The sequence below is a fragment of the Streptomyces sp. NPDC051104 genome, assembly GCF_040682835.1.
GTDB lineage: Bacteria > Actinomycetota > Actinomycetes > Streptomycetales > Streptomycetaceae > Streptomyces > Streptomyces cynarae.
In genome coordinates this window covers 55,738-171,080 of the sequence record NZ_JBFBBS010000002.1, presented here as the reverse complement: position 1 = coordinate 171,080, position 115,343 = coordinate 55,738, and the positions used below count along the sequence as shown (strand labels likewise).

The window sequence follows — 115,343 nt, the reverse complement described above, 5'->3', positions numbered from 1 at the left end:
CCTGAGGACGGCGCCGAGGACCCCTCCCACTGTCCGCCGGGCCGGTCACAGGCCCGGCGGCGGGGCCGTCCGCAACCTCGGAAGGCCCTCGTGCAACCTCAGAAGACCCTCATATGGATGGACGGGCCACCGACCCCGTCCCTAGGGTCACGATCATGCCCGACATCTCGCTGACCATGGACGTCGCCCTGTGCCTCGCCGCGCTCGCGGCCGGCTGGATCGACGCCGTGGTCGGAGGTGGCGGGCTGCTGCTGCTTCCCGTACTGCTGCTGGGGCTGCCCGGCGGCACCCCGGCGTCGTACGCGCTCGGCACCAACAAGGCCGTCGCGATCGTCGGGACGACGGGGGCGGCCGTGACGTACGCGCGCCGGACACCGGTCGACGTGGGGACGGCCGTACGGATCGGGGTCGCGGCGCTCACCGGGTCCACGGCCGGGGCGTTCGTGGCCGCCGGGCTCAGCACGGACGTCCTCAAGCCGGTCGTCATGGTGGTGCTGCTCGCCGTCGGCGCCTTCGTGATCCTGCGCCCCGCCTTCGGCACCGCCCCCTCCACCGCGCCGGTCTCCGCACGCCGGGTGCTCGCCGCGATCGGGCTCGCGGGCCTCGGCATCGGCTTCTACGACGGTTTCATCGGCCCCGGCACCGGCACCTTCCTCGTCCTGGCGCTCACCGCGGTGCTGCACCTGGACCTGGTGACCGCCTCCGCCACCGCGAAGATCGTCAACTGCTGCACCAACGCGGGCGCGCTCGCCACGTTCGCGTGGAAGGGCACGGTGTTCTGGCAGCTGGCGGTGCTGATGGCCGGCTTCAACCTGGCGGGCGGCATGATCGGGGCGCGGACGGCTTTGAAGCGGGGCAGCGGGTTCGTGCGGATCGTGCTGCTGACGGTGGTGTTCGCCCTGGTCGCGAACCTGGCGTACCAGCAGTGGTCGGCCTGAGCGGTAGGTGCCGCAGGTGTCCCGGGCGGTTCAGCGGCTGCCCGTCAGATGGGCGAAGACGACCACGTTGCCTTGGTAGCCCGTCGCCTTCGAGTAGCCGCCGCCACAGGTGATCACCCGTAGCTCCGGGCGCCCCGCCGCGCCGTACACCTTGTCGTCGGGGAAGTTCCGCGCGGCGTAGACCTCGACCGCGTCCACGCTGAACACGGCGGTCGAGCCGTCGCGGCGGCCGATCTCGATCGTGCTGGCCTTGCGCAGGGCACCCAGGTCGTAGAAGACCGCCGGGCCCCGGGTGTTGTCGACGTGCCCGGCGACGATCGCGGTGCCGATCTCGCCGGGCATGGTGCCGGCCTCGTACCAGCCGGCGAGGTTCTTGTCGTCGGCGGGCGGGACGTCCAGGCTGCCCACACCGGTCAGTCTCAGGCCCATCAGCGGGGCGTCCACGTGGATCGAGGGTATGCGGATGCGGTCGGGCGGGGAGGGCGGCAGCGCGGGCGCGGCGGAGCCCTCGCGGTCCGGGTCCACGGCACCCTGCGCAGCCGAGGGTTGAGGGGGAGCATCGCTCTTGTAGGCGCTGTGCAGCAGCCAGGCGCCGGAGCAGAGGGAGACCGCCGTGACGGACGCTATCGCGGCGTTTCCGACCTTGTGCACACCAAGCTCCTTCCGGCAGGGCCAGGGCCTTTCTTGCGGATCAGCTCGGCGTCGCGGGGTGTGGCGCGCACTCCCCCACTGCCTTGACGGCGTGGGGGCACCCCCAGCGGCGTTGTCGTCGGTCGCCGACTCCCCCAGCTCGAACACGCTCGCGCGGGGGGACCCCCATCGCGTCGACTCCCTCCTCCGCCTTGCATCTGCACGCACCACGCCCCGCTCGGCTGGGCTGAAAGGGACTGTCTCTTGCGGCCGACCTGATCCGAAAGACAGGCCCTGGTCCCGGACCCCCTCCGGGCCGCGAGGGGCAGTCGGACCCGGAGGGGATGGGGAAGGCGGTACCGGCGACGGACAGCGGAGGTGTCCGTCAGATCCCGTCGCCTCTCAGTCGGCGATGCAGGAGCCAGGTACCGCCCGCGGCGGCGACGGCGAGTGCCGTCACACCGGCCGCGGTCCGCACGGGGTCGGGGCCGAATGCACCGCCGACCCCCGTCTTCACGCTTCCTCGCGGACGCGTCTGATCCTTGGCCGCGCTGAGGGTGACCGTCAGGTCGCCGGTCACCCTGGCCCGCCGGCCTCCGGAGCACGTGGCGACGATCTCGTACGTCCCCGGCTGCGCGCTGGGCGGCACCCGGAACCGGCCGATCACGTCCTGCTCGTGCGTGCTGGGCGCGAGCGTGAACGTGCCGCTGCCGACCGCGGTGGCGTCGCCCGCCGCGGAGCCGTCCGCGCCGCACGCCGCCGTGTTGACGGTGACCACGCTCCCGGGCACGGCCATGGAGGGGAAGACCTCCAGCCTCCCGGTCTCACCGCCGTACGCGGGTGCGGCGGCGAGGGCGAGCGCGGCGAGGACGAGCGCGGTGCCGGTCAGCGAACGGGCCGTACGTCGCATCGTGGTGCTCCTCGGGCGGGACACGGCCCGCGGCCTCACCGGCGTGCCGCTGTGTCGGTCGTGTCCCCGCACTGTCGAGGAAAAGGGCAGCGGGCCGCGGCCGCTCGCTGACGATATGTCAGGAATACGGTGAACGGGTGCCCGGCGAAGGCGTTGGCGGCTGCATTCGGGCAGGTCAGCGGCGCAGGGGCGGTGAGTGAGAGAAGAACACCCGAGGGTGAACCGGGTGGTGGACAGGGGTGGTGAACGGGTGACCGGTCGTCAGGCGCCGGATCCCGTCCGCCGCGCCGCCGGGAAACCCCGGTCCGCCAGGGCCTCGGTCACCGCCCGGTGCCCCACCGCCGCCAGGACCGGATTGGTCTTCCGGTAGTAGTGCTCCGCCATCAGGCCGAAGCACAGGGCCCAGCCCCGGCCCCGGGCCCAGGTCGCGTCGTCCACGGCGGCCGCCTCGCGGAACAGGTCGCGGGTGCCGTGGGTGAAGACCGCCCACGCGGCCAGGGTGTCGGCCGCCGGGTCGCCCACGCCCAGGCCGCCGAAGTCGATCACCGCGGTCAGCCGGCCCGCGGTCGTGAGCAGGTTCCCGGGCAGGAGGTCCCCGTGCAGCCAGACCGGATCGCCCTCCCACTGCGGGAGCCGGACGACCTCCTCCCACAGCGCGGTCGCCGCGGTGGCGTCCACCGTGCCGTCCGCGCCCAGGTCGTGGATGGCCGCGCGGACGTACGCGTCGTTCGCCGCCACCGGGCCGCCCCGCCAGGACGCCGGACCGCCGCTCGCGTCGACCCGCCGAAGGGCCGCCACGAAAAGGCCCAACTCAACGGCCGCCGCGTCGAGTTCGGTGATCGGGTCGTCGTAGGCGTCCCCGCCGTCCAGCCAGCGCAGCACCGACCACGGCTGCGCGTACCCGGCTGCCGGGGCGCCCCTGCCGAGCGGCACCGGGACGGTCAGCGGCAGATGCGGGGCCAGCAGCGGCAGCCAGCGCTGCTCCTCGTCCACCTGCCGCGCCCCGTCGGGCCGCCGGGGCAGCCGTACGACCATGTCGTCGCCCAGCCGGTACATGGCGTTGTCCGTCCCGGCGGACGGCACCTCGGTGACCGGCAGCCCGGCCCACTGGGGGAACTGCTCGGCGACCAGCCGGCGCACCAGCGCGGTGTCCACGTCCAGTTCGTCGGCGTGCATCTTCGCGGCGGGCATCGGTCTCCAGCGGGGGGACGGCGGTCGGGTGCCGCAGCGTAGGCAGGGCGGCACCCGGCCCGCCACCGTATTTCCCTCAGCCGACGTTCACGGCGCTCCAGGCCGCCGCCACCGCGTTGTACTCCGTGCTCCCCGCCCCGTAGAGGTCCTTCGCCGCGTTCAGCGTCGCCGTGCGGGAGCCCGCGTAGTTCGTCGAGGACGTCATGTACACCGTGAGCGCCCGGTACCAGATCTTGCCGAGCTTGTCCCGGCCGATGCCCGTCACCGTGGAGCCGTTGCAGGTGGGGGAGTCGTAGCCGACACCGTTGATGGTCTTGGCGCCGCTGCCCTCCGCGAGCAGGTACGCGAAGTGGTTCGCGACGCCGGACGAGTAGTGCACGTCCAGCTTGCCCACCGAACTGCTCCAGCAGTCCGCCGAGTTGCCGTCCTTGGACGGCTTGTCCATGTAGCGCAGCGCCGACTTGCCGAAGCCCGACCGGACGATCTTCTCGCCGATCAGGTAGTCACCGGGGTCGGAGGTGTTGTTCGCGTACCACTCCACCAGCGTCCCGAAGATGTCCGACGTGGCCTCGTTCAGGCCGCCCGACTCCCCGGAGTACGCCAGCGCCGCCGTCTTCGACGTCACGCCGTGCGTCATCTCGTGCCCGGCCACGTCCAGCGCCACCAGCGGCCCGAGCGTCGTGCCGTCACCGTCGCCGTACGTCATGCAGAAGCAGTTGTCGTCCCAGAAGGCGTTGTTGTAGTTCGTGCCGTAGTGGACGCGGTTGTAGGAGCCCTTGCCGTCGCCCGCGATGCCGCTGCGGCCGTGCACGTTCTTGTAGTAGTCCCAGGTCACGTCGGTGCCGTACTGCGCGTCCACCGCCGCCGAGGAGCGGTCCGCCACCGTGCCCGAACCCCAGTGGTTGTCGGAGTCGTTGAAGAGGGTGGCGGGAGCGCGGCTGACGCAGATGGTGGTGAGGAAGCACAGGTCGGTCTTGTTCTCGGCGTCGCCCGTGTACGTGTCGCCCCGCGTGGGGTCCTTGAGCTGGTACGCCGACCCGGACTGCGTCGTCTCCAGCGGAACCGTCCCGCTGTAGAGGGACTTGCCGTCACCGGTCGCCGTCTCGATGCTGTCCCAGGCGTCGATCTGCCGCCCGGTGCCGGCGTCCGTGACGACCGTGCGCGCGACCGGGTTGCCGAGCGTGTCCTGCCCGGTGACCTCGGTGCGCCAGGCCAGCCGGGGCGCGCCGTGCAGCGCGTCGACGACGAGCTGCGGCCTGGCGGTCAGGTGCTTGAGCAACTCCCCGGCGTTCGCGGCGCGCAGCGCGGCGGTGGCGAGGTCGGCGGCCTTGGGGGCCTTCACGGCCGGAGTGGTGGTCGGCAGGGAGATGTCGCGCCTGGTGGCCCGGTCGGCGCTGCGGTACGAACCGTCGGGCGCCAGATGAAGCACGAAGTCGCCGCCGACGACGGGGAGCTGATGGTAGGTCCGGTCATAGCGCACATGCCGACTGCCGTCCGGGTCCACGACGACGTCTCGTACGTTCGTGCCCTGCGCCGGCGTCAGGCCCAGGCGGGCGGCCTCGCGCACCAGCACCGCCGCGGCGTCGCGGATCACGGTGGACCGGCTGGGTCTGGCGGCCGCGTCGGCGGCGGGGGCCGGGGCGAGCGCGGCGGCCAGCAGGGCGGCGGCGGTCGCGGCGGTGCCGGCCGCGGTGAGACGGGAACCTCGGGCAGGCCGTATCCGGCTCATCGGTCTCCTAGGGAAGGCGCCCGGGGGCGCGTGGGGAGGGCAGGGGCGGGGAACCCCCTGGCGTCCCTCCGATTGAAGGGTCCAGGGCATGTCATGTCCATGGAGCAGTCGGGGAGATGTGTGAGGGGGAAGAATCGGTTCTGTGAGACTGCCGTTCTTCGTCTACGGGACGCTGCGCCCGGGGGAGCACAACCACGCCCTCTTCCTGCGCGGCCGCACCGGCTCCGAGGAGCCGGGCCTGCTGCGCGGCGCAGTGCTGTACGAAGGGCCCGGCTACCCCTACGCGGTGGCGGACGAGGACGGCGGCACGGTCACCGGCGAGATCGTCACCGCGCGGCCCGAGGAGTACGACGGTCTGCTCATCCTGCTGGACCGCCTCGAGGAGTACGTGCCGGGTGATCCGCGCAGCTTGTACGAGCGGGTGCAGCGGGAGGTGACCGCCGCGGACGGCAGGACCGTACGGGCCTGGGTGTACCTGGCCGCACCCGCCGTGGCGGCACGGCTGCGGCGGCGGGGCAAGCTGATCGAGACCGGGGACTGGCTGAGCCGGCGGACTCCGGAAACGGGGTGAGCCCCGGCACCCTGTGCCGGGGCTCACCCCGTTGGGAACGGAACCGACCGTCAGCCGAAGGCCTTGATCGTGTTCCAGTTCACCGACAGGACGACCCTCACCGCAGCGTTGGTGTTCGTCCGCGACGGGTGGTAGATCCGCGTGTAGCCGTCGGAGGCGAAGCGGGCCCAGATGTCGGGGACGCCGTCCTGGTTGACGTCCGGGATGCCGATGGCCGTCGGCACGCCGGCCTCGTCCCAGCCGGTGCCGTAGGACTCGTCCTTCCCGGTCAGCGAGTTGGCGGCCAGCTTCAGCGACTCCAGGTCGACGCTGCCGGTGACGGCACCGGGCTTGCCCTGGCGGTCGTACATGTTGCCGTTGTCCAGGTTGCGCCACAGCAGGTCGGGCGTGTTGTCGCCGCTGATGTCGGTGACGTTGACGATCTCCCGGCGGGCCCAGGCGGTGCCCTCCATCAGGGTCGCGGTCTGGAAGGAGGCGCCGGTGTAGCCGGACAGGGTCCAGAACGCGGTGCCGGCCCGCAGCACGAGGTCGGGCAGCTTGTCGCCGGTGATGTCACCGACGGCCTTGATCTGCGTCCACGTCGAGGGCGCGGGGGCGTTCGACGGGAGGCGGACCTCCAGGCGCTGGGAGACGTCGAAACTGCCGTAGCCGTCGCCGGGGTAGAGGTAGAAGTGGCCGTCGGGGGTGACCGCGAACAGGTCGGTGGAGCCGTCGCCGGGGTAGGCGTCCTGGTAGTGCGTGATCAGGGCGGCCTTGCCGGTGGCCGGGTCGAACCAGTGGCCCTGTGGGTCGGCCTGCTGGTCTTGCGGCTTGGTGCTGTCGTAGGACCCGGTCAGGCAGTTGTACAGGTCGCCGTCGTCGCCGCCGACGCAGTTGCGCAGGTTGCCGTTGGCGTCGACGATCAGCAGGTCCGGCTTGGCGTCACCGCCGGTGTCCATGGGGCCGTCGGCGGTGTCCCGCGGCGGCACGTAGAAGGTGTAGTCGGTGCGCTGGCTGGCATTGCCGGCGGCGTCGTAGGCGTACACCTGGAGGGTGTTGGGGCCGGCGTGCGCGGGGGACATCGGGTCGACGGTCGCGGTGCCGTTGGTGGCGGTCACGTAGACCGGGTTGTTGCCCTCGAAGGACCAGCGGAACTTCGCCGCGCCCTCGGAGGTGAAGGTCACCGCGCCCTTGCCGCCGAACTTGACGGTGGACCAGGTCTGCCCGTCGGGTGTGGCCGCGGGGAAGTCGTCGCTGTCGACGGTGGGCTGCGGCGGGGCGCTGGCGTCGATGTTGAGCCGGCACGGGTCGGTGCCGGGAGGGAAGTACGAGGAGGTGAGGCCGCCGGAGTCCTCCGCGCGCACGTCCCACGAGTAGGTGGTCTTGTCCTCCAGCGGGAACGTGGCGGGCACGGTGTAGGTGGCGGTTCCGGTGGAGTTGGGAGTGACGAGCCAGCCGGACGGAACCGTGCCACCGGTCTTCCAGAAGCGGAAGCGCAGCTTGCTGAGGTTGCCGTCGGCGTCCTTTGCGTTGGCCGACAGCACGATGTTGGTCTTGCCGACGGTCACGCCCGAGCCGCCGACGGAGCAGGTACCGCCCGGCGTGGTCTTGCCACCGGTGGGCTCGGAGGGCGGCCGGTTGTAGATGACCTCGAGGGTGGCGCTGGTCGCCTGGAACTTGCGCCACGTCTGCACGTCCGACTCGCTGCTCGCGCGCATGCCGAAGGTGATGTTCGACCAGCCGCCGTCGGCGGCCTTCTGCGCGCCGGCCGTCACCGGGAACGCCTCGTAGTCGTCGGGGCACGAGCTGGAGGACCAGCCGTGGGCGAAGGAGTGGTGGTCCAGCTGCTGGGACCAGCTCGGCTGCTTGTTCCAGGTGGTGCCCGAGGAGATGGCTCCGGTCAGCCAGAACTGGAAGTCACGGGTGGTGCAGGACCAGGAGTGGTTGTTGAGCACCTTGAAGGTGGCCTTGGAGACGTCCGCGCCCTTGATGTTGGTGTCGAACTTCATCCGCCAGAAGGAGCGGGCGGTGCCGCCGGTCTCGTTCTCGTAGCCGACGCGGGCGTCGGAGGTGCCGGAGGAGAAGTTGGTGCCGTTCCAGAAGTTCGAGTTCGGGTACGGCTTGTAGGCGACGGTCCAGGCGAGCCAGCCGCCGTTCATGGTCGGGTCGACGAACACCGGGAACTTCACGTCGGCGTTCGTGAACAGCCCGGTCTGCGCGGCGTGCAGGTCGAGGCGTGCGGTGCCGGTGCCGTCACCGTCGAGCTTGACCGGCATGGGGGCGCTGTGCGCGCCGGGCTCGATGCCGCTCAGGCCGGACAGCTTCAGCACGTCGGTGGGGGTGTCGACCGAGGTGCGCGGGGTGCCTCGGCCCTCGTCGAGTTCGGGGTCGCGGCCGGCGGAGTCCCAGGCGAACGGGGTCGGGACGGAGCCGATTTCCTTGCCGGAGCGGTCCTGGACCAGGATGCGGCCGCTGCCGGCGTCGTGGTGGAAGACGGCCGTCTTGGAGCGCAGGCCGTAGGCCACGGTGGCCAGCGCCGGGGACTGCGCGGCCTCCTTGGTCTTGACGATCAACAGCTGGGCGAAGCCGCCCTCGGCGCGGGCGACCAGCAGCAGGTCGACGCCGGGCAGCACCTCGGAGTACAGGGCGCGCGGGCCGTCGAGCACCGGCTCGGGCAGGGCGCCGGGCCAGGTGTAGGCGACAGTGTGGCCGTCGATGTCGACCTCGGCCAGCACGGTGTCCTGACCGGCCGTCAAAGGTGCACGCGCGAAGGAGCGGTCGGCGCGACCGTCCTTGCTGCCGCTGGAGAAGCGGACCGGCTGGGCGGGGTTGACCGGCTGGATGCCGAGGCCGCGCGGGGCGTTCTTCACCCGCCGCAGGTGGTTGTCGATCGGCGCCCACTGGCCCGTGGCGGTCTTGGCCCGGGCCGGCGTGGCCGTGATGCGGGTGCGCAGCCGGCCGTCCGGCTGGGCCCACGTCTGGGAGGTGGCCGTGGTGGCCGTCTCGATGAGGACCGGCTTGTGGGTGCGGCGGGCCTCGGCCTGGGCGCCGGCCTCGTCGCGCGGGCCGGTGGCGGCCTGCCGGGCGCGGGTGGCCTTGTCAGCCTGGGGTGGTGAGGCGTCGTCGGGTTGCCACCAGGGCAACAGTGCGGCGGTCAGGGCGGCCAGGACGAGGCCGAGGGTGACAGCCAGCCTGGTGCGCGTGCGCACGAAGGGGCTGAGGAAACGAGGCGGCGCGGACACGGCGGCGGTCTACTCCCGTGTGGACCAGGCGGATACGGACAGCACGAACGGCCCCGGTCGGCGGGCCGCGGGGCAGAGTCGCGCACACGATCACATGAACGTCACCCCAGGTCTACATATGAAGAATTTATGAACTTGTGACGATCGAATGGGGAGGACTTGACTCCGCTTTGACGGTGTCTCAAGTGCGGCTTTTGGTCACCTGAAGTGCGGCCATAGGGGTGGGTTTTCGCGATCCTTCCGACTTGTCCGCGAAGGTGATCGTGCGTCAGGTCTGGTCCCATGACGCAGATCACATCGCATCCGGGAACCTTCGCGGACCGATCTTGAAATCTGCTGGGGTCATGACAGAGGGTGCGGACTCCATCTGTCGTTTTTCTTTGCATGCCTTGGTGGGGTCGACGCGTATGCGCGCTCAAAGTCCACCGTCGTGGCTGAGGCGGGCACGCCCAGCGATGACGGAGTCACAACGACGGCGCCGCCGGCAAGGCCGCGCGGCGACCGTCCTTTTGTTGTCCACGGCCTTGTTGGTGAGCAGTCTCGGCACGGAGGCATGGGCGATACCCGGCCCCGGCATGGCCCGGGAGGAGGTCAAGCTCCCCGACCTGCCGAAGCCCACGGCGGTTCCGGAGGACGAGGAAGCCGAGAAGAACCTCACCACCGCGCCCGACGTGCCGGTCGACCCGTACGCGCCGACCGCCGTCACACCGTGGGCGGGGGACAGCGGTGTCGCCACCTTGGCGGCGGACGCCGCCCCGGGTACCACGGTCCCGGTCGAGGACCTGCCGATCGCGATCGGCGTGCCCGCGGGCACCGACCCGGCCGCGATCGACGGTGACTGGAAGGTCGACCTGGCCGCACCGACCGCGTCCCAGGACGCGAACGTCTCCGGCATGATCATGAAGATCACGCCGCCGGCCGACGCCGACCCGGCCGCGCAGGTCGCCATCGACGTCGACACCGACAACTTCAGAGACCTGTACGGCGCGCAGGCCGCCACACGCTTCGGCCTGGTGCTGCTGCCCAGCTGTGTCATGGACGCCCCCGACAGCGGCGAGTGCGCCAATAGCGGCGTGACGACCATGTCGGGCAAGAGCGAGAAGCAGCCAGAGCGGCTGCGCAGCACGGTCAAGGAGGTGCCGGCCGCCAAGGCGCCCACGAAGACCAAGCACACGAAGAAGTCCACGACCCGCACGATCCTCAGCGGTACCGTCCCGGTCGGCAAGCTGCTGGGCGGCGACGCCGGTTCGACGGCGTCCAAGGCTTCGGCGCGCACCGCGTCGTACCGCAGCGGCGACGTGCTGCCGGCGGTCGACGCCTCCGGCCCGCAGGTCATCGGCGCGATGGACACGGGGGCCTCGGCCTCCGGCGACTTCACCGCCACCCCGCTGCTGTCCTCGGGTTCCTGGTCGGCCGGCTCCTCCTCCGGCGCGTTCACGTACTCCTACGACGTGCAGGTGCCTCAGACCGCCGGCGGCCCGATGCCGAAGGTCTCGCTGAGCTACTCCTCGCAGTCGGTCGACGGCCGCACCTCCGCCAACAACAACCAGGCCTCCTGGATCGGTGACGGCTGGGACTACAACCCGGGCTCGATCACCCGGACCTACGTCAACTGCCGTCAGGACTCCAAGAAGTCCGGCTCGAACAACGCCACGCACCGCACCGCGGACCTGTGCTGGGGTTCGATGAACGCGACGCTGTCACTGGGCGGCATGACCACCGAACTGGTCTGGGACAAGGACCAGAACAAGTGGTTCACCGCCAACGGCGACGGCTCGAGGATCGAGCGGCTCACCGACTCCGACAACGGCAACGGCGCTCGCAACGGCGAGTACTGGGTCGTCACCACCCGTGACGGCACCCGCTACTACTTCGGCCTGAACAAGCTGCCGGGCTGGAGCTCCGGCCAGCCGACCACCGACTCGGTGCTGACCGTGCCGGTGTACGGCAACCACGCGGGCGAGGACTGCTACAAGGCCGGCGACTGGGTCAACTCCGCCTGCACGCAGGGCTGGCGCTGGAACCTCGACTACGTCGAGGACATCCACGGAAACGCCATGTCCCTGTGGTGGAACAAGGCGCAGAACTACTACGCCCGAAACTTCGACTTCAAGGCGCCGGTCGTCTACGACCGTGACGGCTGGCTCGACCACATCGACTACGGCCAGCGCAAGGACACCCTGTTCTCCGCGACCGCTCCGGCCCGCGTGACCTTCAAGGTGGACGAGCGCTGCCTGCCCGAAGGTACGCTGACCTGCTCGGACGCCAACTTCGAGGACAAGGATCCGGGCAAGTACCGCATCTGGTACGACACCCCGGCCGACCTGAACTGCAAGCAGGTCACCTCCACCTACACGCGCAAGTGCTGGAACGCCGGCCCCTCCTTCTGGAGCCGCAAGCGGCTGGTGCAGATCCAGACCTCCGCACAGCGCCGCACCGACACCACCTCACGCCAGGTGGTGGACCAGTACGCCCTCAAGCACAGCTTCCCCGTGCTGAAGACCGGCCCGAACACCGCGCTGTGGCTGGAGTCGATCCAGCGCACCGGCTACGGCCGCAACGGCACCACGGACCGCAGCGTCACCATGAACGCGGTGCGCTTCGAGTCCAACGCCGAGGACATGCCCAACCGGGTGATGCGCGGTGACAACGACCCGCGGCCCGGCTTCTCCCGGCTGCGTATCGCGCGCGTCATCAACGAGTACGGCGGCGAGACCGTCGTCACCTACAAGAAGCCCGAGGGCGACTGCGCGACCGGCACCAACCTGCCCGGCAAGAGCGACACCGCGGCGCTGAAGTCCAACACGCGCCTGTGCTACCCGGTGTTCTGGAGCCCCGACCCCGAGGTCGAGGACATCGACTGGTTCCACAAGTACGTCGTGGACTCCATCGAGGAACTCCCCAACGTCGACGGGGCGTTCGCGACGAAGACCGCCTACCAGTACAAGAACCCGGGCTGGAAGCTCGCCGACGCCGAGTTCACCAAGAAGTCCACGCGCACGTACTCCCAGTTCGCGGGCTTCGAGCAGACCACGGTGATCACCGGTGCCGACGACGCCTCGATCGGCTCCAAGCGGTCCAAGGCCGTCACCCGTTTCTTCCGCGGCATGGGCGACACCGTGTCGGTGAAGGACATCGAGGGCAACGAGATCGCCAAGGACCGCGAGCCGTTCGCGGGCCGGATCGCCGAGGAACTCGACTACGAGAACGCCGACGACCCCGACACGGCGTGGGTCTCCCGTTCCGTCACCGTCCCGGAGGCCACCGAGCTGGCCCACCGCGACCGTGACGACGGTCTGGACCCGCTGCGCGCCTGGCGCGTGACCGAGCCGGACGAGATCGCGTACACCAAGTCCTCCACCACGAACACCGACGACAACCGGTCCCTGCGGATCGTCAAGACGCACACCACCTACGAGTCGACCTACGGTCTGCCCGTGCTGGTGGAGTCCCTCGGCGACACCGGCCGCAGCGGCGACGAGTCGTGCACCAAGTCGGAGTACGTCCACAACACCGCCAAGAACCTGATCGGGCTGACCCGGCAGGTCCTGGTCTCCCCGACCACCTGCGCGGCGGCGGACTTCAGCGACCTCAGCACGCTCAGCAGCGGTCTGCGCACCGCCTACGACGGCCAGGCCTACGGCGCCGCGCTCGACGACACGACCAAGGGCGAGGCGTCCGAGACCTGGTCCATCAACGGGACCGGCACCGGCTGGCAGTCCGACGGCACGACCGAGTTCGACGCCGTCGGCCGCGTCACCCGCACCACGGACCAGGACCACAAGACCTCGGGCCTGATCACCTACGAGCCGTCCACCGGCCAGGTCTTCAAGGTGACCGAGACCAACGCGGTCGGCCACTCCGAGACCCGGGAGATCGAGCCGGGCCGGGGCACCACCACCAAGACGACCGACACCAACAACCATGTCACTCAGGCCGAGTTCGACCCGCTGGGCCGCCTCGAGAAGGCCTGGGCCGCGGACCGCGCCCCGTCCGACACGGCCGTGCCGGACTTCCGCGCCGTCTACACCGTGCCGGAGTACAAGGAGAACGAGGACCGCAAGCCCTCCTACGTCACCACCTACACCCGCGGCTACAACGACCGCATCGAGACCTCCGTCACCCTCTACGACGGCCTCGGGCGCGAGCGGCAGCAGCAGGAGCAGGCGGACGGCGGCGGCTGGCTGATCACCGACACGCTGTACAACAGCTCCGGTGAGGTCTGGCAGACCAACAACGCCTACCTGACCTACGAGGCCACCCCGGGCGAGCTGTTCACCCCGGACGCCGACACGCAGGTCCCCAACATCACGCGCTACACCTACGACGGCTCCGGCCGCGTGCTGCAGGAGACCCCGGTCCTCAAGGTCGCGGACCCGCAGACCGGCACGGTCAGCTCGCAGGAGGTCCCCGAGCGGGCCACCAAGTACCAGTACGGCCTGGACTGGTCGAAGGTCGACAACCCGACCGGCGCCTCCGACTACCGCGTCTTCACCGACGCCCTCGGCCGCACCTCCCGGGTCGACACCTTCAACCCGGACGCGCCCGGCGGCTTCACGTCGATGAAGTACGACTACGACGCCCTCGGCCGGCTGGTGAAGGCGACCAACTCCGCCGACACCGCTCACCCGTGGACGTGGACGTACGACCACCGCGGCCGCACCCTGACCGCGACCGACCCGGACACGGGCACGACGCGGACCACCTACGACAACCACGACCGCGTTCTCACCACGACGAACGCCCGCAACATCACCGTCTGGAACGGCTACGACCAGCTGTCGCGGCCGACCGAGCAGCGCCTGAACGACGCGAACGGCACCCTGCTCAGCCAGTTCACCTACGACCTGGCGCCCGGCGGCAAGGGCATGCCCTACACCGCCACCCGCTACACCGACGGTGAGGCCTACACCCAGCAGGTCGACGGCTACAACAAGGACTACCAGCCGACCTCGACAACGCTGACCCTGCCGGACACCCTGGCCACCGCCTGGGGCCTGGACAAGTCGTACACGTACTCCTACAAGTACAGCGACAACGGCATGCTCGAGGAGTCGACCCTGCCGAAGATCGGCAAGTTCGCCTCCGAGAAGCTGGTCGTCCGCTACAACAAGGACGGCAAGCCGCTCTCCATCTCCGGCAAGGACTGGTACGGCTCCGAGACCGTCTACGACCCCTACGGCCAGGTGCTGCGCTCCACGCTCGGCGCCCAGCCCTACCGGGTGTGGACGCAGAACACCTACGACGAGTCCAGCGGCGAGCTGAAGGACCAGCAGGTCTACCGGGAGAAGGGCGCCACCAACGGCGGCGACACCTCCCTGCTCCCCGGCAACCTCGTCTCGAAGCGGTCGTACACCTACGACCCGGCCGGCAACGTCACCTCCGTCTCGGAGTCGGCGACCGGCATCGAGGAGCGGCAGTGCTTCGCGTACAACCCGCTGGGTGAGCTGAAGACGGCGTGGACGGCGAAGGACCTCACTTCCAAGCCCGACACCGCCTGCGCGGGCACCAAGAACACCGACGGCACGCTGAACGTCGCCGCCGGCAAGGACAACTCCGGCTACTGGCAGGAGTACGAGTACGACCTGCTCGGCAACCGCACCAAGCTGACCGAGAAGGACCTCACCGGCACCACCGCCAAGGACGCCACGACCACCTACGCCTACGGCAAGGCCGACGGCACCCAGCCGCACACGCTGACCAAGGTGTCGAAGACCTACACCACCCCGCAGGGGGCGCAGGTCAAGGCCGAGGCGGAGCGTCTGTACGAGCTCACCGGCGAGACCAAGACGATCACCTCGCTCCAGAACGGTGACAAGCAGTCGCTGAGCTGGACCTACGACGGCAAGATCGACCGCATCACCGGTCAGGGCACCGCCGGCAAGACCCCGTACGTGGGCCTCGCCGACAAGTGCCTGGACCTCAAGGGTGGGCTCGCGGCCGCGGGTACGGCGATCCAGCTGTACCAGTGCAACGCCTCGATCGCGCAGAACTGGCGCTTCAGCCCCACCCCGGGCGGGACCAACCCCGACCAGGGCACGCTGAACGTCTACGACAAGTGGTGCGTCCAGCCCGCCGGCAACACCGCCGGGTCGGCCGTCCAGTTGCAGAAGTGCGACGGCTCGGCCGGTCAGGAGCTCAAGCGCAACGCCTCCGGCCAGCTCACCCACGTGGCCTCGGGCCTGTGCCTGGCGGTCCAGGGCGCCAACTCGGCGAACTCGACCCCGATCGTGCTCGCCACCTGCGACGGCACGAAGGCCGAGCAGCTGTGGGCGCCGCAGAACGACACCCGTTACATCTACGGCCCCGACGGCTCGCAGCTGCTGACCGTCAAGGGCAAGCAGGCCACGCTCACCCTGGGCGAGGCCGAGGTCACCGTCCAGAAGGGCGGCGTCCTGGTCAACACCCAGCGCACCTACGACGCCCCCGGCGGCGCGGTCATGCGGTACGCCAACGGCACCGCGAGCGATCGCCTGGTCGCCGTGTGCGGTGACCACCAGGGCAGCCCGTACGCCGAGGTCGCCCTCGACGGCGGGATGTCGGTCCGCATCCGCAAGCAGGACCCGTTCGGCAACCAGCGGGGTGCCGACACGACCGGTGTCAACCGGCAGGCGCACACCGGGTTCCTCGGTGCCACCGACGACAACGCCTCGGGCTTCACCCAGCTCGGCGCGCGGCTGTACGACCCGGTGGTGGGCCGCTTCCTGTCCGCCGACCCCCTGCTGGACCTGAACGACGTCCTGCAGTCCAACGGGTACGCCTACGCGCACAACAACCCGGTGACGTACGCCGACCCGACGGGTGAGTCCATCGCCCTGACCGCCTCCGAGCGGGCCGCGGCCCTCGCGGGCGCGGGTCTGTCCGCGGCGCAGGTCGCGCAGGCGCAGGCGATGCAGGGCAAGTCCCTCACCTCGGTGATCCTCGCCGTGGCGTGGGAGACGCTGAAGGACTTCATCGGCATCAACGACGCCATCGCGTGCTTCGGCGGTGACATGTGGTCCTGCATGGGCATCGTGCTCGACGCCATCCCGTGGGGGAAGCTCGGCAAGATCCCGGCGGTGATGAAGGCCGTCAAGCGCACCATCAAGGCGGTCGAGTCCTTCCGCGCGGCCAAGAAGGCGGCGGAGCTGGTCCTCAAGGCCGCGAAGGCGGCCGAGAGAGTGGCGCTACGGGCGAAGAAGCTGGCGATCGAGCGAGCGAAGAAGCTCGCGGCGCAACGGGCGAGGAAGAAGGCGGCGGAAGAAGCAAGACGCACCGCCGACAAGGCCCTGGACCTGGCCAAGAAGACCGGCAACCCGCGCCAGAAGCACGCCGCGGCCGAGGCAGCCCCCAAGGTGTCCTCGCACTCCCACGGAGGCGGCGGCGACTCCCATCCGGGAGGCAAGGCCGGCGGCTCCGCCAAGAGCAAGGGAGGAACCAGCGGCAGCGGCGGCTCGGGCAAGGCCGAGGGCGGCGGTGGCTCCTGCCCCGTCAGCAACAGCTTCGTGCCCGGCACCAAGGTCCTGATGGCCGACGGCACCACGAAGCCGATCGAGCAGGTCAAGGCCGGTGACAAGGTCGTGGCGACGGACCCCCGGACGGGGGAGACCCGCGTCGAGACGGTCACGGCCGCGATCCTGGGCCACGGCCTGAAGCACCTGGTCAAGGTCACGATCGACGTCGACGGCAAGAAGGGCACCAAGACGGCCCAGGTCACCGCGACCGACGGCCACCCCTTCTGGGTCCCGGAGCTGCACGCCTGGATCAAGGCCACGGACCTGAAGTCCGGCGACTGGCTGCAGACCAGCGCGGGCAAGCACGTCCAGATCACTGCGGTGGAGCGGTGGACGAGCAGTGGGGCGACCGTCCACAACCTCACAGTCGGCGATGTCCACACGTACTACGTGCTGGCGGGTGCGTCGACGGTGCTCGTGCACAACTGCGCTGGGGGATACGACGCCTCCGGTGCCGCATGTTCCTGCTCGAGTCCTCGCCCGGCCGTCTGGGAGATCGACGCCATCCAGCACCCGGACAGTGCCATTCACGCTGCTGAAGAGGGTGGCGACGGCATGATGGTCACCTTGGACCGACCCGGCGCCGATGACCGGCGTGCGGACAACCTCCGGGGAATTCCCACCCGGCCAGGACAGGACCGAGACGAGTTCCCGCCGGCGATGTTCAAGGAAGGCCAGGGTGCCCACGTCAAGCACATCGGCGCAGGAGACAACAGAGGTGCCGGCTCGTCAATGAAGAACCAGTTGGTTGACATTCCCGACGGCGGAAGGGTATTGATTCGCATCGTCAGTCTCGACTACATCCTGGGGAATCCGTAGTGGATCGCTTGCTGGACATCGCGAGCCCTGCCCTCTCGGGCGACGAGCCCAGAGCGGAGGACATGTCGGGTCTCGGGCCCATCGGCAGCGACCTGCTGCAGATGCTCAGTGAGCGCAACGGCTTCTACGCCTTCGAGTCCGCTCTGCATGTGTTCGCCTCGGCCGAGCGCATGCGGAGCGGGTACTCGATCGGTTCCTGGAACGACAGGAACCGGTGGCTCGATGCCTACGGGGCGCTCCAGCCGAATCTGGTCTTCTTCGCCGAGGACGTTTTCGGAGGCCAGTTCGGAACGGACGGCACGCGCATTTACTCGTTCAACCCGGAAACGGCCAAGCTCACGGAGTTGGCCTCGTCACTGCCGGACTGGACGGAGCGTGTGCTCGACGATTACGCGTATCTGACCGGCTACCCAGTGGCTCATGAATGGCAGAGTCGACACGGAGCAATTCCGGTCGGCCACAGACTGACTCCGAGGATCCCCTTTGTGTTCGGCGGGAATTACGACGCCGACAACATGGTCCTCACCGAATCGGCCGCTGCCATGAGGTACTGGGGCGGAATCGCGAACGCGATCGCAAGGGTGTCGGACGGAACGCAGTTGCGGTTCGACCCCTCGGTCGTGGAGCACATCCGCTGTGCCGCCGCTGGGCCGGACGGACCACGGGTCTGCCGGTGCTACCCGTCGGCCGGTGAGCCGGACGGCAGCCACCCATAGCCCCCATACGACAGCCGGAGACCTCGTCGAAGAGGCCTCCGGCTGTCTGCTGCGCGGGTGCTGAACACGATCAGCATTGCCAGAGGAAGGAGCCTTTCCCGCAGGGCGTGCAGGCGAAGGCGTACCCTCGGCCCCCTCCGCCAAAGTTCATCGATGTCCGATGGTCGTGTCCTTCTTCCAGCTGAGCCACAAAACCCATCGCGCGGCCGCACGAAGGACACGCGGGAGTCTCGTCGGCTTGCAGCCACGACGGAGTCCCGGCCAACTGGCCGAGGACATCCCGCACAGGCCGGCCGTGGGCCTGGGACCACTGGCTGCGTGCCGTGTGATAGTCGTCCTCGTCCACCGCCGCGCAGTTGATGCCGCACGTCTCGGGAACAAGGGTCACGCCGTCCGTCGGCACGACGACGGCTGCGAGACCGGATCCCGGGAAGAGGAAGGCCTGGTTGCCACCGGCGAAGGGATCCCATTCTTCACACAGCCCAGGGTCGTTCTGGCACATGAAGACGGACAGGATGTGCCGTGCGTCCGTGACCGAACCCGAAACGTGAGCGCCGGGGTCGTCCACCGGCAACTGAGCGAGAAACATCATCGGCCCGGAGCAGGTGGCGCACAGCGGCCACGTGAAGGCGGCAGGCACCAAAGGGACTCCGCCTGTGCGTATCACCGGAGCCCGGTCATCGGCCGGACCGGCATACGTCATCAGTGTGGTCATGGCCGTGAGCCTAGCTGTGTCGGCCGCGCACGGACGGCGGCGGGCTGATGTCCGCCGCCTCTCTGGCGCGTCAGAGACGCGCGGGCGTTCTGATGCGCAGCAGGGTCATCCTCTGGTGGAAGCTCCCGAGCGGCCCCCGTCCCTCATGTGGGCGACCACCCCGTGCGCCCCCTCTCACCGTCGCGCCGCGCCGCCTAGGGTCCCGGCCATGACCGACAGCGACCTCACCCGACGGCGTGCGCTCAGGCTGGGCGGTGCCGCCGTGGGTGCCGTCCTGGGACTGGGGACCGGAGCCTGCTCGTCCTCCCACCGACACGAGCCGGACGCCCACAAGGCACCCGGTGCCGAGCTGTGCGTGCTCAACCCGAGCGTCGCACAAGGGCCGTACCACCTGGCCGACGCGCCCTTCCGCAGGGACATCACCGAGGGCAAGGAAGGGGTCCCGCTCACCGTACGGCTGACCGTGCGCGACGAGCCCCACGTCTGCGCCCTCCTGAAGGACGCGGCCGTCGAGATCTGGCAGTGCGACGCCTGGGGCTACCACTCCGGCTTCCCCGGGGTGCACCCGGGCGGAACGGCACCCTCCGAGAGCCACTTCAGCGGCACCGCCCCCACGACGTTCCTGCGCGGCTTCCAGACCACCGGCGCCGACGGCGTCGCCGAGTTCGTGACGGTCTTCCCCGGCTGGTACACGGGACGCGCCCCGCACCTCCACGTCAAGGTGCACACCGGCGGCAAGAAGACCGCCGGCACCTACAAGGGCGGCAGGGCCAACTGGACCGGGCAGCTCTTCTTCCCCGACAGCGACGCCGAAGCGGTGTACGCGAAGGCCCCGTACACCCAGCACACCGGCACCCGTACCCGGCTCGCGCACGACCCGGTCTACCGCGGGGGCGGCGCCAGGGACGGGTTGATGACGGTCACCGGGGACGCCGAGACGGGCTTCGTCGCGACGCTGACCGTCGGCATCGACCCGACCCGGGAGGACACCGGAGCGGGCGGCGCGCCCACCTCACCCCTGCCGAGCAGCGCGTCGGCCGACGGCACGCCACCGCCGGACAGTGCGGCGAGCGCGTCCCGTACGCCCACCTCCGACCTCACTCCGCGGAGCCCTGTCCCAAGCGCTCCAGCCGTACCGCGCACACCTTGAACTCGGGCATGCGGGAGGTGGGGTCGAGGGCGGGGTTGGTCAGCGTGTTGACGCGGCCCTCGCCCGGCCAGTGGAACGGCATGAAGACGGTGTCGGGCCGGATGGCACGGCTGATCCGCGCGGGCGCGACGGCCCGTCCCCGCCGCGACACCACCGCGACCGCGTCCCCCTCCGCCGCGCCCAGCCGCTCGGCCAGCCGCGGGTGCATCTCCACGAACGGCCCGGGCGCGGCGGCGTTCAGCTCCGCGACACGTCGTGTCTGCGCCCCCGACTGGTACTGCGCCACCACCCGCCCGGTGGTCAGCAGCACCGGGTACGCGTCGTCGGGTTCCTCGGCGACCGCCCGGTAGGACACGGCGGCGAACCGGGCCCGCCCGTCCTCGGTGGCGAAACGGCCGAGGAAGAGACGGGGGGTGCCGGGGTGGACGCCGGGCGCCCGTTCGCCCGAGGGGTCCGCAGGGTCGTCATGGACCGCCGGGTCGTCGGGGAGCACGTCGAGGGAGGCGTCCTCGCCTTCCTGCGAGTCGGCGGCCGACGCCGGGCACGGCCAGAACACCCCGTTCTCCTCCGCCAGCCTGCGGTAGGTGATGCCCGAGTAGTCCGCCGGGCCGCCCGCGCTGGCGCGGCGCAGTTCCTCGAAGACCTCCTCCGGGTCCGTGGGGAAGCCCTTCTCCACGTCCAGGCGGGCGGCGAGTTCGTGCATGACCTCCAGGTCGCTGCGCACCCCGGGCGGCGGGGTCAGCGCGCGGCGGCGCAGCAGGACCCGGCCCTCCAGGTTGGTCGTCGTGCCCGTCTCCTCCGCCCACTGCGTGACCGGCAGCACCACGTCCGCCAGCTCCGCCGTCTCCGACAGGACGACGTCGCACACGGCGAGGAAGTCCAGCGAGCGCAGCCGGTCCTCGATGTGCGCGGCGCGCGGGGCCGACACCACCGGGTTGGAGCCCATCAGCAGCAGCGTGCGGATGTCCGTGCCGAGGGCGTCGAGGAGTTCGTAGGCACTGCGGCCCGGGCCCGGCAGCGAGTCCGGGTCCACGCCCCACACCTCCGCCACGTGCCGGCGCGCCGCCGGGTCGGTCAGCTTGCGGTAGCCGGGCAGCTGGTCGGCCTTCTGGCCGTGCTCCCTCCCGCCTTGCCCGTTGCCCTGCCCGGTCAGACAGCCGTAGCCGGACAGGGGGCGGCCCGCGCGCCCGGTGGCCAGGCACAGGTTGATCCACGCGCTCACCGTGTCCGTGCCCTTGGACTGCTGCTCGGGGCCCCGCGCGGTCAGCACCATCGCGTGCTCGGGCTCGCAGAACAGCCGTACGGCCTCCCGGAGCTGCGGAACGGACACCCCCGTGATCCGCTCCACATACTCCGGCCAGTGCGCCATGGCCGCCGCCCGCGCCTCCTCCCAGCCGCCGGTGCGCTCCCGGATGTATTCCTCGTCCGTGCGCCCCTCAAGCGACCACCAGGTGCAGCAGGCCGAGCGCCAGCGCCAGGTCCGTGCCCGGCCGCGGCGCCAGGTGCAGATCCGCCTGCTCGGCCGTCCGCGTCCGCCGCGGGTCGACGACGATCAGCGTGCCGCCGTTCTCCTTGAGCTCCGTCAGATACCGCAGTGCCGGCGGCATCGTCTCCGCGAGGTTGGAGCCGACGAGGATCACACAGCCCGTCTTCGGGATGTCCTCCAGCGGGAACGGCAGCCCCCGGTCGAGCCCGAACGCCTTGGTGCCGGCCGCCGCCGCGGACGACATGCAGAACCGCCCGTTGTAGTCGATCTGCGAGGTGCCGAGCACCACCCGGGCGAACTTCCCGAGCGTGTACGCCTTCTCGTTCGTCAGCCCGCCTCCGCCGAACACCCCGAGCGCGTCCGGCCCGTGCTCCGCCCGCGCGAGCGAGAACGCCCCGGCGATACGGTCCAGCGCCTCCTCCCAGGTGGCAGGCCTGAGCTCGCCCCCGGACCGCACCAGCGGCGACGTCAGCCGCACCCGTGACGACAGCACCTCCGGCGCCGTACGGCCCTTGCCGCACAGCGCGCCCCGGTTCACCGGGAAGTCGGCACGCTCGGCCACCTCGACGCCCCCCTCGGGCGTGGGACTGAGGTTCATCCCGCACTGCAGGGCGCAGTACGGGCAGTGCGTGGGCGTCGAGGTGGTCTGCATGCCGCTCAGCGTGCGTCGGACGTGTTACAAGGGCGCGCTCTGCCCCGTTACACGGCCGGGACCATGACCTCCCCGCCGGACCGGGGGCGGCGTGAGGTCCGCAGCCGGGGCCTACTGCCGGTTCAGCGAGCGCGCGACGCCCGCCGCGATCGTCGTCGCCGGCACCCGGCCGGTGGCGATCAGCAGGTACGACAGCCACTGGTACCAGCCGCGCGGCGCGTACGCCCCCTGCTGACCGAAGTCGACGATCGGCAGCAGCAGGTCCAGGGTGTGATCGGCAGCAGCAGGTCCAGGGTGCAGACGAACGGGTTGAACCCCGGCGCCTCGGACGGCTTCAGCGCGGGCGGACGGTGCAGCGCGAAGGCGAGCGTACCGGTGCACAGCAGCACCAGCAGCCGGCCCGCGGCCCGCATCGGGCGGAAGCCGTAGCCCACGGCGGCGTCCTGCGCATACCCCCACAGCCGGGCGTACCGGGGCAGGGTGCGCCGGTGGCGGCGCAGCTTGGCCGGCTGGACGGTGCGGGCGGCGGCGTCGTCGCCCGCGGTGCGGTAGGCCGTGCTCAACTGCTCGTAGGAGTGCCACAGTTCGGCCTCCCGCACGCGGCGCTCGGCGGGCGTCAGATCCGTGATCTCCACGCTCAGTCCCGTGCCCCCGCCAGCGCCTTCGTGACCCCCTGCTCCTTCGGCCCGAGGAACGTCGGGTCCGGGTGGAACAGCGCGTCGAGGGCCGCCTTGCCCGCCGCGAAGACCTCCCGGGTGCCGCCGTAGTACCAGGTCGCGTCGTGCTTGTCGTCCACCCCGACGCCGTACGACGTCACGCCCGCCGCCTGGCACAGGGCGACCGCGCGGCGGATGTGGAAGCCCTGGCTGACCAGGACGGCCCGGTCGACACCGAAGATCTTCTTCGCCCGGACGCAGGAGTCCCAGGTGTCGAAGCCGGCGTAGTCGGTCACGACCCGCTCGCGCGGTACGCCGTGCCGCGCCAGGTACGCGCGCATCGCGTCCGGCTCGTCGTAGTCCTCGCGGCTGTTGTCCCCGGTGACCAGGACGACCTTGATCCGGCCCGCCCGGTACAGGCCCGCCGCCGCGTCCAGGCGATGGGCGAGGTACGGCGACGGCTCGCCGCCCCACAGGCCCGCGCCGAAGACGACGGCGACCTCGGTGCGCGGCACGTCCGCGGCGGTGCGCAGCCGGCCGGCCGCGGTCAGGTACAACCAGGTGGCCGGCAGCAGCGCCAGCACGCACAGCGCGGCCAGGACCTGAACGGCCCCGCGCTGTCCGGCGCGCGTGCGCGGCAGCCTCGGTCTGCGGATCTTCATGCCCGGCATGTCCAGAGGGACGCGGCGAACGGCCATCCGGTTCGCGCACCCCTCGCGACCATCCGGTTCGCGCACCCCTCGCGCCCCCTCACACCCTCCGCGCCCGCGCCGTGAAACGCCGGAAAACAACCCGGTCACGGCCGCGCAACGGCGCGGCAACCTGCCGCCGCCAGGATCGGTGCATGACGGCGTCGAACCTTCCACCCGACGAGTCCCCCCTGCGCCCCGGCGGCCGGCCGCCCGGTGGCGCCCACCTCGACAGTACGGCGCAGCTCATGAACCGGATCACCAGCCAGCTAGGCAGTCAGCTCAGCCTCGTCTCGCTCGACGGCAGCCGGCGTCCCGCCCCGCCCGCGCTCGTCCTCGTCGCGCACGGCAGCCGCGACCCGCGCGCCCTGGCGACGGTACGGACCCTCATGGAACGGGTCCGCGAGCTGCGCCCGCACCTGCCGGTGCGCCTCGGGCACATCGAGCTGAACGAGCCGCTGCTGCCCGACACCCTCGCCACCCTCGGTGACGCTCACGCCGTCCTCGTACCGCTGCTGCTCAGCCGCGGCTACCACGTCAAGCAGGACATCCCCGAGGCGGCGGCAGCGGCGCGCGCCCACACGCGCGTGGCGGCCCCGCTCGGCCCGCACCCGCTCCTCGTGGAGACTCTTTACGCCCGGCTGGTCGAGGCCGGCTGGCCGGTCGGCATGAGCGACGCCCGGCGCCGTGCCGGCGCGGTGGTGCTGGCCGCCGCGGGCTCCCGCGACCCCGAATCCGCCCTCGACACCCGCCGCACCGCCCAGCTCCTCGCCGAACGCCTCGGTGTCCCCGTCGTCCCCGCCTACGCCTCCGCCGCCGCGCCCACCGTGCCCCAAGCGGTCCGCGCGCTGGCCGCCCGCGGCCGCCACCGGGTCGCCGTCGCCTCGTACTTCACCGCCCCCGGCCGCTTCCACACGGAGTGCGCCGGGGCCGCCCCGTGGATCGCGGCGGCCCCTCTCGGCGCCCACGCGGCGATGGCCCGCCTGGTCCTGCACCGCTACGACCAGGGCCTCGCGACCCCGGGGGCGGCCACGGAGCCCGCGCTGGCATCGGCCTGAAGCACGCCTGACCTTCCGGCGAGCAACGGACGACGACATCCCGATTGTCCGTGGCTGCGATTACTGTCAGGTCATGGACGGGATCGCACCGAAGGCCCACGAAACCCCCACACGCTGCGAGAACGGTTCGGCGTACGACGCCTCGGACACCGAGCGCTGGGCCGCCGAGCCCGACAAACGCCCCGGCCGCACCGCCTTCCAGCGCGACCGCGCCCGCGTGCTGCACTCGGCCGCGCTGCGCCGTCTGGCGGGCAAGACCCAGGTCGTCACCCCCGGGACGAGGAGCGAGGTCTGGGACGCCAGCCCCCGCACCCGGCTCACCCACTCGCTGGAATGCGCCCAGGTCGGCCGGGAGCTCGGCGCCGCCCTCGGCTGCGACCCCGACCTCGTGGAGGCCGCCTGCCTCTCCCACGACCTCGGCCACCCGCCCTTCGGGCACAACGGCGAACAGGCGCTGAACGAGTTCGCTCACGACTGCGGCGGCTTCGAGGGCAACGCCCAGTCCCTTCGCCTGCTCACCCGCATCGAGCCCAAGCGGTTCGTCCACAGCGTCTGCACCGACGAAGTCGTCAGCGTCGGCCTCAACCTCACCCGCGCCGTCCTCGACGCCGCCACCAAGTACCCCTGGCCGCGCGGCGCCCACCCCACCGACCCGGCCTCCGCGAAGTTCGGCGTCTACGAGGACGACCGCCCCGTCTTCGACTGGTTCCGCAAGGGCGCCCCCGGCCACCGCACCTGCTTCGAGGCCCAGGTCATGGACTGGTCCGACGACGTGGCCTACTCCGTGCACGACTTCGAGGACGGCCTGCACGCCGGATACATCCACCCCAGCAGCCTGCACGTCGAACCGGAGCGGCAGGCGGTCTTCGCCGTCGCCCTCGGCCGGTACGTGCCCGCGGACACCGACCCCGGGGAACTGGCCGAAGCCCTCGACCGGCTCCTCGCCCAGCAGTGGTGGCCACGCGAATACGACGGCTCCGCCATCGCCCAGGGCCGCCTCAAGGACGCCACCAGCCAGCTCATCGGCCGCTTCTGCCTGGCGGCGGAGGGCGCCACCCGGGGGGCGTTCGGCAGCGGGCGCCTGACCAGATACGCCGCCGAGCTGGTCGTACCCCGCAGCACCCGCATGGAGTGCGCGGTCCTCAAGGCGGTCGCCGACCTGTATGTGATGCAGCGCGCCGAGCAGGAGCGGATCCGCGCCGACCAGCGCGTCGTCGTCGCCGAACTGGCCGAGGCGCTCACCGCCCGCGCGCCCGACGGACTGGACCCGCAGTTCCGGGCGCTGTTCGAGGAGGCCGCCGACGACCGCGCCCGCAAGCGGGTGATCGTCGACCAGATCGCCTCGCTCACGGACGCCTCGGCCGGCCACCTGCACGCGCGGCTGACGGGGCGCGCATGACCGGCACATGACCCGCACACGACCCGCCATGACCCGTACATGACGGCGGCACGTGACGGCCGGTCGTGCCCTTCCGTGGCCTGATCGGGGCACTCCCTCTTCCCGCAGCCCGCTCCCGTGCGGGAGGCTCGCATGTGGCGACATCCTTACGAGGAGGCATCAAGTGGTCGACGCGGATCAGACATTCGTCATCGTCGGAGGAGGTCTCGCCGGCGCCAAGGCGGCCGAGACGCTCCGAGCGGAGGGCTTCAGCGGCCGCGTGATACTGATCTGCGACGAACGGGACCACCCGTACGAACGGCCTCCCCTCTCCAAGGGCTACCTGCTCGGCAAGGAGGAGCGCGACAGCGTCTTCGTCCACGAGCCCTCCTGGTACGCGCGCAACGACATCGAGCTGCACCTCGGCCAGAGCGTCGACGCCATCGACCGCGCCGCGAAGACGGTCCGCTTCGGCGACGACGGCACGCTCGTCCACTACGACAAGCTGCTCCTCGTCACCGGCGCGGAGCCCCGCCGGCTGGACATCCCCGGCACGGACCTCGCCGGCGTCCACCACCTGCGCCGGCTCGCCCACGCCGAGCGCCTCAAGGGCGTCCTCACCGCCCTCGGCCGGGACAACGGCCACATCGTGATCGCGGGCGCCGGCTGGATCGGCCTCGAGGTCGCGGCGGCGGCCCGCGAGTACGGCGCGGAGGTCACCGTCATCCAGTCCGCGCCGACCCCGCTGCACCACGTCCTCGGCCCCGAGCTGGGCGAGCTGTTCGCGGAGCTGCACCGCGACCACGGGGTCCGCTTCCACTTCGGGGTCCGGCTCACCGAGATCATCGGCCAGGACGGCATGGTGCTGGCAGCCCGCACCGACGACGGCGAGGAGCACCCCGCGCACGACGTGCTCGCCGCGATCGGCGCGGCTCCCAGGGCCGCTCTCGCGGAGGCGGCCGGGCTGGAGCTGGCGGACCCGGCGCACGGGGGCGGTATCGCGGTGGACGCGTCACTGCGCACCTCCGACCCCGACATCTACGCGGCCGGTGACGTGGCGTCCTTCCACCACCCCCTCTTCGGCACCCGGCTGCGCGTCGAGCACTGGGCGAACGCCCTGAACGGCGGCCCGGCCGCCGCCCGCGCGATGCTCGGGCGCGAGGTGGCGTACGACCGGGTGCCGTACTTCTTCTCCGACCAGTACGACGTGGGGATGGAGTACTCGGGATGGGCGCCGCCCGGGACGTACGACGAGGTGGTGATCCGGGGGGACGCCGGCAAGCGGCACTTCATCGCCTTCTGGCTGAAGGAGGGCAGGGTGCTGGCCGGGATGAACGTGAATGTGTGGGATGTCACGGACCGCATCCAGAAGCTGATCCGGGAGCGGACGGTGGTGGACCCGGAGGCGTTGTCGGACCCGGGGGTGCCGTTGGAGAGCCTGGCCCCGTGAGACGACGGACGCCGTCCGCTGTCGCCGCCTGTCACACCGTCCCCGTGCTGTGATTCCCGAGGGGCGCCGCATCCGACAGCCGCTGCGCGGCGGGCCGGACCCCCGGCCGGAGGCTTGCCCGCCTGCCCCAGGCGTGTCAGTTCTGCCCCGTAGAATTCACGCGTGGCAGGACGGATCAACGACGAGGACGTGAAGGCGGTACGGGACGCTGTCCCGATCGACGCCGTCGTGTCCGAGTACCTCCAGCTGCGCAACGCCGGCGGGGGAAACCTGAAGGGGCTGTGCCCCTTCCATGACGAGAAGTCGCCGTCCTTCCAGGTCAGCCCCAGTAAGGGGCTGTTCCACTGCTTCGGCTGCCAGGAGGGCGGCGACACCATCACGTTCGTGATGAAGGTCGACCACCTCTCGTTCTCGGAGGCGGTCGAGCGCCTGGCCGCCCGCGCGGGCATCACGCTGCGGTACGAGGAGGGCGGGTACAACCCCACCCACCAGCGCGGCGAACGCATCCGCCTGGTGGAGGCCCACCAGCTGGCCGCCCAGTGGTACGCCGAGCAGCTCGACGCGAGCCCGGAGGCCGAGGCGGGGCGGAAGTTCCTGGCCGAGCGCGGCTTCGACCAGGCCGCCGCCGTGCACTTCGGCGTCGGCTACAGCCCGCAGGGCTGGGACCACCTCACCCGTTATCTGCGCGGCAAGGGCTTCAGCGACAAGGAGCTGATCCTCTCCGGCCTGTCCCAGGAGGGCCGCCGGGGCCCCATCGACCGCTTCCGCGGCCGGCTGATGTGGCCGGTCCGGGACATCGGCGGCGACGTGGTCGGCTTCGGCGCCCGCAAGCTCTACGAGGCGGACACCGGCCCGAAGTACCTCAACACCCCCGAAACGGCGATCTACCGGAAGTCCCAGGTCCTGTACGGCATCGACCTGGCGAAGAAGGAGATCGCGAAGACCAGCCGGGCCGTGGTCGTCGAGGGTTACACCGACGTCATGGCCTGCCACCTCGCGGGCGTCACGACGGCCATCGCGACCTGCGGCACGGCCTTCGGCGGCGAGCACATCAAGATCCTGCGGCGGCTGCTGATGGACAACGGCAGCGCCCGCGTCATCTTCACCTTCGACGGCGACGCGGCCGGTCAGAAGGCGGCCCTGCGCGCCTTCGAGGACGACCAGAAGTTCGCCGCCGAGACGTACATCGCGATCGCGCCGGACGGCATGGACCCCTGCGACCTGCGGCTCGCCAAGGGCGACGAGGCGGTCGCGGACCTGGCGGAGCCGCGTACACCGCTCTTCGAGTTCGCGCTGCGCCAGATCGTCGGCCGCTACGACCTGGAGACCCCGGCGGGCAGGGCGGCCGCGCTGGACGAGGCGGCGCCGGTCGTGGCCCGCATCAAGAACAGCGGCGCGCAGCACGAGGTGGCGGTCCAGCTCGCGGGCATGCTCGGCATCCTGGACACGCAGTTCGTGGTCAAGCGGGTGGCGCAGCTGGCCCGTTGGGCGCGCGACCGGGGCGGCAGGGGCCCGGCGCCGACGGGACCGCGCCCGGCGGAGCGCTACGAGGCGGCGCCCCGCCCGGCGGTCTCCGGCCCGGCGCTCACCCTTCGCAACCCGGTCTACGCGACCGAGCGTGAGCTGCTGAAACTCGCCCTCCAGCGGCCGGAGTTGGTGTCGCCCGCATTCGACGCCTACGGGGTCGACGAGTTCACCGCGGCGCCGTACGCGGCCGTACGGCAGGCGATCATGGAGGCGGGCGGCGCGGAGTGGGGCGCGCAGGACCCGCAGGAGTACCTGGTCCGGGTCCGCGACGCGGCGCCCGACGACACGGTGCGCGCGATGGTCACGGAACTGGCCGTCGAGGCGATCATGCGAAGGACGGTGGACGACGTGTACGCGGGCACGGTCCTCGTCACGGTCCGCCGCCGCGCGGTCGAACGCCGGATCCGCGACATCCAGTCCACCCTGACCCGCCTGGGTACACACGGCGACCAGGCCCAACTGGCGGCAGTCCAGAACGAGCTGTGGGTACTGCAGCAGTACGACCAGGCGCTGCGGGCGCGGGGAGCGACCGCGCTGTAGGCGGCGTACCGCACACCCGTGCGGCAGCGTAACCACCCGGTCACGGACCGGACTCAAAAAGTGGGCGCACAACCCTCGTGGCGGTGATGTGTCGTACTCCACACTGGGTTCCGGTGCCTGAGTCCTCGGAGCGCGGCCGGCCCGCCCATGGCGGCGGGTCCGACACCCCCGCGGTTCCGCTCACCGACGTACCGCTGCCGCACGCCTGAAGCAGCGACATTCCTGGAGGTCGCCCCCGTGCAGACCCAGACCCTCACCCAACCGGAGATCCTGAACGACGAGCCGGACGCGGAGGCCGACGTCCTTCCGGCGGTGCCGCCGCAGAACCGGCTCGCGCACCACCCCGAGACGGAGGCCGAGCCGGAGCCATCGGGCCCGTCCGAGCTCGAGGAGCCGCTCGACCCCGTCGAACCCGCTGAACCCGTCGAAGCCCTCCGCGACCGTGCCGACACCGGTAGCCCCTCCTCCGACCTGTTCCGCCAGTATCTGCGCGAGATCGGGCGCATCCCGCTGCTGACGGCCGCCGAGGAGGTCGAACTCGCCCGCCGCGTCGAAGCCGGCCTGTTCGCCGAGGAAAAGCTCCTCAGCACCCCCGACCTGGACACCCGGCTCGCGCTCGACCTGGACCGGCTCGTCGTCATGGGGCGCATGGCCAAGCGGCGGCTGATAGAGGCCAATCTGCGTCTCGTCGTCTCCGTCGCCAAGCGGTACGTCGGCCGCGGGCTGACCATGCTCGACCTCGTGCAGGAGGGAAACCTCGGTCTGATCAGGGCCGTCGAGAAGTTCGACTACGCCCGCGGCTACAAGTTCTCCACGTACGCGACCTGGTGGATCCGTCAGGCCATGTCCCGCGCCCTCGCCGACCAGGCCCGCACCATCCGCGTCCCGGTCCACGTCGTCGAGCTGATCAACCGGGTCATCCGCGTCCAGCGCCGGATGCTCCAGGAACGCGGCTACGAACCGACCCCGGAAGAGGTCGCCGCGCATCTGGAACTGCCCAGCGAGCGGGTCAGCGAGGTGCTGAGGCTCGCCCAGGAGCCCGTCTCCCTGCACGCCCCCGTGGGCGAGGAGGACGACGTGGCCCTCGGCGACCTCATCGAGGACGGCGACGCCACCAGCCCGGTGGAGTCCGCAGCGTTCCTGCTGCTCAGGGAGCACCTGGAAGCGGTCCTGTCCACGCTGGGGGAGAGGGAGCGCAAGGTCGTCCAGCTGCGGTACGGACTTGTCGACGGCCGCCCCCGCACCCTGGAGGAGATAGGCCGCATCTTCGGCGTCACCCGCGAACGCATCCGCCAGATCGAGTCCAAGACGCTGAACAAGCTCCGGGACCACGCCTTCGCGGACCAGCTGAGGGGCTACCTGGACTAGGGCCTGTCTCTCGGATCAGCTCGGCGTCGCAGGCGCTGGCACGCAGTCCCCCCACTGCCTTGACGGCGTGGGGGCACCCCCAGCGGTGTTGTCGTCGGTCGCCGACTCCCCCACGCTCGAACACGCTCGCGCGGGGGGACCCCCATCGCGTCGCCCGCCGCGGTAGCGGCTGATGTCACAGCCTCCGCCGCCTTGCAGTTGCACGCACCAGACCCGCTCGGCTGGGCTGAAGAGGACTGTTCCTCGCAGCCGACCTGATCCGAAAGACAGGCCCCGGGGACCGCCCGTTCGGGCGGCCCCCCGGGGGATCAGTCGACCTCGGCGACAGCCTGCGCGAACTGTGCCTTGTACAGCCGTGCGTACGCCCCGTCCGCGGCCAACAGCTCCGTGTGCGAGCCCTGTTCGACGATGGAGCCGTTCTCCATCACGAGGATCGTGTCGGCGTCCCGGATCGTCGACAGCCGGTGCGCGATCACGAACGACGTCCGCCCGTGCGCCAGCTTCGCCATCGCCTTCTGGATCAGCACCTCGGTCCGCGTGTCCACGGAACTCGTCGCCTCGTCCAGCACCAGGATCACCGGGTCCGACAGGAACGCCCGCGCGATCGTGATGAGCTGCTTCTCACCCGCGCTGACCCCCGTCCCCTCGTCGTCGATCACGGTGTCGTAGCCGTCCGGCAGCGTACGGATGAACCGGTCCGCGTGGGCCGCCCGCGCCGCCTCCTCGATCTCGCCGCGCGTGACCTCACGGGAGGCGCCGTAGGCGATGTTCTCCGCGATGGTGCCGCCGAACAGCCAGGTGTCCTGCAGCACCATCCCGATCGAGGACCGCAGTTCGTCCCGGGACATCTTCGCGATGTCGACCCCGTCGAGCGTGATCCGCCCGCCGGTGACGTCGTAGAACCGCATCAGCAGGTTGACGAGCGTGGTCTTGCCCGCTCCTGTCGGGCCCACGATCGCGACCGTCTGGCCCGGCTCCACCTTCAGCGACAGGTTCTCGATGAGCGGCTTCTCCGGGTCGTAGCGGAACGACACGTTCTCCAGCGCGACCCGCCCGCGCAGCTCCTCCGGGCGCAGCCCGCGCTCGGGGTCGGCCCCCTGCTCCTCCGCGTCCAGCAGTTCGAAGATCCGCTCCGCCGAGGCGACACCCGACTGCACCAGGTTCGCCATCGACGCGACCTGCGTGAGCGGCATCGAGAACTGCCGCGAGTACTGGATGAAGGCCTGCACATCACCGATCGACAGGGCGCCCGACGCGACCCGGAGACCGCCGACCACCGCGACCAGCACATAGTTCAGGTTGGACACGAACATCATCAGCGGCTGCATCACACCGCTGTTGAACTGCGCGCGGAACCCCGCCTCGTACAGCGTCTCGTTCTGCTCCGCGAACTGCTTGGCCGACTCCTCCTGCCGACCGAACACCTTCACCAGCGTGTGCCCGGTGTACATCTCCTCGATGTGGGCGTTCAGCTTGCCGGTGGTGCGCCACTGCTGCACGAAGTGCGGCTGCGACCGCTTGCCGACGCGGGTCGCGACGAAGAACGACAGCGGCACGGTCACCAGGGCGACCAGCGCCAGCAGCCACGACACCCAGAACATCACCGCCAGCACGCCGACGATCGTCAGCAGCGAGTTGACGAGCTGGCCCATCGACTGCGACAGCGTCTGCTGGATGTTGTCGATGTCGTTGGTCGCGCGGCTGAGCACCTCACCGCGCTGCCGCTGGTCGAAGTAGGACAGCGGAAGCCGCGACAGCTTCGCCTGCACATCCTCGCGGATACGGTAGATCGTCCTGTTGATGGCCCGGTTGGAGAGCCTCGTCGACACCGCCATCAGGAGGCCGGCCACCAGGAACGTGCACAGCGCGAGCAGCAGGACGTTCCCCACGGCACCGAAGTCGATGCCCTTGCCCGGGGTGAAGTCCGTGCCGGAGAGCATGTCGGCGATGCCGCCCTGGCCCCGCTTCCGCATGGAGTCGAGGACCTGCTCCTTGCTCAGGCCCGCCGGCATCTGACGGCCGATGATCCCCGCGAAGACGAGGTCCGTCGCCCTGCCCAGGATCTTCGGCCCGACCACGGACAGCCCGACGCTCAGCACACCGCAGAGCAGCATCGCGATCATGGTGGGGCGTTCGGGTGCGAACTGGGCGAGGAGCCGTTTCCCGGACCCCTTGAAGTCCATCGAGCGCTGGTCGGGGCCGCCCCCGCCCATCATCCCCCGCATGGGCCCGGCCATCAGGCAGCCTCCGCTTCCGTGAGCTGGGAGAGCACGATCTCCCGGTAGGTCTCGTTGTCCGCCATCAGCTCGTGATGGCGGCCGGTGCCGACGACACTGCCCTCGTCCAGGACCACGATCCGGTCGGCGTCCCGGATGGTCGCCACCCGCTGGGCGACGATGACGACGGTCGCCTCGGCGGTCTCCCGGGTGAGCGCCGCCCGCAGGGCCGCGTCGGTGGCGTAGTCGAGCGCGGAGAAGGAGTCGTCGAAGAGGTAGATCTCCGGGCGCTGCACCAGGGTGCGGGCGATCGCGAGGCGCTGCCGCTGGCCACCGGAGACGTTGGTGCCGCCCTGCGCGATGGGGGAGTCCAGCCCGTTCTCCAGCTCGGAGACGAAGTCCTTGGCCTGCGCCACCTCCAGCGCGTGCCACAGCTCCTCGTCGGTGGCGTCCGGATTGCCGTAGCGCAGGTTCGTGGCGACCGTGCCCGCGAACAGGTACGGCTTCTGCGGCACCAGCCCGACCGTCTTGGCCAGCAGCTTCGGCTCGATCTCCCGCACGTCCACACCGTCCACGAGGACCTCGCCCTCGGTGGCGTCGAACAGACGGGGGATCAGCCCGAGCAGGGTGGACTTTCCGCTGCCGGTGGACCCGATGACGGCCGTGATCTCGCCGGGCCGCGCCACCAGGTCGATGGCCTTGAGCACCGGCTCCTCCGCACCCGGATAGCGGAACCCGGCGTCCCGGATCTCCAGATGACCGTGCCTGCGCAGTTCGGAGACGGGCGCGGTGGGCGGTACGACGCTGGAGGAGGTGCCGAGGACGTCCTGGATGCGCTCGGCGCAGACCTCCGCGCGCGGCACCATCATGAACATGAAGGTGGCCATCATCACGGACATGACGATCTGCATGAGGTAGGCGAGGAACGCCGTCAGGTCGCCGATCTGCATGCCGCCGCTGTCGATGCGGTGCGCGCCGAACCAGACCACGGCGATCGAGGAGAGGTTCACCACGGTCATCACCAGCGGGAACATCAGCGCCAGCGTGCGGCCGGTGGCAAGGGCCACGTCGGTGAGCTCGGTGTTCGAGCCCTTGAAGCGCTCCTTCTCGTAGTCGTCGCGGACGAAGGCGCGGATGACCCGGTTGCCGGAGATCTGCTCGCGCAGCACCCGGTTCACCGTGTCGAGGCGGACCTGCATGGTGCGGAACAGCGGCCGCAGCCGGCGCACGATCAGCGTCACGGAAATGCCCAGCACGGGCACCACGGCGACCAGGACACCGGACAGCGGCACGTCCAGACCGAGCGCCAGGACGATGCCGCCCACGCACATGATCGGCGCCGACACCATCAGGGTGAACGTCATCAGGGCGAGCATCTGCACCTGCTGCACGTCGTTCGTGGTGCGGGTGATCAGCGACGGCGCGCCGAAGTGACCCACCTCACGGGAGGAGAACGACTGCACCCGGTCGAAGACGGCTGCCCTGATGTCCCGGCCGACGGCCGACGCGGTCCGGGCTCCGAAGTAGACGGCGCCCATGTTGCACACGACCTGGCCCATCGAGACCCCGATCATGAGGCCGCCGAAGGCCAGGATGTAGTTCGTGTCCCCTTTCACGACACCGTTGTCGATGATGTGCGCGTTCAGGGTGGGCAGATAGAGCGTGGCGCAGGTCTGCAGGAACTGCAGCAACACCAGCAGGGCTATCGGTTTCTTGTACGGACCCATGTGGGTCCTCAGAAGTCGTATGAGCACGCGAGGTCTCTCGGAGTGGTCGACGAAAAGGGAGGCGGTCGGTGGTGCACCACGCCCTATCGTCGAACACTCCACCCGCGTTACCTCAACCGATTAAGCCGACAGCGGTCATACGACCGAGCGGGCTCGGCCTTCGGGTGTAGGCCTGAAGGGTGGTGACCTGCGTCACCGCCGGGCGGCCGCCGTGCGGGTGACGCCGTGTGAGATGGACGACATAGCCGCCTCTACGGCCGCGACGATCAGCGCGTCTACGGGCGGAACGCTCCCGGATGCGTCTGCTCGCGTACCGACACGTACTGCTGCCGTACGGCCTGGCCCACCGCGAGTTCCTCGCCCGGCTCCAGGACCTGGGCCGCCGCGCCCTGCCACGGGGGCGGGGTGCGCGGGTCGAGGGTGCCCTGGGAGACGCCGAGCGACCAGGCCGCCTGGCGGGCCGCGCCGATCGCCGCGTAGTCCGCCGGTTGGGGGACGACGACCTGCGCGCCGAACAGCGAGGGCGCCGCCGCCTGCACGGCGGGCAGCTCCGCGGCGGCACCCAGCAGAAAGATCCGCCGCACCTCCACGCCGCGCCCGCGCAGCACGTCGAGGGCGTCCGCGAGCCCGCACAGCATGCCTTCGAACGCGGCCCGCGCCACGTGCTCCGGCTTCATCGACTCGCGCCGCAGCCCGGCCAGGGTGCCCGCGGTGTGTGGCAGGTTCGGGGTCCGCTCGCCCTCCAGGTAGGGGAGCAGGACGAGCCCGTGCGAGCCGGGCGTCGACTTCATCGCCAGGTCGGACAGCGACTCGAGGTCCGGCAGACCGAGGAGTTCGGCGGTGCCGCGCAGGGTGCGCACGGCGTTCAGGGTGGTCACCACCGGCAGGTGCATGCCCGTGGCGTCCGCCAGCGAGGTGATCATCCCGGAGGAGTCGACGAGCGCCTCGGGGTGGACGGCCATCACGGACCCGGAGGCACCGAGCGAGACCACCGCGTCACCGAGCCCGATGCCCAGACCCAGCGCGGCGGCCATGGTCTCCCCGGTGCCGGCGGAGATCAGCAGCCCCTCCGGCGTCGTACCGGCCGCCTCGGAGGGGCCGATCACCTCGGGCACCATGGCCTGGTGGCCGAGGGCCAGCTCGACGAGGTCGCTGCGGTAGGTGCCGGTCGCCGCCGACCAGTACCCGGTCCCGGAGGCGCCGCCCCGGTCGGTGGTCCGTCTCACGGGGCGGCCGAGCAGCTGCCACACCAGCCAGTCGTGGGCCTGCATCAGCACAGCGGTACGGAGCGCGTTGTCGGGTTCCGTCTTGGCGAGCCAGCGCAGCTTGGTCACGGGCTGCGCGGCCTGTGGGACGCAGCCGACGGCCTCGGCCCAGGCATGCCGGCCGCCGAGCGCGTCGATCAGGTCGGCCGCCGCGACCTGCGCCCGCTTGTCGCCGCCGACCAGCGCGGGGCGCACGGTGGCGCCCTGGGTGTCGAGCGGCACCAGCGCGTTCGCCTGCGCGGAGACGCCGATGGCCTGCACGCCCTCCAGGAGCCCGCCGCCGGCCGCCTCCCCGAGCGACAGCAGCCAGGCCTGCGGGTCGATGTCGGAGGGACGGCCTCCCCCACGCTCGGCTCCGCTCGCGCGGGCGGTACCCCCATCCTCGGGGGTCTCCACCGGATGCGGCGCATACCCCTGCCTGAGCACGGCCCCCGTGTCCGTGTCGCAGACGACGATGCGAGTGAAATCGGGCGAACTGTCCAGCCCGGCGACTATCCCCATGGCGGAAATTCTGCCGTACGGAAGGGGGTGGACGTGCGCGCCGGGAGGAGCCGCGGGCCCCTCCCGGCGCGACAGTTCACCGGTCCCCGGGTCAGCTGTTGCTGGTGCCCCAGTCGTCCGGGCCGCTGCCGTTCGTGCCGCGTTCACGCAGTGAGCGCACACGGTCGGCGACCGAGTCGGGCATGTGGTCGCCCACCTTGGCCCCCACCGCGTGGAGGGCCTTCCCGGCGATCTCGCGGCCCTGGTGTGCGGCGGTCTCGGCGGTGTTGCGCACGGCAGGGTTCTGCGCGACCTGCCGGGCGGATTTCTTCAACTGCTCGTAACGCTCGCGCCCGGCCCGTGTTCCCAGCACATAGCCCAGGACCAGCCCGGCGACGAACGTGAGCCGATAGCGCATGGCGGCCATCCTTCCCTTGCGTCTGCGTCGTCCCTTGCGTGGGCGCCGGTGTCGGGGAGTACCGGTTGGCGGAGCACCCCCCTGCTTGCGCTAATGTATGTGTCGCAGCGAGCGAGCGCCCCCTGGCGGATACCCGGGGAGGTACGTTCGATGCAACGAGGCATTCCTCCGTAGCTCAATTGGCAGAGCAGCCGGCTGTTAACCGGCAGGTTACTGGTTCGAGTCCAGTCGGGGGAGCTCGGTCCTCCGTAGCTCAATTGGCAGAGCAGCCGGCTGTTAACCGGCAGGTTACTGGTTCGAGTCCAGTCGGGGGAGCATGCTGAACGAGGACCCTTCGGGGTCCTTTTTCATGTCCGGGGGAACCGCCGCGTCCGCGGCGAAGTCCTCAAGGTCATGAAGGGCCGCGGAAGACGACCATCCGAAGCAGGAGATCGTATGAGCGGCTATGCTGCGGCAGACGGCGCGCACACATGTACGCGACACGCCGTGACGGGGCGGTAGCTCAGCCGGTTAGAGCAGCGGACTCATAATCCGTCGGCCGTGGGTTCGAGTCCCACCCGCCCCACCAGTAACGCACCCTGACCTGCGGAAACGTCTCTTCAGTGCCTCTGGGTCACCTACTCGGTGCCAACGGAGAGAATCCGCTGCTCAGGGGTTCTGTCGGAAGCCGCAGAGAGTGGCCTGACTGATCTCGGCGTGGCTCTGACCTGCAGTGATGTGAGCGATCGGGTGCGCTGGAAACCACCTCGCGGTCTCCGTGCTCCAAGATCCAGTGGACGCATAGTGGACGCGAGGGCCTGGAGCTGAGTGCAGAGCGGCATGCTGGTTCGAGTAGGAACGGAGCACGCGGCTGGTACTGGTACCTGTCCCTGAGCCGCCACGCCGCCCGGCGTAGCCCGAGCGGTGCGGCCTACAGGTCGTCGGGTAGGAGCCGGAAGGCGGGATGGCCGGTCAGGGGGCGGACCATGCGGAAGTGATGGTCGGTGGTGAGCAGGGCGTCGGTGCGGTAGGCGGCGGCCAGGGCGACGTTCATGGCGTCGGTCAGTCCGATGCCTTTGCCGCCGTCGGCGTCGGCGTACCCCTCTGCGACCGCGATCGCCGCGCTCAGGTGTGCGCTGACAGGCGGTACCTCGAATCGGCGCGTCGCCACGTTGCGTTCGATGAACCGGGCCGCCGCCAGAGCTTTGCGGGCTCCGGCGCGTGTCGCGATCAGGTAGTCCAACTCGGCCAGAACCAGGGGGGAGATGACCAGGTGGCTGGTCGCTGCCAGTGCCTTTCTGTGCTGCTGGTGGCCGGTGAGGTTCGGGTCGAGCAGGCGGTACAGGCCGTTGGTGTCGGCGATGGCGATCAGTGTCACGCGCCCATCCCCTTGAGCGTGTCCTCGATCTCGTCGTCGGTGAGGTCGGGCAGGCCGAGGTCGGGCAGGCCGAGGTCGGGCAGGCCGAGGTCGGGAAGGTCGAGGTCGCCCATGGGGTCGGTGGGGTACGGGGGGATGTCGGTGTCACTTATCGGTACGACCCGTGCCACCGGGGTGCCGTTCTTGGTGACCGTGACGGTCTCGCCACGGGCTGCGGCGGCAAGGATCTGCGAGGACTTCTGGTTGAACTCGCGGGCAGTGGTCTCCATGTAGTACATGTTACTACACTAGGTCTCGGTGACGGCGCTGCCGGTCATTCGTGTCCAGCGGAACAGCCGAAGTGCGACTGCCGCTATCACAGCGGTGCATACGGCCGGGGCAGCCGAAGGCGCGATGAGCGCGGCGATGCCGCGGTCGCTCACGATGGTGTCGGCAGGTAGTTGCTCGCCTACTACCCGGACAAGGGGAACCCGAACGGCCCGGGGTCCTGGGCCACGCTGAAGAATCATCGCGTTTGCCGCATACGTCACCGTCGACGCCGTCCGCGCCCTCACCGGGGGGAAGGCCGCGACGTCTGGCAGGGCAAGGGCTGCTTTGCGTCACCCGTGGACTCTGCTGCGCAATTCGTTCAGGCGGAGAGTCGGTAGCTGAGCCGTTCGAGTCTGCTGCTGCGGCGGGTGCGGTCGAGGGGGCCGGTGGTCCAGTGGGCGTCGAGTCTGACGATGTTGAGTGCGGTGGCGGAGAAGGCGTGTTGGAGGCGGACTTTCGGCAGGCCGCGGTAGCGGGCCTGGCGGATGCCGGTGATGTCGATGGCCTGGTTGATGGTGCCCTCAACGCCGGCGCGGAGGGCGTACTTGTTCTTCCAGGTGTCGGTCTTCTGTTCGGCGCGGGCCCGGGCGAGGTTCTCGTGGAGTTCCTCGGGCCGCAGGGTGAGCATGCGGCGTCCGAGTTTCGAGGCGGTGCACTGCTGCTGGAAGGGGCACTCGCGGCAGGTCAGGACGCTGAAGGTGATCACGATGGCGTTTTTGCCATGCTGCTTGACGGGGTTCCAGTGGGAACTGGTCTGGCCGGCGGGGCAGCGGACCTGGCGAGTCTTCCAGTTGATGGTGAAGGCGGTCTTGTCGAAGCCGGCGGCGGCCTTGGCCTGCGCGGAGCGGTCCAGGAGGACCGGGGTGCCCATGTGGACGCCCTGCTTCATAGCCTTGGTGATCAGGTCAGCCGACGGGTAGCCGGAGTCGAGGTAGTGCTCGGCCGGCTTCACCCCGTGCTCGGCGAGCTTGTGCTGGATCGGCGCGGTCGCCTTCACGTCCGGCACCGTCGCGTCGGTGGTGTGCACATCGGTGATCAGGTTCGGCATCACCCCTGTCCCGGCGTCCGCGTCCGCGTCCGCGTCGGTGTCGGTGTCGGTGTCGGGGAGTGTGGTGCAGGTTTCCGTGAGATGGATCTTGTAGCCGCACCAGAAGAGATCGTCGCCCTTGGCCGCTCAGCGTGCGTCCGCGTCGTAGGGGGAGGCCAGGCGGAGTTGACCGGGCGGGACGCCGTCGTCGGCGTCCCGCTTCTTGATCACCTGCCGTCCCCGGGCGTCGCTGCGGATGATGTAGGTCTGCACCAGGACCTGCCGCAGCAGGGCCACGGCCTCGATCTCACGGATCCACGCCGGGGCGTCAGCAGCCCAGGCGGCCTGGCACAAGGCGAGGGCGTCCTGGCCGAAGACCTGGGCGAGGCGATCGCGCTTGGTCTGCGAGGGAGGCATCTTCCAGCCGTCGATCCTGGGCCCGTACCGCTCGGCGAACTCCGTCACGTCGATCTGCCCGGCCAGCCAGGCCGGGGCCGCGACCGCGAGGGCCTCCAGAGCCGCCCGCACACTCTCGCCGGCCAACTCCAGGCGGTTCAAGTCCCGCACCGCGCTGATCACATGGGTGGAGTCGGTTCGCTGCTTACCCCCGGCCGCCACCAGGCCGGCGTCCTTGCAGTGCTCCAGGAGCCGGTCGAAGACGACCCGTTCCATGCCGTTGTCCGCGAGCCGTGCCCGGAACCGGCATAGCACACTGGCGTCGAAGCCGATGTCCGTCAGTTCCACCCCGAGCGCGTATTTCCAGTCGATCGCCCGCACCGCCATCGCCGCGGCCTGCCGGTCCGTCAGGTCCTCCGCGAACTGCAACACCGTCACCAGCGACAACGCCCCCGGCGACAGTCCCGGCGCCCCGCGCACCCCGAACGCCTCCGTGAACGGCTCATCAGCGAAGACCTCCGCGAGGCGGTCCCGCACCCGTATCGCCAGGCTCCCCTTCGGGAACGCCGCCCGGGCCACCATCACGGTCTGCTCCGGGACCTCCGGCAGCCCCACCGGCCGCATCGACATGTCCTACCGCCTCCATGGCCGCACAACAGAAGAAGCGACCTCAGGAACGATCATCGCCGACCCACCCTCACCCCCGCAGCGAATTGCGCAGCGGAGTCCCCGTGGCCCCCACCTCCGCGGCTGACGTAGCCGCGGAGACGAGCGTCTGCGGCTGCCCCCGGGATGCGACTGCTGCTCCTGACAGACGGCGGCCTGACCGGTGGCGAACGCGGCTGCGGCTGACGGCCGGCTCCGATACGCCGCAGCGCGAGCGTAACTCACCAACAGGTCCGTCATCAGCGTCGGCTGAGCGTTCTTGGCAGCCGACTGCAGCCGGTCTCCGTTCTTACTGGCGTAGCCACCCGGCATCGGGAGGCGGGTCAGGGCAGGGCGATGCCGTCCAGTTTGCCTGCCTTGGCGTCGGCGACGATCGAGGAGAACTGGTCGGCGCTCATCTGGACGCGCTGGCCGAAGTCGTCGGTGAGGATGATCCGGCGGTCGTCCGTGGCGCTGGGGTCGACGAACAGTTGGGGGCAGCCGCAGTTGCAGTTGCCGCAGAACGTGGCGACGGGCTCCAGCCCGCTGGTGTCGGTCATGCTGCTCCACCTCCGTGGACATGGGGTTGCGGTGCTCCGTTGCCAGGGCCGGTGGCCGCGGGGGACTGTCCGGGAGATACCCGGCGCGGATGCGGCGGACGCGCGACCCCGTCGCGTGTGGGGGCGTGTGGGCGGACGGCGTACGCCTGTGCTCCTTGCTCTGCTTCCGGTGCTTCGATTTCGCCAAGGTGGCCGGGAACTGAACGGCCGCCGCCTCCGACTGGTTAAAGGGGTCGGATTGGCCAGGTGGTTCGTGGGCGGTGATGCGTATGCATGGGCGAGGGGAAAGATCTTCTTGCTGCGTGGCAGCATCGGGTGTCGTGAGTGTGTCCCTGCCGGTGCGGAGCGTGCGCGCGGCGGTGTTCGCCGTGCTGTGCGTGCTGCTCGGTGCCGGAGGACATGCCCTGGCGATGGGTGCGCCGCCGCCGGTGTGGGTGCAGGTCGCCGCGTTCGTGCCGGTCTTTGCGGGCGGCTGTCTGCTGGGCGGCCGGGAGCGGTCGCTGGCCGCGATCGGCGTGGGGACTCTGGCTGCCCAGGGTGGGCTGCATCTCCTCTTCCACGCCTTGCAGCCGCATCACGCGGCGATGGTCATGCACGGCACGCGGATGGCCCACGCGCATGCGCTGACGCAACACGCCACTGCCGCCCATGTCGGGGCGGCCTTTGTGCTGACCTGGTGGCTGCGGCGAGGCGAGGCGGCGCTGTGGTCGCTGCTGCGCGGGGCGGTCGCGTTCGTGCCGGGGCTTGCCGCCTGGTGGCAGGCTGTCGGCGGGTCGCGGGGAGTACCGGACGCGCACGGGCTCGTAGGTCGGGCTGCCGGTGAGCCGTGGTCGCTGAGGCAGGCACGGCTGAGGAATGTCGTGCACCGGCGGGGGCCGCCGATGGGGATGTCGTACGCGAGCTGACCCCCGACATCACTTTCTTCCGTACGGAGATCCCTCACCTCATGTCCAGGACCCGCACCACTCTGCGCCGCGCCGGCGCCGTCACCGCCCTGACCGCCGCCGGACTCCTCGCTGCCGCCGGCGTCGCCTCCGCGCACGTCACCGTCCACCCCGACAGCTACGCCAAGGGCGCCACCGACGGCGTCCTGACCTTCCGCGTCCCCAACGAGGAGGACAACGCGAGCACCAAGCAGGTCCAGGTGTTCCTGCCCACCGACCACCCCGTCCTCGGCGTGCTCGTCTCCCCGCAGGACGGCTGGACCGCCAAGGTCACCAACACCAAGCTCAAGACGCCGGTCAAGACCGACGACGGCACCATCACCGACACGGTCTCCGAGATCACCTGGACCGGCGGCAAGATCGACCCCGGCCACTACGAGGACTTCAACGTCGCCTTCGGTCAGCTGCCCGACGACACCGACCAGCTCACCTTCAAGACCCTGCAGACGTACTCCGACGGCAAGGTCGTGCGGTGGATCGGGGAGGCCCAGGGCGGTCAGGAGCCGGAGAACCCGGCACCCGTGCTCAAGCTCACCGCCAAGGCGGCAGAGGACGGCGGCAGCGCGACCGCCTCGTCGGCGAACCCGAAGACCTCCGACAGCTCGAAGTCGACCGCGTCGGACAGTGACTCGACCGCCCGCGGTCTGGGTGTCGCTGGACTGGTCGTCGGCGTGCTGGGGCTGGCCGCGGCGGTGTTCGCCGTCCTGCGCGGCCGCTCCGCTGGGTCCCGGGCCGATTAAAGCGGCGCCTGCCCTGCCGGCCGAAGACCCGTCGGCAGGGCACCCGTCTTTCGATGTGACGCGCGACGGATGAGAGTCGGTCGCGTACGGCCCGCTCCGCCGTCGGGTCAGACGGCGACCGGGTCGGTGACGCCGTACCCCGCCTCGACGATCGCCGCGCGCAGCCGCCCGTCGTCGAGATCCGTGCCGTGCACGGTGACGGAGTTCGTGGCGACGTCGACCACGACGTCGCTCACCCCGGGCACCTCGGAAACCTCTTCCCTGATGCTCGCCGCGCAGTGCTCGCAGCTGATGCCGGTGACGTTGTACTGCTTCTGGGCCATAGGGGAACTCCTGGGTGCCTAAGGGGCTTTGGGTGGCCTACGGATCCGCGGGTGCGGGTGTTCAGGCCGATGCCGTCACCTCAGAGGTCGGCTGAGCGGAGCACAAAGTTCCGCACAGCGCGCCTGCGCGTGCTGTCGGGGCATTCCGAACCGGCGGGCGGACGCCGGTTCCGATGCCGGGCATGAGGGAAGAGTGCCTCCAGGGAATGTACTTGGACCGCGTCGCGCTTTGGTGCGGATCACTGGCGAGGAGGACAGCCGGATGGCGGACCTTCGGCACGAATCCCCAGACCGGGCTGATGCGACATGGCCGTGGGAATCGGAGGCCAGGAAGGCTCGACACACCCGAATACGGGTCACCGGTGGAGCCTGGGTGCTCACCACAGCCACCTTGGCCGTCGCCGTCGGCGGGTACGGCTGGCTCGGCTACGCTGCCGGTGACGCTCTCGGTGCTCTGGTCGGCTGCGCTGCCGGGTTGGCGTTGAGCGGGTTGCTGCACGTGCTGATCGAGCTGGCGATGTCGGGTATGCCGCCGCGTAACCGCAGCCGGAGCAGGCCGCACGCGAGGCGTTCGGCGCACTGACTTTCTCCACTGCAGCGCGGAACCGCACAGGTCGAGCACTGACGTGACTCAGGCCACATGCAAGCTTCGGAACTCCATCCCCTGTGGCTCCGACTCCTGAACCGGTACGGCTCGAACCGAGTGGCGGCCGTGCGACGCGACCAGGAGACCTTGTGATCGATGAGTCCCGTCAACTCCTTGCCGGCGCGAGTGCGGTGCTGAGGAAACGGGTGCCGCCGCCCGCCTTGTGTGGCTTCCTCCTGCTGCTGGCGCTGATGTTCGCGGTGTCGTATGCCGTCGGCGCCGCCTATGGACCGGTCGCGCCCGGCATGCCCGGCACCCGCACCGGTTCCGGCGGTGGAGGCACCGTGCCGCACAGCGACAGTGGTGGCATGGGCGGCATGAGCGGGATGCACGGATGACGACCCCGGAGGCGGCGGCCGCCCTGACGACCACGGATCTGATCGTCGGCGGCATGACCTGCGCGGCCTGCGTACGGCGGGTGGAGAAGCGGCTGGCCAAGCTGGACGGCGTGAGTGCGACGGTCAACCTGGCCACGGGGCGTGCCCGAGTGAACCATCCGCCGGGCGTCACCCCGGCCGAGCTCGTAGCGGCAGTCGAGCGCGCCGGGTACATGGCTGAACTGCCCGCTAGCAGACAGCCGCGTTCGAGGGCCGGGACCGACTGGTCGTCACCGCGCTGCTCTCGCTGCCCGTACTCGTGCTGTCGATGGTGCCCGCCCTGCAGTTCCGGAACTGGCAGTGGCTGTGTTTCGTACTGGCCGCGCCGGTCGCGGTGTGGGGGGCGTGGCCGTTCCACGTGCGGGCGGTGCGAGGGCTGCGGCATGCGGCGGCGACCATGGACACGCTGGTGTCGCTGGGCGTGGTGGCGTCCTTCGGCTGGTCTTCCTATGCCCTCTTCCTCGGTGGCGCGGGCGACCCCGGCATGCGGATGTCCTTCAGCCTGCTGCCGTCCGCCGAGGTCGGCTACGGCAGCGCGCACATCTACCTGGAAGCCGTCGTCGCCGTACCGCTGTTCGTGCTGACCGGGAGGTTCCTGGAAGCACGAGCCCGGCACGGCACCGGGCAGGCGCTGCGGTCGCTCGCCGAGCTGGGAGCGAAGGACGTCGCTGTGCGGGAAGGCGAGCATGAACGACGTGTTGCCATAGGTGAGTTGCTGGTCGGGCAGACCTTCGTCGTCCGGCCGGGAGAGCGGGTGGCCACCGACGGCGAGGTGGTGGAAGGCAGTTCCGCAGTGGATGTCTCGCTGGTCACGGGCGAGAGCGAACCAGTCGAGGTCCAGCCCGGCTCGGCGGTCGTCGGCGGTGCCGTCAATGCGGGCGGGCTGCTGCTGGTGCGTGCCACGGCAGTCGGTGCCGACACTCAGCTGGCACGGATCACCCAGCTGGTGAACGAGGCGCAGGCGGGCAAGGCGCGTGCCCAGCGTCTGGCTGACGCGGTGGCGGGGGTGTTCGTGCCAGTGGTGCTGTCGATCGCCGTCACGGTGCTCGGCTTCTGGCTCGGTGCGGGAACCGATCCGCAGGCGGCCGTCACCGCGGGCGTGGCGGTCCTGGTCGTCGCCTGTCCCTGCGCGCTGGGGCTCGCCACTCCCACGGCGCTGATGGCCGCCACCGGCCGCGGCGCCCAGCTCGGTGTGCTGGTCAGCGGTCCGCAGGCGCTGGAGGCTCTGCGGCACATCGACACCGTCGTCCTGGACAAGACCGGCACCCTCACTACAGGGCACATGAGTGTCACGCAGGTCACGGAGGTGCCGGGCGGGATCGGCAAGGAGGCGGTCGTGCGTCTCGCGGGTGCCGTCGAGCAGGGCTCCGAGCATCCGCTGGGCCGGGCGATCGTCGCCTACTCCGGACGGCCGCTGCCCGAGGCGGCCGCCTTCCGGGCACTGCCCGGGCTGGGCGTGAGCGGCCGGGTCGAGGGCCGGCTGGTGGAAGTCCACTCGCCCGACAACGAGCTCCCTGAGCTGTTGGCCCGTGCCTTGGACGCGTGCGAGACGGCCCGGCACACGCCGGTCCTGGTGCTGGTGGACCGCGGGCCCGAGGCACTGATCGCGGTCGGGGACCTCGTACGACCGGGCAGTTACCGTGCCGTGGACCGGCTCCGGCGCCTGGGGGTGCGGCCGGTGCTGGCCACGGGCGACCGCGAGCACACCGCCCGCGCCGTCGCCGCCGAGCTGGGGATCGATGACGTACGGGCGCGGTGTACCCCCGAGGACAAGGCGGAGCTCGTACGGGCTGAGGGCGGAGGGGTGCCGGGTCGCGGTGATCGGCGACGGCGTGAACGATGCCGCCGCGCTGGCCGGTGCCGATCTCGGGATCGCCATGGGCAGCGGCACGGACATGGCCATCGGGGCCGCCGATGTGACCCTCGTCCGTGGGGACATCGAGGCGGTCGCGGACGCGGTCCGCCTCGCCCGCCGGACCCTCGGAACGATCCGGACCAACCTCCTGTGGGCGTTCGGCTACAACGCCGTCACCGTGCCGCTCGCCGCCGTGGGCCTGCTCAACCCCATGCTCGCGGCCGCCACGATGTCGGCCAGCTCCCTGCTGGTCGTGGGCAACAGCCTGCGGCTGCGCACCTGGCAGCCGAGCCGACCGAGGCGGACGGGTGGTGCGCGGTGACCGAACCGGCCGTTTGGCGACCGTCCTGGCGCCGACTCGCCGAGGCGTTCCTCGCCGCGCTCGCTCCCGTGGCGGCGTGTGTACTCGCGCTCGGCGGTCTCGCCGCCTGGACCGCCTCCGGGGCGGCGGGCAGTCCCGCGCGCGTCGAGGTCACGTCCGGGCGGGTGTTCCTCCCGTACGGGGACGGCGAGGAATCAGCCGCCTTCTTCCGGATCTCCAACTCGGGTGGCGCAGAGGACGAATTGACGGGTGTGACCTCGACCGCCGTGGACCGGGCGATGCTCGGCCGCAACACGACGACGAGCGGCAACGCCGGGTACATGCGCCCCGTGGAATCCGCCATCGTCCCGGCGGGCGGCATGCTGGCGATGTCACCGTGGGGCCCTGGACGTGAAGGTGACCGTGCGTGGGAAGTGGCGTGCCGGGGACCTCGTTCCGTTCGTGCTGCACTTTCGGCACAGCGGGCGGATCAAGACCTTGGCGGTGGTGGTACACCCAGGCACGGGCTGAGACCGGAAGCGGCGGAGACTTCGCGCACTCGTCTCTTCGCCGAGAATCGCCGGGAACTCATCGCCCTGCCCGTCCGACTCCTCTCGCAGAACGGACAGGAGGTGGGATGGACGGGCTGGATATGCGGATGCGCCAGGTCGCTTGCCGGCACGGTCGCGTAGAGGCCGTGCGCGAGGTAGATCTCGACATCGAGGCGGGCGAGCGGGTGGCGCTGACCGGGACCAACGGGTCGGGGAAGACCACGCTGCTACGTGCCGTGCTGGGCCTGCACCGTCAGGCCGACGGGGAGATCCTGGTCGGTGGCCGGGGCACCGGCGCGGCGGCCGAGTGGGCGTGGCGGCGCCGGGCGTGCGCCTGGATCCCGCAGAAGCCCGCAGTCGGCAGATTCCCGCTGCTGGGAAGCGAGTTGTTGGCGAGCGGTGGGGCACCGGCCGAAGCGGTGCAGGCGGCGGAGAAGCTGGGTGTCGGGTCGTTGACCGGCCGACCGCTGCACACGCTGTCGGGTGGCCAGTTGCAGCGCATGTATCTGGCGCGCGCGGTCGGCTGTGTCGCGGCCGGGGCGGGGGTGCTGCTGGCCGACGAGCCCACCGCCGCGCTTGACTTCGCCGGGCAGGAGGAGGCGGCCGACGTCCTGTTGTCGCTGCCGGTGACCGTCGTGGCCGTCACGCACGACCGGGCGCTGGCCGACCGCTGCGACCGAGTGCTGGAGATGGCCGCCGGCCGGCTCAGGGAGGTCCGGTGAACAACCTTGCCGCCGCCGACCTCGAAACGCTCCTGCAGCTCATACCCGTACAACGGGCCGGAGCCGCCCTGCTCTTGGCGGCCGTCGGCCTTCCGGTGATCGGTGTCGTGATCGTCGGGCTCGACATCATGCCGGTCCGGTTCGCGATGATGCACGTCGCGCTCCTGGGCATCGCGGTCGGACTGCTGACCGGGCTCGACCCCATGCTGTGCGCGCTGGTCGCCTGCGCCCTCGCCGGGGCAGGGGTCGCGCCGCTCGCCCGCACCCCGGACGGCCTATCGGGCGCGATGGGCCTGCTGATGAGCCTGGCGATCGCCGCCGCGCTACTCGTCCTGGCCGTGTCCGGCGTCAACGCGCAAGGTGCGTTCGCGCTGCTGTGGGGCTCGATCCTGTCGGTGGGCACGGCCGACCTGTGGCTGCTGGGCGTGCTCGCCGTCGTCGTACCGGCCCTGTTCTGGTGGCGCCGCCGCGACCTCGCGCTCCTGCTCTACGACCGTGAACTCGCCCTCTCCTCCGGGGTGCGCGTCGACAGGCTCACCCTCCTGCTGCTCGTGCTCGTCGCGGTGTCCGTCGCCGGCGCCCTCAAGCTGACCGGCGCGCTGCTCGTCGACGCGCTGACCCTCCTGCCCGCGCTCGCCGCCCGGCGGCTGGGCACGTCCCTGAAGTCCATCACCGCCTGGGCGGTCGGCATCGGCGTCGCCGTGAACCTCACCGGGTTCCTCGTCGCGCTGAAGCTCGACTGGCCGCCCGGGCCCGTGCTCGTCCTGACGGCCGGGGTCCTGGTCCTGGCCGTGCACCTCATCCCCGAACGGAGAATCCGCTCATGGCGCGCACCCGCGTCCGCACCGTCCGTGTCCCTTCCCTCGTCGCACTGAGCCTGACCACCGCGTTGACGCTGACGGCCACCGCCTGCGGCTCCGACAAGGCCGGCAGCGGCGACAGGACCTCGAAAAAGAACGGCGGCGGCCCTGTCGTCGTGGCCACCACCACCTGGGAGGGCGCCCTCGCCAAGGCCGCCGGTGCCAAGGACGTGAAGGTCATCGTCCCGTCGTCCGTGCAGCACGCTCCGGACTACGACCCCAAGCCGTCCGACCTCGCCGCGGTCGCGGGGGCCGACTTCGTGCTGTACGCGTCCTTCGAGCCGTACGCCAAGAAGATCAAGGACGCTGCCGGCTCGAGCGCGAAGATGGTCGAGATGAACCTCGACAACGACGTCGCCACCACGAGTGCGGACGTCACGCGACTGGGCAAGCTGTTCGGCACCCAGGATGCCGCCGCGAAATGGAACACCTCCTTCAAGAGCGAATACAGCGCGCTGCAGAAGGAGCTGAAGGCCGCATGGCCGGGCGGCAAGGCGCCGGCCGTCGTCGCGCAGGTCTTCTCCGCCTGGTCGGCGAAGATGGCGGGTGCGGACCTGCGCGGCACCTACGGTCCGCAGGCCGTGACCGCCAAGCAGCTGGCCGATCTGGAGACGAAGAAGCCGGCGTTCGTCCTGGACAACGTCCACATGACGACGGGCACGGTGCTGCCGGACTCCGGCGCGCGGCAGGTGGAGATCGTCAACTACCCGGGCAAGGACCTGGATCTGCTGGCGGTCTACAAGAACGCCGCGGAGACGATCAAGAAGGCGATGACCTCTTCCTGACCTGGGGTGCGTCGTGAGCGCGAGGCCGCCCGGAGGCTCCGGGCGGCCCGCTCTCGTGGGGGTCAGACTGCCTGCGCGACGGACCTCGGCGCCTGCGCCGAGGTCCGTCGCGCAGCTGCGCCCGGTCCGGCTTGCCCGCCGGGGTGAGCGGCAACTCCGGTACGACCAGGAGACGTTCCGGGTGCTTGCGCTGCTCCAGGCCGCGCCCGTCCAGGTGCGCGCACAGTTCCTCCAACGTGGGCGCCGCCTCGCCCCGCGGCACGACGCAGGCGGCCAGCCGCTCGCCCATCAGCGGATCGGGCACGCCGACGCACACCACGTCCCGTACGAGCGGATGTGCCGCCAGCTCTATCTCCACCTCGGCCGGGCTGATGTTGGCCCCGCCCCGGATGACGACGTCCTTCAGGCGCCCGACGATCCGCAGGTTCCCGTCCTCGTCGATGAGGCCGAGGTCGCCGGTGCGCACCCAGCCGTCGGCGGTGCGGTAGCGGGCGTCGAGGTCGGGGGCGGCGACGTAGCACAGCGGGGTCATCGGGCCGCGGGCGACGATCTCGCCGACTGAGCCCCGCGGCGCTTCCTGTAGTTCGGGGGTGCCGGGGACGGCGATGCATATGTCGGCGACGATCGGGTCCGGGTGACCGGCGAGGATGCCCGGTCTTTCACCGCGCAGGGGAGGGTCGGACAGCCCGGTGTGGCAGTTGACGCCGTCGGCCGAGCCGTAGAGGTTTACGACCGGGCAGCCGAAGACGCGCCGGGCCTCCTCGGCCGTGGCTTCGTCGAGCGGCGATCCGCCGACGATGACCGCCGTCGGGGGAGTGAACGCCGGATGGTGTCCCTCCGCGATCCGGTCCAGCATCATCCGGATCATGGTCGGTACCCCTAGGACATGGGTGGGCTCGTGCGCGGCGAGCGCATCCAGCGCGGCCTCGGGCGTGAAGTGGTCGAGCAGGACCAGCGTTCCACCGTGCCGGGCGAGCGTGACGGCGGTGCCGCTGCTACCGAAGGCGGAGGCCAGTGGTACGAGGAAGAGGCAGCGCGGCGGCTGACTGTCCGGCATGAGCGCGGCGAGGAAGTTGCCGCGGCCGCCGGCCAGCGCGTTGTGCGAGTACGCCACCATCTTCGGCTCGGCCTCGGATCCGGACGAGACCAGGATGCGGGCGGCGGAGTCGGGGTCGGGGCGGGCCGGCTTGAAGGACGTGGGGTCGGTGAGCAGCAGCGCGGAGAACGCGACTGTCCCCTCCGGGGCTCCGGGCCCGGCGGCGATCACCGTGCGCAGGGAGGGGAGTTCACCGGCGAGGGTGAGCAGATCGGCGGCGTGGTGGTTTCCGCGGTGCTCGGTGGCGGCGAGCACGGCGACCGCCTCTGCCCGGCGCAGCAGGGAGGCCGCCTCGCGAGTGCCGCGGCCGACGGGGAAGGGCAGCGCGATGGCACCCAGCGCGGCCAGCGCCAGGTCGGCGATGACGGCGTTGCGTCCGTTGGGGAGTTGTATGCCGACCACGTCACCGGTGCGTATGCCGAGCCCGGACAGACCGGCGGCCAGACATCGCGCCTTGCGGTCCAGGGCCGTGTAACAGAGCTTTCCCTTGGCGTCGATGACCGCGATGCGGTGCAAGTCGGCTACCTGGTGGGCGCGGTAGAGGCTGTAGAGATCCAAGTCCGGGCAGGTGCCGTCGACGGCCCAGGTGCGGCGCAGCTTGGCGGGCAGCAGGTCGTGCAGGTCCACGGTCATGCGAAGCTCCAGGGCTCGGGCACGGCGGGGGCGCCGTAGGCGTCGCGGTTGATCGGGCCGCAGGAGAGCAGGTCGGCGAGGTCGGTGACGACCGGGGCGGCGGCCAGGCCGCGGTCACGCAGCCGCTCCAGCGCCTGGTCTGTGGACAGCTCTCCGATGTCGTACGGGGCCGCAGACAGATCGGCTAGGGCAATCCAGCCGTCGGCGGTGCGCAGCGGGCGGCGAAACCCCGCCGGCCTGCGCGGGTCGAACCCCTGCGCGGCCCGGGCCCGATGGGGTGCGGTGAGTACGTCGGCGGCGCCGAGCAGCGACGAGTCGACGCGCACCCCCCGTTCGGTGCGCTCCCGCAGCAGCAGCCCCGCCAGGATCGACTCGGCACCGAGCAGACCGCCGAGCACGTCGAGCAGCGTCATCAGGGACGGAGCCGGCGGCTCGTCGGCGGGCCGCACCGCCTCGCCCACCCCGGTGCCGGCCTGCACCATGAAGTCGGTACCCATGGGGGCTTGGGACAGCCGGTCCGCCCAGCCGCTGGTGTACGCGTAGACGAGCGCGGGATTGGCGAGGGCCAGGTGCTCGCGGTCGAGGCCGAGACGGGCGGCCGTGCCCGGCGCCCAGTTGTGCAGGAAGACATCCGCGTCGGCGGCCATCTCGAGCAGCCGCTCCCGGTCGGCCGCGGACTTGATGTCCACTTCGACGGCCTTCTTGCCCCGGTTCAACGCCAGCCAGCGCGCCGAGACGCCGGAGCAGGCGGGCGGCATCCCGCGCAACGGGTCACCGCCCGGCGGCTCGATCCGGATCACCTCCGCTCCCAGCAGGCCGAGGAGATCGGCGGCGAGCGGGGCCTGGATACGCCGCCCGGCTTCCAGGACGGTGAATCCGGCGAGGGGCAGGCCGTCGGCGGAACTGCCGGGCACGTACGCCTCGTCGTAAGAGATCAGCTCCCAGGGCGCCGCACCGTCGTACTCGGCCGCCCGCTCGGCGAGCGACCGCAACGGGCACACATCGGCGCCGGACACCTCGGCGGCGTACCGGATCCGCTCCCAGGAGTTCGCCCGCGTCACCTCGTGCAACGTCTGCGGGAAGGGCGCGCAGGCCGTGGCATACCGGAACTGGAAGGGCCGCCACCCCCGGCGTATCGATTCCTCAGGGGCCTCCAGGGTGCGCCAGAACGACGCCCACACCCCCGGATCCAGCGTCTCCAGCTCGAAGACGATCCCGTCGGCCGACGTGAACGGCGGCCCGCCCGCAGCGAGCTCGATCGCCTCGTCCTCCTCGGCGCCGGCGGCGGCCAGGTACTGGGAGACCACGAGCAGCCCGGCCCGCTCGGCGCTGACCTCGACCTGTGTGACGTTCCCGCCGCGCGCCCGAGCCAGCAGCCCGGCCAGCAGGCCCTGCACGGCAAGCACGCCGGTGGCCGTGGCGGCGTAGTCGACGGCGAGACCGCGCGGGGCGCCGTCACGGCGGCCGTGCACGGCCATGATGCCGGTCGCCGCCTGGACAGTGGCCTCGTCGGTCGCGGTCTCTCCCCACGTGCTGCGGGCGGTGACACCACCGATGTCGCCTCCGATGACGGTGAGCCGGCCGCCGGAGCCGCCGTCGGTCTCAGCGCCCAGCAGCCGCAGATGCTCCGCGATGAGACCGTCCGCCGGGCCCGGCGGACCGTCGCCCTGCAGACGGAGACCGTCGAGTGGTCCGGCCGTCCGCGCGACGGCCGGTATGGCTGGAGTTGCCATGCCTCTCCTTTCCTGACGCGCGGGAACCCGGGGACGGTCGCCCCCGACCTGTTCCACGGAAGAGGGAGTCGGACGGCCGACGGCCGGGGTTCCCGCGGATCACGAGGAAAGTGACGGAGACCCGCATGGACGAGATCACCGGGACGCCCCACTGTCCGCCGGAGGCAACGGCGTTGAGGGATCATGTTGCGGAGTTCGTACGTGGACGGGTGATGCCTTGCGAGCCCGTACTGGACGCCGGCGGTGCGGAGGCCGCCGCCGTGCTGCGCAGGCTCCAGCGCGAGGCGAAGGCCGAAGGGCTGTGGGCGCTCCCGCTTCCCTCGGAACTCGGCGGCCAAGGGCTGCCGTTGCGGTCGTACGCCCATGTGGCCGAGGCCGAGGGAGCCAGCGACCACGGCCCTGCCGCCCTCGGCTCGGCACCCCTGCTCGACGCGTTGATGCTGTGGCGGCACGCCAGCCCGGCCGTCCGTGAACGGTACGCCGAGCGCCTGGTCACCGGAGACATACGGGCCTGCTACGCCATGACCGAGCCCGAGACGCCAGGCACCGACCCCTTCCTTACCACCACGCGCGCCGTACCCGCGGACGACGGAACCTGGCGGGTGGGCGGACGCAAATGGTTCACCAGCGGGGCGGCCGACGCCGACCTCGTCACGGTCCTCGCCCGCACGGACGGCACACCGCCGGACCGCGAGGGACTGTCACTGCTCCTGATACCGACAAACTCGCCGGGCTTCCGTGTGGTTCGTGAACTGCCGGTGCTCGGCGCGGGCGGGCAGTGGGAGATCGAGCTGGACGGGGTCGTGGTCAACGACGACCACCTGATCGGCGAGCACGGCAAGGCACTGGACGTCGCGGCCGAACGGCTACAACTCGGCCGCACGCTGCGCTGCCTACGCTGGCTGGGGCAGGCCGGGCGGGCCTTCCACCTGATGCGCTCACGCGCGACGACCCGTACCGGCTCCCGCGGCTCGCTCGCAGACCTTCAGCTCGTCCAGCGCCACGTCTTCGAGTCGCTGCTCGTGCTGCGCACGACCCGCCCGCTCGTGTACGAGGCCGTGGCCCGCCTGGACGCCGGACTCGACGCGCACGTGGAGGTGGGTCTGGCCAAGGTGGCGGCCGCCCGCACTCTCCAGCAGGTGACCGATGCGGCGATCCAGGTACACGGTGCTGCGGGCCTCGGTCCGGACACTGCTCTGCCCGCGCTGTTCCGCACCGGCAGGGCGGCCCGGATCCTCGACGGCCCGGACGAACTGCACATCACCTCGGTCGCGCGCCGGGTGCTGCGTGCCCCCTAGATTTCGTGGGGATCGATGAGGCCGGTGAGGGCGGCGAGCGCGTAGGCGAGGAAGTAGTCGCCCCAGATCAGCTCGTGCCGTGTCGCCGTTCCTGAGGTGAGGTCGTAGCAGCCGTCCAGGAGTCGGCCGTCGCTCGAGAGATGGCTGCGGAGCAGTTCTTGCAGCACCTGGACGGCCCGTTCACGTCGGCCGAGCTTGAACAGGGCCACCGCGGATATGGCGGCGGCGGAGGTGTCGAGGGGGCCTCGCGGGCGGGTCTCGTCCGCGGGCGGGACGGCATGGGCCGCAATCAAGTGGCGTGCGACATGTGCCAGGTCATCGGCGCCGAGACGGTGTACGGCGTCGGCCACGGCCAGCAGCAGCCAGGCCCGGCCCCGGCTCCAGCCAGGCGGCGGATCGTCGCACGGGACCCAGCGCGCAGGGCGCTCTTAGCGCCAGGACCAGCCGAAGGAACCGTTGTCGAGACAGAGTTCGAGATGGCGGCGCAGGTGAGCCTCGGCAGCCTGCTCATCCACCGTTGCCAGGAGCGGCACCATGCCCGGCACGCCGTCCACGCGGGCCAGGAGGCGGGGGCCGCCGAACGCAGAGCCCCACGGGACGAGACCGAGTTCGGCGTCATACGCATCCCGGCAGGCGCGGGCGGCTCGAACTCGCAGATCGATGGCCTCGGGAGTGTCGGCGAGCGCGGTCCCGTACCAGAAGATCAATCCGCGGGCGGCCGTGTCGGCGTGCACCCAGTCCGAGAGTCGACCGGTGCACTTCGCCGCCGCCTCGCGAGCGTCGTCGTCCGATGTGTACCGGGCACACAGCCACAGCAGCCCCGCCCAGAAGCCACCCGTCCACGAGCCACGTCCGGTCGTCGTCCACCGGCCGGTGCAGGGGTCGGCGAACAGCGGGAAACGGTCACCGACTGCGGCCTGGGTGACGGCCACCCGCTCCAAGACGGAATCCAGCGCCGGAGCCACCCAGTCGGGGACGTCAGGGCGGGGCTGCGGAGCCATGCCCGCCGAGCCCTTCGCCGCACGCGCCGCGCTCATCGCCCTACCACCGAACGCCGCTCACGCAGCGCCCAGGTCAGCGCCACCACACTCGCCCCCACGAACTCTCCGGCGACCAGCAGCCATCCCGTCCCGTACCGCCCTGCGCCCGCCAGCAGCCCGAACAGCGGCGGGCCGATCGCGAACCCGGCGAAGAAACCGGCCGAGACCAGCGCCGAGTCCTGTCCGGCCCGGCCGGGCGCCGCACGTTGCATCACCAGCACCATCGAGACCGCGTTGGCGGCCACCGCGAAGACGCCCACGGCCACCGCAGCGGCCCACGCCAGCGGGTGCGCGTACGACGAGGCCGCCAGCAGCAGTGCGGCTCCCACCGCACCGGCGGCCAGTCCGCCCGGCAGCCACACCGCCCGGCCTGGCTGTCCCGCCACCTTCGACCAGCCCACCCGCCCGGCGATGCCCGCGATGCCCAGCACCGCCACCAGCGCACCGGCCGCCGTCGGCCCGAGCCCCAGCCGCCGCACGCCGTACAACGCCAGATACGTGTTCACCGACGCGATGCCACAGCCCAGCAGCAGCGAGAAGAGCGCCAGCCACGCGATTGCGCCACGCGGGACCCACGAGGCCGGCGCAACCTTCGGCGGCGGGTCGGAGGGCAAGGCACGAGCCGCCCAGACTGCGGCCAGCACGGCCGCGCCGGCCGCCGTCCACACCGCGCCCCGCCAGCCGGTCATCCCGGCCAGCGCGGCCAGCGGCAGCCCGGCCGCGAACGCACCCAGCTGCACCCCGGACTGCTTCATGCCGGTCACCGAGCCCCGCCGCTCCGCCGGTACGGCGGCCAGGATCGCCTTGTTCGTGGCGGGGTTCGCCAGCGCCTGCGGAAGTCCGCCCAGCGCGACCGCCGTCAGCAGGAAGCCGGTGCCCGGCGCCGATCCGATCAGCGCCAGCGCCGCCGCCGACACCAGCAGCAGCGCGACAAGGCAGCGGCGCGGACCCAGCCGGTCCACCACACGCCCGCCCGCGGGCGAGAGCACGGCCGCGGCCCCGAAGCCGACGGTCGTCGTCAATCCCAGCACGGTCGGTGACACCTTCAGGTCGTCCACGAGCCGTGGTCCGAGCGCGCCGAGCAGGAACAGCTGCATCATCGAGAAGGCCATGGCGCACGTCAGCAGCGCCGTCATGGCGCCAGTCACCCGTGCCGGACCGTTTCCGGCCGCTGTCCCGATCTGACTCTGGTCCGCCGCCACCGACGTTCCTCCTCCCCACCCGGAAAATCTCCGGGGCTTCGAGAGATGTCGGGCTCAACCGCCGAGGAGTTCCGGCCCGTTACTGTGGCCTGGATCACAAGTTCGGGGCTGAGGGGGGCATAGTCCGTTTTCCGTACCCCCCGGTGACCATGGAAGCGCGGATGCGAGGATGAGGCCGCCATGACTGCTGGGTGGTGTTCTCGCACAGTACGGGCCGCGGTGTTCGCGGCCTGCTGTGTGCTGCTCACCGCCCTGGGTCACGTCATGATGTCGGGAACCGCGGTGCCCTGGTGGGCCATGACCGCGGGCGCGGTGGCGACGGGCGGTATGGCCTGGCGGCTGGCCGACCGCGAACGCGGACCGCTTCTCGTCGTCTCCGCCGCGGTGGCCACCCAGGCCGTACTCCACTCGTCGTTCTCTCTCGCCCAGGCTGTCGCCCATCCGGCGCCGTCCGGCGGGAGGTCGCTCGCCCAGCAGTGGCTCACCTACCTCCTGTGCGGTTCGCCGTCGGGGGCGGGCTCCATGGACGAGATGAACTTCATGGGCCGCGACATGGCCGCCATGCACTCCATGCCTTCCATGGGCTCCATGCATTCGATGGGCTCGATGTACCACATGGCCTCCGCAGCGCCCGTCGGCGCCGTTGCCCACGACATGGCCGCCACGTCCTCGACCGGCATGCTCCTCGCCCACCTGCTGGCCGCGCTGCTGTGCGCGCTGTGGCTCGCGTACGGCGAACGTGCCGCGTTCCGCATCCTGCGGGCCGTCGCCGGCTGGCTCTTCGCGCCGCTGCGCCTGCTCCTCCGGCTGCCCGTGCCTCCGCACCGGCCACGCGTCCGCGCCCGCCGAGCGGAGTCGGACCGGGCACCGCGCCGCCTCCTGCTCACCCACGCGATCACCTCTCGGGGCCCGCCCGCCGGGACCGCTGTCGCCTGACGACAGCCGGTTCCCCGAGGCCGTCCCCACAGCCGTCGAGCCGTCGGTTCCCCGCCTCGGGCATCGGCCGTGCGCTCCAGCGCCCGGCCGTCCACCCCACCACCGGGTTCCGATCGTGCCGCCCGCTGCCCTGCGGCGCGCGCCGGCCGGACGCCGCCGGATACCTGATTCCCGAAAAGGACAGATCCCAGGTGATCACTCCTGCCCTGCCCGCATCGCGCGAACAATCGAGGAAGAACTCGAGAGAAGACTCGATCACGGCCTTGGCCCTCGCCGCCCGCAGCGGTGAACCCGATGCCGTCGACCTCTTCGTACGCGCCCTGCACCGAGACGTCCGCCACTACGTGACGTACCTCAGTGCCGACCCCCAGAACGCCGACGACCTGACTCAAGACACCTTCCTGCGGGCCCTCGGCAGCCTGCACCGGTTCGAAGGCCGCTCCTCGGCCCGCACCTGGCTGCTCTCCATCGCCCGTCGCGCGGTCATCGACAGCATCCGCTACAACTCGTCCCGCCCCCGCCTGTCGGACACAGGTGATTGGCAGTCGGCCGCCGAACGCACCCAGCCGCGCGACCTGCCCGGCTTCGACGACGGCATCGCACTGACCGAGCTGCTGGACACGCTCCCCGACGACCGCCGCGAGGCATTCGTCCTCACCCAGATGGTCGGACTTCCCTACGCGGAGGCTGCCCTCGTCAGCAACTGCCCGATCGGGACGGTCCGCTCGCGGGTCGCCCGCGCCCGCACCTCGCTCATCGAGTGGCTGGACGAGGCCGAGCAGGCCGCGCCGGTCGCCGTAGCGGCATGACGGACCGGTCGCACGGCGGCCTGGATCCCCGAGATCCGGGCCGCCGGCTTCCATGGCCGCATGGACCCGTCGGGTGCCGTGCGTGTGTCCGGGGTGTCCATGGCGGTGCGGAGCGCGCACGGCACTGTTCGCCGTGCTGTGCGAGCTGCTTGCACCGCTGTGCCGGAGTTCAACCCCCACGCCCTTCGATGACGGTGCACCAGCTGGCCGGGACGGGGCGGTCGGCTATGGGCTGGCGGTGGAGCCGCACCATATGCGGTGTGCACCGGCTGTGGAGCAGTGGACCAGATCCCCGTCCCGGCAATGGAGGGGGTCTTTCGGGCCGCTTCAGGGGCGACAGCCTTCCGTCCGGAGAGCCTCGCGCTGAGCGGGCTGTGCCCGAGCTGTCAGGGATGACTCGGTGGACGGGGCCGGCCGGGGTCCGGCGGGTGCCGGTGAGAAGACGATCACCTTCCGGGAAGGAAGCAGCACTGAGGAGCCGCGCTACCGAAAGCTGACGGGCCGACCCCGTCACGACTCATGCTGATGCATTGCCATAGTTGTTGCAAGCTCTTCGCAATAAGTGCGTAGGCTGTCCCCGGACGATCACCCACACGGAAAGGGGACGTGCCTGATGGGCACCTACTCACTTCCCGACCTGTCCTACGACTACGCCGCCCTGGAACCGGCCATAACCGGGCAGATCCTGGAACTGGCACCACGCCAAGCACCACGCCGCCTACGTCAAGGGCGCCAACGACACCCTGGAACAGATCGCCGAGGCCCGCGACAAGGACCAGATCACTCCCACCACCCTGGTCGGCCTGGAGAAGACCTACGCCTTCAACCTGTCCGGCCACGTACTGCACTCGATCTTCTGGCAGAACCTCTCCCCGGACGGCGGCGACCGACCCGACGGGGCGCTGGCCGACGCCATCGACGAGCACCTCGGCGGCTTCGAGGCGTTCAAGAAGCAGCTCACCGTGGCCACCTCCAGCGTGCAGGGCTCCGGCTGGGGCGTGCTCGCCTGGGAACCGCTGGGCCGCCGCCTGATCGTGGAGCAGGTCTACGACCACCACGGCAACGTCGGCCAGGGCAGCACCCCGCTCCTCGTCTTCGACGCCTGGGAGCATGCCTACTACCTGCAGTACAAGAACGTCCGCCCCGACTATGTCACCAAGCTGTGGGACCTGGTCAACTGGGAAGACGTCGCTGCCCGCTACACCGCGGCAACCGGCGCCTGACCCAGCATCACAACCTCACCCCGGCGGGCCGGGAAGCCACCATGGCTTCCCGGCCCGCCCCCGTCATATGTCTGCGCCTCATCCCGGCCACCGAGGTCGGGCGACACCTCGACAGTCTCAGCCGCCTCGCACACGCCGCGTTCACCCAACACCCCTGGCGCGCCACACCGGCAGACGACGGACCAAATGCTCAGCCGCCTGGCCCAGGACGCGCAGCACCCCGGCTTCACCCTGGTCCTGGCCGACACCCAGGGCCGCCCGGCCGGATTCGCCTACGGACGCCCCGCCTGCCACCTCGCCGCACTAGCCGACCGGCCACCCGCAAACGGGTCCCAGCCCTTGGAGTTGCGAGAACTCGCCGTCGTCCCGCACGCACGCGGCCACGGCATCGGCGCCGCCCTCCACGACACACTCACCGCGGCCACCCCCACAGGGCCCCGCTGGCTGATCACACACCCCCACGCCGCACCCGCGCTGACCCTGTACCGCACGCGAGGCTGGCGGACCATCCGGCTGCTTCGTCTGTCGAACGCCAACGGACGCGTACGCATCCTGATGTACCGATACCGGTAGGGCGTAAGACAAACTCACGCAGCCCGTTCCCAACGGATTGGCGACTCGCTAGCCTGTGAACAGGTGGCTGACCTGCGAAAATGCTGCCCGGCCCCACCCTCGGGCGAAGAGGGCGGGGCCTTTTTCATCGGTAAGGCATTCCGCTGCGCAAGAGTTCAACTCCCCTCCTACGCGAAGACCTCGACCTGCGCGGACGGTCGAACGCGTCGTGTCTGCGGCGCATGAGGACGGGCACGAGCGGACCCGCAGGGGACACGCAGGGGACAGTGTGGCCCGGTTGGCGTCATGGGCGGAAGGCCTGGAAGTCGGCTCGGGGCCTGTAGGGCACCCGCCGAGTGCGTGCAGGTCGATCTCCTGGTGTGCGCCACCGCGGTGCACCACGGTCACACCGTGCTTCACGTGGACAACGACTTCACTACTGCGGCGGCGGTGCTGAAGGAAGTAGAGCAGCGGGACGCGCGCGCCTGACGAAAGCGACTGATGCCACGGAGCCGCATCCGTCGATGCAGTTCGTGGGAACTCGCCGACGGTCACACAGTGCGAGATTGGGCCAACGGGGCTTTCCTCAGGGGCGGTTCGAGGACACCCAGGCCGGGGTGCGAGGCCGGCAGGCCCGCTGCACGGCCCGGTCCTGCCAAAGCCTGCACGGCCGCCTCGTACGCCCTGGCCCGCCGCTTCGGCGTCAAGCCGGCATCACTCCGTGAATCCGCGACAGCGTGAACACCCGCTCGTCTTCGCGTAGATGACACCACGCGTACAGCACGGCGGGTCGAGTTCCAGGTTGCTGACCGTGAAGATCGTACGGTGTCCGGTGGACGCGACGTGCTGCATGGTGACCGCGCGGCCGTTGTCGACGGCGTGGGCGAGCCGGCGTACGTCGGTGTGGGAGAGGTTGGGGCGCAGCCCGCGATGATCTCCTCGGCGTCGGTGCCGAACGCGACGCCGTCGTACGGGTCGGGCGGGAGCGGTGAGTGGGGTCCTGCGGCCACCCATGTGCGGACGGCGGAGGTCCTCGGTCTCCCCGCCTGCCGCTCCGCGGTTGAATACCGGTGTGGCACGGACAGTGGTGGCATTCGGCGAGGACGATCTGCGGGCGCTGGCCGGGGCTCGGTCCTTCGAACGGGGGCTGGGGTATCTGGACGCGGTGCGCGGTCTGGAGGTGGGAGAGAGCTCGGTCACCGCCGTGGTGCACGGTACGGATGTCTACGAGGTGGAGCTCACCATTGGTGGGGGTGAGGCGATCTCGGGGTGGTGCGACTGCCCGTACGGGCAGGAGGGCAACTTCTGCAAGCACCGCGTGGCGGTGGGGCTGACCGTGCTGCGGCGGGCGCAGACGATCCCGCATCAGCGGGCTGCGGCACGGGCACGAGCTTCCGGCTTGGAAGCGTGGCTTTCGCAGCTGTCACGTGACGAACTCCTGGCGCTGGTGCGGGAGCGGATCGCCGAGGACCGGGAACTGCGTCGGTGCTTGGAGCTGCGGGCCGCCGCTGCTCGTTCCGACCTCGGTACGGTCCGGGATCGGATCATTGCCCTGATCGATCCGCGGCCGTTCGCCCGGTACGGGTGCGTCGAGTATGCGGATGCGTCAGGGTATGCGCGACAGGTGGCCGAGGCGGCGGCCGCGCTGCGCGCCCTGACAGCCGACGGGCAGGCGGCGCGGGCGGTCGGTCTGGCCGAGGAGGCGATCCGGGTGCTGGGGGAGGCGTACGGGGAGATCGACGACTCCGACGGTGTGGTCGGGGAGGCCGCCGCCGCGGTGGCCGAGGCCCATCTGGGGGCCTGCCAGGTCGCACGCCCCGATCCGGATCGGCTGGCCGAGTGGCTGGTCGGTCATGTGCTCGGCGACGACAGCGAGGTGACGGACCTGGACCCGCTCGACTACGGCGACGTGCTGGGACCGAGCGGGCTGGCCCGCATGCGGCAGCTGGCGGCCGAGGCGCGGCGACGCAGGCCGTCCGGCTGGGCGGAGCGGTACCTCATGGAACGCCTGGTCAAGGTGGAGGGCGACGTCGACGCGCTGGTCGCGCTGTACGCGCAGGACCTCGACCCGTCCGGTTCCACACATCTGCGCATCGCCGAGGAACTGGAATCGGCAGGCCGCGCGGACGAGGCGCTCGCGTGGGCGGAGCGCGGTCTTCGGGACTGCGCCGCCGAGGCGCACATCGACGGCCGTCTGGTCGACCATGTGTACCTCCGGTACGCGGAGGCGGGGCGGGCGGCCGACGCGGTCGCGGTGCGGCGGGACCGGTTCCGTATCGAGCGGTCCCTGGCCGCGTACCGGAAGCTGCGCTCTGCCGCTCAGGCGGCGGAGCGCTGGGAGGCTGAGCGCGTAGCCGCGCTGGCCGCTCTGAGGGAAGACGCCCTCCGTGAGCGCGGCGGCTGGTACGGCGGGCCGGTGCTGATCGACGCGCTGTTTGATGACGGTGATGTGGACGCGGCCTGGCGCGAGGCCGCCGGCTTCGCCGATGACCGGCAGTGGGAACAGCTCGCCGGCCTGTCGCGTGAGACGCACCCGGCCGAGGCGCTCGCGGTCTACCTGCGGCTGGTCGAGCGGCTGAAGGAGCCGACCGGCGACCGTGCCTACGAGCGACTGGTGCGGCTGCTGCTGGGTGCCCGTGACTGCCATCGTGCGCTGGGGACGCAGGAGGCGTTCACCGAGTATCTCGCCGGTCTGCGGACGGAACTGAAACGCCGGCGCAAGCTGATGAGCATCCTCGACCGGTACGGGCTGTAAAGGAGGTTGCGGGCCCAGTGCCCGCTCACTGCGTGCCGGACGCTGCTCCTCAGTCCCTGAGGTCGATCATGCGTACGGGCTGTCCGGTCATACGGGCGATCGTCTCGAAGTCGCGGTCGTAGTGAAGCAGGGTCAGCCCCGCCTCTTCCGCGGCGGCGGCGACCAACAGGTCGACGGGGCCCGCACTGCGGTGCTCGCCCTTGGTGGTGAGCAGTTCCTGGACCACGCGTGCGCGTCGATAGCTGCCGTCGGGCATGGGGCACCAGGTGTAGTGGGCGTTCAACGTGCGCTTCACATGCTCCCGGTCCGCCGCCGAGCGTGCTGAGTAGAGGACTTCCAGTTCGGTGATGTCGCACAGAGCGACGAGCCCCGCGGCGATCGTGTCGTCCCACTCGGCCGTGGTCCGGCCGAGGAGGACGCGGGCGAGGGCGGAGGTGTCGATCAGGTAGTCGGCGACGGTCACGCATCCGCTCCCGCGCTGTTGACACCGTCCGGCTCGCCGGCGGGCCGGTACTTGCTCTTGTCGAGGAGGACGTCCATGTCCAGGGCGCCTTCGGCGACCAGTTCGCGGGCTTCTCCGAGAGCGCGAAGCCGCCGGTAGCGGGCGGTGACCTCCCGCAGGGCGGTGTTGATGGTGTCACGCTTGGTCGTGGTGCCGAGCTCCTTGGCGGCGGCCTCCAGTGCCTCGTCGTCGAGATCGATCACGGTGCGGCTCATGACACTCCCTTGTGTATACGGCATCGGATATCAAGATACATGTTCCCGTATGTATGGGCGAGTGGCCCTGCGTGGAGGTGCTCGCGCGTAGTGACACAGCGCAAAGGTTTGGCCTTGATTGCCGCAGCGGGGGCTTCGTCGGGAAGAATGCCAGGACGATGACGCCGCATTCTGCCGAGCCGGACAGCTCCAGGCCCACCGGACCCGCTGAGGCCACCGCACACGCAGAGTCCGAGACCTCATACGCCCCCTTTGCCCACCTCACCGCACCCAACGCCGCCCTCTACCGCCAGGTGATGCACGTTTTCCTGATTGGCCAAGGAGCGGTTCGCGGTGCATCTGCGGCCCGAGGACGTGCACGCGGCGCTGCCGCCGGAGGATCGCCCCGCCGGCCCGGACGCCGTCGTCAAGGCGCTGGACAGCCTCGTCGGGTGGGGCAATCTGCGGGCGGATCCGGACACCTCCCGGGTCACCGCGGTCGAGGACTTCTACCGCAGACGCTTCATCTACCAGCTCACCCAGACCGGCGAGGCCGCCGAGCAGGCGCTGTCCGTGTACGACGAGGCACTGGGGCGGCGCGGAGCACTCCAGGCGGTGGCGCTGCACGACATCGTCACGCACCTACGGGCGCTGCTCGTGCTCGCCGCACAGGAGGAGCCGGACGCGGCCAAGGTGCATCTGGCGCTGTCCGCACTGACGAGCCGGTTCGAGGCGCTGGCCGAGAACGCGCGGGCGTTCATGGGGTCGCTGCAGCGCACCATCGACCTGCACGGCGTCGAGGTGGAATTGTTCCTCGCCTACAAGGACCGGCTGATCCAGTACCTGGAGCGGTTCATCCAGGACCTGATCACTCTCGGCGGACGGATCGCCCTGCTCATCGGCGAACTGGAGGACCAGGGCCGGGTGAGCCTGCTGCTGCGGCTGGCGGCCGTGCGGGAGGCCGCCGATGCCGCTCCGGACGAGGCGGACACCGCCGAAACGCAGGCGTACGAGCGGTGGGCGGGGCGCTGGGCCGGACTCGCCGCCTGGTTCGTGTCGGCGGACGGCCGCGAGTCCCAGGCCCGCCTGTTGCGCGGACGCGCGCTCGGCGCGATTCCGCAACTCCTGGCAGTGGTACGGCAGTTGAACGAGCGGCGGGCCGGGCGCTCGGACCGGTCGGCGGACTTCCGCACCCTGGCCTGCTGGTTCGCCGAAGCCCCGGACGACGAGGCGCGGCACCGGCTCTGGCGCGCCGCCTTCGGCCTCTACCCCGCCCGTCACCTCACCGTCGACGCCGACACCCTCGCCGAACGCGCTGCGCGCCCGGTGGCCCCTTCCACCCCCTGGGCCGAGGCGGAACCGCTGCGGATCAGCCCGCAGCTGCGCCGTACCGGAAGCTACGAGCGGCGCGGCAAGCCCCGCAGAGTGCAGGACCGGTCCGAGCAGCGGCGGCAGCTGGCCGAGCTCGCCGAGAAGCAGGCCGAGGAGATCGCGGCCGCCCGCGCCCGGCTGGCTACGGACGGCATCACCCGTCTGTCCGCGCTCGGCGAGCTGGACCCGGTGGCCTTCGGCCTGTTCCTCCGGCTGCTCGGCGACGCCCTGGCCACCTGGCGGCCCGGCACGACCACGACCGCGGCGACCAGCAACGACGGCACGATGGAGATCCGCCTCACCGCCCTCGACGACGGGACGAAGGCCGAGATCCGCACGCCGGGCGGGGTGTTCCGGGGCCCCGACCACACCGTCGAGATCACCGACCTCACGCAGAGCATCCTTGCGCGGGAGGCGCGATGACCACATCCCTGGGCGAGGTGCTGGACAGCCGGCGCACCGCCGAGTTCCACAGGGCCGCCCGCGCCCTGCTGAAGGAGCCGCTGCTGCTCGCCCGCGGCCCTGGCGCCGAGGCCTACCGCCTGGTGCGCCGGTACGCCGCCGAGTTGCGCGACTGGTTCGACCGCAACACCGGCTGGTCGCTGCGGGTGGACGCGGAGTCCGCCCGGTTGCGCAGGACGCCCGGCACCCTGGCCGACGCGACCCACCCGGCGCGCGAGGCGTCCCGCGCCGGTGTGCCGTTCACCCGCCGCCGCTACGTTCTGCTGTGCCTGGCGCTGGCCGCACTGGAACGCGGGGAGGCCCAGATCGCGCTCGGCCGCCTCGCCGAACAGGTGGTGCTCGACGCCGCCGACCCGCATCTGGCCGCCGCCGGTGTGGAGTTCACACTGGAGCGGCGCGAGGAACGCCTGGACCTCGCCGCCGTCGTACGGCTGCTGCTGCGGTACGGGGTGCTGCGCCGGGTGGCCGGGGACGAGGACGCCTACGTCAGCGGGGCCGGCGACGTGCTCTACGACGTGGAGCGCCGCGTCCTGGCCGGGCTGCTCGCCGCCCGCCACGGCCCGTCACTGATCGACGTGGACGGCTTCGAGGAGCGGCTGAACGCACTCACCGCGGAGAGTGCCCTGGACAGCGACGAGCTGCGGTTCCGCGCGATCCGCCAGAAGCTCACCCGCCGCCTCCTCGACGACCCCGTGCTGTACTACGACGAGCTCACCGACGACGAGCTGGCCTACCTCACCCGCCAACGCGCCTTCCTCACCGCACGCGTCAGCGAACTGACCGGTCTGGTGCCCGAGGTGCGGGCCGAGGGCATCGCCATGGTCGACCCCCACGACGACCTCACCGACGTACGCATGCCCGAACAGGGCACCCACGGGCATGTCACCCTGCTGCTCGCCGAGCACCTCGCCGCCGCGGACGGCGAGGTCAGCCGGGGTGAACTGGAGCGCCGAGTGCGGGAACTGGCCGCGGTCCACGGCGCGTTCTGGTCCAAGAGCGCCAAGCAGCCGGGCACGGAGGGGGAACTGGTCGAGCAGGCGCTGGCCAAACTGACCGGGCTGGGCCTGGTGAAGCGCACTCCCGCCGGCGTGGCCGCGCTGCCCGCGCTCGCCCGGTACGCGGTTGGCGAGACCGTCGTCGTGGAACCCGCACACCGCACCTCCCAGCGAAAGGCACAGCAACCGTGACGGCCCTGCCCCACCCCGTGCCCGGCCGGTGGCGGCCGCTGCGCATCGGCCTGGTCGACCTCTTCTACTACGACACCGAGGAGTTCTGGTTCCGCGACGGCCGCCTGCTGCTGCGCGGCAACAACGGCACCGGCAAGTCCAAGGTGCTCGCCCTCACGCTCCCGTTCCTGCTGGACGGCGACCTGTCGCCGCGCCGGGTGGAGCCCGACGCCGACCCGGGCAAGCGCATGGAGTGGAACCTGCTGCTCGGCGGGGAACACCCCCACCCCGAGCGGCTCGGCTACACCTGGATCGAGTTCGGCCGTGTCGAGGAGGACACCGGGCGCGCCCACTTCCGCACCCTCGCCTGCGGGCTGAAGGCCGTGGCGGGCCGGGGCATCGCCCGCCACTGGTACGCCGTCACCGACCAGCGCATCGGCAAGGACCTGAGCCTGCTCGACGCGACCGGCACCGCCCTGTCGCAGGACCGGCTCGTGGAGGCTCTCGCCGGGCACGGCATGGTGTACGACACGGCCACGGCGTACCGGCGGGCCGTCGATGAGGCGCTGTTCGGCCTTGGCGAGCGACGCTACGCCGCCCTGGTCGACCTGCTGGTCCAGCTACGCCAGCCGCAGCTGTCGAAACGGCCCAACGAGGCCGCCCTGTCCCGCGCCCTGACCGAGGCGCTGCCGCCGATGGACCAGGCCGTGATCGCCGACGTGGCGGAGGCGTTCCGCTCCCTGGACGAGGAGAAGGAGGAGCTGCGGGCAGCGAGCGAGGCCGAGCGGGCAGCCTCCGCCTTCCTGGACCACTACCGGCGCTACGCCCGCGTGGCCGCACGCCGCCGCGCCCGGCTGCCCCGCAGCGAGCATGCCCGCTACGAGCAGCTGCACCGCGACCTGGCCCAGGCCCGGGCCGAGCGGGAGCAGGCCGAGACGGACAGGGAGGCTGCGGCCGGGCGGTTCGCGGAGCTGGAGGAGAGGGCCACGCGGCTGAAGGCACAGCAGGCCGCGCTGCGCGAGGGACCCGAGATGCGCAGTGCCCGGGAGCTGGAGCAGGCGGCGGCAGAGGCGCGCCGCACCGCCGAGGAGCTGAAGCGAGCCGAGGCCGACCGCCAGGACGCGGCCCAGGTGCACACCCGGGCCCTGGGGCGCCTCGGTACGGCCGAGCGGCGCCTTGTGGCGGCCGAGGAACGCGTCGCCGACCTGGCCGAGCGCGCCCGGGACACGGCTGCGGCGGCCCGCCTCGACGGCACGCCGCGCACCGACGGGGCGTCGGAGGCCGAACTGCGGCGTGCCGCCGAGGAGGTGGTGGCCCGCAGGCGGCGCACCGTCGAGCACGTGGAGGAGCTGGCGGACCGCGCCGACCGGGCGGCCGCCGAGCGGCGCGCCGCCGCCCGCCGCCTGGATGAGGCCGACACCGAGGCCGGCCACACCGCGCGGCGGCAGGCCGAGGCGGAAGAAGCCGCCGAGGCGGCGGGCACGGACCTCGTCGCCCGCGTCCGCGCCCACCTGGACGCCTGCGACGAACTCGCCGTACCCGATCCCGCCGGGCTGCTCGACGCGCTGCAGGACTGGGTGACCCACTGCCAAGGCCCCTACCCGGCACGGGAGGCAGCCGGCCAGGGCCATCGCGCACGAGCGGCGCATCTGGCCGACCAGGCAGCCGTCCTCGGGCAGGAACTGGCCGGCCTGCAGGCCCGGCGCGCCGAGGCCGAGCGGGAGCTGGCCGAGCTGGAGGCAGGCGGCCAGCGCGGGCCGGCGTCGCCGCACACCCGTACCCCTGGGCTGCGCGAGCAGGTCCCGGGCGCGCCCCTGTGGCGGCTGGTCGAGTTCCGGGACCATGTCCCTGCCGGTGAACGGGCGGGTCTGGAGGCCGCGCTGGAGGCGTCCGGGCTCCTGGACGCCTGGGTGCGCCCGGACGGTACCGCCCTGCACGCGGACGGGCACGACGTCCTGCTCTCGCCCGCCGGCCCGATCGCCGGGCACACGCTCGCCGACGTGCTCCGCCCGGCCGTGGACCACGGCGATCCCCAGGCCGCGGCGGTGGGCGAGCAGACCGTCGCCCACCTCCTCGCCGGTGTGGGCCTCGGCTCGGGCGGTGACACCTGGGTGAGCGCGGACGGCTGCTTCCGCGTCGGCGCGCTGACCGGCACCTGGTCGAAGCAGGTCGCCGTGTACGTCGGCGAGGGCGCCCGCGAGGAGGCCCGCCGCGCCCGGATCACCGCCCTGCACGACGAACTCGCCGCATACGCCGGGGACATGGCACGCCTCGACGCCGAACGTGCCGCGGTCGTCCGGCGCCGCACCACCCTGGACGCCGAACTGACCGGCGTCCCCGACGACGCCGCCCTGCGCCACGCGCACGCCCTCGCCGCCGCGGCCTCGGACGCCGCGCACCGGGCCCGCGCCCGCCGCGACGAACACGCCGCCGAACTCGCCGAGGCTTCCCGACAGGAGGCCGAGGCCGCCACCGAACTCGCCGACACCGCCGCCGCGGTGAACCTGCCCACAACCCGGGCGGACCTCGCCGCCGTCCGCCAGGCCCTGGCCGACCACACCGCCGTCCTGGCCGGGCTGTGGCCCGCGCTGCGCGAGCGGGCCGACGCGGCACGGGCCCTGGCCGACGAGCGCGCGGAAGCCCGGCGGACCGAGGAGAAGGTGGCCGAGCTGGCCCAGCGCGCCGAGGGGACGGCCCGTATCGCGACTGCCGCCGACGAGCGCCACGCCACCCTGCGTTCCACCGTCGGCACCGCTGTGGCAGAGCTGGAGCGGCGCCTTGCCGACACAGCCGACGCGCTCACCGTGTGCGACCGCGAGCAGCGCCGCGCACGCGAGGACCACACGGCCGCAGACCGGCGCGCCCACCTGGCACTCGGCCACATCGAACGCCTGGAAGTGGACGTCCACGAGGCCACAGCGGCCCGCGCCGAGGCCATCGCCGCACTCCAGCGGTTCGCGGCCACCGGGCTGCTCGCCGTCGCCCTGCCCGAGACGGCCGTACCGCCGCTGGACGCGGGACCCTGGGCCGCCACCCCGGCCATCGCCCTCGCTCGCGCCATCGAGAGCGACCTGTCCGGCACCGACGACTCCGACGGCGCCTGGGAGCGTGTGCAGAAGCGGCTCAGCGAGGAGTACAAGAAGCTCCAGGACGCTCTCTCCCGGGGCGGTCACAGCGCCTCCGCCCGGATGACCGAGGACGGCATGGTCGTCGAGATCGTCTACCAGGGCCGTACGCGTGCTGTCCCCGACCTCGCCGAGGCCCTCGCCGTGGAGGTCGCCGAGCTGACCCGCATCCTGTCCGCGCACGAGCGGGAGATCCTCGAAACCCACCTGCTGACCGAGGTCGCCGGCACCCTGCAGGAGCTGGTCGGCGCCGCCGAGCGCCGGGTACAGGCCATGAACGCAGAACTCCGGGAGCGGCCCACCTCCACCGGCATGAGACTGCGGCTCCTCTGGCGTCCCTCCCGCAAGGCGCCGGCCGGGCTCGCACAGGCCCGCGAGCGGCTGCGCCAGTCCGCCGACGCCTGGACGGCCGAGGACCGGGCCGCGGTCGGCGAGTTCCTGCAGGCCGAGATCGCCCGCCGCCAGGCCGACGACACTGCGGGCAGCTGGCTGGAGGTGCTCACCGCGGCCCTCGACTACCGCGCCTGGCACGAGTTCGGCATCGAACGGCACCAGCACGGCAAATGGGTTCCCGCCGCAGGGCCCGCCTCCGGCGGCGAACGCGTCCTGGCCGTGAGCGTGCCGCTGTTCGCCGCGGCCTCCTCGCACTACGCCACGGCCGGGTCCGATGCCCCGCGGCTGGTCACCCTGGATGAGGCGTTCGCCGGGGTCGACGACGACTCCCGCGCCAAGTGCCTTGGCCTGCTGCACGCCTTCGACCTGGATGTGGTGATGACCTCCGAACGCGAATGGGCCTGCTACCCGCAGGTTCCCGGTATCGCCATCGCCCAGCTCTCCCGCGTCGACGAGATCCCGGCCGTCCTGGTGACCCGCTGGGAGTGGGACGGGACCGCACGGGTCAGGGGCAGCGAACCGGGTCGCCTGACGAAGGGCATCCCGGCGCAGACCGGTCCGCGGGCAACTCCGGACGCGGCTGAAACCGAGGACACGCTGTGGACATGAGCGAGCGGGCGGACACGAGCGAGCTCAGGGACACCCACCGACAGTCCGCGGCACCCGTCGACCGCGACCGCCTGACCCGGCTGCTCGGCGGCCCCGACCTCGCCTGGCTGATCGACCGCGTACGCCGCCGCATGGCGCGGGACGAACCCCTCACCGGCCCGGTCTCCCTGAGCGCCCCCACCGCCGCGCAGAGGGCCGCCGCCGAACGGCTGCTGGGCCGCGCCCCGGGTGCCGGACGCGCGCTGAGCGTCCGTCTCGACGCCGTGGACGCCGTCCTGCGCCGTTCCGGCATCAGCCCCGACGGCCTGGAAGCAGCCGTCACCGCCCTCACAGGACATGTCGCCCGGCTGGCCGACGTACGCGAGCGGGAGGAGCGCGCCTGGCGGGACGCGTACGCCCCGCTCGACGAGCTCATCCGCACTGGCAGGCCCGAACTGGCCGACTGGGCCGAGCGGATCGTCTCGGACGGCCTCGTACGCCGGCTCGCCCGCACTCCGCAGGCGGCGAAGAGCCTGCTGGGGGACACCGCCAAGGCACTGTGCCGGCTGCCGGCCGAGCCCGCCGTGTCCCTGCCCGCCTTCGCCGCCGGCGCCTTCGGCGATGCCCACGCCCTCGACGACGGCACCCCGCTCGCCACCCTCGTCCTGTCCGGAGCCCGCACGCTGACCGGCTTCCCGGACGGCAGCGGCGCCGAGTGGCGCCGCGAGGCATGGGCGTCGGCCGGGCTCCTCAAGGACGCCCTGTCCTCCACCGTCCTGACCCTGGGCCTGCGCGGCTCCCCCGCCCTCGACTGGTCGTCTGACGAGGGCGAACCGGCAGTCCTGACGCTACGGCAGCTCACCCGGCACCCGCCGCGCACGGCACCCCCTGTCCTCCGCGTCTGCGAGAACCCGGCCGTCCTGGCCACTGCGGCCGACACCCTGGGCGCCGCCTGCCCGCCGCTGGTCTGCCTCCAGGGCCAGCCCTCGGCCGCCGCCCTCATCCTGCTGCGCCACCTGCACGCCCACGGAACCACGCTGCGCTACCACGGCGACTTCGACTGGGGCGGCCTGCGTATCGCCTCCGGCCTGCTGCGCCGCGTCCCCTGGCACCCCTGGCGCTACACGGTCGCCGACTACCGCACCGCAGTCGCTGCCACCCCACTGGCCTCGCCCCTGACCGGCACGCCGACCACCGCCGCGTGGGACCCGGACCTGCCCGCGGCCCTCACCGGACTCGGCGTGCGCATCGAGGAGGAGACGGTACTCGACGACCTGCTGGCCGACCTCGGCCGGTGAGCGGGGGCGGCTACGGCGCCGTCGCCGTCTCACCGTCTGTCCGGTACCGCGCAGGGGCCTCAACGGGGTGGTGCGAACGCCTGCGGCCATCCCGTCGACCTCATCACCATGTACGACCTCAACGACAAGTGGTGGGGGAGAGGCCGGCCCTCCCCCTCGGAAGGCAATTCCGCTGCCGGAGGGTGCGAAGCGGACCACCCCATTGCTCACCCTGGACTTGATGCAGCCGGACCTCCCCCGGCTCCCCTCACGGGAGGGCAAGGTCGTCGACGGAAGATCACGCAGCGGTGGCGACGACCTCCGCAGCCCAGATCTCCGCAGTCCAGATCTCAGCGCCGCAGACCTACCCGGCCCCGACCGCCGCGCCGCAGACCTACCCGGCCCCGACCGCCGCGCCGCAGACCTACCTGGCCCCGACCGCCGCGCCGCAGACCTACCTGGCCCCGACCGCCGCGCCGCAGACCTACCCGGCCCCGACCGCCGCGCCGCAGACCTCCCGGCGAGCGCCCGGTGGAGCCGTCGCGGAACACCACTTTCCGTCCGCTCGCGGACGGGTTCCCGGACCGGTTTCTGTTTCCTGACGGACGGTTCCCGTCCGATCACGGACGGGCGGGGCGCCCCTCTTCGGCGGGGCGAGCCGTCGGCACCCGGGGTTCGGCGAATCTGCACCGCGAATGCGCAACTGCGGCACGAGGTGCGAGGGATCTCCACGCCGGCCTGCCGGAGCGCGCTCCATTGGTGCGGAATGCCCTGTTCCGCATCACGGGGGAAACACCGGCCCCGTCCCCGGCCCCGCGCGGCGTGTGGAGAAACCGCCCCCAATTCGTGCGCGCGCCTTTACCGATGCGTGGCCTGCGCGGTCAACCGCTTTGGTGGAAGCGCCGGTTGATTGGATAGCCGGCGCACTCCGTGCTTTGATCTCAGGCGCCGCGGGGTCGTGCGAAGGGTGGCCGGTAACGGATGCCGCACGCCCGCGGTCGCGGCCCGCCACTTGTCCCCAGCGGGACGCTCCCCCCTTGCGGAACCCACATGCGAAGGGAAGTTCCATCATGAACTCCGCTCCCCAGGTTCACACCACCGAGCTGTCCGACGCCGAGCTCGACAACGTCTCCGGCGGCCTGGCCCCGCACGCCAGCGCGGTCGTCGGCCCGACGACGGTCAGCGACGCGGACGTCCTGGCTCAGGTCGGCACCGTCGAGGGCGTTGCCCTGGGCACCGTCGGCACCCTCGGCGCCTACCACCAGGCCGGCGTCAACGTCTCCTTCTGACCGCCGGCTCGAAAGAGGCCGTCCGCCCCGCGCTCCTCGCGCGGGGCGGACGGCCCCTTCTTGTCGTGCTGCGCCCGGTTCACGCCGGGTAGGGGGCGGCCTCGCGTGCCGACCGAAGCGCACCCGCCCACCAGGTGAGTTGGTCCAGCAACGTCTTGGCGTACCCGGGGGCCTGGGGGTCGAGCGGCTGACCGTCCTGCCACGCCGTGAAGTAGTTCGGGAAGGCGAGACCGTCGCGGATCGTCACCGCGTGCAACTCGGTCAGAACGTTCTCCAGATGCAGTACGGCATGCCGGCCACCTGCCGCACCGCCGTAGCTGACGAACGCGACCGGCTTGGCCGTCCAGTGTGTGAAATGCCAGTCGATGGCCGCCTTCAACGACGCCGGATAGCTGTGGTTGTACTCCGGCGTGACGATGACGAACGCGTCCGCGCCGTCGAGTGCCGACGTCAGGGGCTCCATCCCGGCCGGACGGGGGTAGTCGTCGCCCGCGAGCTTCGGCGACACGGCGGGCAGGGCCAACGGGACCTCGACGTCCGCCAGATCGACGACCTCGACGTCGAATCCCCCGTGGGCACGGGCCTGATCGGCGACCCATGAGGCCACCGCGGGACCGAACCGGCCCTCCCGGACGCTGCCAACGATGATCACCAGCTTGTGCGTGTTCTCCATGCCCACCACCATCGGCCGCCGCGGCGACCGCAACCAGGCCGGGCTCAGGCTGGCCCCCGCAGGGCCACCCTCAGCACTCCACGACCGGCAACGCGTCACCGTATGCTCGCGGCATGGGTACACCGTTGGGTGACTTCGTCCGGGCCAAGCGCGACAGTATCCAGCCGGACGAGTTGGGGATTCCGGATCACGGCCGCCGCCGTTCACCCGGTCTGCGACGCACGGACGTGGCCGCGCGGGCCGGCATCAGCGTCGAGTACCTGACCCGTATCGAGCAGGGCCGCGACCGCAACCCCTCCGTGGCGGTGGTGAACGCGCTCGCGGACGCCCTCAGTCTCGACCCCTCGGAGCGCAACCACCTGCGCTACCTCGCGAAGATCAGCGGCGGTGAGTGTGTCGCCCACACCCGGCCGGCGCCGCCTCGGCGCGAGGTCCGGCCGTCCGTGCTGGAGACCCTGCGCCTCCTCGAGCCGGAGATCGCGCTGGTGACGAACCGGCTGGGCGACGTCCTCGCCCACACCAGCGGATACGCGTGGCTGATGGACGGAACCGGGTTGCTGGAGACCGGCGCGCCGAACCTCACCCGCTATGTGTTCACCGACCCCCGGGCCCGCACCTTCTTCGCCGACTGGGACGACATCGCGGACCAGCAGGCCTTCGACCTGTGGCTCGGGCCGTCCGTCGAGAGCTCCGAGTGGTTCACCGCGGAACTCGCGCCCCTCGCCGGTCCCGACTTCACACGGCGCTTGAACCGGCACATGGTCCCGAAGCGCGGCGTGCTCCGACTGAACCACCCCACAGCACACGAACTCCGGTTCCACCGGGAGACGCTCGAACTCTCCGCGGACGCGCAGCAACTGGTCGTTCACCTGCCCGCGGACGAGGAGACCGCCCGGAGCGTCGATCAGCTCCGCCGGCGGTCCTTGGGCCACCGGCCCTTCGGCAGGCTCCGCGCCGTCACCTGACACTCCGCCGTCGCCCGGGTGCGAACGGACCCGGATCCGGGGCAGCGGCCGCACCGCCGCCGCCCCGAACCGGCCCTGGGCCTGCTTCCTACTGACTTCTGCCTACTGCTCGCCGAGCATCTTCTTCATCTCCGTGATCTCGGCGGACTGCGAGGTGACGATCGACTTCGCCATCGTCTGCGCGGGACCGTAGGAGCCCTTGGCCTGTTCGGTCCTCGCCATGGCGATCGCGCCCTCGTGGTGGCCGATCATCATCTGGAGGAAGGCCTTGTCGAAGGCGTCACCCGACAGGCTCTGAAGCCTCTTCATGTCCCCGTCCGACATCATGCCGGGCATCGACGAGCCGGAGTGGTCCATGCCCGGCATGCTCTCCATGCCTGACCCGCTGTCGTCGGGGACCTTCTCGCCCCACGCCTTCAGCCAGCCCGACATGGTGGCGATCTCCGGGTCCTGTGCCTTCCGGATCGTCGCGGCGAGGTCCTTGACGTCCTGGGAGGCGGCCCGCGACGGGGCCAGGCCGGCCATGGCCACGGCCTGGCGGTGGTGCGGGATCATCTCCTGCGCGAATGTCACGTCCTGCGCGTTGTGGCCGCCCTGCCCCGCGGAGGCGGCGCCCGAGGGGGCGGCCGGGGACATCGACCCCATGCCGTGGCCGGAGTGCCCCGACGAGGCGGAGGACGAGGAGGAGGGCGAGGAGGAGGAGTCGCTGCCGCCGCAGGCGGTCAGCACCACCGCTGCGGTCGCGGCCGCGGCCAGCGCGGCGGTACGGCGGATCGGGGAACGGCGAAATGCCATGAGAAGTACAGCTCCTTGGAACACCCCGCGCAGGCGCGCGGGAAGAACGGATCGTGAGACGGACCGGAGCACGCCACCTGAGAGGAGAGGTGTCGTGCGGGCGCCTCTAGATCCGCAGAAGCTGCAGTTCGGACAGGTCGGGCGGAGCCCGGCCGTCGGCCGTCCGCGCGACCGGAGGACCGGAGAAGGCCGCGGCGCACTCCCCGGGAACCGTGAGCGCGGGCAGCAGGGCGGGCGGTACGTAGGAGGCGGCGGTGCCTCCGGCCGCGCAGGTGCCGCCTGAGTGGTCCATGGCCATCCCGCCATGGCCGGCGTTCGACAGGTGGCGGCACGCGCAGTCGTCCGCGTGAGCGGGTGCGGCTGCGGTCCTGTGTCCTGCCGCCGGCGCCCCCACCATGACGTGCTGCCCCGCCGACGGCGTCCCGGACGGCGACAGCGCGTGCATGGCCAGCACCCCGGCCAGCACCGCCATCACCAGCAGCACCCAGCGGGCACGGCTCACCGAGGAGCGGGTGCACACGCCGGACGTCATGGCGCCCATCGTACGGAACCGCTCGCCGCTGCCTGCGGAGGCCACCCGGAACGCCGTCCGGCTCCCGCCGGAGTCCGTCCGGCCTTCAGCGCGGTCGGAGGCTCAGGCCGCCAGCGGATCCAGCGTCAGAGGCTGGATCCTGCCCTCCAGCATCGCGCCCAGGCCCTGGACCGCGCAGATGTCGGGCCGTTCGGCGATGTGCACGGGCATGCCGGTCGCCTGGCGCAGCATGTCGTCGAGCCCCGGCAGCAGCGCGCTGCCCCCGACCATCATGATCCCGCGGTCGGCGAGGTCGGCCACCAGATCGGGCGGGCAGTCCCGCAGCACCTTGCCGATGCCGTCGAGGACGGCGGTCAGCGGGGTCTGGATGGCGTTCCGCACGGCCGCCGTGTCGACCTTCACGGAGCGCGCGAGCCCGGTCGCCACGTCCCGCCCCATGATCTCGGTGGAGGCGGGCCCGTCCGAGGTGAACCCGCCCGCGCACAGGGCGAGCCGCAGCGGCCGTACGGACTGGCTCGGGAGCATCAACGCGTGCTCGTGCCGCAGGTGTTGCACTATGGCGTGATCGACGGCCTCGCCGCCCACCGGGATGCGCTCGGCGGTCACGATGTTCCCCAGCGACAGCACCGCGATCTGGGTGGCGGCGGCCCCGCACACCATGATCATGGAGGCTTCGGGCCGCTCGACGGGCAGCCCGCACCCCACGGCCGCCGCGACGAGCGTGTCCACCAGCTCCACCCTGCGCGCCCCCAGCCCGACCAGCGTCTCCACGGCCGCGCGCTGGGCCAGCGGGTCCGCGTCGTGCGGGGTGCAGGCGGCGGCCCGCAGCCGGGGCTTGCGGCGCAGGCTGCGGCGGAGCTTCTCGCCGAGCAGGTGGCGCAGCATGCGCTGGGCCATCTCGATGTCGACGACGGTACCGCCGGAGACGGGCCGGACGACGCGGATGTACGAGGGCGTGCGGCCCGTCATCTTCTCGGCGAACTCACCGACCGCGATCAGCGCTCCCGTGCGGGTGTTCACGGCCGCCGCACTGGGCTGGTCCACCACCAGACCGGCGCCCTTGACGTAGACGCGGGTCCTCGCCGCGCCCAGGTCGACGGCGAAGTGGCAGCGGCGCAGCTGGTCCAGGCTGACGGTCATGGCGGTACCTCCCGAGAACGGACCGCGGGCGGGCCGCCGGGCGGCGGGCCTCTTCTCCGCATCCTCCGCCGTGAAGCGGGCCCGCGCCCCTCGGGGTGGTCCGGGCGGGTGGTCCTGGGCGCGTCGCGCACCGGGGACCTTGTACGGGGTCCGCTCCTCACGTAGCGGCGCCGGCGATCCCCCGTACCACCCCCAGGGCGACCAGGTCCTGGGGCCGAACCCGGAGCTGGTCTGCCGTCTCCCGCACCTGCTCCGGCGGGCGCTTGAGTATCGCGGCGGCGAGCTCGGGGGCGATGACGGAGAAGTAGCTGTCCGGCGTGACCCACGTGTTCCCGGGCGCGGCGAGCGCGAGGGCGCCGCCTGAGCCGCCCTCGCCGATGACCAGCGTGGTGATCGGCGTACGGGCGGTGGCGACCGCGGCGAACAGGCCGGCGATCGCGGCGCCCGCGCCCTGCCGTTCGGCGTCGGCGTCGTTGGCGGCGCCCGGTGTGTCCACCAGCGTCAGCACCGGCAGGGACAGCCGGTCCGCCAGGCGGATCAGCCGGGCGGCCGTACGGTATCCGGCGGGCCGGGTCGCGGTGCCGGTCTGGGCGGCGTAGGCGATGGTCCGGCCGTCGTGGGTGCCGAAGCCGCAGAGCATGCCGTCCGGGTCGGTGCCGCCGCAGCGGTCGCCGCTGATGGCCGCCCGGTGGGTGAAGCAGGCGTCCAGGTAGGCGTGCGCGCGGGGACGCTGCGGGTCGCGGGTGCGCCGCACCGCGTCCCAGCCGGTGGTCGGGAGGTCCATCCGGCCGAGCGCGCCGGGCACGGGCGCGGGTTCGGTGGAGGGCGCCGTCAGCAGCTCCAGCCACCGGCCCAGCGTCTCGCGCAGCTCTCCGGGCCGTACGACCGCGTCGACGGTGCCCGCCGCGAGCTGCGCCTGAGCGGTGTACGCCGCCGGGTCGGCGTCCGGTGGGCGCACCCGGGAGCCCGCGAAGCCGACCTGGGCTTCCGGCAGGGCCAGCACCACGTCGGCGCCCGCGCCCAGCGTGGCCCAGCCGCCGCCCGTCGTCGGGTCCCGCAACACCGCGAGCTGGGGCAGACCGGCCGCGCGCGTGAGCGCCGACTGGCGGGCCACGCGCTGCAACTGGGTCAGCGCGAGCATGCCCTCCTGCATCCGGCTGCCGCCCGTCGCGACCAGCGACACCACCGGGAGGCGCCGCTCACGGGCGTGGACGTGGGCCGCCTCCAACCGGTCCCCGGTGCGTTCGCCCAGGGAGCCGCCGAGGAAGCCGAACTCGAACGCGATCAGCACGACCGGGGTGCCGCCGACGGTGGCGTGCCCGCAGACGACGGACTCCTCCTCGCCGGTGCGCGCGGCGGCGCGGGCGCGGGAGGCGTCGTAGCCGGGCCAGGCCAACGGACCGTCGGGCTGCCCGTCGCGCGCGGGGGAGGGGAGTTCCGCGAAGTCGTCGGTGACAAGGGCGAGGGCGTCCCGCGCGGACAGGCGCTCAGGCATCCCGCAGCGCCCGCTTCATGATCTTCCCCATGTCGTTGCGGGGCAGGGCGTCCAGGTACCGCACCACGCGCGGACGCTTGTGCGGGGCGAGCCGGCGGGCCACGTGGCCGGCCAGCTCGTCGGCACCGGGTGGCGCCGCGGGATCCGTGGGCACCACCCAGGCGACGATCCGCTCGCCCAGGTCGTCGTCGGGCTCCCCGGCGACCGCGGCCTCCCGGACACCCGGGTGCTCGAGAAGCGCGTTCTCGATCTCCCCGGCCCCGATCTTGTAGCCGCCGCTCTTGATGAGATCGGTCGCCTTGCGCCCCACGATCCGCACGTACCCGTCGGGCTCGCGCACCGCCATGTCCCCGGTGCGGAACCAGCCGTCCGGGGTGAACGCGGCGGCGGTGGCGTCGGGCCGGTTGAGGTACTCGGTGAACAGATTCGGCCCGCGCACCTGGATCTCCCCGACGCTCTCCCCGTCGCAGGCCGCGATGACGGATCCGTCCTCCTCGACGAGCCGCAGCTCCACACCCGGCAGCGGAACCCCCACCGTCCCCGCGCGCGCCTCCCCGTCCACCCGCACGCTGGTGTTCATCAGCGTCTCGGTCATCCCGTACCGCTCCACGACCCGGCGGCCGGTCGCGGCGGCGATCCGCTCGTGGTCGTGCACCGGCAGCGCGGCGGACCCGGAGACCAGCAGCCGGGCCCCGGCGAGCGCCTTGGCCAGTTCGGGGTCGGCGGGCAGGGCCTCGGCGATGCGGTGGTACATCGTCGGCACCCCGAACAGCATGGTCGCGCCCTCGCCGAGCTCCCGCGCCACGCCGTCCGTACTGAACCGCCCCAGGTGCCGCACGGACCCGCCGCGCCGCAGCGGCCCGAGGATGCCCAGCACCAGCCCGTGCACATGGAACAACGGCAGCCCGTGCACGAGCACGTCGTCGCCGGTCCACTGCCAGGCGTCCGCGAGCGCGTCGAGAGTGGTGGCGACGGCACGGCGGGGGATGACGGCGCCCTTGGGCGGGCCGGCGGTGCCGGAGGTGTAGACGACGAGGGCGGGATCCTCGTCGCCCGCTCCGTCCTGCGGGAGAGTCCCGGAGCCCCGCACATCGACGTCGACGCGCTGCAGTCCGCCGAGCGCGCCGGGCAGTTCGACGCCGGGCGGGGCCAGCACCAGCGACGGCGCGCTGTCCGCCAGGATGTGCCCGAGCTCCCGCTCGCCGGACCTGGGGTTGAGCGGGACGAAGGGCACACCGGCACTCAGCGCGGCCACCGCCGCGACCGCGGTCTCCAGGGAGGGCGTGGCCCACACGGCCACCCTCCCCCAAGCTCTCGACTCCTCCCCCACTCTCGACTTCGCTCGAGCCGGGGGACCCCCATGGGCAGGGGGGATCCCCATCAACCCGCCGACCCGCCCGGCGAGCGCACCCGCCGCCGAGGCCAGTTCCGCATAGGTCAGACCCCGATCCCCGAACCGCAGGGCGGGCCGCCGCCCGGCCGTGGGATCGGACAGCGCCGGAAAGAGGGAGGACACGCGGACACTCCTTGCGTCGAGGCGGGCGTACGGACGGGACGTACCCACTCATCGTGCCGCACAGCCCCGTCCGCCATGCGGCCTCCACCACCTCCGCCACCACACAGCTCACGTTGTCCGGACCGCCGGCCGCGTTCGCCGCGCCCACCAGCGCGCGTCCGCCTCGTCCGAGGCGGAGGCCGACGTGAGCGTGGCGCGGATCTCCTCGTCCGGAACGACTCCGGACAGGCCGTCCGAGCACAGCAGACACCGGTCGCCCGGCAGCGTGTCCTCGAGCCGCAGATCGGGTACGGCACCGGCGTCGTCGCCGCCCGTCAACGACTTGAGCAGCAAGGCGTGGTGAGGATGGGCGGCGGCCTCCTCCGGTGTCAGCCGGCCCTCGTCGATCACCGACTGGACGACCGTGTGGTCGTGGATGATCCGGAACAGTCCTCCGTCGCGCAGCAGATACGCCCGGGAGTCACCGATGTGGACGAGGGCGAGCTGCGAGCCGGTCCACACCGCCGCGGTGAGACAGCCGGCACGCCTTCGCGAACGCCCCGATCGTCAGCATCTCCACCGCCGCACCCCGCCCTTCCGGCGTTCCTCGTCCGTTCCGCCACCGATGCTGCGGCTTGACCAAAGGTGAAGGTCAACGGCCCGTGCCCGGTTCCACGCTCTGTTGTTAGCCTCCGCGGAGGAATCGTCGCGGAGCATTCGTCGTACGAACAGGAGTCCAGCCGTGGCCCGAGTCGCACTCGTCACCTGCCGTCCCGGGCCGGAGGTCAGCGTCGACCGCGATCTGCCGGTGCTCATAGGGGAGTTGCGGGCGGCGGGGGCCGAGGCCGACGCCGTGTACTGGGACGACGCGGACGCCGACTGGGCGGGCTACGACCTGGCCGTGATCCGGTCCACCTGGGACTACAGCTGGCGGGCGGCCGAGTTCACCGCGTGGGCCGAGCGGTGCGGGAAGGCCACGCGGCTGGCCAATCCGGCGGACGTCGTGCGCTGGAACACCGACAAGCGGTACCTCGGGGACCTGGCCGCCGCGGGTGTCCCCACCGTCCCCGCGCGGTACATCGCCCCCGGCGACCCCGCCGACCTGCCCGGCGACCACGAGTACGTCATCAAGCCCACCTCGGGCGCCGGCGCCCGGTTCGCCGCCCGGTACACACCAGGGGAGCACGACACCGCCGTACGGCAGCTCGCCCGCATGCACGCCGAGGGGTTCACGGCGATGGTGCAGCCCTATGTGAAGGGCATCGACGTGAGCGGGGAGCGGGCGGTGCAGTTCTTCGGCGGGCGGCTGCTGCACGCCAGCCGGAAGGGCGCCGTCCTCGCGCCCGGCACCCCGTACGACGAGAAGAAGGTGGCCCACCCCGGCCTGGAGCCCTGGACCCCGACCCCGGCCGAACTCGCCACCGCCGAGCGCGCCCTGGCCGCCGTACCGGGCCACGCCGACCTCCTCTACGCCCGCGTGGACCTGGTGGACGGGGCGGACGGGCAGCCGTGCGTGATGGAGCTGGAGCTCGTCGAGCCGAACCTGTTCCTCGACCTCCACACCGGGTCGCTGCCCGTGGTTGTGGACGCGATCCTCACCGCTGCCCGCTGACGCCCACCCGCTGCAAGAGCCCCCAGGTGAACTCCGCGGCGACCTGGTGGCGTACGCCCTGCGTGTCCGGGGCCGTGAAGGCCAGGCCCCAGCGGGTGGGGGCCGTGCCCTCCAGGGGGCGGGCGGGGGCGAAGGCGCGGGCTGCCTCGTCGACCGTGCAGGACCAGGGGGTGAGGTCCTCCAGGGTTTTCAGGGGCGGGGACGGCGCGCCAGGGGCCCGTACCAGCCACTCGTTCCACACCACCCCATTCGGCGCCACCAGCACCTCGAAGCGCAGGTCCGGCCAGAGCGGGACCGGCCACAGCAGGGCGTCGCAGTCCAGGTCGCCGATGCGGCGAGGGGTTGTCGACTCGGGTTCGCCCAGGACCGAGCGGTAGCGGGAGAGGGCCGCGCGGGAGCGCGGTGAGCGGACCATCGCCTGCCAGCGCTTGTTGGCCTCGCGCATGTCCGCGATCGAGACGCCCAGCTCATGGCGGGCGTCCTCCACCAGGTCCGGATTGTGGTCGGCCATGCGGCGCAGCAGGACCAGCTGGAAGTCACGGGGCGTGAAGGCGGACGGCATGCAGTCCATCCTCGCTGACCACCTGCCGAATCCCGCACCTCGCAGGACCATTGCCGCCCCAGCGCACCATGACTAGCCTGTGTTCGTCATGCCGATCGTCAGTTGAAATTTCGAACATGGAGAGGGGGCCGGTCGTGGGACGCCTCGTACCTGCCGTCACCCGGGCTCTCGACATCCTGGAGCTCTTCCTCGACGGGGACGGCACGCTGTCCGCCCCCGACATCGTGCGCAAGCTCCAGCTGCCGCGCACCACCGTGCACGAGCTCGTCACCACGCTCGCCGCGCGCTCGTACATCGTGCCGGTGCAGGGGCAGCCGGGACGCTACCGCCTCGGCGTCCGCCCGTACCAGCTCGGCAGCCGCTACGCCGAGCAGCTCGACCTGGCCGCCGAGGGCCTGCAGGTCGCCCGGTCCGTGGCCGAGACCTGCGACGAGACCGTCCACGTGGCCATCCTCGAGGGTACCGACGTCATCTACATCGCCAAGGTCGACTCCACGCACGCCGTGCGCATGGTGTCGGCGGCCGGGCGCCGGCTCCCCGCCCACTGCACCTCCGTCGGCAAGATGCTCCTCGCGTCCCTGCCCGAGCCGGAACTCGCCGCCCGTGTCCCGGACGACGCCGAGCTGGTCGCGATGACCCCCAACAGCATCACCGACCCGGCGGCCCTGCGCGAGACCCTGGCCCGGATCCGCGCCCGCGGCATCGCCGTGGAGAGCCGCGAGTCCAACCCCGACGTCAGCTGCGTCGCCGCCCCCGTGCGCGACCGCACCGGGCAGGTCGTCGCCGCACTGTCCATCTCGGTGCCCATGATCCGCTGGAGCGACGAGCGCCTCGCCGAGTTGGAGCAGCTCGCCGCGAAGGGTGCCGCGGAACTCTCCGATCGGCTCGGCCACCGGAGCGTCGCATGACGACGACGTACGAGCTCGCCGTACGCGAGGAGGCGGCCCTCGGTGAGGGCCCGACGTGGGACGCCGGCGGCGGTCGGCTGATCTGGGTCGACATCCTGGGGTCGCGGGTGCACACGTACGACCCCGCCTCCGGGCGTCGCACGGTCATGACCACCGAGCAGCACGTGGGTGCCGCCAAGCCGCGCTCCGGCGGCGGCCTGGTGCTCAACCTCCGCGACGGCGTGGGCCTGCGCGACCCCGACGGCACCTTCCGCTGGCTGCACCGCGAGCCGGTCCCCGGCCGCCGCGGCAACGACGCGGCCGTCGCCCCCGATGGCTCTCTGTGGGCGGGCACCATGCGCTACGACGAGGCGCCAGGGGGCGGCACCCTGTCCCGGATCACCGGCGACGGCACCGTCCGCACCGTCCTCGACGACATCGCCGTGAGCAACGGCACCGGCTGGAGCCCCGACGGCCGGCTGATGTACTACATCGACTCGCCGACCCGCCGCATCGACGTCTTCGACGTCGGCGACGACGGGCTTCCGGTGGGCAGGCGCGCCCTCGCCCACGTGGACCGCGGCTTCCCGGACGGGCTGACCGTCGACGCCGACGGCTGTGCGTGGGTCGCCCTCTGGGACGGCGGCGCCATCCACCGCTACACCCCGTCCGGGGACCTGGACCGCGTCCTGGAACTGCCCGTCAAGCGCCCCACCGCATGCGCGTTCGGCGGCGCCGACCTGGCCGACCTCTACATCACCACGGCCCGCACGGGCTTGAAGGCCCCGCACGCGCTCTCCGGCTCGCTGCTCGTCGTCCCCGGCGCCGGAAAGGGCCTGGCGCAGCCCGCGTTCGCCGGCTGACCCCTCGTCCGCTCAGGGCCTCCTGGGCGTACGCGGGCGACCCGACGACGCGGCGAGGTGCGGTGCCAGGCCGCGCGACCCGGGCGCTCATAGTGCAAGGACCCCTGGCGACGGGCTTGGAAAGCCGGGGGAGTCCACCAGCGTCACCGGGACTCCGCCGGCCGCCCGTCCCAGCAGCGTCAGTTCGACGGCGCCCGGCCCCGAAGGGGTGGTCCCGTCGGCGAGGACCGCCAGCGCGAGCGTGTTCGGGCCCCGGGTGTCGAGCACACCGTTCGGCAGGACAAAGGTGTGCTGGGGACCCACGTCGTTGATGTACTGGCCCATGTTCCAGCCGTTGAGGAAGATCTGCGCCCGGTAGGCGCGCGCCGGATCGTCCGTCAGGGTGAGCCCGATGGACGCGTCCGTGCCGGGGTCGACGGCCAACCGGAACCGCGTCCGGTACCAGACCACACCCTGCCCCCGCTCGGCACGCGGAAGCGGGACCGTCTCCCAGTCGCCGTCCGGGAACCCGGGCAGATGCCAGCCGTGCCGCTCCCCGTACAGCCCGCCGCTGTTCAGCGGGCCGCGCACCGGGTCCGGGGCGGCCTCGCCCTGGACCCGCCAGCGCACCGCGGGCGACGCCCCCTCGAAGGCGACGGAGACCAGGCCCCGGCCCGCCTTGTGGCTGTCGTTCGCTCCGCCGTCCTCGTCGTGCTGCATGCGCCGGACCAGTACGGACAGCACATGCGGCCCGTCACCCGGCGCGATGGGGAACGTCGCCGTGGCCGCCCACGTCCCCCGCCGCACCGTCTTCGCGTCCGGCACGGGCATCCGGTGGGTGCCCAGCGGCTTCCCGTCCAGCCACGCCATCAGCAACCCCTGTGTGCCGGACACGTACGCCAGCGACACGGAGTCGGCGCCCGCCGCTCCCTCGAAACGGCCCCGGTACCAGACGTCCCCGTAGTGGAAGCCGTAGTCGTCGGCGAAGAGGACGGGCTGTCCGGCCGGCACAGGAGTCGTGGCGTACGACGTCGTCCGGTCGGCCGTCCGCCACGCCGAGTCGTCGAAGCCGACGGCGGCCTCGGGGTTCTCCGCCCTCCGGCGCCATCCGGTCAGCGCGGGCAGCCGGACCGGTGCCGCGCCCGCCAGCCGCCGGGTGGCGCGCAGACTGCCGGACGGGGTGCCGCGCGCGGGCACGGGCGCCCCGTTCCAGACGACCTCGGTCACCCCCGACGGCGCCCACACCTCCAGATCCGCCTCGTCGACCGTGTCGCCGGTGAGCTGTGCGGTGGTGCCGCGACGCTCGGCGGTGCGCAGCAGGGCGGGCCCGTACACCAGGAACGGCCCCGACGGTGTGGGGTGGGGCCATAGCCGTACGGACGTCTCGTCGTCCGCGAGGAGGAGCAGCAGCGGACGTGCCACGCCTCCGCCCTCCACCAGCACCCGGACGAGCCCGCCGAGCCGCACGTCCACGCGCAGGGCGCCCTGCGCGTACGTGTGCGCCGCGTCCCCCTCCAGCACGGTGACCCTCGGCTCGCGCGCGCACTCCAGGACGGTCGTCGTCGCCTCGCCCGAACGGCCCGTGAACACGGCGAGGTCCTGCCGCCCGACGGCCAGCCGCAGCATGGGCTGCGCGGAGGAGTACCGCAGCGTCCGCCGCCCGAGCGAGATCCCGGCGGCCAGCAGCCGGGCGTCGAGGCCGGGCACGGGCACCCGGACGGTGGTCCCGGCGACGGGGACGCCGGCCTCGGCTTCACCGGACGAGTCGTTGCGCAGCACGTATACATGCGCCCCGGCGTCCGGGTTGACCAGGTGGTACGCCCTGAGCGCCGAGCCGCCGCCGACGTCGACGTCCTCCGCCCGGTCCAGCTCGGCCAGCTCCGGCACGGTGTGCAGCAGGTGCCCGATCTGGTGCATCGGGACCAGCTTGGCGGTCGGCTGCCTGGCCTCGTCGAGGGCGGCGCCGTAGTCGTACGACGTGTAGACGACCGGCGCGGGCAGCCACCCCCACGACGTGCCGCCGAACGTCATATACACGTTGTGGATCTTGATGCCGTTGGCGAGGTTGGTCAGGTAGAAGCGCCGCTCGTACGCCGCGTCCCGGGTGCGCCGCGACTCCGCGTACCCCTTCCCGCCGAACTCGGCCCCACCCCACGGGTCGAACCAGCCGCCCCCGAACTCGGCCAGCAAACCGGGCGTGTCGGGACTCGCGGTGGACCCGCCCTTCGTCCCGCCAGGCCCGAAGCACCCCCAGTCCGGCGGCGGGCGGAACGGCGACGGATACCCGTCGAAGCCGTACAGCCAGCGCCCCCGCTCCCCGCCGGTGTCGAAGGTGCCGGGCGCCCAGTAGCCGTTGCGGCCCTTGTCGTTGTGGAAGAGCGGCACATCGATGCCGTCGGCGCGGACCTTGTCGTACAGATGGGCCATGTAGTCGCGGCCGACGGCCTCGGTGACGTGGTTCGCGTACTCGTTCTCGAGCTGGTAGAGGACGATCGTGCCGCCGCCGTCCGTGTACAGATGCCGTACGGCGATCCGGTTGACGGCCGTCAGCCACTCGTCGACGTGGGCCAGATACGTCGGATCGGAGGTACGGGCCGTGCCCGGCGTCGCGGTCAGCCAGCCGGGGAAGCCGCCCGCGTCGACCTCGGCGTTGATGTAGGGGCCCGGGCGCAGGGTCACGTACAGACCGGTTTCGGCGGCGGTACGCAGGAACAGGTCGAGGTCGCGGACGCCCGCGAAGTCATGGTGGCCGGGCGCGGAGGAGTGGAAGTTCCACGCCACATAGACGCTGACGGTGTTGTACCCGTGGCCGCGCATCTTCTGCAGCACGTCCCGCCACAGCGACGGGCTGGGCAGCCGGAACGGGTGCATCTCGCCCGACCACAGCACGACCCTTCGGCCGTCGACGAGCATCGAGTACCGGTCGAAGCCGACGGTGTGCGCCCGTCCGTCCGCCCGCGGCGGATCCGGGGGCGGCCCGGTCGGGGCGCTCGCGGCGGCGCACACCTCACCGCTGCCGCCGAGCGCCAGACCGAGCGCGGCGGTGCCGGTGATCATATGGAATGTACGTCTGCTCATCGCCACGTCAGGATTGTCACCCGTGGCAGGCATCAGAATGGCCGCATGAGGATCTCGGCACGGGCGGATTACGCGGTACGGGCGGCGCTGGAGCTGGCCGTGCGCGAGGGCACCGCCCCGGTGAAGGCGGAGACGGTCGCGGCCGCGCAGGGCATCCCGCACAAGTTCCTGGAGGGCATCCTGGGCGATCTGCGCCGCGCGGGCCTGGTCACCAGCCGACGCGGCGGAACCGGCGGCTACGCCCTGGCCCGGGAGCCGTCCGCGATCACCGTGGCGGACGTCATCCGCGCGGTGGACGGGCCGATCGTGTCGGTACGGGGGGAGCGGCCCACGGGCCTCACCTACACGGGCTCGGCGCAGCCGCTCCTGCCCCTGTGGATCGCCCTGCGGGCGAACGTACGCAAGATCCTCGAGGGCGTCACCCTGGCCGACATCGCGACGGACACCCTCCCCGAACCGGTCCGCAGCCTGGCCGCGGAACCGGCGTCGTGGGAGAACCCGTGAGACTTGGCGTCGAGGCGGGCCCCTAACTCGGACGGCACAGCAGCGGCTTGGCCAGTTCCGCGCAGGGGCGGTCGCCGTGGGAGCGGATGATGTCCTTGCCGACCTCGTCGGAGAGGTAGCGCAGGAAGCCGGCGGCGAGGGAGCCGGCGGGCGGTTCGCCGTAGGTGTAGGCGTACTCGGTCTGCCAGTACGGGTACGCGCCGCCGTCGACGCCCTCCAGCGTGGCCGGGTAGCCGTCGATGCGGACGGGCTGGACGCCGGCGTGGGCCGTGGCCGCGCCGACCTCGCTGTGGCCCAGGGCGCCCGGGGTCGACGCCACGGTGTCCAGGTGGGTCTGGGTGTCGCCGACCTCGCAGCGGCCCGGCTTGGCGGTGTCCATGGCGGCGCAGTCGCTCGCCGTGACGCCCGGCAGCCGCTGGTTGCCGAGGACGCGGAGTTCGAGGGTGGTGCGGGTGCCGGAACCGGGGTAGCGGCTCACGAGGTGGATGGGCACGTCGTTGCCTCCCACCTGCTTCCAGTTGGTTGTCTTGCCGGCGTAGATGTCCCTGACCTGCTTCAGCGGCAGGTCCTTCACCCCCGCGTCCGGGTTGACGACCAGCGTGAAGAGGGAGAGGGCCACAGGGCGGGGCAGCAGTTGCGGGTGGCCGGTCCCGCTCTTCGGGCCGTCGCTGAACGCCAGACGGTCGCCGAGGCCCCGGCCGCCCTTCGGCTTGTCCTGTCTCCCTGCCGCCTCGAGGGCGTTGAGCCCGGGGACGCTGCCCTTGAAGGTGTCGCCGGAGAGGGGGATGTGCGCGTCGGGGCACGTCTTCTCGTACTGCCGCGCGGCCTCCCGCAGAACCGGCGCGAACGCGGTGGACCCGGACAGGGTGAGCGTGCCCTTGGCGCAGTCCAGCGGTGCGGGCTTCGGGTCGCTGCGCAGGAGCATGAAGAGGGACTGCCCGATGAGCACCAGGACCAGGAGGACGAGCAGCACCCGGACCGGCTTGGCGGCGAACGGGTAGTACTCGGTCTTCCGCATCCTGCCCCGGCGGACCCCGCCCACGATGCCGCCGACGACCTCCGGGTCGGGGAACGTCTGCTCGGTGAAGCCCGCCTCGCGTTCCAGCACCGCCAGCACCTTGTAGTGGTCGCGGCGGTTCAGCTTCACCTTGGGCAGTTCGATGAGCCCGTCGCCGACCCCGAGGCCCGGCACCGGCTGCGGGGTGCCCTGGCCGTTGCCGGGGGGGACGAAGAAGCTGCGCAGCTCGCTGCGGCTGAGTTCGGTGACGACCATGCCGACGACCCGGCGGCCCCGGAACGTGACCTGGATGCCGGCCCGGGCGCCGTCGGGCGCCAGGTAGTCGTCCTCCACGATGGGGGCCCGGCCGCTGTTCTCGATGCGCAGCAGGACGAACGACGGGTCGTGCAGGGACGTGCCGTTGTGCTGCATCTGCCGCAGCACTCCCGCGTACGGCGCGGTGGCCGCGTCCTGGGCGGTCGTGTCCATCTGTACGCGGTAGCCGAGGAGCTTCCGGCTGCCGACGACGAACTCCCACAGAGCCGCGGCACCGGAGACGGCCAGACCGACGACGGCCAGCGTGGTGTCCCAGGGAAAGCCGTTCACGGCCAACTCCCAGACGTCACAAGGTGGATGGGGAGGTCATGGTGACCGGAGCGGGCGGGTGACGGGGAGGGGGAAAGGTCGTCTTCTATGGTGAATTCACTGGCATGTCATCCCGGGACACCGGGCGTTTTCCGGCCGTTGGGCGCGGGACGGGGTGGTGGCTGCCCTGCGACACCACCCCGAGTCGCGGATCAGGCACGTCAGTAGGGGCCGTTGACGTTGTCGATCGAGCCGTAGCGGTGGTAGGCGTAGTTGCACGCGGCGGTGATGTTGGCGACCGGCTCGTAGATGTCCCACGAGGTGCCCGGCACGTGGTACGCGCGGAAGGTCGGGTCGATCACCTGGAGAAGGCCCTTCGACGGGATGCCCTTCGCGGCGTTGGAGTCCCAGAGGTTGATGGCCTTCGGGTTGCCGGAGGACTCGCGCATGACATTGCGGTAAATGCCGTTGTAGGACCCCGGAATACCGTGCTGCCTCATGACCGCCAGCGAGTTCTTGATCCAGCCGTCCAGGTTGTTGGCGTAGATCACGCCGCTGGCGGCCGGAACGGTTTTCGTGGCCGGGTAGGACACGGTTTTCTTGATCGAGGAAGACCCGGTGGGAAGAATCAGGACCTGACCCGGCCGGATGGTGTAGGGGCTGGAAAGCTTGTTGGCCGCTGCGATGGCCTGCCAGCCGCCCGGCACATTGTGGGCCCGTGCGATGGAGGCGAGATGGTCGCCGAGCCGGACGACGTATGTGGCCGTGCCGGCGGACGCGGCCGGAGTTGCCGCGACGGGCGAAGCGGCCGGAGCGGCGTGGGCGGCCTGGGCCGTTCCGAGCACGGCCGTGCAGGCCAGGGCGAATGAGCCGACGGTGACGGCGCCGCCGGTGGAGAACCGACGCGCCCGGCGCGAGCGGTTGAAGGCGTGTTTGGGCATGGTGCGGTCCTTGGTCCGGGATTGCATTGCCCGCAGTTGCCGGTTCCTCTCGACAAACAGCACCGCATTTCGTTTGCGGTGCGCTGCGGCGGAAACATTCTTAGCCGCCGGGAATAAATCGACAATTGCCCTTTTTACTAAGCAGGCTAGTTGTTGTCCGGGACCTCGGATTGAGTCCTGCCCGCAAAGTCTGGGAGTTAAGGACCAGGTAAATAACTAAGGCGCATCGTAAGTGAATTGCGTCACTCGGGGCTCGAGTGGCATTTCAAGTGGTGCCGCCCAGTGGGCGAAACAGTTGCTTAGTGATGCCTTGGTGTTTATGGGGTAAATCGGACATAAAGCAATAACTCGGTGGCTTTTGTATCCCCCGGACGGCACCTGCGCCGCGGCCCTACCCCGCCTGCCCCATCCCCGCCGCGTTCGGCCAGGCCGGCGGGCTGGGCCAGCCGGTGGCCGGGGCCGGTGCCAGGCCGGGGATGCCGGGGGCGGGCGCGGTCATGCCGCGCACCTGGGCGGCGGTCAGACCGCCGCGCGCGGGGACGCCCGGCGGCGTGGGGCCGGTCGCCGCGGCAGCGGCGGGGACGGGGGCGGGCGCCGGGAACGGAGCCGGAGCGGGTGCCGGGACCGGAGCGGGTGCGGGGGTCGGCGGCGGGGCCGGAGCCGGTGCGGGCGTGAGCAGTGGCGCGGGCGCCGGCGGCAGGGGAGCGGCCTGAGCTGCCGCGGGCATCGGCGTTCCGCCGACGGCCGGCTGCGCGGCGGGGAGCGGCGCGGCGGCCGGGAGCCCCGGAGCGGACCCTGCGGCCTGGGCGGCGAGCCCCCGCACCCCGGCCCCGTTGGTCTCGCTGACCAGGCGGTCCACCGCCGCCGTGCCCGAGCTGTAGCCGGTCCCCTGACGCAGCTCGGGCACGGCGGCTCCCCTCCTGGACCCGTAGAGCACCTGCTCCAGGGCGGACACCAGGCGACGGACGTCCACCTGGGGGCGCACCACGAGTCGCAGGAAGCGGCTGGAGGAGCCGATCTTGTTGCCGCACTCGCGGACCAGGATCCGGTGCTCGGTGAGCAGCCGGTCGCGGACCACGGTGCCCTCGGCACCCACGGGGAGACGCACGAAGAGGAAGTTGCCCTGCGACGGGTAGACCGTCATGCCGGGCAGCGCCGAGAGGTGGCTGGCCATCTCCAGACGGTCGCGGCGCACCTGCTGCAGGCTCTGCTGGTACTCCGCCCCGTGCTCCTTCAGCATGAACACCACGTGCTCGGCGAAGGAGTTGAGGTTCCACTTCGGCAGCATGGAGCGGATCCGGCCGGCGAGCGACGGGTTGGCCACCAGGTAGCCGAAGCGGATGCCGTGCAGGCCGAAGTTCTTGCCGAGGCTGCGCAGCACGACGACGTTGGGCCGCAGCATGGCCTCCTGCACGACGCTGGGGTCGGCCTCGGCGTCCGCGAACTCCAGGAAGGACTCGTCGACGACGACCAGGTCGAGGTCGGCCATCTGGTCCATGAACTGCACCAGGGCGTGCTTGTACTGGTAGCCGCCGTCGGGGTTGTTCGGGTTGCAGACGACGGCGACCCGGGTGCCCCGCTTGCGGATGAACTCGGCGTACCGGGTGAGGTCCAGGGAGAAGCCGCTGGACTCCTGGAGCGGGAACATGTCGACCCGCTTGCCGGTCTCCATGGGCTGGTCGGTCCAGCGGCCGAAGGTGGGGACGGGGACGGCGAGGGACTCGCGGACCAGCAGGTGGTCGATCCAGGTGATCAGCTCGGTGGAGCCGTTGCCCATGGCGACGCACTGGGGCGGCAGCTGGAGCAGACCGCACAGCTCGGCCGTGATCGTCTCCGCGCCGCTCGGGTAGTAGGTGAGGATCTCACGCAGCTTGCCCGCCATCTCCTCGAACATGGCGGGCGTGGGGAAGTACGGGTTGCAGGGGATGCAGAAGTCCACCGGGCCGACTCCGTCGTTCTCCCGTGTCAGCGCCGCCATCGAGGGGCTGTGCGCCGCGGAGCTGCGGAACAGCGAGGTGACGTTGTCTGCCAAGGCAACCTCCGTACGGTGGGTGGCCCGTGCGGGGGAGCACGGGCCACCCACCGTACGGATACGGACGTGGCGTTGTTCAACTGGTGTGCCTCGAGTGTGAGTTCCCTTGCGTTTACGCGCCGAACGAGTGGATCGTCGTCGTCCGGTACGTCTGCCCGGGCCGCAGCACGGTCGACGGGAAGTTCGCGTGGTTCGGGGAGTCCGGGAGGTGCTGGGTCTCCAGGCACAGCGCGTCGCCCTGGCGGTAGGTGTGGCCGCCGGTGCCGACCAGGGTGCCGTCGAGGAAGTTGCCCGAGTAGAACTGCAGGCCCGGCTGGTCGGTGAAGATCTTCAGGGTGCGGCCCGAGCGCGGATCGCGGAGCGTGGCGACGTGTTCGGGCTTCGCGGTGACGCCCTTGTCCAGGACCCAGTTGTGGTCGTAGCCCTTGGCCTGCACCTGCTGGGTGTGGCCGGCCCGGATGTCCCGTCCGACCGGCTTGGCGTGGCGGAAGTCGAAGGGGGTGCCGGCGACCTTCGCCAGCTCGCCGGTGGGGATGAGGCCCGAGTCGGTGGGCGTGTAGCGGGAGGCGGCGATCTGCAGCTCGTGGTCCTCGATGGTGCCGCTGCCCTCGCCGGCCAGGTTCCAGTGGACGTGGCTGGTGAGGTTGACGACGGTGGCCTTGTCGGTGGTGGCCTCGTAGTCGATGCGCCAGTCGCCGTGCTTGTCGAGGGTGTACGTCACCTTCGCCTTGAGCGTGCCCGGGTAGCCCATCTCGCCGTCGACGCTCGTGTAGTACAGGTGCAGGCCGACGTCGGAGCCCTTGGCGAACGGCTCGACGTCCCAGATGTGCTTGTCGAAGCCCTGCTTGCCGCCGTGCAGGCTGTTCACGCCGTCGTTGACGGACAACTGGTAGCTCTTGCCGTCCAGGGTGAACCGGCCCTTGGCTATACGGTTGCCGTAGCGGCCGATGAGCGCGCCGAAGTACGGGGTCTTCGCCACGTGGTCGTCGATGTTGTCGAAGCCCAGGGAGACGTTGGCGCAGCGGCCGTGCCGGTCGGAGATCTCCAGGCCCTGGACCACACCGCCCCAGTTCAGGACCTTCAGGCGGGTCCCGCCGTTCTCCAGGGACCAGCGGTAGAGCTTGGTGCCGTCGGCGAGCTTGCCGAAGAGTTCCTTCACGGGCTTCCTGCTTCCCGAAGCGCTGCCTGAGGTGCTGTCCGCGGCCTGTGCCGTGCCGCCGAGCGTGGTCGCGGCGATGCCCGCTGCCGCGGCTCCCGCGATGACCGTGCGTCTGTTCAGTTCCATGTGCGGCTCACTCCCTTTTGGGCGATCGTTCGCCTCCGGGGCGCTGGATGCCGGTGTCGAGAGGCCGATCGTGCTCAGCGCTTCGCGCCTCCGCGCTCCCCCAAGCTCTTCGAGCAGGGGGACCCCCAGCCCTCTCGACACCGGCGCGCCCCTTCGGCTCACTCTCTCAACGGAGGTCGGGCCCCGCCTCCTGGCGGGGCCCGAGCTGACTTACGAACCGGACTTGCGCTTGTTCCACACGTCGAAGCCGACCGCCACCAGTAGGGCCAGGCCCTTGATGACCTGCTGCCAGTCGGTGCCGACGCTGAGGAGGTTCATGCCGTTGTTCAGCACGCCGAGCACGAGACCACCGATGATCGCGCCGAGGACGGTACCGACACCGCCGCTCATGGACGCGCCACCGATGAACGAGGAGGCGATCGCCTCGAGCTCGAAGTTCACGCCCGCCTTCGGCGAGGCCGCGTTCAGACGGGCGGCGACCACCAGACCCGCCAGGGCCGCGAGCACGCCCATGTTCAGGAACACCTGGAAGGTGACCCGCTTGTCCTTGACACCGGACAGCTTCGCGGCCGGCAGGTTGCCGCCGATCGCGTAGATGTGGCGGCCGAAGACGGCGTTGCGCATGACATAGCCGTAGCCGACCACCAGGACGCCCAGGATGATGAGGATGATCGGCGCGCCCTGGTAGCTGGCGAGCAGCATCGTGAGGGCCAGGACCGCGGCGACCAGGGCGACGAGCTTCAGCGCGAAGAGCCGCGCGGGCAGCAGGTCGAGGGAGAACTCCCGCTGCCGGCGCCGGTCACGGACCCCCTGCCACACCACGGCGGCGATCATGACGAGGCCGAGCAGCAGCGTGAGGTTGTGGTAGTTGGTGTTCGGGCCGACCTCGGGCAGGAAGCCGTTGCCGAGCTTCTGCAGCCCGTCCGGGAAGGGGCCGAGGGTCTGCCCCTTGAGAAGGATCTCCGTCAGACCGCGGAAGAGCAGCATCCCGGCGAGGGTGACGATGAACGACGGTATGCCGAGATACGCGATCAGGTAGCCCTGCACCGAGCCGGCCACCGCGCCCACCAGCAGGCACAGCACCAGTGCGATGGGCCACGCCACACTGTGTTCCACGGTCAGTACGGCCGCGAAAGCGCCCACGAACGCCGTCAGCGAGCCGACCGAGAGGTCGATGTGCCCGGCGATGATGACGAGCATCATGCCGATCGCGAGGATCAGGATGTAGCTGTTCTGCAGGACCAGGTTCGAGACGTTGCGCGGCAGCAGCAGGTCGCCGCCGGTCCAGACCTCGAAGAGGATGACGATCAGGCCGAGCGCGATCAGCATGCCGTACTGCCGCATGTTGCGGCGCAGTCCGCCCAGCACCAGCTGGAGCAGGCCCCCGCCGGTGGCCGATCCGCTCTTGCCCGGCGGCGCGGGGGCCGGGGTCTTGGCGGTCACATCCGTGCTCATCGGGTTACCTCTTTGTCCTTCGTCATCTGGCGCATCAGCACTTCCTGGGTGGCCTCGGCCCGTGGAACCTCTCCGGTCAGCCGCCCGGCGGCCATGGTGTAGATGCGGTCGCACATGCCGAGCAGCTCCGGCAGCTCGGAGGAGATGAAGACGACCGCCTTGCCCTGCGCGGCCAGCTGGTCGATCACCGTGTAGATCTCGTACTTGGCGCCCACGTCGATGCCGCGGGTGGGCTCGTCCAGGATCAGCACGTCCGGTCCCGCGAAGATCCACTTGCTGAGGACGACCTTCTGCTGGTTGCCGCCCGACAGCTTGCCCACCGGCTCGAACACGGTCGGCGCCTTGATGTTCATGGACTTGCGGAAGTCCTCGGCGACCTGCCGCTCCTCCTGCTCGTCGACCACACCCCGCTTGGCTACCTTGTTCAGGGCGGTCAGCGAGATGTTCCGGTTGATGGTGTCGATGAGGTTCAGGCCGTAGTGCTTGCGGTCCTCGGTGACGTACGCGATGCCGTGCGCTACCGCCTCCGCGACCGTCTTCGTACGGATCTCCTTGCCGTCCTTGAGGACCGTGCCGCCCGCGTACCGGCCGTAGGCGCGCCCGAAGACGTTCATGGCCAGCTCGGTACGGCCCGCGCCCATCAGGCCCGCGATGCCGACGATCTCCCCGCGCCGCACCTGGATCGACACGTCGTCGACGACCTTGCGCTGCTGGTCGATCGGGTGGAACACGGTCCAGTTGCGGATCTCCAGGGCCGGCGCCGCGCCCTCCTCCGCCTCGTGCGGGGAGCGCTCGGGGAACCGGTGGTCGAGGTCGCGGCCGACCATGCCGGCGATGATCCGCTCCTCGGTGGTCTCCGGCGCCTTGACGTCCAGCGTCTCGATGGTGCGGCCGTCGCGCAGGGTCGTCACCGAGTCGGCGACCTTGCGGATCTCGTTCAGCTTGTGGGAGATGATGATCGAGGTGATGCCCTGGTTCTTCAGCTCCAGGATGAGATCGAGGAGCTTGCCGCTGTCCTCGTCGTTCAGGGCTGCCGTCGGCTCGTCCAGGATGAGGAGCTTCACGTCCTTGGAGAGCGCCTTGGCGATCTCCACGAGCTGCTGTTTGCCCACGCCGATGTCGGCGATCCGGGTCTCCGGGTGCTCGTCGAGACCGACGCGGCGCAGCAGTTCGGTGGCGTGCTTGAGCGTCTCGTTCCAGTTGATGAACCCGCGTGCGGCGTGTTCGTTGCCGAGGAAGATGTTCTCGGCGATGGAGAGAAACGGCACCAGCGCCAGCTCCTGGTGGATGATCACGATGCCGTGCTGTTCGCTCGCCCGGATGTCCTTGAAGCGGCAGACCTCTCCCTCGAAGAGGATCTCCCCCTCGTACGTGCCGTGCGGGTGGACGCCGGAGAGGACCTTCATCAGGGTCGACTTGCCGGCGCCGTTCTCCCCGCAGACGGCGTGGACCTCGCCCTGACGGACAGTCAGATTGACGTCCGACAGCGCCTTGACGCCGGGAAAGGTCTTGACGATCGAGCGCATTTCCAGGACGGGTCCCGCCATGGTCGTGCCTTCCAGTCGTGTGCGGTCGGTGGGGGTGTGCGCGGTTACTTGAGCTGGGCGTCGGTGTAGTAGCCGCCCTTGACCAGGACGTCCTCGTAGTTCGACTTGTCGACGCTCACCGGCTGCAGCAGGTAGGCCGGGACGACCTTCGTGCCGTTGTCGTACGTCTTGGTGTCGTTGACCTGCGGCTTCTTGCCCTTGAGGGCGTCGTCGACCATGGTCGTGGCGACGTCGGCGAGCTTGCGGAGGTCCTTGTAGACGGTCTGTGTCTGCTGACCGGCGATGATCGACTTCACGGAGGCGAGCTCGGCGTCCTGACCGGTGATGACCGGCAGCGGCTTGCTTGCCGAGCCGTAGCCGTCCGACTTCAGCGCGGACAGAACACCGATGGAGATGCCGTCGTAGGGCGAGAGCACGGCGTCGACCCGGCCGCTCGTGTACTTGGAGGTGAGGATGTCCTCCATGCGCTTCTGCGCGGTGGTGCCGTCCCAGCGCAGGGTGGTGACCTGGTTGAGCGCGGTCTGCCCGGACTTGACCACCAGCTGCTTCTTGTCGATGTACGGCTGCAGCACCTTCATCGCGCCGCCGAAGAAGTACTTCGTGTTGTTGTCGTCGTTGGAGCCGGCGAACAGCTCGATGTTGAACGGGCCCTGCTTGCCGCTGTCCAGGCCGAGCTTGTGCACGATGTACGTGCCCTGCAGCACGCCGACCTTCTCGTTGTCGAACGAGGCGTAGTAGTCGACGTTCTTGGTGCCGAGGATCAGGCGGTCGTAGGAGATGACCGGGATGTGCGCGTCGGCGGCCTGCTGGAGGACGTTGTTCAGGGACTTGTTGTCGATGGCCGCGATGATCAGGCCCTTGACGCCCTGGGTGATCAGGTTCTCGATCTGGGAGACCTGGGTGTCGGGGTCGTCCTCGCCGTAGACCAGCTTGGTCTTGTAGCCCTTGGCCTGGAGGTCCTTGACGACGTTGTTGCCGTCGTTGATCCAGCGCTCGGACGACTTGGTCGGCATCGCGATGCCGATGGTGCCGCCCTTGGCGCTGCCCGCCTTCTCCTTGCTGCCACCCTCGCTGTTCTGGCCGCAGGCGGTCAGGGTGAGGGCGAGGGACGCGGCTCCGGCTATCGCGGTGAGTGCGGCTCTGCGAGTGCGCATGGTGATCAGTCCTTGGTGTGTGGGGCGGGTTCGGTCTGGCGGATGCCGTGCGATGGGTCGACCGAGAACAGGTGTGTGGGATTCTGCGCGGATCTGTCTGTTCGTGTGAAGCCGAGTTTCCGGAACGCTATGACGGAATGTCGAACCGGTTGAGCGGGCCCGGCAGCCGGGAGCCGAGCGGCGCCATGTCGCCGTCCGCGCCGTGGCGTGCGAGCAGGTCCAGGGCGAGCCGGCCGCGCCGCACGCGTTCCTTGGCGGTGGCGAGGGTCAGCTCTCGCAGGTGGTTGCCGTACGGGTAGATTCCGGGCGCTTTGGACAGGCCGAACTTGAGGTACAGCGGGGCGCCGCGCCGGATCAGCTCGGCGACCTCGTACATCCGCACATAGCCGCCGATATCGTCGGGCGCTTCGATGTACATGTCCATGGGGGCGCCGGACACCCGTCTGATCTCGGTGAGGTGATGGAGCGTCAGGTCGCTGGGCACGTTGACCGAGTCGGCGCCCAGGCGCTCGTACACGGCGTACGCGGCCGGGTTGACCGGGCCGATCAGCGCCGAGACCTTCAGCGTGGTGTCGGCCGGGATGATGCCCTTCTCGCGGGCCCGGTGCAGCGTCCACAGCACGCCCTCGTCAGCGACGAGCAGGCACTTCACGCCCAGCTCCGTCGCCCGGACGGCGTCCTCGACACAGCCTGCGACCGCGTCGTGGCCGCGCGCCCGCAGGCCCGCGCCGCGCGAGTCGGTGCGGACCGAGCCGCCGATGTCCCAGGTGCCGCGCGGCCCCGTGAACAGGCACAGCTCGATGTCACGCTCGGCCGTGGCCTCGACCATCTCGGTGATCTCGGCGTCGGTCAGCATCCAGACGCCGCTGCCCTGGCTGATCCGGTGGATCGGCACATCGAGCCGGGAGGACTCCTTGAGGACCACCGCCAGCGCCTCGGGTCCCTCGCACGAGGGGATCTCGGTGCGCCAGCGGCCGCCTCCGGGGAAGGTGTGCGGCGAGGCGTCGGCGGGGGAGGGGGCGGGGGCGCCCAGGCCGAGCGCGGCGAGCGCCTGCTCACCGGGCCTGCGGGCTGCCGTGGCGGAGTCGGTGGTCACGAGGGAGTCCTTCATGTTCGGTATCTCGGACGAAGTTCGCGGCTCAGGGTGCGGGTGGGCTGGTGGTACGCCGGTACGGAGCTCGTCAGGTAACTCCGTACCGGCGTACGGCTCTAGGGGGGTGTCACGGTCGCAGCAGGACCTTGCCGACCTTCGGGTCGCCGGACCCCACCAGCTCGATGGCCTGTGGGAACTCGGTGAGCGGCAGCTCGTGCGTGACCAGCGGCAGCGGATCGAGCAGCCCCGCGCCGAAGACCCGCACCGCGTGCGCCCAGGCGTCCGGCGGCGCTCCGAAGACGGTGTGCACCTCCAGCTGCCGTACGACGAGGTCGGTCGGGTCCAGGCCCTCGGCGCCCGGCGCCGGGATGCCCGTCAGGACGAGCCGCCCGCCGCGCCGCAGCAGCGAGGCGGAGGTGCGCGCGGCGGACGCGGACCCGGCGGTCTCGATGACGACGTCGAAGTCGTCGGGGAGCTCCTGGTCCTTGGTGCGGAAGTCGGTCGCGCCGAACCGCCGCGACAGCGCCTCGCGGTCGTTCCGGGTGCCCACCACCCCCAGCTCCGAGGGCGAGATCGCCTTCAGGAACTGCACGGCGAACATGCCGAGCGTGCCCGTGCCGACGACCGCGACCCGCTCGCCCGGCTGCGCGTTCCCCTTCAGCGCGGCGGCCGCGATGCAGGCGGCCGGCTCCAGCAGGGCCGCCGCCGTGAGGTCGGCGTCGTCCGGCAGGAGGTGCAGCAGGCGAGCCGGGAGCGTGAGGGTGGTGGCCATCGCGCCGGGCTGGGTGAAGCCCGTCTCCTCGTACCCCGAGGTGCACAGCGTCGTCTCGCCCGCGTGGCAGCGGTCGCAGACCTGGCAGTTGCGAAAGCCCTCCCCGACGGCCTTGCGGCCGACCAGCGACTCGGGCACCCCGGCGCCGACCGCCTGCACCGTGCCGGACCACTCGTGGCCGGGGGTGAGCGGATAGCGCACGTAGCCCTCGGGCCGGTTGCCCTGGTAGACCTCGCGGTCGCTGCCGCAAATACCGACGGCGTGGACCCGCACCAGCGCCTCGCCCGGACCGGGCTCGCGCGGTGTGTGCTCCTCGAGCCGGTAAGCGCCGGGTGCCTCGACGACTACGGCGGTGGTCACTGCCCGTCCTTCGGGTTGCGCCTCTCCCAGCCCTCGGCCCACAGGTCGAAGTGGGCCCGCTGCTGCGGGAACTCGGCCGCCGCGTCGGTGTCCAGCTCCACGCCGAGACCGGGCGCGTCGGAGAGGTGGAAGTAGCCGTCGACGACCTGCGGGGCGCCCTTGACCACCTTCTTGATCTCCGCGTCCGCGAAGTCGTTGAAGTGCTCCAGGATCTTGAAGTTCGGGGAGGTGAAGCCCACCTGGAGGGATGCGGCCGTCAGGACGGACCCGCCCACGTTGTGCAGGGCGATCAGCATGTAGTGCGTCTCGGCGGTCGCGGCCAGCTTCCGGGTCTCCCAGATGCCGCCGATGTGGCCGAGGTCGGGCTGGATGATGTCCGCCGCCTGGTCCTCGAACAGCTCGCGGAACTCGATGCGGTCGTGGATGCGCTCACCGGTGGCGACCGGCATGTCCACCTTCTCGGCGACCTTCTTCAGCGCCTTGAGGTTCTCCGGCGGCACCGGCTCCTCCAGCCAGGCCGGCTTGAAGGGGGCCATCTCCTTGGCCAGCCGGACCGCGGTGGCGGGGGAGAAGCGGCCGTGCATCTCCAGCATCAGCTCGGTCTCCGGGCCGATGGCGTCGCGGACGGCCTCGATGAGGGAGACCGAGTAGAGGGTCTGCTCGTGGTCGAGCTCGAGGTGGCCGGTGCCGAACGGGTCGATCTTGAGAGCCTTGTAACCGCGGGCGATGACCTCCTGGGCCGCCTTGTGGTAGGCCTCCGGGGTGCGCTCGGTGGTGTACCAGCCGTTGGCGTACGCCTTGACCTTGTCGGTGACCTTGCCGCCCAGCAGCTGCCAGACCGGGACGCCGAGGGCCTTGCCCTTGATGTCCCAGCAGGCCATCTCGATGACCGCGATGCCGGACATGACGATCTCACCCGCGCGGCCGTAGTCGCCGTACTTCATCCGGCGGACGAGGTCTTCCACGGCGAACGGGTCCGAGCCCGGAATGTGGTTGGCCTCCGCCTCTCGCAGATAGCCGATCAGCGCGTCGGTGTGGCCCAGCATGCGGGTCTCACCGACACCGGTGATGCCTTCGTCGGTGTGCACCTGCACGTACGTCAGGTTGCGCCACGGCGTTCCGACCACATGTGTGCTGATTCCGGTGATGCGCACGGCAGTTGCCCCTTGTTGCTTCGTCGGTGCGTACGTCGGCTCGAGTGGTAGCGCTTCGGTGTGTTCGAAATTTCGTCACATGTTCGAAATGCTGGCGTGACAGTAAAGACGAGGCGGTGGGAGTGTCAATGGGTGGAACGCATAACGGTTTCGGCAAGGGTTTCGAGAACTTTTTCGCCGCGCCGCGTTCAACCCGCCACACCGTGTCGGCCGGGTCCGCACACAACCTTCACAGCAGCCTCTAGGAACGTCACCCGGGCGGAACTTACCCTTCCCGCGTCATGGACTACTGCCACCCGTGCCGACGGCACCTGAATGGCGCCCTCGCCTGCCCGGGGTGCGGTACGCCGGCCGAAGAGCTACGCGCGTACGCGGACAAGGAGGTGTACGCGGACGAGGGTGACGCGGGCTTCACCGGCGACGGTTTCGACGGCTCGGGCGCCGCCGAGGCGTCCTCCGTGGACGACGGCGAGGTACGGCCCGGGCGGGCGCAGAGCCGGCGCCGCGGGGCGTCCGCCGGCCCCGGCACCCGGGCGGCCCGTCGCGATCGCAAGGCTGCGGCACATCGCAGGCGCCGGCGGCGGGTCCTGTTCGCCGGAGCGGGTCTGTTGCTGGCGGCGGGCGGGCTGAGCCTGGCGGAGCTGGGGATCGAGGCGCCCGGTTCGACACCGAAGACGGCCACGGCCGGGGACGAGACGGCGGACGGCGGAGCCTCGGGGGCGCAGACCGCGGGTTCCTCGGGCGGTGCCGGAGGTACGGGCACGGGTGCGACCTCGGTGTCGGCGTCCGTCCCCACGTCCCCGTCGGCGTCGAAGTCCTCGACGAAGAAGGCGGACGACAAGAAGCCCGCGTCGCAGAGCCCTACGGAGCCGGCGCCCACGACCGGGCCTGCGCAGCATCCGGCACCGGCTCCCACGGCGACGGCCACGACGGCGCCGAGCACCCGCCCGACACCGGCTCCGACGACGACGCGTCCGGCACCGGAACCGTCGCCGACGAAAACGTGCAATCGGTTCCTGTGGTGGTGCACATGACGCTCGGCGGGGTGGACCGTCCCGCCTCCGGGGCGTCCGTCAGCCGATGCAGCGCGCGCTCCACCTGACGCAGGATGCGCTCCGGCGGGTGCTCACTCCGTGCGGGAGCGAGTGACCGGGCCCGCTCGTACAGATCGCCGACCTGACCGCCGCGCGCGGACGTAGGCTCCCGCGAGCCGCGCCACGGCCCCCTGCACGGCGTCCCCGACCGCTGCCAGGCAATCCCCGGATCGAGTGGCGAATTCCGCTCGGGTGAATCGAACTACGCATCACGGCAGCCGTATCCGGTCCTGACAGGTGGCGCGGCCAATCCTCGCACTTTTGCTCGATGGATCGTCCGTTACGCGGCGCTGATCAGCAGCGTTTTCCATGCGCCTGTCTCAGTCGTCGTCAGCGGAGGAGCCTCCATGCGCCCACATCCCCACGTCATCGGCGTTCATCTGGTGTTCGAGCGGGCGGGCCGGGTGCTCCTCGGCCGGCTGGTGAAGGGGGAGCGGCTCGTATGAGGGCGCGGACGAAACGCACGGCACGACGGACCGAGCACACCGAGGAGGGCATCTCGGAGTCGGAGCAGCTGTTGTTCGGCGGTCCGCTCCGGTACGACATGGGGTGGAGCCGGCACGACGGCTCGTTCCTGGAACTGGGCCTACGGGCCATGGTCGCGCGGATGCCCCGCCTGATCGGCTCCACGATCCGGCTGGCCCACCGCGCGGACCCGCGGGCATTGCGCCAGGTCGCCGTGGCCGAGATCGGCGGTGGCATCACGCAGGCGGTCGGCCTCGTCGCCGTCAACCGGGTCCTCGCGCAGTTGTTCGGCCAGGGGGAGACCACCCAGCGGCTCGCCGCCGCCGCGCCGGCGCTGGTCGTGGTGGCCGTCACCGCCGTCGCCGGCGCGCTGCTGAAGTCCCTCTCCACGGCGGGCACCGGGCGGCTGGAGCCGAAGGTGTTCCGGGTGGCGACCGAGGAGTACCTGGAGCGCGTCGCGCGGGTGGAGCTGGCGGCGGTCGAGGACGAGGAGTTCCACAAGCTGCTCGACTCCGCCCAGTGGGGCGCGGAATCCGCTCGCAGGCTGATCAAGTTCTGCGCGTCGGTGATCACCGCCACGATCGCGCTGGTCGCGGCGGCCGGTGTGCTGACCGCGTTGCACCCGGCGCTGCTGCCGCTGCTGGCGGTGATGACCCTGCCGAGCGCCTGGAGCGCGCTGACCATCGCCCGCCGCCGCTATGTCTCCTTCCACACCTGGGTCCAGCACGCCCGGGCAGGGCAACTCCTCGGGCGGCTGCTCATCGATGTCCAGGCCGCGCCGGAGGTGCGGGTGCACAACATCGGCCCGTTCCTGCTGAAGCACTTCCGCACGATGGCCGAGACCGGCGAGCGGGAACAGACCCGGCTGGCGTCCCTGGCCGCCCGTACCGGTCTGATCGCCTCCGGCTGGACGGGTCTTGCGACCCTGGCGACGTACGCCGTGCTCGGCCTGCTGCTGTGGACCGGTGCCATGGGCCTGGCCGTCGCCGGCACCGCGGTGATCGCCATCCGCACCGGCTCCGCGAACCTCGAAGCCCTGGTCGTCCAGCTCAACTACCTCTACGAGGAAAGCCTGTTCGTCGCCGACCTTGACCGGCTGTGCCAGGAGGCCGACCGCCGCCTCATCCCCACCACCGGCCGCCCGCTGCCGGAGCGGGTCGGCGTCATCCGCTTCGAGGACGTCACCTTCACCTACCCGGGCACGACCGACAGCCGGCCCGCCCTGGACGGCGTGAGCGTCACCATCCCCACCGGGAAGATCATCGCCCTCGTGGGCAACAACGGCAGCGGCAAGAGCACGCTGGCCAAGCTCCTGTGCGGGCTGTACGCCCCTGACGGCGGCCGTGTCCTCTGGGACGAGGTGGACGCGACCGAGGCCGACCGGGCCGACCTCTTCGACCGCATCGCCGTCGTCGCCCAGGACTTCTACCGCTGGCCCTTCACCGCCCGCATCAACGTCGCCATCGGCCGCCCCGAGGCACCGTACGACGAGGAACTTCTGCACGCCGCCGCCGAGTACGCCGGCGCCGACGAGACCGTCGCCTCCCTGCCCCGGGGCTGGGACACCCTGCTGGCCCGCGGCTACAAGGGCGGTCACCAGATCTCCGGCGGCCAGTGGCAGCGCCTCGGCATCGCCCGGGCCCGCCACCGCGACGCGCGGATCCTCGTGGTGGACGAGCCCACCAGCGCCCTGGATATCTATAGCTCCTGCAGTCCGGCAGGGAAGTGAGTCCTCGGCCCTGACCGGCTGCCTTGTGGCCAGTATCCGAGAGCTGTAGGGACGTTAGGTATGTTCGTGATCATGATGAGTGGGTATCGCGGCGAGAGGGCGCTGGGGCCGACAGATGGGTCCATAGCCTGGGTTATTGTGGATGACGGCTACTCGCTGCATGAGGAGTCGTGTGCGTTCTTGGCTGGGCTGCGGGCGCGGGGCCGGTCATCGAACACCGAGCGGGTGTACGCCGGCCGTGTGGCGGTGTACCTGTCGTGGTGCGAGGCGAGTGGTGTGGACTGGGCTCGCCCGGGACTGCTTGATCTGGCTCGGTTCCTGCGGTGGCTGGTGGCGGAACCACTGCCAGCGCGTGGGCGTGACGGTGGCGGGGTGCCGCGGTTTCGTACCGAGGCGACGGCGAACGCGGTGATGACCGCGGTGTGCGAGTTCCTGCGGTTCGGGAGCCGGCAGGGTTGGGTGCCGACCGAGGTGGCGGCGTCGTTGACGGAGCCGCGATATCTCGCGTATCTGCCGTCGGGATTCGACCCGGGGGAACAGGGCCAGTTCCGCAACGTCCGGTCACGGATGCTGAAGTATGCCGCAGCGGTGGAAGGCCCGCAGTGGCTGTCGGATGAGCAGATCGAACAGCTCCGGGCGGCCGCCGTTCGGGGCCGGGACCGCTTCTTGGTGTCGCTGCTGGCCTGCACCGGGATGCGGATCGGTGAGGCGTTGGGGCTGCACCGGCAGGACATGCACCTTCTGTCGAACTCCGCGATGCTGGGCTGCCAGGTGGCGGGGCCGCACGTGCATGTTCGGCGCAGGCTGAATGCCAACGGGGCGCTGGCCAAGTCACGTTTCTCGCGGTGGATCCCAGTGACCGAGGACCTGGTCGACGGGTATGCGGAGTATCTGCATGAGCGGGCCGCACAATTGCCGGGTGAGGTGGACAGCGACAGCGTGTTCGTGAACCTGTATGCGGGGCGGCGGGGCCGGCCGATGACGTATGTGGCCGCGAAGGACATGTTCGACCGGCTTGCGCGGCGGGTGGGGTTCGAGGCCCGCCCGCACATGTTGCGGCACTCCGCGGCCACCCGCTGGATCCGTGCGGGCGTCGACCGCGATGTGGTGCAGCGGCTCCTCGGTCACGCCTCGGCGTCGTCGCTGGATGTGTATCTGCACGCCGGTGATGAGGAGCTTCGGGACGCCGTGACGCGGGTCGCAGCCGGTCGGAAGGTTCAGGCATGACGCTGGCCGTCGTCACGGAGCTGGCCGAGAGCGGCCCGAAAGGCATCGATCTGCAGGCGTGGAAACGCTGGCTGGACACCGCCGTTGAAGCCGACTGGCGGCCTGGGGAGTGGGACGGGCAGTCGCTGCTGTTCACCGGCGATGTGGACAACCCGCGCACCCGGGCCTACTCCTGCCGGACCCTGGCCTGTTCCACGGTGGTGCACACCAACAGCTTCTGCTACCAGTGCACCCAGCAGATGAAGGTCGGCGGCCAGTCGGCTGAGGAGTTCGCCGCCGTCTATGTTCCGCCGCGTTTGGCGGTCGCCAGCGGGCAGGATCCGGCTCGCTGCGCGGTCCAGCGCGCGGGGCGCCGTTGCGGCTACCCGGCCTCCTCGCGGGGGCTGTGCATTGTCCACTACCAGGGCTGGCGCAAGCACTCCGGACGGCCGACCTTCACCGGTGCGGAGCTGACAGCCTGGGCGGCAGAGTCCGGGGTGCCTATCGAGGACCAGGTCCCTGCCTGCGCGGTGCCGGGGTGCGTCAGTGCGGCGGCGCCGCGTCGAGTTCTATGCGCGTATCACCACCGGGCTCGGGCGGCGGCCGCCCGGCGTGGGGAGGCGGGGTCGGACGCGGCGTCCTGGGCGGAGGGACAGATCCCGTTCTTGCTGCAGCATCAGTTCTCGCTGCGTCCCCTCGGCGAGCTGGTGCGCTTGGAGTTCTTGTACGCGCTGCAGCAGCGTGATGCGCGTGGCGCGAAGCTGGACACCCAGTGCGTGCGCCACATGGCGCGCACTTTTGCCGGCGCCGAGAGTCTGCTGCTCATCGAGCGGGCGGACGCTTTGGTGCTGGTGGAGCGGGCGTCGAACAACACCCGTGCGCACGTCAAGGAGTTCTTCCGGCACGCTAGGGCCGGATACGAGCAGGCCCTGGGGCGCGGTCCGCGCGACGGCGAGGTGTGGGACGCGGTCAGCGCCAAGCTGGCCTCGTGCTACAGCCGCTCCGGCCGCCGCTACAACCAGGGCACGATCGACTTCACGAAGATCGCCCAGCCATGGCTGCGTCACGCGGCACTGGAGTGGGCACGGGCCATGGACCCGGACACGTTCGTGCTGCGCCGCACCCTGGACTCCTGCCTGCGTGCCTCGGTGGCGCTGCACGCGCGCCCGGGCGGCGGGCATGACCCGGCCGGTCTGACGTTCGCCGACATGGATGCGGTGGTCGAGGCGTTCAAGGACGCCCGCAAACCGGACGGCGAACGCTACGCCTTCACCGTCCGCCGTGACCTTCTGACGAAGTTCTTCCAGCTGCTGGACTTCGGTCGCAAGGCCGGGCTTCTGGAGGAGCTGGCCGGCGGCTTCGCCCGCCACCAGTCGCACATGATCCCCACCGAGGAACGCGAAGACGAGGAGGCCGGCAAGGCCATCCCCGAGCCGGTCATCGCCCAGCTCGACGCGCACGTGAACACTCTCGGTGTCGGCTTCCCTTACGGCCAAATGGCACCCGCCGATGTGCAACTGATGTTCCAGACCGCGTACGTGGTGCTACGTGACACCGGGCGCCGCCCCATCGAAGTGTGCTCGCTCAAGGCCAACTACCTGGAGATCGACGGCGACGACGTCACGCTTATCTGGGACAACCACAAGAAGAAGCGCTACCGCCGTCGCCTGCCGATCACCACCGACACCGCCAGCGCGATCCAGCGCTGGATCCGGCGACGCGAGCAGCTGAACCTGCCGCCGCGCAGCCGCACCTATCTGTTCCCGGCGATCTCCGCCGACACCGGGGTGCCGCACCTGGTGTCCGGCAACCTGGCCCGGGCGATCCGTGCCTGGGCCGACGCCCTGCCCGCCCTCCACTCCGGGAACCTCGATCGCGACGGCGCCCCGCTGCCCTACGACACCGCCGGAATCTTCCCGTATGCGTTCCGGCACTCCTACGCACAACGGCACGCCGACGCGGGGGTGCGACCCGACGTGCTGCGCGATCTGATGGACCACCGCTCAGTGGATACCACCATGGGCTACTACAACCCTCGGAAATTGCATCAGACGGGCGAGAAACCGCAGGTTGCCTGGTCGCGGCGAGAAGCGGAAGGAGTTCGCAGGGTCTATGGACTGGCTTCCTGAGCAGGCATGTTGCCGAGCTGATCCCTTCTGATGCATGATCTGCCCTCCAGAAGGGAGGGTCTGGAGTGGTGCATCAGCGCAAGGTGGCCCTGGCCGGGGCGGCTCAACTGGAGCTCGTCTCCGGGGTGGTCCAGCTGCGTCCCGAGGACGCGATGTTCGACGCGATGCTGCGGGGCTGGCGTGCTCAGCAGAAGTCGCGGGGGCTGAAGGACGACACGATCGACCCGAGGGAACGGCTGATCCGCCGGTTTCTGGACTTCACGAACGAGTACCCGTGGCGATGGACGCCCGCCCACCTGGACGAGTGGTCAGCGTCGTTGACGAGCGAGAAGCACTTGGCGCCGTCCACGGTCCGCAGCTACCAGGGCATCGTCCGACTGTTCACCGAGCTCCTCATCGACGCCCGCTACGGCTGGGCCCCGGCCTGCGAGGAAGCCTTCGGCACCTTCCCGATGGCGATCTGCCACGAGTGGAATACTCTCCCTCACCTGCAGGATTACGAAGGGGACCCCGAGGCCAGGCCCTTCACGAGGGAGGAGCTGCAGCTCTTCCTCGACTACGCCGACGATCAGGTCGAACGAGCGGTACGGGCGAAACGCGAGGGTGCCCTGGCGGCCTACCGCGACGCCACCCTCTTCAAGGTGATCTACGGGTGGGGACTTCGCCGGACCGAGACGTCCAAGCTCGATGTGGTCGACTTTGGGCGCAACCCACAGGCCCGCCAGTTCGGCCGCTACGGCACGCTCAACGTCCGCTACGGCAAGGCGAAGAAGGGCCAGCCACCGCGACGGCGGAACGTGCTTTCGGTGATGGAGTGGGCCGTCGAGGCGGTTGCCGACTACGTCGAGCACGTCCGCCCCCGCTTCGGATTCCCCGATCACCCCGCTCTGTGGATCACCGAGCGCGGGGGCCGCCTGCAGCCCGGCTCGATCAACGACCGGTTCGAGGCATACCGGGATGCTCTCGGGCTGACGAAAGAGCTGACCCCGCACAGTCTTCGGCACTCGTACGTCACGCACCTGACCGAGGACGGGGTGGACCGGCGCTTCATCCAGCAGCAGGTCGGCCACGAGTGCGACAGCTCCCTGGCCATCTACACGCACGTCAGCGACGACTTCATGAACACTTCCCTGCACAAGGCACTGGCCCCGGCGTTCGCCGGGGCCTGACAGGAGGGATCCGGCGATGGCCGCCAAGCTCGACTACCACTGGCACCTGCGCACGGTCATGGCCGATCGCGGGATGTTCTCCACCACCGACCTTCTCCCGCCGCTCGCCCAACGCGGCATCACGCTGTCCACAAGCCAGGTCTACCGGCTCGTCGTCGAGCGACCAGAGCGACTGAGCCTAAAAATCCTCATGGCCCTGCTCGACATCCTCGACTGCACCATGGACGACCTCATCGAGCCCATCGCGGCAGCCGGCACCGCGAAGAAGCCGAAGAAGGCAGCCGCCGCCGGCTCGGCGCCCGAGTCGGAGGGGCTCGGCGGACTGCGTCCGAAGCGGGCTCGGATCAGAGGAGTTGACCGGCCTTGACCACGGCTGACCAACTTGATCGCGCCGTCACGGACCCGATCGGCCTGATCACAGACCTCGTCACCGATGTCGAGAACGAACTCGGCGCCGAGAGAACCCGAGCCGTGGTCACCGCGGTCGCGGGCGGCCGAGCGAAGTCCCGCCAGCTGGCCAAGGCTTTGGCGATGCGGTCCGCCGTCCTGACCGACGGCCGGTCCCCAGCGCCCCGGGCAATCGGCGATCTGCTCATCGAGCTCCGCAAGGCCGGCGCCTCGGCGATCGCGGCACCGGTCTGCGCGGAGTGCGGCAAGCAGCTGCGAACCATCCAGCGCAAGGGTCAGGACTGGTATTGCTCGGTCTGCGGGCAGGAGACCGCTGAGTGCACCACCTGCGGAAACGTCCGACGCGTCAGCTTCCGGGACCGCAAGGGCCTACCCCGCTGCAAGATGTGTCCCGACAACGATGACCGCGATCCCGTGACGGTCGTCCACGAACTGATCACCGCGATCGCCCCGGGCGCTGACCGCGACGTGATCGCCGAAGCCCTTCGCGGCACGGCACCCAACCGTCCCACATACCGGCAGAGACTGGTCTGGGCCCTGGAGGAGAACCCTCGTCTGCTGACAGGGGAGGGCTTTCTGGCGCCGCATCGCGCCATCCTGCGGTTCATCGACCTGCTGGTCGAGGCCGGCGTCGCCGGGATCGTCCGGCCCACATGCCCGCGCTGCCACCGAGTGGTCCGCATCGACAAGCCGCTCGACGGGCAGCGGGTCTGCCGCAACTGCATCGCCAAGTCCCGATTCGAAGAATGCGTACGCTGCGGTGCCCGGCGAGAGCCGGCCACCCGCGACGCCGACGGGCGACCACTGTGTCCGAGCTGCCTGGTCAAGGACCCTGCAAACCTGGAGACCTGCATCGTCTGCGGCGAGTCACGCATGGTCAGCAACCGCACCGCAGACGGGCCGATCTGCCCTAACTGCCGTCCCCTGCCCATCCTGCTTTGCTCGATCTGCGGCCGCACCGCACCCTGCATGCTCTCGAAGCTCACCGGCCTGCCCCGCTGCGGCGGCTGTGACAGGCGCCAAGCTCACTGCACCGTCTGTGGACGAATGCGCGGCATTCACTCCGGCACCGCCGACGCCCCCGTCTGCGGCCCCTGCACCACGCCGGACGCCGAGCTCTGGCGCCCCTGTCCCACCTGCGGCCAAGCCGAACGGCTGCACGCGCCGGGACCGTGCCCCCGCTGCACCCTCAAGCAGCGGCTCCACGAACTCCTCGTCGATGGCACAGGCTCCATAAACCCGGAGCTCCAGTCCCTTCACGAGGCCCTGGCCGACACCGATCGAGCCGGCACCGCGATGCGCTGGCTCTCCAAGGGCATCGTCTCCACCGTCCTGTCCGATCTCGGCTCCGGCCGCCGGCCTCTCACCCATGAGGCCCTGGACGAGCTTCCCGAAGGCAAGGTCGTCGAGCACATCCGCAGCGTTCTTGTCGCCACCGGAACCTTGCCCCCGCGGGACGAGCAGATGGTCCGTCTCGAACGGCACGTGAAGAACCTCATCGCCTCCCACGCGACGGCTGAGGGACGGAAAATCCTGCACCGGTACGCGACTTGGCATCTCCTGCGTCGGCTTCGCCGACGCAGTCGCGGCAAGGAAATCACCCACTACCAGCTCGCCAGCGCACGGCAACATCTGCGGGCGGCCGTCCATCTCCTGGACTGGCTCGAGGAACAGAACCTGACCCTTGCCCGTTGCCGCCAGGCCGACCTCGAACGCTGGATGACCAGCGAAGAAGGCCGCCACCGCCGGGAAGCAGGACACTTTGTGCGCTGGGCCCTTGCCCAGAAGATCGCCCGTGACCTCAGCTTCCCAGCCGTCAGGTGGAACGGCCCCTCCCAGGCGATGGACGACGAGGCCCGCTGGGACACCGCCCGTCGCCTGCTGCACGACGCCGCCATCAGGCCCGAAGACCGCCTCGCCGGCTTGCTGTTGCTTCTCTATGCCCAGTGGCCCGCGGCGATCTCCCGGCTCACCGTCGACCACATCGAGGAGACTGACGGGACCGTTCGCATCCGCCTTGGCGCTGTCCCGGTCGAGCTTCCCGCACCCGTCGCTGACCTGGCCCGACAGCAGGTCGCGATTCGTCGCAGCCACGCTGTCCTCGGCCGACGAGAATCGCCTTGGCTCTTCCCCGGAGGCCAGCCTGGCCGGCCGATCAGCGCCTGGGCCATGGGCGAACGGCTCCGCAAGCTCGGCATCCGGCTGGCGGAAGCCCGCTCGACCGCACTGTTCCAGCTCGCCACCGAACTGCCCGCTGCGGTCCTCGCCCGCACCCTCGGCATCGACATCACCATCGCCGTCAAATGGCAGCGAGCCGCTGCCGGAGACTGGGGCGCCTACGCAGCCGAGGTCAGCCGCCGCTCAGGCACACTCACCGACGCACCCACTCACGACACAGAACAGGGCACCCGATGACCACCCCGGACCTCTCGGTCGACTGGCTCACCACCTGGCAAAGCGAGATCACCACCATGCTTGAGCAGGCACTTGCCCGCTTCGAGACCGTCCACGGTTTCCCACCGGGCGACAACGGCGTTCTCGCGGCCGACGACCGAAGCCGGGCCGCGGCCTCGCGGCTGAATGACACCGCCGGCCTCCCAGCCGCCCTGGGCATCTTCTACTGCTCAATCGCAGAGCTGCAGCTGCCCGACATCGACCACGGATACTTCATCCACCCGCCCGACCTGGTGCTCGACCACCTCACCGAATACGGACCCGTTCGCCTCACCGACCATCGCACTGGCATCGTTTTCGGCAGCGACGGCGGAGGACACCTCTTCGCTCTCGACCAGAGCGGGCAGGTCCACCGATCCACTACGGCGTCATGGATCGACGACTTCGAGCCGGCAGCCCCATCCCTGCCGCAGTTCCTTGAACAGCTGCACCGAGCCACCGCTGGCTTCGCGGACGACACCAAGCGCCATTCGGTTGCCGATCACGGCTGACCGATCCCGCTGATGGGCGCCGTCCACGAGGCATTCCGAGAGTTCCAATACCCGAGTGCACCATTAAAGGTCTCCCTGGAGCGCAAACGCGCCGCTGTGGCCACCATGCGCCTGCAGGTCGTCGACCGCTCCGGGAAACCCGCGCCCATGGCCTCGACGACCGCCTACCAAGCACGCTCCGTCGCCGTGCCCTACGGCAACTGCACCGAGCCGACCAACATCAAAGCCGGCGGGAAGAGCTGCCCTCTGCGCTTCCAATGCGCCGGCTGCGGCTTCTACCGCCCCGACCCGTCCTACCTGCCCGCCATCGAAGAACACCTCCACCAGCTGCGCACTGACCGCGAGACCGCCCACGCGCTGGACGCAGCCGACTTCGTCACCCGCAACCTCAGCGACCAGATCGACGCCTACACCCAAGTCGCCGAGAAGATGCACAAACAGCTCGCGGAACTCCCCACCGACCAGCAGACCGAGATCGAGGAAGCCGCACGGATCCTACGCAAAGCCCGCGCCGCCGACGGCCACACCCTGCTCCCGCTCACCGTCATCAACCGCGACCAGGGGGCCTCGTGACCAGTCCACGAACCCCCGGCCAGGTGCTTCGCGAGGCACGCCGCAAGGACAGCCGCGACAAACGCGCTCGGGTCCTGCACACCCTCGATGACCTGCTCACCCGCGGCGAGCCCGTCACCTTCACCGGGGTCGCCAAGGCGGCGGCCGTCTCGACCTGGCTCGTCTACGCCCCCGGCGTCCGCGAGCACATCGAAGCCGCCCGCACCCAGCAAGCCCGCACCGCAGCCAGAGGCGACGAACCCCGGTCGGCGGGCGGTGCCATGAGTACGCGCACCGACCTGGAGGTTCTTCGCGCCGACAACAAACGGCTCCGCGGCCAGGTCAGCGACCTCAAGGAAGCCCTGCAGCGCCAGCTCGGCCGACAACTCGACCAACTACAGGCGACCGACCTCACGGACCGGATCGGTGAACTGACCGCACAGAATCAAGAGCTGCACAGCCAGCTCACCCAGCTCCAACACGAGAATCAGGAACTTGAACGGAAACTCGCCGAGACCAACGACGACCTCGTCGCCGCCCGAGCGAGCCTCCGGCGCATGATCCGAATCGAGAACTCATAGCAGCTGTCCCGTCTGAACGGGGCATCTCAATTGGCGAGTCTGCGGTAGTGGGTGAGGGTGCAGGCAATCGCTCACCGTTGGCCCTCCGCCGTCACCGCCCGATTCTCCCTGGTCGTTGCACGTTGTTTGCGCGCTGCCGTCTGATCCCACCAGGCCGGGACGAGGGCTGTCAGCATCAGGAGCGCGGTCAGGACGAATGCCCAGGGATAGCCGGTCAAGCCAGCCACCGCGCCGAAGCCGACCGCGCCGATGCCCATACCCGCGTCGTAGGCGACATTCCACAGGGCGCTCACCGTCCCGTACCCGGAGGCCGGGACCCGGGAGTACATCAGGGTGATGGTTGCGCTCTGGGTGATGCCGAAACCGGCCCCGAACACGGCCGCACCCGCGACGACCGCGGCCGGGACGCCCGTGAGGGCAACGACGAGGATCCCGGCGGCTGAGGCAACCAGCCCTGGCACAACCAGTCCGGCGGCTCCGCGTCGGTCGGCGCGTCGACCGGCGAACCAGCGGGATGCCGTCGCAGCGGCCGGTTGCACGAAGAGAGCCGCGGCGACCACGCCGGAAGAGCCCGACGCCACGGCCAGTGGCAGAAAGGTGACGACGATCCCCGCGCCCACCGCCGTCACCGCGAACACGGCCGTGGGGCGGCCGAGCGTGCCGGAACGGGCCCCGGCAAAGATCCCCAGGGGTGGCCCCGGCGCCGCTTCCCGGCCGGGCAGGCCCGGGACGGCGGCGATGGAGACCAGGGCGATCAGTGCCGCTACCGCGCAGACGGGCCCGTACCCCGTGTGCAATGCCAGCCAGGCTCCGAGCGGCAGGCCCACCAGCGACGGCACGCCGGCCATGACGCCGATCAGGGCCAGCCCCTCCCCGCGGCGTTCGGGCGGGATCAGCGACGCCGTCAGCGCCCCACCCGCCACCAGAGTGAACGCGAAGCCGAGCCCCCGGACAAGGCACACCGCCACGATCCACCCCATACTCTGCGATGCGGTCAGGGCCAGTGCCGGAGCGCCCAGCAACAACAACCCCGCCCCCAGCAGCACGCGGTGACCACAGCGTGCGGCCAGCCATGGGGCCATCAGCTCGCCGGCCACCGTGGCCAGCATCAGCGCACCGGTGACCAGGCCCGCCTGGTCGCTGCCCCGGCCCGGCACGCTCTGCGCGTACGCCGGGACGACCGACAGCAGCAGGAAGAAGCTCGCCGAGGAGCCGATGACCGTCACGAAGCGCAACAGCAGCGGGCGGGTCACCAGGCGTGGCCGCGCCTCGGCAGCCCGGTGTTCAGGATCGACGGATGAGGCCATGGGTGAAACCTAGGGGACGGAGCCGCCCGAAGGTCCCCGTTTCCATGCCTGTTCATGACACTGGCGCAGCTGGGCTGAGACGGGACTCCGGGATCGTGCCTAACGTGCCTGGAGGCATCCGTCCCATCTGACTCGGACCGATACTTGACAGCTATAGATAAAGATGGACGCGGAGGCCGAGCAGCGCGTCTTCGACCAGATCCGCGATCTCGCGGCGGAGGGCCAGACGATCATCCTGATCACCCACCGCCTCCACAGCGTCCGGCACGCCGACGAGATCTACGTCCTGGAGCAAGGCCGCGTGGCGGAACACGGCACCTTCGACAACCTCATGCGCCCGGACGGGAACGGCCCGGGCATCTTCCGCCGCATGTACCGGATCCAGTCCGAGCAGTACCGCCTGGACGACCCCAAGGTGCCCGGGCAGGGCGACACTTCCAGCCCGTCCGGGACTCGGAGTCCGTCGGGCACTTCCAGCCCGTCCGGGACTTCCAGCCCGTCCGGGACTCCTAGCCCGTCGGGCACTTCCAGCCCGTCCGGGACTTCCAGCTCGTCTGGGACTTCCAGTCCGTCGGGCACTTCCAGCCCGTCCGGCGTTTGAGGACGAGGCCGTTCAGGCCGAAGCGGGGGTCTGGGGGCGGCAGCCCCCAGGGACGGGAAGGGTAGGGACGGCGGGGGCGAAAAACCGGGGGACGGAACCCCGTCGATCGGTACTGGGGGCCGGGCCCCCGGTGAGTCAGTACTGGGGGGCCGGGCCCCCGGTGAGTC

88 protein-coding genes, 3 tRNA genes and 7 pseudogenes (1 of these 98 running past the window's edge) are annotated in these 115,343 nt (G+C 71.1%); 52 read left to right on the top strand and 46 right to left on the bottom strand.

What is annotated here, in order from left to right:
- Window positions 1-5 carry the final stretch of a nitrite reductase small subunit NirD gene (nirD, locus tag AB0N14_RS05445; RefSeq protein ID WP_366024396.1) on the top strand. Its footprint begins 349 nt before the window's first position, so the window shows 5 of its 354 coding nt (coding positions 350-354); its start codon lies off the left edge, out of view; it ends in the stop codon at window positions 3-5.
- A gap of 150 nt (window positions 6-155) precedes the next feature.
- A complete protein-coding gene (locus AB0N14_RS05440) occupies window positions 156-938 on the top strand; it encodes a TSUP family transporter (protein ID WP_366024395.1) in 783 nt (260 codons plus the stop codon).
- A gap of 30 nt (window positions 939-968) precedes the next feature.
- Here the strand turns inward: AB0N14_RS05440 and AB0N14_RS05435 are convergent, their stop codons facing one another.
- The 4 genes from AB0N14_RS05435 to AB0N14_RS05420 all read right to left on the bottom strand — a co-directional run bounded on the left by AB0N14_RS05435 (window position 969) and on the right by AB0N14_RS05420 (window position 5,398).
- On the bottom strand, window positions 969-1,589 hold the full coding sequence (locus AB0N14_RS05435) for a class F sortase (protein WP_366024394.1): 621 nt from the start codon (window positions 1,587-1,589) through the stop codon (window positions 969-971).
- 364 nt (window positions 1,590-1,953) lie between these two features.
- Complete coding sequence (locus AB0N14_RS05430; protein ID WP_366024393.1) at window positions 1,954-2,478, bottom strand: hypothetical protein; 525 nt, start codon at window positions 2,476-2,478, stop codon at window positions 1,954-1,956.
- Window positions 2,479-2,739: 261 nt separating this feature from the next.
- Window positions 2,740-3,669 (bottom strand): aminoglycoside phosphotransferase family protein, encoded by a 930-nt coding sequence (locus AB0N14_RS05425; protein ID WP_366024392.1) that lies wholly within the window; start codon window positions 3,667-3,669, stop codon window positions 2,740-2,742.
- 76 nt (window positions 3,670-3,745) lie between these two features.
- Window positions 3,746-5,398: a M4 family metallopeptidase gene (locus tag AB0N14_RS05420; RefSeq protein WP_366024391.1), complete on the bottom strand. Its 1,653-nt coding sequence runs from the start codon at window positions 5,396-5,398 to the stop codon at window positions 3,746-3,748.
- A 142-nt stretch (window positions 5,399-5,540) separates the two neighbouring features.
- On the opposite strand from AB0N14_RS05420, the gene AB0N14_RS05415 reads away from it, so the two are divergent.
- Complete coding sequence (locus AB0N14_RS05415) at window positions 5,541-5,969, top strand: gamma-glutamylcyclotransferase family protein (RefSeq protein ID WP_366024390.1); 429 nt, start codon at window positions 5,541-5,543, stop codon at window positions 5,967-5,969.
- A gap of 50 nt (window positions 5,970-6,019) precedes the next feature.
- Here the strand turns inward: AB0N14_RS05415 and AB0N14_RS05410 are convergent, their stop codons facing one another.
- On the bottom strand, window positions 6,020-9,190 hold the full coding sequence (locus AB0N14_RS05410; protein ID WP_366024389.1) for a DNRLRE domain-containing protein: 3,171 nt from the start codon (window positions 9,188-9,190) through the stop codon (window positions 6,020-6,022).
- Window positions 9,191-9,765: 575 nt separating this feature from the next.
- On the opposite strand from AB0N14_RS05410, the gene AB0N14_RS05405 reads away from it, so the two are divergent.
- Window positions 9,766-17,502 carry a ricin-type beta-trefoil lectin domain protein gene (locus AB0N14_RS05405; RefSeq protein ID WP_366024601.1) on the top strand — a complete coding sequence of 2,579 codons (7,737 nt, stop codon included), beginning with the start codon at window positions 9,766-9,768 and terminating at the stop codon, window positions 17,500-17,502.
- Window positions 17,502-18,218: a hypothetical protein gene (locus tag AB0N14_RS05400; protein WP_366024388.1), complete on the top strand. Its 717-nt coding sequence runs from the start codon at window positions 17,502-17,504 to the stop codon at window positions 18,216-18,218. Before AB0N14_RS05405 ends, AB0N14_RS05400 begins: the two co-directional genes overlap by 1 nt.
- Window positions 18,219-18,288: 70 nt before the next feature.
- On the opposite strand, the gene AB0N14_RS05395 is transcribed toward AB0N14_RS05400, so the two are convergent.
- Window positions 18,289-18,933, bottom strand: coding sequence for a hypothetical protein (locus tag AB0N14_RS05395; protein WP_366024387.1), 645 nt, complete (start codon window positions 18,931-18,933; stop codon window positions 18,289-18,291).
- 208 nt (window positions 18,934-19,141) lie between these two features.
- Here AB0N14_RS05395 and AB0N14_RS05390 point away from each other — a divergent pair, with 208 nt between their 5' ends.
- Complete coding sequence (locus tag AB0N14_RS05390) at window positions 19,142-20,083, top strand: protocatechuate dioxygenase (protein WP_366024386.1); 942 nt, start codon at window positions 19,142-19,144, stop codon at window positions 20,081-20,083.
- Here AB0N14_RS05390 and AB0N14_RS05385 read toward each other — a convergent pair.
- The 3 genes and pseudogenes from AB0N14_RS05385 to AB0N14_RS05375 all read right to left on the bottom strand — a co-directional run bounded on the left by AB0N14_RS05385 (window position 20,031) and on the right by AB0N14_RS05375 (window position 23,548).
- Window positions 20,031-22,221 (bottom strand): annotated as a pseudogene (locus AB0N14_RS05385) (molybdopterin oxidoreductase family protein). The gene AB0N14_RS05390 and the pseudogene AB0N14_RS05385 sit on opposite strands and share 53 nt — an antisense overlap.
- Window positions 22,222-22,332: 111 nt before the next feature.
- A pseudogene (locus tag AB0N14_RS05380) lies at window positions 22,333-22,805 on the bottom strand (membrane-associated oxidoreductase); the annotation flags it as partial.
- Window positions 22,806-22,858: 53 nt separating this feature from the next.
- Window positions 22,859-23,548 carry an ElyC/SanA/YdcF family protein gene (locus AB0N14_RS05375; protein ID WP_366024600.1) on the bottom strand — a complete coding sequence of 230 codons (690 nt, stop codon included), beginning with the start codon at window positions 23,546-23,548 and terminating at the stop codon, window positions 22,859-22,861.
- 173 nt (window positions 23,549-23,721) lie between these two features.
- On the opposite strand from AB0N14_RS05375, the gene AB0N14_RS05370 reads away from it, so the two are divergent.
- The 5 genes and pseudogenes from AB0N14_RS05370 (at window position 23,722) to AB0N14_RS05350 (ending at window position 30,887) form a co-directional block, all read left to right on the top strand.
- A complete protein-coding gene (locus tag AB0N14_RS05370; RefSeq protein ID WP_366024385.1) occupies window positions 23,722-24,624 on the top strand; it encodes a sirohydrochlorin chelatase in 903 nt (300 codons plus the stop codon).
- A 73-nt stretch (window positions 24,625-24,697) separates the two neighbouring features.
- Complete coding sequence (locus tag AB0N14_RS05365; RefSeq protein WP_366024384.1) at window positions 24,698-26,023, top strand: deoxyguanosinetriphosphate triphosphohydrolase; 1,326 nt, start codon at window positions 24,698-24,700, stop codon at window positions 26,021-26,023.
- 163 nt (window positions 26,024-26,186) lie between these two features.
- Window positions 26,187-27,452, top strand: a complete 1,266-nt coding sequence (locus AB0N14_RS05360; RefSeq protein WP_366024383.1) for an FAD-dependent oxidoreductase — start codon at window positions 26,187-26,189, stop codon at window positions 27,450-27,452.
- Between the two features lie 162 nt (window positions 27,453-27,614).
- Window positions 27,615-29,519, top strand: a complete 1,905-nt coding sequence (gene dnaG / locus AB0N14_RS05355; RefSeq protein ID WP_366024382.1) for a DNA primase — start codon at window positions 27,615-27,617, stop codon at window positions 29,517-29,519.
- A gap of 113 nt (window positions 29,520-29,632) precedes the next feature.
- A pseudogene (locus AB0N14_RS05350) lies at window positions 29,633-30,887 on the top strand (RNA polymerase sigma factor).
- Between the two features lie 308 nt (window positions 30,888-31,195).
- Here AB0N14_RS05350 and AB0N14_RS05345 read toward each other — a convergent pair.
- The 4 genes from AB0N14_RS05345 to AB0N14_RS05330 all read right to left on the bottom strand — a co-directional run bounded on the left by AB0N14_RS05345 (window position 31,196) and on the right by AB0N14_RS05330 (window position 36,993).
- Window positions 31,196-33,124, bottom strand: a complete 1,929-nt coding sequence (locus AB0N14_RS05345; protein ID WP_366024381.1) for an ABC transporter ATP-binding protein — start codon at window positions 33,122-33,124, stop codon at window positions 31,196-31,198.
- Window positions 33,124-34,857: an ABC transporter ATP-binding protein gene (locus AB0N14_RS05340; protein ID WP_366024380.1), complete on the bottom strand. Its 1,734-nt coding sequence runs from the start codon at window positions 34,855-34,857 to the stop codon at window positions 33,124-33,126. The genes AB0N14_RS05345 and AB0N14_RS05340 overlap by 1 nt, the downstream gene beginning before the upstream one ends.
- A gap of 248 nt (window positions 34,858-35,105) precedes the next feature.
- On the bottom strand, window positions 35,106-36,596 hold the full coding sequence (locus AB0N14_RS05335; RefSeq protein ID WP_366024379.1) for an FGGY family carbohydrate kinase: 1,491 nt from the start codon (window positions 36,594-36,596) through the stop codon (window positions 35,106-35,108).
- 91 nt (window positions 36,597-36,687) lie between these two features.
- Window positions 36,688-36,993: a YtxH domain-containing protein gene (locus AB0N14_RS05330; protein WP_200417236.1), complete on the bottom strand. Its 306-nt coding sequence runs from the start codon at window positions 36,991-36,993 to the stop codon at window positions 36,688-36,690.
- A gap of 164 nt (window positions 36,994-37,157) precedes the next feature.
- Between AB0N14_RS05330 and AB0N14_RS05325 the strand changes: the two genes are divergently transcribed.
- The 3 genes from AB0N14_RS05325 to AB0N14_RS05315 all read left to right on the top strand — a co-directional run bounded on the left by AB0N14_RS05325 (window position 37,158) and on the right by AB0N14_RS05315 (window position 37,561).
- A tRNA-Asn gene (locus tag AB0N14_RS05325) sits at window positions 37,158-37,230 on the top strand.
- A 5-nt stretch (window positions 37,231-37,235) separates the two neighbouring features.
- Window positions 37,236-37,308, top strand: a tRNA-Asn gene (locus AB0N14_RS05320).
- Window positions 37,309-37,484: 176 nt separating this feature from the next.
- Window positions 37,485-37,561 (top strand) — tRNA-Ile (locus AB0N14_RS05315).
- Window positions 37,562-37,903: 342 nt separating this feature from the next.
- Here AB0N14_RS05315 and AB0N14_RS05310 read toward each other — a convergent pair.
- The 5 genes from AB0N14_RS05310 to AB0N14_RS05290 form a co-directional block, all read right to left on the bottom strand.
- A complete protein-coding gene (locus tag AB0N14_RS05310) occupies window positions 37,904-38,350 on the bottom strand; it encodes a PIN domain-containing protein (RefSeq protein WP_366024378.1) in 447 nt (148 codons plus the stop codon).
- A complete protein-coding gene (locus tag AB0N14_RS05305) occupies window positions 38,347-38,619 on the bottom strand; it encodes a type II toxin-antitoxin system Phd/YefM family antitoxin (RefSeq protein ID WP_366024377.1) in 273 nt (90 codons plus the stop codon). Before AB0N14_RS05305 ends, AB0N14_RS05310 begins: the two co-directional genes overlap by 4 nt.
- Window positions 38,620-38,978: 359 nt before the next feature.
- Window positions 38,979-39,707, bottom strand: coding sequence for a transposase (locus AB0N14_RS05300; RefSeq protein ID WP_366024376.1), 729 nt, complete (start codon window positions 39,705-39,707; stop codon window positions 38,979-38,981).
- A gap of 126 nt (window positions 39,708-39,833) precedes the next feature.
- On the bottom strand, window positions 39,834-40,712 hold the full coding sequence (locus tag AB0N14_RS05295; protein ID WP_366024375.1) for a transposase: 879 nt from the start codon (window positions 40,710-40,712) through the stop codon (window positions 39,834-39,836).
- A gap of 359 nt (window positions 40,713-41,071) precedes the next feature.
- On the bottom strand, window positions 41,072-41,287 hold the full coding sequence (locus AB0N14_RS05290; RefSeq protein ID WP_366024374.1) for a hypothetical protein: 216 nt from the start codon (window positions 41,285-41,287) through the stop codon (window positions 41,072-41,074).
- A 320-nt stretch (window positions 41,288-41,607) separates the two neighbouring features.
- On the opposite strand from AB0N14_RS05290, the gene AB0N14_RS05285 reads away from it, so the two are divergent.
- Entirely contained in the window at window positions 41,608-42,192 is a 585-nt protein-coding gene (locus AB0N14_RS05285; RefSeq protein ID WP_366024373.1) for a hypothetical protein, read from the top strand.
- Window positions 42,193-42,233: 41 nt separating this feature from the next.
- Window positions 42,234-42,971: a YcnI family protein gene (locus tag AB0N14_RS05280; RefSeq protein WP_366024372.1), complete on the top strand. Its 738-nt coding sequence runs from the start codon at window positions 42,234-42,236 to the stop codon at window positions 42,969-42,971.
- 107 nt (window positions 42,972-43,078) lie between these two features.
- On the opposite strand, the gene AB0N14_RS05275 is transcribed toward AB0N14_RS05280, so the two are convergent.
- Window positions 43,079-43,294, bottom strand: a complete 216-nt coding sequence (locus AB0N14_RS05275) for a heavy-metal-associated domain-containing protein (RefSeq protein ID WP_366024371.1) — start codon at window positions 43,292-43,294, stop codon at window positions 43,079-43,081.
- Window positions 43,295-43,667: 373 nt separating this feature from the next.
- Here AB0N14_RS05275 and AB0N14_RS05270 point away from each other — a divergent pair, with 373 nt between their 5' ends.
- The 7 genes and pseudogenes from AB0N14_RS05270 (at window position 43,668) to AB0N14_RS05240 (ending at window position 49,391) form a co-directional block, all read left to right on the top strand.
- Window positions 43,668-43,877, top strand: a complete 210-nt coding sequence (locus AB0N14_RS05270) for a hypothetical protein (RefSeq protein WP_366024370.1) — start codon at window positions 43,668-43,670, stop codon at window positions 43,875-43,877.
- 155 nt (window positions 43,878-44,032) lie between these two features.
- A complete protein-coding gene (locus AB0N14_RS05265; RefSeq protein WP_366024599.1) occupies window positions 44,033-44,278 on the top strand; it encodes a hypothetical protein in 246 nt (81 codons plus the stop codon).
- Window positions 44,275-46,494: pseudogene (locus AB0N14_RS05260) on the top strand (heavy metal translocating P-type ATPase). The gene AB0N14_RS05265 and the pseudogene AB0N14_RS05260 overlap by 4 nt, the downstream one beginning before the upstream one ends.
- Window positions 46,491-47,165 (top strand): copper chaperone PCu(A)C, encoded by a 675-nt coding sequence (locus AB0N14_RS05255; protein ID WP_366024369.1) that lies wholly within the window; start codon window positions 46,491-46,493, stop codon window positions 47,163-47,165. Before AB0N14_RS05260 ends, AB0N14_RS05255 begins: the two are co-directional and overlap by 4 nt.
- Window positions 47,111-47,746: an ABC transporter ATP-binding protein gene (locus tag AB0N14_RS05250; RefSeq protein WP_366024368.1), complete on the top strand. Its 636-nt coding sequence runs from the start codon at window positions 47,111-47,113 to the stop codon at window positions 47,744-47,746. The genes AB0N14_RS05255 and AB0N14_RS05250 overlap by 55 nt, the downstream gene beginning before the upstream one ends.
- The gene (locus AB0N14_RS05245; protein ID WP_366024367.1) at window positions 47,743-48,621 is read left to right on the top strand and encodes a metal ABC transporter permease; all 879 of its coding nucleotides are present in this window, start codon (window positions 47,743-47,745) and stop codon (window positions 48,619-48,621) included. Before AB0N14_RS05250 ends, AB0N14_RS05245 begins: the two co-directional genes overlap by 4 nt.
- Window positions 48,570-49,391: a zinc ABC transporter substrate-binding protein gene (locus AB0N14_RS05240; RefSeq protein WP_366024366.1), complete on the top strand. Its 822-nt coding sequence runs from the start codon at window positions 48,570-48,572 to the stop codon at window positions 49,389-49,391. The genes AB0N14_RS05245 and AB0N14_RS05240 overlap by 52 nt, the downstream gene beginning before the upstream one ends.
- Here AB0N14_RS05240 and AB0N14_RS05235 read toward each other — a convergent pair.
- A complete protein-coding gene (locus AB0N14_RS05235; protein WP_366024365.1) occupies window positions 49,366-51,120 on the bottom strand; it encodes a class I adenylate-forming enzyme family protein in 1,755 nt (584 codons plus the stop codon). The two genes, AB0N14_RS05240 and AB0N14_RS05235, sit on opposite strands and share 26 nt — an antisense overlap.
- The gene (locus tag AB0N14_RS05230; RefSeq protein WP_366024364.1) at window positions 51,117-52,853 is read right to left on the bottom strand and encodes a CoA transferase; all 1,737 of its coding nucleotides are present in this window, start codon (window positions 52,851-52,853) and stop codon (window positions 51,117-51,119) included. Before AB0N14_RS05230 ends, AB0N14_RS05235 begins: the two co-directional genes overlap by 4 nt.
- 125 nt (window positions 52,854-52,978) lie before the next feature.
- Between AB0N14_RS05230 and AB0N14_RS05225 the strand changes: the two genes are divergently transcribed.
- Window positions 52,979-54,151, top strand: a complete 1,173-nt coding sequence (locus AB0N14_RS05225) for an acyl-CoA dehydrogenase family protein (RefSeq protein ID WP_366024363.1) — start codon at window positions 52,979-52,981, stop codon at window positions 54,149-54,151.
- On the opposite strand, the gene AB0N14_RS05220 is transcribed toward AB0N14_RS05225, so the two are convergent.
- The 3 genes from AB0N14_RS05220 to AB0N14_RS05210 form a co-directional block, all read right to left on the bottom strand.
- A complete protein-coding gene (locus tag AB0N14_RS05220) occupies window positions 54,148-54,501 on the bottom strand; it encodes a hypothetical protein (protein WP_366024362.1) in 354 nt (117 codons plus the stop codon). The two genes, AB0N14_RS05225 and AB0N14_RS05220, sit on opposite strands and share 4 nt — an antisense overlap.
- 78 nt (window positions 54,502-54,579) lie before the next feature.
- A complete protein-coding gene (locus AB0N14_RS05215; RefSeq protein WP_366024361.1) occupies window positions 54,580-55,188 on the bottom strand; it encodes a hypothetical protein in 609 nt (202 codons plus the stop codon).
- Window positions 55,185-56,327 carry an MFS transporter gene (locus AB0N14_RS05210; RefSeq protein WP_366024360.1) on the bottom strand — a complete coding sequence of 381 codons (1,143 nt, stop codon included), beginning with the start codon at window positions 56,325-56,327 and terminating at the stop codon, window positions 55,185-55,187. Before AB0N14_RS05210 ends, AB0N14_RS05215 begins: the two co-directional genes overlap by 4 nt.
- A 246-nt stretch (window positions 56,328-56,573) precedes the next feature.
- Here AB0N14_RS05210 and AB0N14_RS05205 point away from each other — a divergent pair, with 246 nt between their 5' ends.
- The 6 genes and pseudogenes from AB0N14_RS05205 (at window position 56,574) to AB0N14_RS05180 (ending at window position 62,668) form a co-directional block, all read left to right on the top strand.
- Entirely contained in the window at window positions 56,574-57,329 is a 756-nt protein-coding gene (locus AB0N14_RS05205; RefSeq protein ID WP_366024359.1) for a hypothetical protein, read from the top strand.
- Between the two features lie 191 nt (window positions 57,330-57,520).
- Complete coding sequence (locus AB0N14_RS05200; RefSeq protein WP_366024358.1) at window positions 57,521-58,138, top strand: sigma-70 family RNA polymerase sigma factor; 618 nt, start codon at window positions 57,521-57,523, stop codon at window positions 58,136-58,138.
- A 613-nt stretch (window positions 58,139-58,751) separates the two neighbouring features.
- Window positions 58,752-59,361: pseudogene (locus AB0N14_RS05195) on the top strand (superoxide dismutase).
- Between the two features lie 186 nt (window positions 59,362-59,547).
- A complete protein-coding gene (locus AB0N14_RS05190) occupies window positions 59,548-59,934 on the top strand; it encodes a GNAT family N-acetyltransferase (RefSeq protein ID WP_366024357.1) in 387 nt (128 codons plus the stop codon).
- Window positions 59,935-60,279: 345 nt separating this feature from the next.
- A pseudogene (locus tag AB0N14_RS05185) lies at window positions 60,280-60,402 on the top strand (VapC toxin family PIN domain ribonuclease); the annotation flags it as partial.
- A 583-nt stretch (window positions 60,403-60,985) separates the two neighbouring features.
- Window positions 60,986-62,668 carry an SWIM zinc finger family protein gene (locus AB0N14_RS05180; RefSeq protein ID WP_366024356.1) on the top strand — a complete coding sequence of 561 codons (1,683 nt, stop codon included), beginning with the start codon at window positions 60,986-60,988 and terminating at the stop codon, window positions 62,666-62,668.
- 49 nt (window positions 62,669-62,717) lie between these two features.
- On the opposite strand, the gene AB0N14_RS05175 is transcribed toward AB0N14_RS05180, so the two are convergent.
- Window positions 62,718-63,131: a PIN domain nuclease gene (locus AB0N14_RS05175; protein ID WP_366024355.1), complete on the bottom strand. Its 414-nt coding sequence runs from the start codon at window positions 63,129-63,131 to the stop codon at window positions 62,718-62,720.
- Window positions 63,128-63,385, bottom strand: coding sequence for a type II toxin-antitoxin system VapB family antitoxin (locus AB0N14_RS05170; RefSeq protein WP_366024354.1), 258 nt, complete (start codon window positions 63,383-63,385; stop codon window positions 63,128-63,130). The genes AB0N14_RS05175 and AB0N14_RS05170 overlap by 4 nt, the downstream gene beginning before the upstream one ends.
- 312 nt (window positions 63,386-63,697) lie before the next feature.
- On the opposite strand from AB0N14_RS05170, the gene AB0N14_RS05165 reads away from it, so the two are divergent.
- The 6 genes from AB0N14_RS05165 to AB0N14_RS05140 all read left to right on the top strand — a co-directional run bounded on the left by AB0N14_RS05165 (window position 63,698) and on the right by AB0N14_RS05140 (window position 73,035).
- Window positions 63,698-65,158, top strand: a complete 1,461-nt coding sequence (locus AB0N14_RS05165; RefSeq protein ID WP_366024353.1) for a TIGR02677 family protein — start codon at window positions 63,698-63,700, stop codon at window positions 65,156-65,158.
- Complete coding sequence (locus AB0N14_RS05160; protein WP_366024352.1) at window positions 65,155-66,384, top strand: TIGR02678 family protein; 1,230 nt, start codon at window positions 65,155-65,157, stop codon at window positions 66,382-66,384. The genes AB0N14_RS05165 and AB0N14_RS05160 overlap by 4 nt, the downstream gene beginning before the upstream one ends.
- Entirely contained in the window at window positions 66,381-70,490 is a 4,110-nt protein-coding gene (locus AB0N14_RS05155) for a TIGR02680 family protein (protein WP_366024351.1), read from the top strand. Before AB0N14_RS05160 ends, AB0N14_RS05155 begins: the two co-directional genes overlap by 4 nt.
- Entirely contained in the window at window positions 70,487-71,767 is a 1,281-nt protein-coding gene (locus AB0N14_RS05150) for a TIGR02679 family protein (protein ID WP_366024350.1), read from the top strand. The genes AB0N14_RS05155 and AB0N14_RS05150 overlap by 4 nt, the downstream gene beginning before the upstream one ends.
- A 287-nt stretch (window positions 71,768-72,054) precedes the next feature.
- Complete coding sequence (locus tag AB0N14_RS05145) at window positions 72,055-72,348, top strand: hypothetical protein (RefSeq protein WP_366024349.1); 294 nt, start codon at window positions 72,055-72,057, stop codon at window positions 72,346-72,348.
- 468 nt (window positions 72,349-72,816) lie between these two features.
- Window positions 72,817-73,035, top strand: coding sequence for a class IIb bacteriocin, lactobin A/cerein 7B family (locus AB0N14_RS05140; protein WP_366024348.1), 219 nt, complete (start codon window positions 72,817-72,819; stop codon window positions 73,033-73,035).
- A 79-nt stretch (window positions 73,036-73,114) separates the two neighbouring features.
- On the opposite strand, the gene AB0N14_RS05135 is transcribed toward AB0N14_RS05140, so the two are convergent.
- Window positions 73,115-73,708 (bottom strand): NAD(P)H-dependent oxidoreductase, encoded by a 594-nt coding sequence (locus tag AB0N14_RS05135; protein ID WP_366024347.1) that lies wholly within the window; start codon window positions 73,706-73,708, stop codon window positions 73,115-73,117.
- Between the two features lie 113 nt (window positions 73,709-73,821).
- On the opposite strand from AB0N14_RS05135, the gene AB0N14_RS05130 reads away from it, so the two are divergent.
- Entirely contained in the window at window positions 73,822-74,673 is an 852-nt protein-coding gene (locus tag AB0N14_RS05130; RefSeq protein ID WP_366024346.1) for a helix-turn-helix transcriptional regulator, read from the top strand.
- Between the two features lie 102 nt (window positions 74,674-74,775).
- Here the strand turns inward: AB0N14_RS05130 and AB0N14_RS05125 are convergent, their stop codons facing one another.
- The 6 genes and pseudogenes from AB0N14_RS05125 to AB0N14_RS05100 all read right to left on the bottom strand — a co-directional run.
- Window positions 74,776-75,468 carry a DUF305 domain-containing protein gene (locus AB0N14_RS05125; protein ID WP_366024345.1) on the bottom strand — a complete coding sequence of 231 codons (693 nt, stop codon included), beginning with the start codon at window positions 75,466-75,468 and terminating at the stop codon, window positions 74,776-74,778.
- 106 nt (window positions 75,469-75,574) lie between these two features.
- On the bottom strand, window positions 75,575-76,000 hold the full coding sequence (locus AB0N14_RS05120; protein ID WP_366024344.1) for a DUF6153 family protein: 426 nt from the start codon (window positions 75,998-76,000) through the stop codon (window positions 75,575-75,577).
- Between the two features lie 102 nt (window positions 76,001-76,102).
- Window positions 76,103-77,140 carry a rod shape-determining protein gene (locus AB0N14_RS05115; RefSeq protein ID WP_366024343.1) on the bottom strand — a complete coding sequence of 346 codons (1,038 nt, stop codon included), beginning with the start codon at window positions 77,138-77,140 and terminating at the stop codon, window positions 76,103-76,105.
- Window positions 77,141-77,297: 157 nt separating this feature from the next.
- Window positions 77,298-78,635: a carboxyl transferase domain-containing protein gene (locus tag AB0N14_RS05110; RefSeq protein WP_366024342.1), complete on the bottom strand. Its 1,338-nt coding sequence runs from the start codon at window positions 78,633-78,635 to the stop codon at window positions 77,298-77,300.
- A complete protein-coding gene (locus tag AB0N14_RS05105) occupies window positions 78,628-80,151 on the bottom strand; it encodes an acyl-CoA synthetase (protein WP_366024341.1) in 1,524 nt (507 codons plus the stop codon). The genes AB0N14_RS05110 and AB0N14_RS05105 overlap by 8 nt, the downstream gene beginning before the upstream one ends.
- Window positions 80,152-80,233: 82 nt before the next feature.
- Window positions 80,234-80,664: pseudogene (locus AB0N14_RS05100) on the bottom strand (hypothetical protein); the annotation flags it as partial.
- Between the two features lie 208 nt (window positions 80,665-80,872).
- On the opposite strand from AB0N14_RS05100, the gene AB0N14_RS05095 reads away from it, so the two are divergent.
- On the top strand, window positions 80,873-81,742 hold the full coding sequence (locus AB0N14_RS05095) for a hypothetical protein (RefSeq protein ID WP_366024340.1): 870 nt from the start codon (window positions 80,873-80,875) through the stop codon (window positions 81,740-81,742).
- Here AB0N14_RS05095 and AB0N14_RS05090 read toward each other — a convergent pair.
- Window positions 81,726-82,304: a hypothetical protein gene (locus AB0N14_RS05090; RefSeq protein WP_366024339.1), complete on the bottom strand. Its 579-nt coding sequence runs from the start codon at window positions 82,302-82,304 to the stop codon at window positions 81,726-81,728. The two genes, AB0N14_RS05095 and AB0N14_RS05090, sit on opposite strands and share 17 nt — an antisense overlap.
- Window positions 82,305-82,438: 134 nt before the next feature.
- Between AB0N14_RS05090 and AB0N14_RS05085 the strand changes: the two genes are divergently transcribed.
- Both AB0N14_RS05085 and AB0N14_RS05080 read left to right on the top strand, forming a co-directional pair.
- Window positions 82,439-83,212 (top strand): IclR family transcriptional regulator, encoded by a 774-nt coding sequence (locus AB0N14_RS05085; protein WP_366024338.1) that lies wholly within the window; start codon window positions 82,439-82,441, stop codon window positions 83,210-83,212.
- Entirely contained in the window at window positions 83,209-84,054 is an 846-nt protein-coding gene (locus AB0N14_RS05080; RefSeq protein WP_366024337.1) for an SMP-30/gluconolactonase/LRE family protein, read from the top strand. The genes AB0N14_RS05085 and AB0N14_RS05080 overlap by 4 nt, the downstream gene beginning before the upstream one ends.
- Window positions 84,055-84,141: 87 nt before the next feature.
- Here the strand turns inward: AB0N14_RS05080 and AB0N14_RS05075 are convergent, their stop codons facing one another.
- Window positions 84,142-87,117: a beta-galactosidase gene (locus AB0N14_RS05075; protein WP_366024336.1), complete on the bottom strand. Its 2,976-nt coding sequence runs from the start codon at window positions 87,115-87,117 to the stop codon at window positions 84,142-84,144.
- Between the two features lie 39 nt (window positions 87,118-87,156).
- On the opposite strand from AB0N14_RS05075, the gene AB0N14_RS05070 reads away from it, so the two are divergent.
- The gene (locus tag AB0N14_RS05070) at window positions 87,157-87,615 is read left to right on the top strand and encodes an Rrf2 family transcriptional regulator (protein WP_366024335.1); all 459 of its coding nucleotides are present in this window, start codon (window positions 87,157-87,159) and stop codon (window positions 87,613-87,615) included.
- Window positions 87,616-87,637: 22 nt separating this feature from the next.
- Here the strand turns inward: AB0N14_RS05070 and AB0N14_RS05065 are convergent, their stop codons facing one another.
- From AB0N14_RS05065 to AB0N14_RS05020, 10 genes are all read right to left on the bottom strand, one after another.
- Window positions 87,638-89,218, bottom strand: a complete 1,581-nt coding sequence (locus AB0N14_RS05065; RefSeq protein WP_366024334.1) for a substrate-binding domain-containing protein — start codon at window positions 89,216-89,218, stop codon at window positions 87,638-87,640.
- A gap of 200 nt (window positions 89,219-89,418) precedes the next feature.
- Window positions 89,419-90,138: a LysM peptidoglycan-binding domain-containing protein gene (locus AB0N14_RS05060; RefSeq protein WP_366024333.1), complete on the bottom strand. Its 720-nt coding sequence runs from the start codon at window positions 90,136-90,138 to the stop codon at window positions 89,419-89,421.
- 391 nt (window positions 90,139-90,529) lie between these two features.
- Complete coding sequence (locus tag AB0N14_RS05055) at window positions 90,530-92,170, bottom strand: histidinol-phosphate transaminase (RefSeq protein WP_366024332.1); 1,641 nt, start codon at window positions 92,168-92,170, stop codon at window positions 90,530-90,532.
- Between the two features lie 112 nt (window positions 92,171-92,282).
- Window positions 92,283-93,455 (bottom strand): aldose epimerase family protein, encoded by a 1,173-nt coding sequence (locus AB0N14_RS05050; protein ID WP_366024331.1) that lies wholly within the window; start codon window positions 93,453-93,455, stop codon window positions 92,283-92,285.
- A gap of 210 nt (window positions 93,456-93,665) precedes the next feature.
- Window positions 93,666-94,910 (bottom strand): multiple monosaccharide ABC transporter permease, encoded by a 1,245-nt coding sequence (gene mmsB / locus AB0N14_RS05045; protein ID WP_366024330.1) that lies wholly within the window; start codon window positions 94,908-94,910, stop codon window positions 93,666-93,668.
- Window positions 94,907-96,457, bottom strand: coding sequence for a multiple monosaccharide ABC transporter ATP-binding protein (gene mmsA / locus AB0N14_RS05040; RefSeq protein ID WP_366024329.1), 1,551 nt, complete (start codon window positions 96,455-96,457; stop codon window positions 94,907-94,909). The genes mmsB and mmsA overlap by 4 nt, the downstream gene beginning before the upstream one ends.
- Before the next feature lie 44 nt (window positions 96,458-96,501).
- A complete protein-coding gene (gene chvE / locus AB0N14_RS05035) occupies window positions 96,502-97,611 on the bottom strand; it encodes a multiple monosaccharide ABC transporter substrate-binding protein (protein ID WP_366024328.1) in 1,110 nt (369 codons plus the stop codon).
- Window positions 97,612-97,738: 127 nt separating this feature from the next.
- Window positions 97,739-98,707 (bottom strand): hypothetical protein, encoded by a 969-nt coding sequence (locus tag AB0N14_RS05030; protein WP_366024327.1) that lies wholly within the window; start codon window positions 98,705-98,707, stop codon window positions 97,739-97,741.
- A 124-nt stretch (window positions 98,708-98,831) separates the two neighbouring features.
- Window positions 98,832-99,836, bottom strand: a complete 1,005-nt coding sequence (locus AB0N14_RS05025) for an alcohol dehydrogenase catalytic domain-containing protein (protein ID WP_366024326.1) — start codon at window positions 99,834-99,836, stop codon at window positions 98,832-98,834.
- A complete protein-coding gene (locus tag AB0N14_RS05020; protein WP_366024325.1) occupies window positions 99,833-100,990 on the bottom strand; it encodes a mandelate racemase/muconate lactonizing enzyme family protein in 1,158 nt (385 codons plus the stop codon). Before AB0N14_RS05020 ends, AB0N14_RS05025 begins: the two co-directional genes overlap by 4 nt.
- Before the next feature lie 281 nt (window positions 100,991-101,271).
- Here AB0N14_RS05020 and AB0N14_RS05015 point away from each other — a divergent pair, with 281 nt between their 5' ends.
- From AB0N14_RS05015 to AB0N14_RS04970, 10 genes are all read left to right on the top strand, one after another.
- Window positions 101,272-102,024 (top strand): hypothetical protein, encoded by a 753-nt coding sequence (locus AB0N14_RS05015; protein WP_366024324.1) that lies wholly within the window; start codon window positions 101,272-101,274, stop codon window positions 102,022-102,024.
- Between the two features lie 502 nt (window positions 102,025-102,526).
- Window positions 102,527-104,278, top strand: coding sequence for an ABC transporter ATP-binding protein (locus AB0N14_RS05010; protein ID WP_366024323.1), 1,752 nt, complete (start codon window positions 102,527-102,529; stop codon window positions 104,276-104,278).
- A gap of 60 nt (window positions 104,279-104,338) precedes the next feature.
- Complete coding sequence (locus AB0N14_RS05005; protein ID WP_366024322.1) at window positions 104,339-105,505, top strand: tyrosine-type recombinase/integrase; 1,167 nt, start codon at window positions 104,339-104,341, stop codon at window positions 105,503-105,505.
- Window positions 105,502-107,613 carry a site-specific integrase gene (locus AB0N14_RS05000; protein WP_366024321.1) on the top strand — a complete coding sequence of 704 codons (2,112 nt, stop codon included), beginning with the start codon at window positions 105,502-105,504 and terminating at the stop codon, window positions 107,611-107,613. Before AB0N14_RS05005 ends, AB0N14_RS05000 begins: the two co-directional genes overlap by 4 nt.
- 65 nt (window positions 107,614-107,678) lie before the next feature.
- Window positions 107,679-108,782 (top strand): tyrosine-type recombinase/integrase, encoded by a 1,104-nt coding sequence (locus AB0N14_RS04995; RefSeq protein WP_366024320.1) that lies wholly within the window; start codon window positions 107,679-107,681, stop codon window positions 108,780-108,782.
- Window positions 108,783-108,798: 16 nt separating this feature from the next.
- Window positions 108,799-109,149, top strand: coding sequence for a helix-turn-helix transcriptional regulator (locus tag AB0N14_RS04990; protein WP_366024319.1), 351 nt, complete (start codon window positions 108,799-108,801; stop codon window positions 109,147-109,149).
- Complete coding sequence (locus AB0N14_RS04985) at window positions 109,146-111,605, top strand: site-specific integrase (protein WP_366024318.1); 2,460 nt, start codon at window positions 109,146-109,148, stop codon at window positions 111,603-111,605. The genes AB0N14_RS04990 and AB0N14_RS04985 overlap by 4 nt, the downstream gene beginning before the upstream one ends.
- Window positions 111,602-112,135, top strand: coding sequence for a hypothetical protein (locus tag AB0N14_RS04980; RefSeq protein WP_366024317.1), 534 nt, complete (start codon window positions 111,602-111,604; stop codon window positions 112,133-112,135). Before AB0N14_RS04985 ends, AB0N14_RS04980 begins: the two co-directional genes overlap by 4 nt.
- 12 nt (window positions 112,136-112,147) lie before the next feature.
- The gene (locus AB0N14_RS04975) at window positions 112,148-112,708 is read left to right on the top strand and encodes a hypothetical protein (RefSeq protein WP_366024316.1); all 561 of its coding nucleotides are present in this window, start codon (window positions 112,148-112,150) and stop codon (window positions 112,706-112,708) included.
- Window positions 112,705-113,268, top strand: a complete 564-nt coding sequence (locus AB0N14_RS04970; protein WP_366024315.1) for a DUF6262 family protein — start codon at window positions 112,705-112,707, stop codon at window positions 113,266-113,268. The genes AB0N14_RS04975 and AB0N14_RS04970 overlap by 4 nt, the downstream gene beginning before the upstream one ends.
- A 71-nt stretch (window positions 113,269-113,339) precedes the next feature.
- Here AB0N14_RS04970 and AB0N14_RS04965 read toward each other — a convergent pair whose 3' ends face one another.
- Window positions 113,340-114,575: an MFS transporter gene (locus tag AB0N14_RS04965; RefSeq protein WP_366024314.1), complete on the bottom strand. Its 1,236-nt coding sequence runs from the start codon at window positions 114,573-114,575 to the stop codon at window positions 113,340-113,342.
- 163 nt (window positions 114,576-114,738) lie between these two features.
- Between AB0N14_RS04965 and AB0N14_RS04960 the strand changes: the two genes are divergently transcribed.
- Window positions 114,739-115,176 carry a hypothetical protein gene (locus AB0N14_RS04960; protein ID WP_366024313.1) on the top strand — a complete coding sequence of 146 codons (438 nt, stop codon included), beginning with the start codon at window positions 114,739-114,741 and terminating at the stop codon, window positions 115,174-115,176.
- The last annotated feature ends 167 nt before the right edge of the window (window positions 115,177-115,343 follow it).

Bases quoted from the DNA above. Each gene is read 5' to 3' on its own strand.
- AB0N14_RS05440 (WP_366024395.1), top strand. From the start codon at position 156: ATGCCCGACATCTCGCTGACCATGGACGTCGCCCTGTGCCTCGCCGCG.
- AB0N14_RS05430 (WP_366024393.1), bottom strand. From the start codon at position 2,478: ATGCGACGTACGGCCCGTTCGCTGACCGGCACCGCGCTCGTCCTCGCC.
- AB0N14_RS05425 (WP_366024392.1), bottom strand. From the start codon at position 3,669: ATGCCCGCCGCGAAGATGCACGCCGACGAACTGGACGTGGACACCGCG.
- AB0N14_RS05420 (WP_366024391.1), bottom strand. From the start codon at position 5,398: ATGAGCCGGATACGGCCTGCCCGAGGTTCCCGTCTCACCGCGGCCGGC.
- AB0N14_RS05405 (WP_366024601.1), top strand. From the start codon at position 9,766: ATGGCCCGGGAGGAGGTCAAGCTCCCCGACCTGCCGAAGCCCACGGCG.
- AB0N14_RS05395 (WP_366024387.1), bottom strand. From the start codon at position 18,933: ATGACCACACTGATGACGTATGCCGGTCCGGCCGATGACCGGGCTCCG.
- AB0N14_RS05390 (WP_366024386.1), top strand. From the start codon at position 19,142: ATGACCGACAGCGACCTCACCCGACGGCGTGCGCTCAGGCTGGGCGGT.
- AB0N14_RS05375 (WP_366024600.1), bottom strand. From the start codon at position 23,548: ATGCCGGGCATGAAGATCCGCAGACCGAGGCTGCCGCGCACGCGCGCC.
- AB0N14_RS05370 (WP_366024385.1), top strand. From the start codon at position 23,722: ATGACGGCGTCGAACCTTCCACCCGACGAGTCCCCCCTGCGCCCCGGC.
- AB0N14_RS05365 (WP_366024384.1), top strand. From the start codon at position 24,698: ATGGACGGGATCGCACCGAAGGCCCACGAAACCCCCACACGCTGCGAG.
- AB0N14_RS05345 (WP_366024381.1), bottom strand. From the start codon at position 33,124: ATGGCCGGGCCCATGCGGGGGATGATGGGCGGGGGCGGCCCCGACCAG.
- AB0N14_RS05335 (WP_366024379.1), bottom strand. From the start codon at position 36,596: ATGGGGATAGTCGCCGGGCTGGACAGTTCGCCCGATTTCACTCGCATC.
- AB0N14_RS05330 (WP_200417236.1), bottom strand. From the start codon at position 36,993: ATGCGCTATCGGCTCACGTTCGTCGCCGGGCTGGTCCTGGGCTATGTG.
- AB0N14_RS05305 (WP_366024377.1), bottom strand. From the start codon at position 38,619: ATGGAGACCACTGCCCGCGAGTTCAACCAGAAGTCCTCGCAGATCCTT.
- AB0N14_RS05300 (WP_366024376.1), bottom strand. From the start codon at position 39,707: ATGCCGAACCTGATCACCGATGTGCACACCACCGACGCGACGGTGCCG.
- AB0N14_RS05295 (WP_366024375.1), bottom strand. From the start codon at position 40,712: ATGTCGATGCGGCCGGTGGGGCTGCCGGAGGTCCCGGAGCAGACCGTG.
- AB0N14_RS05290 (WP_366024374.1), bottom strand. From the start codon at position 41,287: ATGACCGACACCAGCGGGCTGGAGCCCGTCGCCACGTTCTGCGGCAAC.
- AB0N14_RS05280 (WP_366024372.1), top strand. From the start codon at position 42,234: ATGTCCAGGACCCGCACCACTCTGCGCCGCGCCGGCGCCGTCACCGCC.
- AB0N14_RS05275 (WP_366024371.1), bottom strand. From the start codon at position 43,294: ATGGCCCAGAAGCAGTACAACGTCACCGGCATCAGCTGCGAGCACTGC.
- AB0N14_RS05250 (WP_366024368.1), top strand. From the start codon at position 47,111: ATGGACGGGCTGGATATGCGGATGCGCCAGGTCGCTTGCCGGCACGGT.
- AB0N14_RS05240 (WP_366024366.1), top strand. From the start codon at position 48,570: ATGGCGCGCACCCGCGTCCGCACCGTCCGTGTCCCTTCCCTCGTCGCA.
- AB0N14_RS05235 (WP_366024365.1), bottom strand. From the start codon at position 51,120: ATGACCGTGGACCTGCACGACCTGCTGCCCGCCAAGCTGCGCCGCACC.
- AB0N14_RS05230 (WP_366024364.1), bottom strand. From the start codon at position 52,853: ATGGCAACTCCAGCCATACCGGCCGTCGCGCGGACGGCCGGACCACTC.
- AB0N14_RS05225 (WP_366024363.1), top strand. From the start codon at position 52,979: ATGGACGAGATCACCGGGACGCCCCACTGTCCGCCGGAGGCAACGGCG.
- AB0N14_RS05215 (WP_366024361.1), bottom strand. From the start codon at position 55,188: ATGAGCGCGGCGCGTGCGGCGAAGGGCTCGGCGGGCATGGCTCCGCAG.
- AB0N14_RS05210 (WP_366024360.1), bottom strand. From the start codon at position 56,327: ATGACGGCGCTGCTGACGTGCGCCATGGCCTTCTCGATGATGCAGCTG.
- AB0N14_RS05205 (WP_366024359.1), top strand. From the start codon at position 56,574: ATGACTGCTGGGTGGTGTTCTCGCACAGTACGGGCCGCGGTGTTCGCG.
- AB0N14_RS05190 (WP_366024357.1), top strand. From the start codon at position 59,548: ATGCTCAGCCGCCTGGCCCAGGACGCGCAGCACCCCGGCTTCACCCTG.
- AB0N14_RS05170 (WP_366024354.1), bottom strand. From the start codon at position 63,385: ATGAGCCGCACCGTGATCGATCTCGACGACGAGGCACTGGAGGCCGCC.
- AB0N14_RS05160 (WP_366024352.1), top strand. From the start codon at position 65,155: ATGACCACATCCCTGGGCGAGGTGCTGGACAGCCGGCGCACCGCCGAG.
- AB0N14_RS05150 (WP_366024350.1), top strand. From the start codon at position 70,487: ATGAGCGAGCGGGCGGACACGAGCGAGCTCAGGGACACCCACCGACAG.
- AB0N14_RS05140 (WP_366024348.1), top strand. From the start codon at position 72,817: ATGAACTCCGCTCCCCAGGTTCACACCACCGAGCTGTCCGACGCCGAG.
- AB0N14_RS05135 (WP_366024347.1), bottom strand. From the start codon at position 73,708: ATGGAGAACACGCACAAGCTGGTGATCATCGTTGGCAGCGTCCGGGAG.
- AB0N14_RS05130 (WP_366024346.1), top strand. From the start codon at position 73,822: ATGGGTACACCGTTGGGTGACTTCGTCCGGGCCAAGCGCGACAGTATC.
- AB0N14_RS05125 (WP_366024345.1), bottom strand. From the start codon at position 75,468: ATGGCATTTCGCCGTTCCCCGATCCGCCGTACCGCCGCGCTGGCCGCG.
- AB0N14_RS05120 (WP_366024344.1), bottom strand. From the start codon at position 76,000: ATGACGTCCGGCGTGTGCACCCGCTCCTCGGTGAGCCGTGCCCGCTGG.
- AB0N14_RS05115 (WP_366024343.1), bottom strand. From the start codon at position 77,140: ATGACCGTCAGCCTGGACCAGCTGCGCCGCTGCCACTTCGCCGTCGAC.
- AB0N14_RS05110 (WP_366024342.1), bottom strand. From the start codon at position 78,635: ATGCCTGAGCGCCTGTCCGCGCGGGACGCCCTCGCCCTTGTCACCGAC.
- AB0N14_RS05090 (WP_366024339.1), bottom strand. From the start codon at position 82,304: ATGCCGTCCGCCTTCACGCCCCGTGACTTCCAGCTGGTCCTGCTGCGC.
- AB0N14_RS05080 (WP_366024337.1), top strand. From the start codon at position 83,209: ATGACGACGACGTACGAGCTCGCCGTACGCGAGGAGGCGGCCCTCGGT.
- AB0N14_RS05070 (WP_366024335.1), top strand. From the start codon at position 87,157: ATGAGGATCTCGGCACGGGCGGATTACGCGGTACGGGCGGCGCTGGAG.
- AB0N14_RS05060 (WP_366024333.1), bottom strand. From the start codon at position 90,138: ATGCCCAAACACGCCTTCAACCGCTCGCGCCGGGCGCGTCGGTTCTCC.
- AB0N14_RS05050 (WP_366024331.1), bottom strand. From the start codon at position 93,455: ATGGAACTGAACAGACGCACGGTCATCGCGGGAGCCGCGGCAGCGGGC.
- mmsB (WP_366024330.1), bottom strand. From the start codon at position 94,910: ATGAGCACGGATGTGACCGCCAAGACCCCGGCCCCCGCGCCGCCGGGC.
- mmsA (WP_366024329.1), bottom strand. From the start codon at position 96,457: ATGGCGGGACCCGTCCTGGAAATGCGCTCGATCGTCAAGACCTTTCCC.
- chvE (WP_366024328.1), bottom strand. From the start codon at position 97,611: ATGCGCACTCGCAGAGCCGCACTCACCGCGATAGCCGGAGCCGCGTCC.
- AB0N14_RS05015 (WP_366024324.1), top strand. From the start codon at position 101,272: ATGGACTACTGCCACCCGTGCCGACGGCACCTGAATGGCGCCCTCGCC.
- AB0N14_RS05010 (WP_366024323.1), top strand. From the start codon at position 102,527: ATGAGGGCGCGGACGAAACGCACGGCACGACGGACCGAGCACACCGAG.
- AB0N14_RS05005 (WP_366024322.1), top strand. From the start codon at position 104,339: ATGTTCGTGATCATGATGAGTGGGTATCGCGGCGAGAGGGCGCTGGGG.
- AB0N14_RS05000 (WP_366024321.1), top strand. From the start codon at position 105,502: ATGACGCTGGCCGTCGTCACGGAGCTGGCCGAGAGCGGCCCGAAAGGC.
- AB0N14_RS04990 (WP_366024319.1), top strand. From the start codon at position 108,799: ATGGCCGCCAAGCTCGACTACCACTGGCACCTGCGCACGGTCATGGCC.
- AB0N14_RS04980 (WP_366024317.1), top strand. From the start codon at position 111,602: ATGACCACCCCGGACCTCTCGGTCGACTGGCTCACCACCTGGCAAAGC.
- AB0N14_RS04975 (WP_366024316.1), top strand. From the start codon at position 112,148: ATGGGCGCCGTCCACGAGGCATTCCGAGAGTTCCAATACCCGAGTGCA.
- AB0N14_RS04965 (WP_366024314.1), bottom strand. From the start codon at position 114,575: ATGGCCTCATCCGTCGATCCTGAACACCGGGCTGCCGAGGCGCGGCCA.
- AB0N14_RS04960 (WP_366024313.1), top strand. From the start codon at position 114,739: ATGGACGCGGAGGCCGAGCAGCGCGTCTTCGACCAGATCCGCGATCTC.